Source organism: Collinsella ihumii (genome assembly GCF_030385545.1).
Taxonomy (GTDB): domain Bacteria; phylum Actinomycetota; class Coriobacteriia; order Coriobacteriales; family Coriobacteriaceae; genus Collinsella; species Collinsella ihumii.
Window position 1 is genome coordinate 1 of record NZ_JAUEIQ010000002.1, and the last position, 115,343, is coordinate 115,343.

Annotated in this window: 95 protein-coding genes, 3 tRNA genes, 1 other RNA gene, 1 pseudogene and 1 riboswitch (1 of these 101 running past the window's edge); of the genes and pseudogenes, 31 read left to right on the top strand and 69 right to left on the bottom strand. The window is 64.6% G+C overall.

Annotated elements, in window-relative coordinates:
• Positions 1-77 precede the first annotated feature (77 nt).
• Together QVN30_RS02225 and uriH are read right to left on the bottom strand one after the other, a co-directional pair.
• Positions 78-965: a ribokinase gene (locus tag QVN30_RS02225; RefSeq protein WP_289835264.1), complete on the bottom strand. Its 888-nt coding sequence runs from the start codon at positions 963-965 to the stop codon at positions 78-80.
• A gap of 9 nt (positions 966-974) precedes the next feature.
• On the bottom strand, positions 975-1,922 hold the full coding sequence (gene uriH / locus QVN30_RS02230; RefSeq protein ID WP_289835266.1) for a uridine-preferring nucleoside hydrolase UriH: 948 nt from the start codon (positions 1,920-1,922) through the stop codon (positions 975-977).
• A 262-nt stretch (positions 1,923-2,184) separates the two neighbouring features.
• Between uriH and QVN30_RS02235 the strand changes: the two genes are divergently transcribed.
• Entirely contained in the window at positions 2,185-6,609 is a 4,425-nt protein-coding gene (locus QVN30_RS02235) for an acyl-CoA dehydratase activase (RefSeq protein ID WP_289835267.1), read from the top strand.
• Between the two features lie 120 nt (positions 6,610-6,729).
• Here the strand turns inward: QVN30_RS02235 and QVN30_RS02240 are convergent, their stop codons facing one another.
• Together QVN30_RS02240 and QVN30_RS02245 are read right to left on the bottom strand one after the other, a co-directional pair.
• Complete coding sequence (locus tag QVN30_RS02240) at positions 6,730-7,233, bottom strand: DUF2798 domain-containing protein (protein ID WP_289835268.1); 504 nt, start codon at positions 7,231-7,233, stop codon at positions 6,730-6,732.
• A gap of 299 nt (positions 7,234-7,532) precedes the next feature.
• Positions 7,533-8,210: a TIGR00266 family protein gene (locus tag QVN30_RS02245; RefSeq protein ID WP_066829760.1), complete on the bottom strand. Its 678-nt coding sequence runs from the start codon at positions 8,208-8,210 to the stop codon at positions 7,533-7,535.
• 265 nt (positions 8,211-8,475) lie between these two features.
• Between QVN30_RS02245 and QVN30_RS02250 the strand changes: the two genes are divergently transcribed.
• Complete coding sequence (locus QVN30_RS02250; RefSeq protein ID WP_066829763.1) at positions 8,476-8,790, top strand: hypothetical protein; 315 nt, start codon at positions 8,476-8,478, stop codon at positions 8,788-8,790.
• A gap of 370 nt (positions 8,791-9,160) precedes the next feature.
• Here QVN30_RS02250 and QVN30_RS02255 read toward each other — a convergent pair whose 3' ends face one another.
• Positions 9,161-10,393, bottom strand: coding sequence for an MFS transporter (locus QVN30_RS02255; protein WP_289835269.1), 1,233 nt, complete (start codon positions 10,391-10,393; stop codon positions 9,161-9,163).
• A 367-nt stretch (positions 10,394-10,760) separates the two neighbouring features.
• Between QVN30_RS02255 and QVN30_RS02260 the strand changes: the two genes are divergently transcribed.
• On the top strand, positions 10,761-11,705 hold the full coding sequence (locus QVN30_RS02260) for a DMT family transporter (protein WP_289835270.1): 945 nt from the start codon (positions 10,761-10,763) through the stop codon (positions 11,703-11,705).
• A 149-nt stretch (positions 11,706-11,854) separates the two neighbouring features.
• On the opposite strand, the gene QVN30_RS02265 is transcribed toward QVN30_RS02260, so the two are convergent.
• The 4 genes from QVN30_RS02265 to QVN30_RS02280 form a co-directional block, all read right to left on the bottom strand.
• Entirely contained in the window at positions 11,855-13,222 is a 1,368-nt protein-coding gene (locus tag QVN30_RS02265; protein WP_289835272.1) for a citrate:proton symporter, read from the bottom strand.
• A gap of 206 nt (positions 13,223-13,428) precedes the next feature.
• Complete coding sequence (gene ttdB, locus QVN30_RS02270; RefSeq protein ID WP_066829842.1) at positions 13,429-14,049, bottom strand: L(+)-tartrate dehydratase subunit beta; 621 nt, start codon at positions 14,047-14,049, stop codon at positions 13,429-13,431.
• Positions 14,046-14,927: a L(+)-tartrate dehydratase subunit alpha gene (gene ttdA, locus QVN30_RS02275; protein ID WP_289835274.1), complete on the bottom strand. Its 882-nt coding sequence runs from the start codon at positions 14,925-14,927 to the stop codon at positions 14,046-14,048. The genes ttdB and ttdA overlap by 4 nt, the downstream gene beginning before the upstream one ends.
• Before the next feature lie 416 nt (positions 14,928-15,343).
• On the bottom strand, positions 15,344-16,420 hold the full coding sequence (locus QVN30_RS02280) for an AraC family transcriptional regulator (RefSeq protein ID WP_289835275.1): 1,077 nt from the start codon (positions 16,418-16,420) through the stop codon (positions 15,344-15,346).
• 279 nt (positions 16,421-16,699) lie between these two features.
• On the opposite strand from QVN30_RS02280, the gene QVN30_RS02285 reads away from it, so the two are divergent.
• On the top strand, positions 16,700-18,196 hold the full coding sequence (locus QVN30_RS02285; protein ID WP_289835277.1) for an S-layer homology domain-containing protein: 1,497 nt from the start codon (positions 16,700-16,702) through the stop codon (positions 18,194-18,196).
• Between the two features lie 449 nt (positions 18,197-18,645).
• On the opposite strand, the gene lysS is transcribed toward QVN30_RS02285, so the two are convergent.
• From lysS to QVN30_RS02340, 11 genes are all read right to left on the bottom strand, one after another.
• Positions 18,646-20,619 (bottom strand): lysine--tRNA ligase, encoded by a 1,974-nt coding sequence (lysS, locus tag QVN30_RS02290; protein ID WP_289835278.1) that lies wholly within the window; start codon positions 20,617-20,619, stop codon positions 18,646-18,648.
• A 163-nt stretch (positions 20,620-20,782) separates the two neighbouring features.
• A complete protein-coding gene (gene greA, locus QVN30_RS02295) occupies positions 20,783-21,256 on the bottom strand; it encodes a transcription elongation factor GreA (RefSeq protein WP_066829858.1) in 474 nt (157 codons plus the stop codon).
• 127 nt (positions 21,257-21,383) lie between these two features.
• Positions 21,384-21,644 carry a twin-arginine translocase TatA/TatE family subunit gene (gene tatA / locus QVN30_RS02300; RefSeq protein ID WP_066829860.1) on the bottom strand — a complete coding sequence of 87 codons (261 nt, stop codon included), beginning with the start codon at positions 21,642-21,644 and terminating at the stop codon, positions 21,384-21,386.
• Positions 21,645-21,905: 261 nt separating this feature from the next.
• Positions 21,906-21,982, bottom strand: a tRNA-Pro gene (locus QVN30_RS02305).
• 48 nt (positions 21,983-22,030) lie between these two features.
• Positions 22,031-22,927 carry a 4-(cytidine 5'-diphospho)-2-C-methyl-D-erythritol kinase gene (ispE, locus tag QVN30_RS02310; RefSeq protein ID WP_289835279.1) on the bottom strand — a complete coding sequence of 299 codons (897 nt, stop codon included), beginning with the start codon at positions 22,925-22,927 and terminating at the stop codon, positions 22,031-22,033.
• A gap of 3 nt (positions 22,928-22,930) precedes the next feature.
• The gene (locus tag QVN30_RS02315; RefSeq protein WP_066829863.1) at positions 22,931-23,227 is read right to left on the bottom strand and encodes a Veg family protein; all 297 of its coding nucleotides are present in this window, start codon (positions 23,225-23,227) and stop codon (positions 22,931-22,933) included.
• A gap of 219 nt (positions 23,228-23,446) precedes the next feature.
• Entirely contained in the window at positions 23,447-23,893 is a 447-nt protein-coding gene (dtd, locus tag QVN30_RS02320) for a D-aminoacyl-tRNA deacylase (protein WP_289835280.1), read from the bottom strand.
• Positions 23,890-24,534: an RdgB/HAM1 family non-canonical purine NTP pyrophosphatase gene (gene rdgB / locus QVN30_RS02325; RefSeq protein ID WP_204563757.1), complete on the bottom strand. Its 645-nt coding sequence runs from the start codon at positions 24,532-24,534 to the stop codon at positions 23,890-23,892. The genes dtd and rdgB overlap by 4 nt, the downstream gene beginning before the upstream one ends.
• 38 nt (positions 24,535-24,572) lie before the next feature.
• Positions 24,573-25,313 (bottom strand): ribonuclease PH, encoded by a 741-nt coding sequence (gene rph / locus QVN30_RS02330; RefSeq protein WP_204540732.1) that lies wholly within the window; start codon positions 25,311-25,313, stop codon positions 24,573-24,575.
• A 28-nt stretch (positions 25,314-25,341) separates the two neighbouring features.
• On the bottom strand, positions 25,342-26,226 hold the full coding sequence (gene murI, locus QVN30_RS02335; protein WP_066829875.1) for a glutamate racemase: 885 nt from the start codon (positions 26,224-26,226) through the stop codon (positions 25,342-25,344).
• Between the two features lie 14 nt (positions 26,227-26,240).
• Positions 26,241-27,146: an HAD hydrolase family protein gene (locus QVN30_RS02340; RefSeq protein WP_066829878.1), complete on the bottom strand. Its 906-nt coding sequence runs from the start codon at positions 27,144-27,146 to the stop codon at positions 26,241-26,243.
• A 625-nt stretch (positions 27,147-27,771) separates the two neighbouring features.
• Here QVN30_RS02340 and QVN30_RS02345 point away from each other — a divergent pair.
• A tRNA-Val gene (locus QVN30_RS02345) sits at positions 27,772-27,847 on the top strand.
• Between the two features lie 510 nt (positions 27,848-28,357).
• Here the strand turns inward: QVN30_RS02345 and QVN30_RS02350 are convergent.
• The 13 genes from QVN30_RS02350 to QVN30_RS02410 all read right to left on the bottom strand — a co-directional run bounded on the left by QVN30_RS02350 (position 28,358) and on the right by QVN30_RS02410 (position 42,515).
• A complete protein-coding gene (locus tag QVN30_RS02350; protein ID WP_289835281.1) occupies positions 28,358-29,656 on the bottom strand; it encodes an aminotransferase class III-fold pyridoxal phosphate-dependent enzyme in 1,299 nt (432 codons plus the stop codon).
• Positions 29,657-29,678: 22 nt separating this feature from the next.
• Entirely contained in the window at positions 29,679-30,635 is a 957-nt protein-coding gene (gene argB / locus QVN30_RS02355) for an acetylglutamate kinase (RefSeq protein WP_087202764.1), read from the bottom strand.
• A gap of 95 nt (positions 30,636-30,730) precedes the next feature.
• Positions 30,731-32,002 carry a bifunctional glutamate N-acetyltransferase/amino-acid acetyltransferase ArgJ gene (gene argJ, locus QVN30_RS02360; protein ID WP_204563750.1) on the bottom strand — a complete coding sequence of 424 codons (1,272 nt, stop codon included), beginning with the start codon at positions 32,000-32,002 and terminating at the stop codon, positions 30,731-30,733.
• Positions 32,003-32,103: 101 nt separating this feature from the next.
• Positions 32,104-33,174, bottom strand: coding sequence for an N-acetyl-gamma-glutamyl-phosphate reductase (gene argC, locus QVN30_RS02365; protein WP_204563748.1), 1,071 nt, complete (start codon positions 33,172-33,174; stop codon positions 32,104-32,106).
• Between the two features lie 573 nt (positions 33,175-33,747).
• On the bottom strand, positions 33,748-34,167 hold the full coding sequence (locus QVN30_RS02370) for a pyridoxamine 5'-phosphate oxidase family protein (protein ID WP_289835282.1): 420 nt from the start codon (positions 34,165-34,167) through the stop codon (positions 33,748-33,750).
• A 20-nt stretch (positions 34,168-34,187) separates the two neighbouring features.
• Positions 34,188-34,601 (bottom strand): pyridoxamine 5'-phosphate oxidase family protein, encoded by a 414-nt coding sequence (locus QVN30_RS02375; RefSeq protein ID WP_289835283.1) that lies wholly within the window; start codon positions 34,599-34,601, stop codon positions 34,188-34,190.
• 17 nt (positions 34,602-34,618) lie between these two features.
• The gene (locus QVN30_RS02380; RefSeq protein WP_204540711.1) at positions 34,619-35,422 is read right to left on the bottom strand and encodes an energy-coupling factor transporter transmembrane component T family protein; all 804 of its coding nucleotides are present in this window, start codon (positions 35,420-35,422) and stop codon (positions 34,619-34,621) included.
• Positions 35,419-37,233 (bottom strand): energy-coupling factor transporter ATPase, encoded by a 1,815-nt coding sequence (locus tag QVN30_RS02385; protein ID WP_289835284.1) that lies wholly within the window; start codon positions 37,231-37,233, stop codon positions 35,419-35,421. The genes QVN30_RS02380 and QVN30_RS02385 overlap by 4 nt, the downstream gene beginning before the upstream one ends.
• Positions 37,230-37,820 carry an ECF transporter S component gene (locus QVN30_RS02390; protein ID WP_289835285.1) on the bottom strand — a complete coding sequence of 197 codons (591 nt, stop codon included), beginning with the start codon at positions 37,818-37,820 and terminating at the stop codon, positions 37,230-37,232. Before QVN30_RS02390 ends, QVN30_RS02385 begins: the two co-directional genes overlap by 4 nt.
• A 6-nt stretch (positions 37,821-37,826) precedes the next feature.
• Positions 37,827-37,996: riboswitch (FMN riboswitch) on the bottom strand.
• Between the two features lie 129 nt (positions 37,997-38,125).
• Positions 38,126-38,296: a hypothetical protein gene (locus QVN30_RS02395; RefSeq protein ID WP_289835286.1), complete on the bottom strand. Its 171-nt coding sequence runs from the start codon at positions 38,294-38,296 to the stop codon at positions 38,126-38,128.
• A gap of 191 nt (positions 38,297-38,487) precedes the next feature.
• Complete coding sequence (locus QVN30_RS02400) at positions 38,488-39,930, bottom strand: PTS transporter subunit EIIC (RefSeq protein ID WP_289835287.1); 1,443 nt, start codon at positions 39,928-39,930, stop codon at positions 38,488-38,490.
• A 60-nt stretch (positions 39,931-39,990) separates the two neighbouring features.
• A complete protein-coding gene (locus QVN30_RS02405; protein ID WP_289835289.1) occupies positions 39,991-41,421 on the bottom strand; it encodes a 6-phospho-beta-glucosidase in 1,431 nt (476 codons plus the stop codon).
• A gap of 140 nt (positions 41,422-41,561) precedes the next feature.
• On the bottom strand, positions 41,562-42,515 hold the full coding sequence (locus tag QVN30_RS02410; RefSeq protein ID WP_289835291.1) for a DMT family transporter: 954 nt from the start codon (positions 42,513-42,515) through the stop codon (positions 41,562-41,564).
• Positions 42,516-42,876: 361 nt separating this feature from the next.
• Between QVN30_RS02410 and QVN30_RS02415 the strand changes: the two genes are divergently transcribed.
• A complete protein-coding gene (locus QVN30_RS02415; RefSeq protein ID WP_204570418.1) occupies positions 42,877-43,014 on the top strand; it encodes a hypothetical protein in 138 nt (45 codons plus the stop codon).
• 360 nt (positions 43,015-43,374) lie between these two features.
• Here QVN30_RS02415 and QVN30_RS02420 read toward each other — a convergent pair whose 3' ends face one another.
• Positions 43,375-44,589, bottom strand: coding sequence for an iron-containing alcohol dehydrogenase (locus QVN30_RS02420; RefSeq protein WP_289835294.1), 1,215 nt, complete (start codon positions 44,587-44,589; stop codon positions 43,375-43,377).
• 341 nt (positions 44,590-44,930) lie between these two features.
• Between QVN30_RS02420 and QVN30_RS02425 the strand changes: the two genes are divergently transcribed.
• The 5 genes from QVN30_RS02425 (at position 44,931) to QVN30_RS02445 (ending at position 49,334) form a co-directional block, all read left to right on the top strand.
• On the top strand, positions 44,931-45,347 hold the full coding sequence (locus tag QVN30_RS02425; RefSeq protein ID WP_289835296.1) for a NusG domain II-containing protein: 417 nt from the start codon (positions 44,931-44,933) through the stop codon (positions 45,345-45,347).
• A gap of 86 nt (positions 45,348-45,433) precedes the next feature.
• The gene (locus QVN30_RS02430) at positions 45,434-46,516 is read left to right on the top strand and encodes a hypothetical protein (protein ID WP_289835298.1); all 1,083 of its coding nucleotides are present in this window, start codon (positions 45,434-45,436) and stop codon (positions 46,514-46,516) included.
• Positions 46,516-47,541 (top strand): hypothetical protein, encoded by a 1,026-nt coding sequence (locus tag QVN30_RS02435; protein ID WP_289835300.1) that lies wholly within the window; start codon positions 46,516-46,518, stop codon positions 47,539-47,541. Before QVN30_RS02430 ends, QVN30_RS02435 begins: the two co-directional genes overlap by 1 nt.
• Positions 47,542-48,076: 535 nt before the next feature.
• Positions 48,077-48,553 (top strand): FKBP-type peptidyl-prolyl cis-trans isomerase, encoded by a 477-nt coding sequence (locus QVN30_RS02440; RefSeq protein ID WP_087201274.1) that lies wholly within the window; start codon positions 48,077-48,079, stop codon positions 48,551-48,553.
• Positions 48,546-49,334, top strand: coding sequence for a ferredoxin family protein (locus QVN30_RS02445; RefSeq protein WP_289835302.1), 789 nt, complete (start codon positions 48,546-48,548; stop codon positions 49,332-49,334). Before QVN30_RS02440 ends, QVN30_RS02445 begins: the two co-directional genes overlap by 8 nt.
• 157 nt (positions 49,335-49,491) lie before the next feature.
• On the opposite strand, the gene QVN30_RS02450 is transcribed toward QVN30_RS02445, so the two are convergent.
• On the bottom strand, positions 49,492-50,034 hold the full coding sequence (locus tag QVN30_RS02450) for a biotin transporter BioY (RefSeq protein WP_289835305.1): 543 nt from the start codon (positions 50,032-50,034) through the stop codon (positions 49,492-49,494).
• Between the two features lie 142 nt (positions 50,035-50,176).
• Here QVN30_RS02450 and QVN30_RS02455 point away from each other — a divergent pair.
• Positions 50,177-50,253, top strand: a tRNA-Glu gene (locus tag QVN30_RS02455).
• A gap of 270 nt (positions 50,254-50,523) precedes the next feature.
• Here QVN30_RS02455 and QVN30_RS02460 read toward each other — a convergent pair.
• Positions 50,524-51,222, bottom strand: a complete 699-nt coding sequence (locus tag QVN30_RS02460; RefSeq protein ID WP_289835307.1) for a TIGR00266 family protein — start codon at positions 51,220-51,222, stop codon at positions 50,524-50,526.
• Between the two features lie 387 nt (positions 51,223-51,609).
• On the bottom strand, positions 51,610-53,706 hold the full coding sequence (locus QVN30_RS02465) for a glutamine synthetase III family protein (RefSeq protein WP_204563687.1): 2,097 nt from the start codon (positions 53,704-53,706) through the stop codon (positions 51,610-51,612).
• A 408-nt stretch (positions 53,707-54,114) separates the two neighbouring features.
• On the opposite strand from QVN30_RS02465, the gene gltB reads away from it, so the two are divergent.
• The 7 genes from gltB (at position 54,115) to QVN30_RS02500 (ending at position 67,811) form a co-directional block, all read left to right on the top strand.
• Complete coding sequence (gene gltB / locus QVN30_RS02470) at positions 54,115-58,758, top strand: glutamate synthase large subunit (RefSeq protein WP_289835309.1); 4,644 nt, start codon at positions 54,115-54,117, stop codon at positions 58,756-58,758.
• Entirely contained in the window at positions 58,751-60,244 is a 1,494-nt protein-coding gene (locus tag QVN30_RS02475) for a glutamate synthase subunit beta (protein WP_289835311.1), read from the top strand. Before gltB ends, QVN30_RS02475 begins: the two co-directional genes overlap by 8 nt.
• Positions 60,245-60,776: 532 nt before the next feature.
• Positions 60,777-61,652, top strand: coding sequence for a methylenetetrahydrofolate reductase (locus QVN30_RS02480; protein WP_289835312.1), 876 nt, complete (start codon positions 60,777-60,779; stop codon positions 61,650-61,652).
• Positions 61,652-62,452, top strand: a complete 801-nt coding sequence (locus QVN30_RS02485) for a hypothetical protein (RefSeq protein WP_289835313.1) — start codon at positions 61,652-61,654, stop codon at positions 62,450-62,452. Before QVN30_RS02480 ends, QVN30_RS02485 begins: the two co-directional genes overlap by 1 nt.
• Positions 62,453-62,476: 24 nt before the next feature.
• On the top strand, positions 62,477-64,987 hold the full coding sequence (locus QVN30_RS02490) for a homocysteine S-methyltransferase family protein (RefSeq protein ID WP_289835315.1): 2,511 nt from the start codon (positions 62,477-62,479) through the stop codon (positions 64,985-64,987).
• A 285-nt stretch (positions 64,988-65,272) separates the two neighbouring features.
• Entirely contained in the window at positions 65,273-66,637 is a 1,365-nt protein-coding gene (locus tag QVN30_RS02495; protein ID WP_204539421.1) for a PFL family protein, read from the top strand.
• Between the two features lie 286 nt (positions 66,638-66,923).
• Positions 66,924-67,811 carry a class I SAM-dependent methyltransferase gene (locus QVN30_RS02500; protein ID WP_204563660.1) on the top strand — a complete coding sequence of 296 codons (888 nt, stop codon included), beginning with the start codon at positions 66,924-66,926 and terminating at the stop codon, positions 67,809-67,811.
• 57 nt (positions 67,812-67,868) lie between these two features.
• Here the strand turns inward: QVN30_RS02500 and QVN30_RS02505 are convergent, their stop codons facing one another.
• The gene (locus tag QVN30_RS02505; protein WP_289835318.1) at positions 67,869-68,573 is read right to left on the bottom strand and encodes a hypothetical protein; all 705 of its coding nucleotides are present in this window, start codon (positions 68,571-68,573) and stop codon (positions 67,869-67,871) included.
• A 275-nt stretch (positions 68,574-68,848) separates the two neighbouring features.
• Here QVN30_RS02505 and QVN30_RS02510 point away from each other — a divergent pair, with 275 nt between their 5' ends.
• Positions 68,849-69,148, top strand: a complete 300-nt coding sequence (locus QVN30_RS02510; RefSeq protein ID WP_066829950.1) for a YhbY family RNA-binding protein — start codon at positions 68,849-68,851, stop codon at positions 69,146-69,148.
• Positions 69,149-69,277: 129 nt separating this feature from the next.
• Here QVN30_RS02510 and QVN30_RS02515 read toward each other — a convergent pair whose 3' ends face one another.
• The 6 genes from QVN30_RS02515 to QVN30_RS02540 form a co-directional block, all read right to left on the bottom strand.
• Positions 69,278-72,289 carry an AfsR/SARP family transcriptional regulator gene (locus QVN30_RS02515; protein WP_289835320.1) on the bottom strand — a complete coding sequence of 1,004 codons (3,012 nt, stop codon included), beginning with the start codon at positions 72,287-72,289 and terminating at the stop codon, positions 69,278-69,280.
• A gap of 234 nt (positions 72,290-72,523) precedes the next feature.
• A complete protein-coding gene (nagB, locus tag QVN30_RS02520; RefSeq protein WP_066829960.1) occupies positions 72,524-73,264 on the bottom strand; it encodes a glucosamine-6-phosphate deaminase in 741 nt (246 codons plus the stop codon).
• A gap of 69 nt (positions 73,265-73,333) precedes the next feature.
• A complete protein-coding gene (locus QVN30_RS02525; RefSeq protein WP_066829963.1) occupies positions 73,334-73,831 on the bottom strand; it encodes a PTS sugar transporter subunit IIA in 498 nt (165 codons plus the stop codon).
• Between the two features lie 209 nt (positions 73,832-74,040).
• Positions 74,041-74,436 carry a 30S ribosomal protein S9 gene (gene rpsI / locus QVN30_RS02530; protein WP_066829966.1) on the bottom strand — a complete coding sequence of 132 codons (396 nt, stop codon included), beginning with the start codon at positions 74,434-74,436 and terminating at the stop codon, positions 74,041-74,043.
• A 2-nt stretch (positions 74,437-74,438) separates the two neighbouring features.
• Positions 74,439-74,882, bottom strand: coding sequence for a 50S ribosomal protein L13 (gene rplM, locus QVN30_RS02535; protein WP_066829974.1), 444 nt, complete (start codon positions 74,880-74,882; stop codon positions 74,439-74,441).
• 225 nt (positions 74,883-75,107) lie between these two features.
• Positions 75,108-75,977, bottom strand: coding sequence for a patatin-like phospholipase family protein (locus QVN30_RS02540; protein ID WP_289835322.1), 870 nt, complete (start codon positions 75,975-75,977; stop codon positions 75,108-75,110).
• A gap of 225 nt (positions 75,978-76,202) precedes the next feature.
• Between QVN30_RS02540 and ssrA the strand changes: the two genes are divergently transcribed.
• Positions 76,203-76,571, top strand: a transfer-messenger RNA (tmRNA) gene (ssrA, locus tag QVN30_RS02545).
• 459 nt (positions 76,572-77,030) lie between these two features.
• Positions 77,031-77,483, top strand: a complete 453-nt coding sequence (locus tag QVN30_RS02550; protein ID WP_066829980.1) for a hypothetical protein — start codon at positions 77,031-77,033, stop codon at positions 77,481-77,483.
• A gap of 434 nt (positions 77,484-77,917) precedes the next feature.
• On the opposite strand, the gene gatB is transcribed toward QVN30_RS02550, so the two are convergent.
• The 9 genes from gatB to QVN30_RS02595 all read right to left on the bottom strand — a co-directional run bounded on the left by gatB (position 77,918) and on the right by QVN30_RS02595 (position 88,515).
• Positions 77,918-79,606 (bottom strand): Asp-tRNA(Asn)/Glu-tRNA(Gln) amidotransferase subunit GatB, encoded by a 1,689-nt coding sequence (gatB, locus tag QVN30_RS02555; RefSeq protein ID WP_289835325.1) that lies wholly within the window; start codon positions 79,604-79,606, stop codon positions 77,918-77,920.
• On the bottom strand, positions 79,603-81,120 hold the full coding sequence (gene gatA / locus QVN30_RS02560; protein ID WP_289835327.1) for an Asp-tRNA(Asn)/Glu-tRNA(Gln) amidotransferase subunit GatA: 1,518 nt from the start codon (positions 81,118-81,120) through the stop codon (positions 79,603-79,605). The genes gatB and gatA overlap by 4 nt, the downstream gene beginning before the upstream one ends.
• Positions 81,120-81,431, bottom strand: a complete 312-nt coding sequence (gene gatC, locus QVN30_RS02565) for an Asp-tRNA(Asn)/Glu-tRNA(Gln) amidotransferase subunit GatC (RefSeq protein WP_066829986.1) — start codon at positions 81,429-81,431, stop codon at positions 81,120-81,122. The genes gatA and gatC overlap by 1 nt, the downstream gene beginning before the upstream one ends.
• Before the next feature lie 132 nt (positions 81,432-81,563).
• The gene (locus QVN30_RS02570) at positions 81,564-81,812 is read right to left on the bottom strand and encodes an HPr family phosphocarrier protein (RefSeq protein WP_087201300.1); all 249 of its coding nucleotides are present in this window, start codon (positions 81,810-81,812) and stop codon (positions 81,564-81,566) included.
• Positions 81,813-82,144: 332 nt separating this feature from the next.
• The gene (locus tag QVN30_RS02575; RefSeq protein ID WP_066829992.1) at positions 82,145-82,681 is read right to left on the bottom strand and encodes a PTS sugar transporter subunit IIA; all 537 of its coding nucleotides are present in this window, start codon (positions 82,679-82,681) and stop codon (positions 82,145-82,147) included.
• A gap of 70 nt (positions 82,682-82,751) precedes the next feature.
• A complete protein-coding gene (locus QVN30_RS02580) occupies positions 82,752-83,591 on the bottom strand; it encodes a Cof-type HAD-IIB family hydrolase (protein ID WP_289835329.1) in 840 nt (279 codons plus the stop codon).
• A gap of 96 nt (positions 83,592-83,687) precedes the next feature.
• Complete coding sequence (locus QVN30_RS02585; protein WP_289835331.1) at positions 83,688-85,139, bottom strand: glycoside hydrolase family 1 protein; 1,452 nt, start codon at positions 85,137-85,139, stop codon at positions 83,688-83,690.
• Positions 85,140-85,532: 393 nt separating this feature from the next.
• Positions 85,533-86,726 carry a PTS transporter subunit EIIC gene (locus QVN30_RS02590; protein WP_289835332.1) on the bottom strand — a complete coding sequence of 398 codons (1,194 nt, stop codon included), beginning with the start codon at positions 86,724-86,726 and terminating at the stop codon, positions 85,533-85,535.
• Between the two features lie 358 nt (positions 86,727-87,084).
• Complete coding sequence (locus tag QVN30_RS02595) at positions 87,085-88,515, bottom strand: 6-phospho-beta-glucosidase (RefSeq protein WP_204565343.1); 1,431 nt, start codon at positions 88,513-88,515, stop codon at positions 87,085-87,087.
• 214 nt (positions 88,516-88,729) lie between these two features.
• Between QVN30_RS02595 and QVN30_RS02600 the strand changes: the two genes are divergently transcribed.
• The gene (locus QVN30_RS02600) at positions 88,730-89,596 is read left to right on the top strand and encodes a MurR/RpiR family transcriptional regulator (protein WP_273355460.1); all 867 of its coding nucleotides are present in this window, start codon (positions 88,730-88,732) and stop codon (positions 89,594-89,596) included.
• A 40-nt stretch (positions 89,597-89,636) separates the two neighbouring features.
• Here the strand turns inward: QVN30_RS02600 and QVN30_RS02605 are convergent, their stop codons facing one another.
• Both QVN30_RS02605 and QVN30_RS02610 read right to left on the bottom strand, forming a co-directional pair.
• Positions 89,637-90,203 (bottom strand): histidine phosphatase family protein, encoded by a 567-nt coding sequence (locus QVN30_RS02605; protein WP_289835334.1) that lies wholly within the window; start codon positions 90,201-90,203, stop codon positions 89,637-89,639.
• A gap of 49 nt (positions 90,204-90,252) precedes the next feature.
• Positions 90,253-90,735 (bottom strand): S-ribosylhomocysteine lyase, encoded by a 483-nt coding sequence (locus tag QVN30_RS02610; RefSeq protein ID WP_204565342.1) that lies wholly within the window; start codon positions 90,733-90,735, stop codon positions 90,253-90,255.
• A 108-nt stretch (positions 90,736-90,843) separates the two neighbouring features.
• Between QVN30_RS02610 and QVN30_RS02615 the strand changes: the two genes are divergently transcribed.
• Both QVN30_RS02615 and moaC read left to right on the top strand, forming a co-directional pair.
• Entirely contained in the window at positions 90,844-91,920 is a 1,077-nt protein-coding gene (locus QVN30_RS02615; RefSeq protein ID WP_289835335.1) for a GTP 3',8-cyclase MoaA, read from the top strand.
• A 2-nt stretch (positions 91,921-91,922) separates the two neighbouring features.
• Complete coding sequence (moaC, locus tag QVN30_RS02620) at positions 91,923-93,302, top strand: cyclic pyranopterin monophosphate synthase MoaC (RefSeq protein WP_289835337.1); 1,380 nt, start codon at positions 91,923-91,925, stop codon at positions 93,300-93,302.
• A 114-nt stretch (positions 93,303-93,416) separates the two neighbouring features.
• Here moaC and pflA read toward each other — a convergent pair whose 3' ends face one another.
• From pflA to QVN30_RS02645, 4 genes and pseudogenes are all read right to left on the bottom strand, one after another.
• Positions 93,417-94,184 (bottom strand): pyruvate formate-lyase-activating protein, encoded by a 768-nt coding sequence (gene pflA, locus QVN30_RS02625; RefSeq protein ID WP_289821238.1) that lies wholly within the window; start codon positions 94,182-94,184, stop codon positions 93,417-93,419.
• 30 nt (positions 94,185-94,214) lie between these two features.
• Complete coding sequence (locus QVN30_RS02630; RefSeq protein WP_289835338.1) at positions 94,215-95,267, bottom strand: Gfo/Idh/MocA family oxidoreductase; 1,053 nt, start codon at positions 95,265-95,267, stop codon at positions 94,215-94,217.
• A 173-nt stretch (positions 95,268-95,440) separates the two neighbouring features.
• Positions 95,441-97,900, bottom strand: a pseudogene (grcA3, locus tag QVN30_RS02640) (autonomous glycyl radical cofactor GrcA3).
• Between the two features lie 475 nt (positions 97,901-98,375).
• Positions 98,376-98,759 (bottom strand): PTS-dependent dihydroxyacetone kinase phosphotransferase subunit DhaM, encoded by a 384-nt coding sequence (locus QVN30_RS02645; protein ID WP_079989059.1) that lies wholly within the window; start codon positions 98,757-98,759, stop codon positions 98,376-98,378.
• 274 nt (positions 98,760-99,033) lie between these two features.
• Between QVN30_RS02645 and QVN30_RS02650 the strand changes: the two genes are divergently transcribed.
• The 5 genes from QVN30_RS02650 to QVN30_RS02670 all read left to right on the top strand — a co-directional run bounded on the left by QVN30_RS02650 (position 99,034) and on the right by QVN30_RS02670 (position 103,956).
• Positions 99,034-100,053 carry an SPFH domain-containing protein gene (locus QVN30_RS02650; RefSeq protein ID WP_289835341.1) on the top strand — a complete coding sequence of 340 codons (1,020 nt, stop codon included), beginning with the start codon at positions 99,034-99,036 and terminating at the stop codon, positions 100,051-100,053.
• An 80-nt stretch (positions 100,054-100,133) separates the two neighbouring features.
• A complete protein-coding gene (locus QVN30_RS02655) occupies positions 100,134-100,307 on the top strand; it encodes a type II toxin-antitoxin system antitoxin (protein ID WP_087201326.1) in 174 nt (57 codons plus the stop codon).
• Between the two features lie 77 nt (positions 100,308-100,384).
• A complete protein-coding gene (locus tag QVN30_RS02660) occupies positions 100,385-101,143 on the top strand; it encodes an ABC transporter ATP-binding protein (RefSeq protein ID WP_289835342.1) in 759 nt (252 codons plus the stop codon).
• A gap of 5 nt (positions 101,144-101,148) precedes the next feature.
• Positions 101,149-102,798 carry a hypothetical protein gene (locus QVN30_RS02665; protein ID WP_289835344.1) on the top strand — a complete coding sequence of 550 codons (1,650 nt, stop codon included), beginning with the start codon at positions 101,149-101,151 and terminating at the stop codon, positions 102,796-102,798.
• A 999-nt stretch (positions 102,799-103,797) separates the two neighbouring features.
• A complete protein-coding gene (locus QVN30_RS02670) occupies positions 103,798-103,956 on the top strand; it encodes a hypothetical protein (RefSeq protein ID WP_154018717.1) in 159 nt (52 codons plus the stop codon).
• Positions 103,957-104,181: 225 nt separating this feature from the next.
• Here the strand turns inward: QVN30_RS02670 and QVN30_RS02675 are convergent, their stop codons facing one another.
• From QVN30_RS02675 to QVN30_RS02695, 5 genes are all read right to left on the bottom strand, one after another.
• Positions 104,182-104,568, bottom strand: coding sequence for a YxeA family protein (locus QVN30_RS02675; RefSeq protein ID WP_289835346.1), 387 nt, complete (start codon positions 104,566-104,568; stop codon positions 104,182-104,184).
• A 172-nt stretch (positions 104,569-104,740) separates the two neighbouring features.
• Positions 104,741-104,866: a hypothetical protein gene (locus tag QVN30_RS02680; RefSeq protein WP_289835347.1), complete on the bottom strand. Its 126-nt coding sequence runs from the start codon at positions 104,864-104,866 to the stop codon at positions 104,741-104,743.
• Between the two features lie 13 nt (positions 104,867-104,879).
• The gene (locus QVN30_RS02685; RefSeq protein WP_289835350.1) at positions 104,880-107,078 is read right to left on the bottom strand and encodes an FtsX-like permease family protein; all 2,199 of its coding nucleotides are present in this window, start codon (positions 107,076-107,078) and stop codon (positions 104,880-104,882) included.
• Positions 107,068-107,958 carry an ABC transporter ATP-binding protein gene (locus QVN30_RS02690; RefSeq protein ID WP_239456179.1) on the bottom strand — a complete coding sequence of 297 codons (891 nt, stop codon included), beginning with the start codon at positions 107,956-107,958 and terminating at the stop codon, positions 107,068-107,070. Before QVN30_RS02690 ends, QVN30_RS02685 begins: the two co-directional genes overlap by 11 nt.
• A 68-nt stretch (positions 107,959-108,026) precedes the next feature.
• Entirely contained in the window at positions 108,027-108,188 is a 162-nt protein-coding gene (locus tag QVN30_RS02695; RefSeq protein ID WP_154018718.1) for a hypothetical protein, read from the bottom strand.
• 360 nt (positions 108,189-108,548) lie between these two features.
• On the opposite strand from QVN30_RS02695, the gene vsr reads away from it, so the two are divergent.
• The gene (gene vsr / locus QVN30_RS02700) at positions 108,549-109,541 is read left to right on the top strand and encodes a DNA mismatch endonuclease Vsr (protein WP_289835353.1); all 993 of its coding nucleotides are present in this window, start codon (positions 108,549-108,551) and stop codon (positions 109,539-109,541) included.
• 751 nt (positions 109,542-110,292) lie between these two features.
• On the opposite strand, the gene htpG is transcribed toward vsr, so the two are convergent.
• The 5 genes from htpG to QVN30_RS02725 form a co-directional block, all read right to left on the bottom strand.
• Positions 110,293-112,326, bottom strand: a complete 2,034-nt coding sequence (gene htpG, locus QVN30_RS02705; RefSeq protein ID WP_289835354.1) for a molecular chaperone HtpG — start codon at positions 112,324-112,326, stop codon at positions 110,293-110,295.
• 175 nt (positions 112,327-112,501) lie between these two features.
• Complete coding sequence (locus tag QVN30_RS02710) at positions 112,502-113,152, bottom strand: CpsB/CapC family capsule biosynthesis tyrosine phosphatase (protein WP_289835356.1); 651 nt, start codon at positions 113,150-113,152, stop codon at positions 112,502-112,504.
• A gap of 17 nt (positions 113,153-113,169) precedes the next feature.
• Positions 113,170-113,973 carry a CpsD/CapB family tyrosine-protein kinase gene (locus QVN30_RS02715; protein ID WP_079989063.1) on the bottom strand — a complete coding sequence of 268 codons (804 nt, stop codon included), beginning with the start codon at positions 113,971-113,973 and terminating at the stop codon, positions 113,170-113,172.
• Position 113,974: 1 nt separating this feature from the next.
• Positions 113,975-114,637 (bottom strand): YveK family protein, encoded by a 663-nt coding sequence (locus QVN30_RS02720; RefSeq protein WP_066830063.1) that lies wholly within the window; start codon positions 114,635-114,637, stop codon positions 113,975-113,977.
• 215 nt (positions 114,638-114,852) lie between these two features.
• On the bottom strand, positions 114,853-115,343 hold the 3' end of the coding sequence (locus QVN30_RS02725) for a sensor histidine kinase (RefSeq protein WP_289835357.1). The gene runs 940 nt beyond the window's last position; the window shows 491 of its 1,431 coding nt (coding positions 941-1,431); its start codon lies beyond the right edge, outside the window; the stop codon is at positions 114,853-114,855.

Genomic DNA, 115,343 nt, shown 5'->3' on the forward strand with positions numbered 1-115,343 from the left:
CGACGACATAACGAAAGGGGCGATCGGTACCGGTCGCGTCGGCATGGGTTGAAACGAACCCGTCCCCAGCCAACCCGTTATGCGGGCGGGCGGGCGCCCAGATAGGTCGTGGCGAGAGCCGACGCCTCGGTTGCGCGGGATATGATCTGCTCCAGCGGAAGACCGGCGGCAAGGCCGGTGACCAGTGCGCCGATGTAGGTGTCTCCGGCACCCGTGGTGTCGACCACCTCGACCTTCGGCGGCACGGATCGAATCAGGCCGCCATCGCCGAGCACCAACGACCCCTTGGCGCCGAGCGTCAGCGCAACGGTGCGCACGCCCCACGCCCTCATGAGCTCCATCGCGTGAAGCGCGCTCTCGTCGTCCACGGGAGCCGTGCCCGTGATGACCTCGCACTCGGTCTCGTTCAGGCACGCGACGTCGACGTGCCGCCACACCTCGACGGGCAGCTCGCACGCCGGGGCCGGGTTGAACACCGTGCACATGCCGAGCCGATGGGCGCACACCAGGGCCGCCAGCGTGGCCGCCACGTCGCACTCCAGCTGGACGAGGAACACCGACCCCGCTCCGTCGCCGCCGACCAGGCCGTCGAGCGCCCGGGCGACCGCATCGGCATCGAGCAGGTGGTTTGCCCCCGGGTCGAGCACGATGCGGTTGTCGCCCTCGCAGCGCGTGATGACCGCCACGCCCGTGGTGGCCCCTTTCGCTTCGGTTACATGCGAGCACCCGACCCCGTCCGCCCGCAGGCCCTCGACGAGCCGCTCGCCGAACACGTCGGCGCCAACCGCCCCGATCATGTGTACCTCGGCGCCCATGCGCGCGGCGGCCGACGCCTGGTTGGCGCCCTTGCCGCCCGCGCCGATGAGGAAATCGCCGCCCGTGATGGTCTCGCCCGCCCGCGGCATCCGCTCGCATGCGATGCTGAGGTCCATGTTGAGGCTGCCGAACACGATGACTCGTCCCATGAGCTGCTCCTAACCGATTGCCTCGATGGCAGAGACGACCAGATTCCAAAACCGTTCGATGTCGAGCCGCAGACCGACCTGCGTATGGCACGCGCGCGCGTCGGGCTCGGGCCCGCGCAGATCCGCCACGGTCATGCCCGCCGTCACGATGCCGGCGAGCTCGATATCGACCGGGCAGCGCCGAACCTCCATGACGCCGGGGTCGATGACATAGGCCACAGCGCACGGATCGTGCACGGGAGGATCCGGAAAGGCCCTGTTGGCGCGGTATGCGCGTCGGAAGAAATCCATCATGCCGCACACATGGGACGCGATATCGCTGCCCAGCCCGGCGATGCGCCGCTGCACCTCCGGCGTGCACAGCGCCTGATGCGTCACGTCGAGACCGACCATGGTGAGCGGCCACGCCTCGTGGAACACGATATGCGCCGCCTCGGGATCGGTCGCGATGTTGAACTCGGCGACCGGCGAGGCGTTCCCCTCGTGAACGGCGCCTCCCATGAGCACGACCTCGCGCACCCGCTCGACGATGCGCGGCTCCATGCGCGCCGCGAGCGCGATGTTGGTGAGCGGGCCCAGGGCGACCAGCGTTACCGTGCCCGGCTCGCGCGCCATGACGGTCTCGATGATCCACACGACGGCATGGCCCTCGTCGAGCGGGCGCACCGGCTCGGGCAGGCGGACGCCGTCAAGGCCCGTCTCCCCGTGGACCTCCGCCGCGACGCGCAGCCGGCGCACCAGGGGACGGGCGCTTCCGGCGTGCACGCAGACATCCCGGGCATGGGCGGCCTCCAGCACCGCGCGCGCGTTGTGTGTCACCTTGGGCAGGCTCTGGTTGCCGCCCACGGTGGTCACGCCGAGCAGGTTGACACGCGAGTCGCCCACCGCGAGCAGGAGCGCCACCGCGTCGTCCTGGCCCGGGTCGCAGTCGATGATGATGTCCTTGGCACCGGCCATCGTATTCCCCTCTCAAAGACATATATAGAGTACTGGTACCCGAATCGCCGGGTCAGGCGCGGATGCATCTGCCGAACGCACCCGTCCCCGATGGCAGATGCCGGCCGCCCTCCGCTGGGCGCAAGACAGGCGTCCGACGGTTTCCCCACGAGATTGTACTGTACCTAAGTAGTTTTGCTGGACCCCCTTTCATTTCGAGCGCAATTGGGTAGCATTTTTCTGTCCCATCGATTCTCAACAGATTATTGAAGGTTTCGTCCGTATGCCCCAGTCCCCTATCTGCTCTTCTCACAAGAACGCCTGCGCGTCCGAGGCCCTACTGCTCGGCCTGGATATCGGATCGACCACGGTCAAAGCGGTCGTCGTCGATCCGACCACGCACGAAGTGCTCTACACGAGCTACGAGCGCCATCACGCCCATCAAGCCGCGTGCGCCGCATCTGCGTTGCGCGCGGTCGCACGCGAGATTCCGGGCAGGAGGTTTCTGCTGGCGGTCACGGGATCGGGCTCGGCCCCCATCGCCGAGGCGTGCGGCGCCCCCTTCGTCCAAGAGGTCGTCGCCGGCGCCAACGCCGTGCAGACCCTGTACCCGCAGGCGCGCACCGTCATCGAGCTCGGCGGCCAGGACGCCAAGATGATCTTCTTCAAGACCGACCCCTACCACGGCACGTCGCGCGTGGACGACATGCGCATGAACGGGACGTGCGCGGGCGGCACGGGCGCGTTCATCGATGAGATCGCCTCGGTGCTGGGCGTCGCCACCGAGCAGTTCGAGTCCCTCGCCTCCCGCGGCACCACGGTCTACGAGATCTCGGGCCGATGCGGCGTCTTCGCAAAGACCGACATCCAGCCGCTGCTCAACCAGGGCGTCGCCAAGGAGGACATCGCCCTGTCGACGTTCCACGCCCTGGTCAAGCAGACGGTCGGCGGACTCGCCCAGGGCCTGGATATCGATCCGCCCGTGGTGTTCCAGGGCGGCCCGCTCACGTTCAACCGCACCCTCGTGCGCGTGTTCGCCGAGCGCCTGGGGCTCGATCCCGACCAGGTCATCATCCCCGAGCATTCCGAGACGATCGTGGCGCGCGGCGCGGCGCTTTGGCTCGCGCGCAGCGGAAACGAGAAGGATGCGGGGCTGCCGCGCGATCTCAAGGAGGTCGCGGCCTCCCTTGACGGGATGGCCGAGCACCCCCTGCGCCACCATGCCGCGGTTCCGCCGTTCTTCTCATCCGACGAGGAGCGCCGTGCGTTCGAGGAGCGCTGCGCTCTCAAGCCCATCGAGCCGCCCCGACTCATCGGCGGCGACGTGCTGCCGGTCTATATGGGCATCGACGCCGGCAGCACGACCACCAAGCTCGTGCTGCTCGACGAATCCGGCACGCCCATCGACTCGTTCTACGCCTCGAACCAGGGAGAGCCCATCGATGTCGCCCGCGAGGCCATCAACGAGCTTCGCGATCGCTACGCCGAACGCGGCGTGACGCTCGAGGTGCGCGCGCTGGGCACCACCGGTTACGGCGAGCAGATGTTCGCGCGCGCATTCGGCGCGGACTACCACACCGTCGAGACGGTCGCGCACGCCCGCGCGGCCCTCGCCTACTGCCCCGACGCGACGTTCATCCTGGACATCGGCGGCCAGGACATGAAGGCGATGTGGGTCGACCGCGGCGTCATCACCGACGTCATCGTCAACGAGGCGTGCTCGTCGGGCTGCGGCTCGTTCCTCGAGAACTTCGCGCGCTCGCTCAAGATCCCGGTCAAGGACATCGCGTCGACGGCCTTCTCGTCCAGCAGTCCCGCGGCGCTCGGAAGCCGCTGCACGGTGTTCATGACGAGCAGCGTGATCTCCGAGCAGCGCGACGGCAAGACGCCCGCCGATATCATGGCCGGCCTGTGCCGCTCCATCATCGAGAACGTCTTCACCAAGGTCGTCCGCGTGCCGAACATGGATGCGCTGGGCGAGCACATCGTGGTTCAGGGCGGCACGTTCGCGAACGACGCCGTGCTGCGCGCTTTCGAGCAGTACGTCGGCCGCGAGGTCACGCGCAGCCCCTATCCCGGCCTGATGGGCGCGATCGGCGCCGCGCTGCTCGCCAAGGAGCAGCTCGAGGACGCCCGGGGCGATGCGGCCGAGGAGCCGGTCTCGTCCTTCATCGGGTTCGATGCCGTCCGCGACCTCACCTTCACGCGCGAGGGCAACGTGACCTGCCCGTTCTGCGGAAACCACTGCAACCGCACCATCATCAGCTTCTCGACGGGAGACCGCTACGTGACCGGAAACCGCTGCTCGCGCGGCGAGGTCATCGGCGACCCCCACGACCACGCCGTGCGCGAGCGCGCCAAGCAGGCCGCGGCGGCCATCTCGAACGTCCCCAACCTGTTCGAGGAACGCACGCGGCTGCTGTTCGCCAAGCGCGACCACAAGCAGATCCTTCCCGACAACGGCATCCGCATCGGCATCCCGCGCGTGCTCGCCATCTGGGATTCGGCGCCCTTCTGGACCGCGCTTCTCGAATCGCTCGGCTTCACCGTCGTGCTCTCCGCCATGAGCTCGCACAAGATGTACGAGCGCGGCCTTTCCGCCGTGAGCTCCGACACCATCTGCTTCCCGGCGAAGCTCGTGCACGGGCATATCCGCGACCTTGCGGACAAGCACGTCGACCGCATCTTCATGCCCATCATCACCACGGTGACGCCCGAGGGCACCGCCGAGACCGCCGAGTCCATGTGCGCGGTGGTCAAGGGCTACCCCATGGTCATCCGTTCCTCGGATAACCCCGCCAAGCGCTTCGACATCCCCTTCGACTCCCCGCTGTTCCACTGGTACACCGCCGAGGACCGCGAGCACCAGCTCGTGCAGTACCTCACCTCGACCTTCAATATCCCCGCCGAGGCGACGCACGAGGCCCTGGCGGAAGCCGACCGCGCGCAGGCGGCGTTCTCCGATGAGCTCGAGGCGCGCGGCGCGGAGGTGCTCGAGCAGGTTCAGGAGCGCGGCGGCACCTGCGTGGTCCTGGCGGCGCGCCCCTACCAAACCGACCCGCTGGTCAACCACAACCTGCCGGGCATGTTCATCGAGCAGGGCGTCCCCGTGCTCACCGCGGATTCCGTTCCCGGCATGCGCGAGGTCGACCTCACGCAAAGCCGTCTGGACATCGCCAACAACTACCATGCGCGCATCCTGTCGTGCGCGCTCATCGCCGCGCGCACCGACTGCCTCGAGTTCGCGCAGATCGCGAGCTTCGGCTGCGGCCATGACGCCTACCTGGCAGACGAGGCGGCGCGCCTCATGCACGAGGTCTCGGCCAAACGGCCCCTGCTGCTCAAAGTCGATGAGAGCGCGGCCGAGGGCGCCCTGCGCATCCGCGTCCGCTCCTTCCTGGAGACGACGCGTATCCGCCGCGCCCGCGGCGATGCCGATATGGATGAGGTGCGCGAGCTTCCCGATCCGTATCCTGTCAAGTTCACCCGCGAGGAGCGCGACACCTATACCGTGCTCGTGCCCAACACCTCGCATGCGTTCTCGCGCCTCATGGCCGCCGCATTCGCCAAGCAGGGCCTGAAGACGGCGTCGCTGGACCTCGGCCGCGAGAACGCCATCCGCCTGGGCAAGCGCTACGTGCACAACGACATCTGCTTCCCCGCGCAGATCGTGATCGGCGAGGTGCTCGACGCGCTCATGAGCGGGCGCTACGACCTGGACCATACCGCGGTCATGATGGCCAAGTACGTGGGCGACTGCCGCCTTACGCACTATTCGGCCCTGCTGCGCAAGGCGCTCGACGACGCCGGCTTCGCGCAGATCCCCATCGTCACCAACGATACCGCCGACGACCACAACCTGCACCCGGGCATCAAGATGAGCCCCGCCACTGCGCTTCGCATCGCGCACGGCCTGCCGATGATCGACGCGCTCGAAGAGCTGCTGCGCAAGATGCGCCCCTATGAGAAGGAGCCCGGCGCGTCCGATCGTGCCTTCGAGATCGCGCTCGACCACGTGATGGAGGGCATCAAACGGCGCGGCGTACGCGGAGGGCTCGCCGGCTTCCGTCGCGGCATCCAGGTGATGTCGGAGGTGGAGATCGACCGCTCCCACCCGCGTCCGACCGTGCTGATCGTCGGCGAATACCTGCTCAACTTCCATCCGGGCGCCAACCGCGACATCGAGCTGTACCTGGAGCGCAACGGCTTCGAGGTCATCGAGGCGCGCATGACCGATGTCATCCGCAAGACGTATTTCTACAAGCACGCTCAGGTGCGCGAATACGGCATCCACAAGCCGTTCGCGCAGAAGGCGGAATGGGCGCTGTCCGACGACGTGTTCGAGTTCGCCCAGAGCGCGGCCGACCGCATTGCCTGCAAGCACCCGCTCTACGAGCCGCCCGAGCGCATGCCGGAGCTGGTCCGCGCGAGCGACGACATCGTCCATCACACGTTCGACGCGGGCGAGGGCGTGCTCATCCCCGCGGAGATCCTGCACCATGCCGAGCGGGGATGCCGCGCGTTCATCATCCTGCAGCCGTTCGGGTGCCTGCCCAACCACATCGTGGGGCGCGGCATCGTCAAGAGCCTGAAGGAGCGTTATCCCGACGTCTCGATCCTGCCGCTCGACTACGATCCCGACACGAGCCAGGCGAACATCGAGAACCGCCTCCAGATGCTCATCATGGAGGCCCGCGCACAAGGGTAGCCCCGTCTGCCCCTTACGGCAAAAGCCCGCCCGCTCCTCCCTCGATGCCCCCGCGCTGTGCGCGACGGGGGTCTTGGACGAGAAGCGGGCGGGCGCCGCGTGAATCGATCGGCGTTTCCCTTAGGACACCTGAGGCTCCGCCAGCACTGTACCCTCGGGAAACGCGCAGCGAAACAGCCAGCGCGCGATGGGACCCGCAACAAGCAGGTTCCACGGCAGCGCGGCGATGAAGTTCCACGGGATGTTCGAGATCCATGCGGGCAGGATCATCGCGGGGTTGCCCACGTGGGAAAACGCCTCGAGGGCACCGTAGAGCGACATGAGCAGGACCATGGGAGCCACCATCATGCCGCTGATGGCCAGCGTGATCGCGCGAGGCGAGCTCACGCCCGGCGTCACCAGGAACCTGAAGGCGAACCACTTGGCAAAGCGGCTGGCGATGAGGACATCGAGCAGCATCGCGACCAGATACGCAAGCGGGAAGCCCAGCCAGGCGCTCGCCACCGTGCTGGGCCCAAAGTCCCAGCCGTGGACGCGGGCGACGTTGTAGACCGACATCCAGAGCACCATGCAGAAGCACATGATGATGGTGAAGATCAGGCTTTCTCGTTTGTTGGTTGGCATGTGTAGGCGTTTCCTTTCTCGACGGATATACCGCAGCTGACCGGCATGAAAAAAGCCGGCGTACCGATTCGCGCGGGCACGCCAGCTTTACGTATGTTCTATGGGGCAGCTGTGGTACCCACCCTACCAAGTTTTTACCGATCTCGTAAGTGTTTTGATTGTGCAAATTGGGGGACGTACCTTCGGCGTGCACTGTTGCGTGTGGGAAATATATCTTCTACATGTATTTCTACATGTAGAGAATACATCCCCCATGCGCAGAGTGCACGCTGAAGGTACATCCCCCAATTTGCATTGATCTAGCGCTTGTTGGCCTTTAGGCTCGGCAGGATCGCATCGACCAGGCTCGCCATGGGCATGGTCTGCAGCCACACGGTCCCCGGACCCGTAAGCACCGTGTTGAACACGCCCTCGCCTCCGAACACTAGATTCATTCCGCCCCTGACCGCCTGGATGTCGAGCGTCACGCCCGCCGTGAACCCCAGCACGTTGCCCGTGTTGACGACAAGCTGCTCGCCGGCAGCAAGCTCATAGCTCACAAGATCGCCGTCGACCTCGATGAACGCCGTGCCGCACCCCGATAGGCGCTGCATGATGAACCCCTCGCCGCCAAAGAAGCCTCCGCCGATGCGCTGGTTCACATGCATGGACAGCTCGACGCCCATCTCCGATGCGAGAAAGCCCATCTTCTGCACGATGAACTCGCGTCCGGGCGCGATGGCGATGGGGACGATGCGACCGGGAAAACTGGATCCAAAGGCCACCTTGCCCGGCCGTGTGGCGGTATACACGTTTTGGAAGATGCTCTCACCGGTCAGCACGCGCTCGAACACGCCGCCGATATCTCCGGTCTTGGTGGCCATATCGATCCACGAATCCATCCACACCATGGACCCGCGCTCCGTCTTCATCTGCTCTCCCGGCCCCAGATGGCACACGACCACCGGATATGCCTTGCTCACAATCTCGTACTGCATCGTCCACCTCCGCAATAACACTATGAACTGCTATTCAGTTCATATTTTGTTTTGCTAGTATAGACTATTAGTACACTATTTCATATTGTCATAGTTCTTCTTTTCGTTATTTATATATTCGTATCGCTCCAACGTTGCCTTTCGCACCGCCGAAGTTCGTTATGGACTTCCGATGTTCAATATGTGGTTGGGAGGGTACGCACGGCAGCTCAAACCCGATATAGTGGGCGTGCCAGCGCCCCTGTTGCCAACCGAAAGGAACATCATGGATATCAAGGCTATCGCCGATCAGGTTATGGGAGCTTTGGGCAACAGCCCCGAAGCCATCAAGGATTTCATCGCCGACCCTGCGGCGGCCATCGAGGGCATTACGGGCAACAAGCTCGAAGGCGCCGACCTCGCAGGCGTCGTCGACCAGATCAAGGAAACCGTCATGGGCGGGGACTTCCAGCTCCCCGAGGGACTCGATCTGGGCAATCTCGATCTGAGCGGCATCGCCGGCAATCTGGGCGGCATGCTCGAGAACTCCCCGCTGTCGGGAATCGCCGAGGGGCTGGGCAGCCTGTTCGGCAAGAAATAGTCTCGCTGAGAGTCGAAAAACCTACATGAGCGACGCCGGCCGCAGCTCCCCGCAGCGGGTGCCGCCCCGGCCGCGCCCCTCTCCGAGCGAAAGTGGCTAGAAATTTCTGTTTTGCTGTCAGCCGGGCGCGGCGGAGATGTCCGGAGGAGCCGTCTTGGCTGTATTGACCATTTGGAAGTCGGTTTCCGATCCACCAGACCCCCGAATCGGACGTTGCCGGGGAGAAATCGATGCCGGCGACGGGCTCCCGACCCCTCCATCCCGGCTCGGCGACAGCAAAACAGAAATTTCTAGCCACTTTCCCCACGGAGTGCGACATACGGGGCTCTCCGACGCAATTGAGAGGAGGGCGGTACCGCTGGTCGGCGCTTCAGGAGAGCACGCGCGAGCTCACCAAGCGCTGGGCGAGCAGGGCGAGGGCCGCGACACCCCACAGCACGGGATACCCGCCCGCTGCAAGCACCATGCTGCCGACCGCGGACCCGATGCCGCCTCCCACGAACACGCCGAATCCAATCAACCCCGTACACAACCCCGCTTGATCGGGGTCGGCGTCCATGGATAGGGTCACGAGCGTCGGCTGCACGAGGATGTAGCCCAGACCCAGGCAGCCGGCAGCACCCAGCGCCGGCACCCACGACGCCGTGACGGCGGATGCCGCAAGCAGCACGGCCGCCGCGATACCGGAGGCCTCCCCCACCGCAATCACACCCGGCAGCCCCTTGCGCGCACCCAGCGCACCCGAGCAGGAGCCTCCCACGAGGCAGAACACGCCGTACATCATCATGACCAGGCCGGATTGCGTGGAGGAAAGGCCGCACGCCTCGTTCAGAAACGTCCCCATCAGGCCGTACACGCCCAAAAACAGAACGCCCGTCGTGCAGGCGAGGAAAAAGACCGCGCAGTGCGGGCCGAAAAACAGGCGAAGCGCCGCCCGCATGAATCCGAGCACGGGGCGCTTTCGCACGCCCACATGAGCGGCGGTCTCGATGCCATCGCGATGACGCGGCGCAGGCTCGCGCAGCGTGAACAACAGCAGCCAGGCGAGGGCGGCGAGCAGGCCGAACGAGACGAACGCGGCGCGCCAGCCCACCGCATCCGTCAGGATGCCGCCGAGACCGGCAGACAGCCCCTGCCCGGTAAACGTGATCCCCATGAGGATGCTGACCGCCCCCGCACGGTTGCGCTGACCTACCACATCCCCCACGAACGCCTGAGACACCGATATGATGCCGGCAGCGAAACAGCCGGTCAGGATGCGCGCAAGCACCAGTGCCGGCAGACTCGGGACCGCCGCGCACAGCAGCGTCCCCACGCAAAGGCCGAGCACGATGATGCGCAGCAGCTTCAGGCGCCCCACGGTGTCGCCCAGCGCGCCGCAGACCGGCTGCAGGGCGCCGTAGGGAACAAGATACGCGGTCAGCACGACCGCAGCGGCGGCCGGCGCCACGGCGAGCGTCTGCGCGATCGCCGGGAGGGCAGGCGAGACGAACCAGTTATCCGCCGCCGACACGAGCCCGCAGAACCCGAGCGTGGCCACGATGCGCAGCTGCCGCGCGCTCAAACGACCCGAGCCGGACTCCCCGTCTTCCTGTTCCAGCATGCTTCCCTGTTCCATAACGCCAACCGCCCGCAACCTATAGCCTACAGAGATAAAGGGCCCTCGATGAGAGCACCGCCGACCGATCACCTTCACGCGCCGTGCCGCCGCGATGAGGCAGATGAGCACGAAGGCGGGGAAGGCGCAGTTGAGCTGCGCCGACGCAGCCTGAGCCCGCAGGCGTCCGGCACGGGGACGTCCGGCGCGGAATGAATTGGCCAGAGCTTCCCTCAGAATACTCCATTGTCCTTACGGTATAAATCATAGCCCGGTTATCGTCTGGTATGGTTTCGCAGTCGCGCCTGTCCGACGCGCCCGCATGCCGCGTGCTACCATGGGCACGTTTGACCGTACCGCGAGGAGATAGCCCATGAACGTGCAGAAACGCCCCCTTCTTACCCGCACCTGGTGCGTGTGCCTGCTTGCCATGGTCTGCTGCGCGCTGTGGGGCAGCGCCATCCCCTGCATAAAGATCGGCTGCCGGATGCTCGGCATCTCCTCGGCCGACGTGCCCTCCGAGCTCCTGTTCGCCGGGCTGCGCTTCGCTCTCGCCGGCGTCATCGCACTCACGGCGGCATCGATCGCCGAGCGCAGGCCCGTCCGCATCAAACGCAGCTCGCTCGGCATGGTCGTGCGCCTCTCCCTCGCGCAAACCATCGTCCAGTACGCGTTCTTCTATATCGGCGTCTCCCATGCGTCGGGCGTCAAGGGCACCATCGTCAACGCATCGAGCACCTTTCTCACCATCCTTGTGGCCACGCTCGTGTTCCGCCAGGAGCGCATGACGACCCGCAAGCTCGCAGGCTGCCTGATCGGGTTCGCCGGCGTCGTGCTCGTGAACCTCACCGGCGATCTCGGCGGCGCCATGACGCTCACGGGCGAGGGGTTCATCCTCGTCGCGTCGCTGTCCTATGCCGTGTCCTCCTCGCTTATCCGCATCTACTCGCAGCGCGAAAACCCCGTGGCGCTGTCCGGATACCAGTTCGTGCTCGGCGGCCTGGTTCTCGCCGGGGCGGGCGCGTGCATGGGCGGGCGCATCCCCCATATCGATCCGGCCGGCGTCGGCATGTTGATTTACCTGGCGTTCGTATCAGGAATCGCCTATTCGCTGTGGTCGGTCCTGCTCAAATACAACCCCACGTCGCGCGTCGCGATCTTTGGGTTCATGAACCCCATCTTCGGCGTCATCCTCTCAAGCATCCTGCTCGGCGAGGCGGGGACCCTGCCCTGGCAGCAGACCGCCGTCGCGCTCGTCCTCATCACGGCGGGCATCGTCATCGTGAACCGCGCCCCGCAGACGGAACGAGCGAAGTAGCGGTACCCGCCGTCAACGCAAGCAAGCGGGGTGCTTGCGCACCCCGCCACGGAAAAGGGAGAGCATTGTAAAGATACCCCGGGGGACCACCGGTCCATCGCTTTCGCGGCAGGCGCCCCACGGCGTCGAATGAAGCGGTCGGAGTTTCCCTAAAACGGCAGCGCACCGACGACGCCGTACACCACCAGGTACAAAACGAGCAGCGCGATGCCGTAGTACTTGCCGTACTCCTTCATGAAGTCCGTGAAGTTGAGCTTGCACTCGCCGCACAGCATGTACAGGGCGGGGATGACCGGGCTCACCAGGCGGAACGACTGACCGACCATGGAGGCGACCGCCGCCTGCGTGGCGCTGATGCCGAACTGCGCCATGACGTCTTTCATCACGCTCGCGATACCGAAGTAGAACGCATCTTGCGGCAGGAAGCACACGGCGGGCGTGGCGATGACCGCGTAGATGGGCGCCATATGGCTCGACAGCTGCGTCGGGATGATGCCGGCGATGAAGTTCGCCAGCGCCGTGGCCATGCCCGAACCCGTCAGCACGCCGGAGAACACGCCCGCGCCCAAGGTGATCACGGCCGTGGGCAGCACGTCGGCAGCTAGATCCTCCAGGCGCTGCGAGCTCTCCTCCACCTTGGGATAGTTCACCACCAGCGCGATGGCCGAAGCCAGCATGAAAATGATCGAGCCGTGGATCTCGCCCTGGATGAGCAGGACGACGGCGACAAGGGTCAGGACAAGGTTGAACGCGAACAGCTTGGGGCGCTTGAGCTCGACGTCCTTATCGCGCACGGCGGCGATCATCTGGTCGAGCTGCTCGGGCGACACGGCCTTGGCATCCTCAGCGGACCAGCCCAAGCGCTTGCGCTCCTTTTTACCGAGCAGGTACGTGATGGCGATCACGGCGACCTGCGCGGTCAGCAGGCTCGGCAGCAAGGTGGCGAACAGCTCGTTGACCTCGATGCCCTGCGCGGTCGCCGACGCGATGGTGGGACCGCCCCACGGGAGCTGGTTCCAGATGCCGATGGGCGCCACGATGACGATCGCCAGGTAGATGAGCTTCAGGCCCATCTGCCGGTACAGGTTGATGAACGCCGAGGTGCAGATGATGATCGTGGTTGTCGTATCGCCGTTAAACGATACGACCGAGGCGGCCATCACGGAGAACATGAGCACCTTCAGCGGATCGCCCTTGGCCATCTTGATGAAGAAGGCCGCGACGGGGTCGAACAGGCCGACGCCGAGCATGAGGTCAAAGTACAGGATCGAGAACAGGATGGTCAGACCGGGCGAAATGACGCCCATCGATGTGCTCTGGCCCTCGTAGTCGACCGTGTAGAAAATGCCATCTTTGATCCAGGAGAACAGGTCGGACATGGTGGCGCCGGTTGCGAACACGGCGATGACGCCAAACACGAGCGGCACCAGGGTGAGCGCGTTGAATACCGAGAGCTTCTTCATCGAAAGCAGGACGATGAAGCTCACGATCATGGCAAAAGCCAAAAAGGTCAGCAAGGGGTATACACCTCCTACGTCATGCACGTTATTTCGTTGTGGAAAGGAAAAGAGCGGGGCCGGCGATCGGTTCATTCGGCGCCCGGTGCCCCATCGCGGGGCGCATCCGGCGCGAGGGCGGCCGATCGGGGCACCCTTGAAAGCGTTGACGCGCAGCGGGGTTTCCGGAAGGGGCGCAAAGCCCCTTCCGCATCAAAAAGGAGAGACTACTTGATGAAGTGGACCTTGTCGTACAGGTCGGTGAGCACGGCCTCCTTGCGCTCGTTGTAGGTCACCTTGTTCTGCTCGAACAGGTTGTTGCCCTCGGCGTCGATGGAGACGATCAGGGGACCGAGCTCGTTCACGCGGCAGGTCCACAGGGTTTCGGGCATGCCGAGCTCACGCCAGTTGGCGTCCTCGATCTCCTCCACCTCGGTGGCGGCGAGCACCGCGCAGCCAGCAGGGAACACGCAGTGGATGGCGGGGCCGATCTTGCATCCCGCCTCGGTGTTGGGACCCATGCCGCCCTTGCCCACGATGACCTTGACGCCGGTCTGCTCGATGAACTCCTTCTCGAACTTCTCCATGCGCATGGAGGTGGTGGGGCCGAGCGAGATCATCTCATGGGTCTCGGTGCCGTCCTCGTTTTTCGTGCTGCGCACGATGGGGCCGGCGTGGAAGATGGCGCCTCCGTCAAGATCGATGGGAAGCTCGCGGCCGAGCTCGATCAGGCGACGGTGCGCAACGTCACGGCAGGTGGTGATGTGTCCGGTCAGATAGATGACGTCGCCGACGTGGATGTCTTTCAGATCCTCTGCGGAAATCGGCGTATGGAGTACCTTTTTCACAGCTCAACCCCCTTGTGCGTAAGCAATTCGTAGTTCAGGTCGGAATCGATCACGATGGTGCCGCGGCGATGCGACCAGCAGCCCACGTTGACCGCGCAGGACAGGACGGACGGATGGCGCGCGGAGTTCTCGATGTGGACGTCCATGACGGACTTCGTGCCGCCGAGACCCTGCGGGCCGAGGCCGATCTTGTCGATGCCCTCGACCAGCTCCTCCTCGAGCTGGGCCGCGAGCGCATTCTCGTTGCGGCTGCCCACCGGGCGCATGAGCGCGAGCTTGGACATGTAGGCCGCCGAGTCGATCGAGGTGCCGATGCCGATACCGACCATGAGCGGCGGGCAGGCGTTCAGGCCGTAGGAGGTCATGAGGTCGAGCACGAACTTCACGACCGCCTCGTATCCCTCACCGGGCATGAAGGTCTTGCCCGAGCCGGGCAGCGAGCAGCCGCCGCCGGCCATGTAGACGTGGATCTTGACCTTGTCGTCGCCCGGAACGATGTCCCAGTACAGCCACGGAGACTTGGTGCCGACGTTGGTGTAGGTGTTCTTCTCGTCGAACGTCTCGACGGTGTTGTGGCGCAGCGGCGCCTTTTTCGTCGCGCGGAAGACGGCCTCCTTGAGCACATCGGCGAGCTCGTCGATGTAGGGGAATTTGCTGCCCACGCTCACGAGCATCTGGATGAGGCCCGTGTCCTGGCACGACGGCCTGTTGAGCTCCCAGGCTTTCTCCTGATTCGCCGCCATGGTGTGATAGATCATCTGCGCCATGGGATTCGTTTCCGTCGCCGCCAGCTCCTTGAGCTTGGCCGTGACGTCGTCCGGCAGGCGCTTGCCCACCAGGCTCGTGAAGTCGGAGACGATGTTGGTCAACCGCTCCAAGTTCTCACTTCTCTCCACCTTGACTCAACCTCCCTTTATCTGTGCTGTTTCAGCAGGTCACCTGAGGTGTTTCCCGCCTCTCGACACCATGAAGGGTACGGTTTCGGCGCACGCGGCGCCTTCCGATTATCAAGGGTCGGCAGGCACGGACGAACAGACCGGGAGCACTGTTGCGGCGCATTCGGAGCCACGGGGAGCATAAAGTCGGCAGACCGTAGGGCTGCACCTCTTTACCTGCGCGTTCGCTGCGCACCCCTCGTTTTTTCCCATGGGATGCGCCGTGCAGGGACCTAAAGATTTCCCCTACGGCGATGTTTTAGAAATCGAAATCTGGCGCATTCCGATAGCACGCCGCGAACGGTTAATTGTGCCCGGTGAACGGCATGATCGTGGGAAAAGGCGGCGCGATTGCGGTTTTACGCCTCGGTCCCCATTCGAGCGAGTGCCTCGTCCAGAAGCGCGCGGGCTTCCCGAGCCGCCTGCGCCACCTCGTGCAGCGCGCGGATCTGATCCCGATCGGCACGGGGCGCGCTGTCGTACGCGTCTTGCCCTGCCCCCGCAGCCATGTAGTCCGCGAGCTTCGCGCCCACATACTCGTCGTCTGCCGATACGAATACCTGCTTGAACGCGGCATCGCCCGCGCGGTTATCATCAGATAGCAGCCCGCGGTACTCGGCGGGCGTCTTGCCGAACGTCTTGCGAAACGCCGCGTTGAACGACTTGAGGTCCGCAAAACCATGAGCCGCCGCGATATCGCTGATGCGGGCGTCACTTGCCGACAGCTCGGCCGTTGCCGCCGACAGACGCACGCGCAGCAGGTACTCCGAGAAATTGATCCCGAGCTTGCCCTTGAACAGCTGCGAAATGTAGCTCGTGTTGTATCCGGTCTTTGCGGCAAGATCCGCCAGCGTGATGCGCTCGCGGTAGTTGTCATCGATGTAGGCCACGAGCCTGCTCACCGCATCTTTGCCGCGCCGGTCGATGCGATAGGCGCGGCCCCGCTCGTCAGGCACCTGGTCGATGGGAACGACCGCCGACATCAGGCGGTAGAGCAACGCATCGTAGCGCAGCCGGCTCGCCGGCTCGCGCCGGACGTTCAGCACCATCATCTGGGCCAGACACTGGCGGATGACGGCGAAGCGCGCCTCGTTTCTCGTCGACTCGTCCGACACGAGCTCCAGGCGGATGAAGTCGTCCTCGCCGAAATAGCCCTTGAAGAACACGGGGTCGATATGGAGCACCATGGCGATATTGCCCCGCCCGAGCCCCAGCGTCGCATGCCCCTCGTTGGGATTGATGAGGACCATGTCGTCTTCTTTCAGGATATGGCGCGCGCCGCTGACGCACAGCTCCACGGATCCCTTGAGGACCACGAGCAGCTCGAAATCCGTATGCCAGTTGTAGTGGTACGACCCGATACAGTACACGTAGTGCTCAAGCTTGAGGTTGGCATGCGGGTTCTCGTACGTATAGCGCAGCTGGACGGATTCCATGGGCTCGCTCCCTTCCCTCGCGTGCCATGGTAGCAAGTCGATCGCCCGCCGCATGGAGCGTTGGAGCACCCGTGGCAAAACAGCTTCGCGATCGCCGCGTCGATGCTCCCTGGCAACCTGTCGCGCCACACCCCTACGCGCCACCGCCCTCCCTTCCGCTTCCGCCTAAAAATCGCCCTTTCGCCCATGTTGCGCAACAGCGCACCTGGTTTCGCGCGCATCATGAAATAACCCCCTTACGCTTCTCAGGGGGCATGGACAACAGGAAGGAGCATCCCCATGAAACGACCGCGCATCTTGGCGATCGCGCTTGCCGCCGTGCTGGCCCTCACGCCAGCTTTGGCGAGCGCTCAGCCGCAAAGCACCTCCATTGCCGAGCCGATCGTCCGCACCGCTGACGATCAGATAGCATCTAACATCGACCTGCAGGCAACCTACACCACGCTCAATATCCCCGGCACCGACCTCTACGACGAGGCGTTCGAGGTGCTGGACATCGTGAACCAGCATCGCACGGCAGAGGGACTCAGGCCGCTTACCATGGATGCCGAGCTGCTCGCGGTCGCCATGCAGCGCGCCGCCGAGACCGTCGTGTCCTACAGCCACACGCGTCCGAACGGCACGGTGTGCTTCACCGCCTCCAGCAAGATGTTCGGCGAGAACATCGCGACGGGCCAGTGGACCGCCGCTGAGGTCATGGACGACTGGATGCACTCTACGGGCCACCGCGAGAACATCATGAACTCGAGCTATGCGAGCATCGGCGTCGGTTGCTTCCAGGCTCAGGATGGCGCCTTGTACTGGGTCCAGTGCTTCAGCCCCAGCGCCGGCACCGCCGCCACCCAACCTGCCAACATCGATGTTGCGCACCCGGTCGAAGTGTACACGGGCCACATCAACCCTCAGATCGCCGTCGGTATCCCCGGTGTCGAGCAGACCGACGACACCGCGTTCATGCCGCGCGGTTCTCGCAATCCCATCATCCTGCAGGGCATCAACGCCGGTGAGCAGGGATGGAACACGAGCTACTTCATCAACGCCGACAGCTTTACGTGGACGTCATCCGACGAGAGCATCATGACGGTCGAACCTGACGGCACGCTCATTGCGCTTGCTCCGGGCGACGTCACCATCACCGGCGTCTCCGGTGGACTGCAGATCGACATCTTCCTGACCGTGACCGACGAGAGCCCCTTCTCCGATGTGGACGAGACGCAGTGGTATGCCGAAGCCGTCAACTTCGCCTCGAGCAACGGGCTCATTACCGGCTACAGCGGCTCCGACCGCTTCGGTATCGGCGACGATATGACACGTGCACAGCTCGTGACGGTGCTCTTCCGCATCGCCGAGCCCGACGGCGCCGATCCAAACGCCGTCAACACGACCGGCATGTCCGATGTCAAGAACGGCGAGTGGTACACCTCCGCCGCTAACTGGGCCGTCGAGAACGGCGTGGTCAACGGCTTTACCCAGGCAGACGGATCCGCGCTGTTCAAGCCCGACGACCCCATCACCCGCGAGCAGCTCGTGACCATCCTCGCCAACTTCACCCAAGCAGACACCGCCGCAGCCGATGACAGCGCCTTCAACGCGCTGCCCGACCATAGTGCCACAAGCAGCTGGGCCACCCCGGCGGTGACGTGGGCGGTCGATGAGGGCATCATCAACGGTAAGGACAACGGCGGCACGCGCGTGCTGGCCCCCGGTGACGTCGTGACCCGCGAGCAGGCCGCAGCCATCCTCATGAACTCCTACAACCTGGGTGTTTTGCCGTAAGGGAAACGCTTCTCGCATGTAACGCCGCGGGCTGCCCCGTTCTGAGGGACAGCCCGCATTTCTTATCTGCGGGGTAAGCCCCGCGGGAAGCCAGAGCGCACGTCCGCCATACCGCCCCTTCGCCTCCGCGCCGGCTCCAGAGGAGGCTGCGGCGAGCTTTTTTGCTGAAAAATCGACGTTGTAGACGCCTCGTTTCTCAACGCTCCGAAAACCGCACGTGCCGCAGCGTCGTTACCTGCGGAAACGTCGGCTCTGCAGGTGCCGTTTCGGGCAGGTTCGGATTTGAGCCGTCCACAACGTCGATTTTTCAGCAGTTTCCAGCTCGCGAGCCTCCACTGTCGCGCTCTCGCAGAGACCCCGGACGAAAGATAAGGCCCGGGGCCGCCTCGCTCTGCGAAACGGCCCCGGGCCTGCTTATGCAGCAATCAGATCGCTCGGCGCGCAGGTGCTTAGCACAGCTTGGCGCCTGCCGGTATGGCGTCATCGAGCATCAGCACGTTCAGGCGCTCCTCGTCGCCCTCCTTGTGCACGGCGCTGATAATCATGCCGCACGAATCGATACCCATCATCTTGCGCGGAGGCAGGTTGGTGATGGCAACCAGCGTGCGACCGACCAGGTCCTCCGGCTCGTAGAACGCGTGGATGCCCGAAAGGATCGTGCGGTCCGTGCCCGACCCGTCGTCAAGCGTGAACCGCAGAAGCTTCTTGCTCTTGGGCACCGCCTCGCAGGCCTTGACCTTCACGACGCGGAAATCGGACTTGCAGAACGTATCGAAATCGACCATGTCCTCGAACAGCGGCTCGATGGCGACCTTGCTGTAGTCGACGGTCGGCATCTTGTTCGGCGCGATGGACACGCCAGAGGCGGCCTGGGCAGCCTCCTCGTCCTCCTTGGCGCGAGCGGCTGCCGCGCCGTTTGCGCTACCGCGCTCGGGCTTCATGTGCGGGAACAGCAGCACGTCGCGGATGGATGCCTGGTTGGTGAGCAGCATGACAACGCGATCGATACCGATGCCGATGCCGCCCGCCGGGGGCATGCCGTACTCGAGGGCGCGCACATAGTCCTCGTCGTACTCCATGGCCTCCTCGTCGCCGGCGAACTTCTCCTCGACCTGCTTGCGGAAGCGCTCCGCCTGGTCGACAGGGTCGTTCAGCTCGGAGAACGCGTTGGCGTACTCGTGACCGGCGATGACGAGCTCGAAGCGGTGCGTGAGGCGTGGATCGTCCTCGTGGCGCTTGGCGAGCGGGCTGACCTCGACCGGGTAATCGCACACGAACGTGGGGTTCACGATGGAGGGCTCGCCCTTCTCGTCGTAGATCTCGGCGATGAGCTTGCCCGGGCCCCACGCGGAGTTGACCTCGATGCCGCACTCGGACGCCGCGGCGCGCAGCTCCTCGATCGGCGTGTCGAGGGTGAGCTCGCGGCCCATGACCTCGGAGACGATCTCGGTCATGGGGCGGCTCGGCCACGTGCCGGACAGGTCGATGGTCGTGCCCTGGTACTCGATCTGCTCGGACTCGTTCACGGCGGCGTTCGCGGCTTTGATAACGCCCTCGGCGAGCTCCTTCATGCCCTCGAGGTCGGAGTAGGCGCGATAGGCCTCCATGGTGGTGAACTCGGGGTTGTGCGTGAGGTCCATGCCCTCGTTGCGGAAGATGCGCCCGAGCTCGAAAACGCGCTCGTAGCCGCCCACGAGCAGGCGCTTGAGATGCAGCTCGGTGGCGATGCGCAGGTAGTTCTCCTGGTTCAGCGCGTTGAAGTGCGTGATGAACGGCTTGGCCGTCGCGCCGCCCTGGATGGTCTGGAGGATGGGGGTCTCGACCTCCATGTAGCCGTTGTCCTCCATGTAGCGGCGGAAGGCCGACACGATGCGCGAGCGCTTGGCGAAAGTCTCGCGGACGTCGGCGTTCACGATGAGGTCGACGTAGCGCTGGCGATAGCGCGTCTCCTTGTCGGACAGGCCATGGAACTTCTCGGGCAGCGGGCGGACAGCCTTGGACAGCAGCGCGAGCTTGCGCGGAGCCACGGAGAGCTGGCCGCGCTTGGTGCGGACCACGACGCCCTCGGCGCCCACGATGTCGCCCAAGTCGAGCTCGCCGAGCAGCTCCCAGGCGTCTTCAGGCATGTCGTTGATGCGGCAGAACAGCTGCATGTCGCCGGTGGGGTCACGCAGCACGATGAACATGATCTTGCCCTGGCCGCGCTTGGCGACCACGCGGCCGCCGATCTTCACGACATCGGCGGTATCCTCGCCGTCGGCCAGATCGGCGTAGTTCTTCTCGATGTCAGCCACGTAATCGGTGACATCCGAGTGCTCGGGATACGGGTTCTTGCCGGCAGTGTACAGCGCCGCGCGATCGGCCAGACGGCGCGCACGCTCGTCGTTGAGCGTGGAAGCCGCATCAACCTGGGTTTGGTCCATGGTGTCTCCTCTTATATAACGTGAAACGCTCCCTGAGGCGCACGGTCCCAGGGAGCGAGCAGGCAGGTGCGCGCGGGTCCGCGTGAGCCCAAAGAACGCTGCTCAATCCATCTCGCGCACCCGGCGCGTAGGCCCGAGCGCGAAAGCAATTGATCAGTGATTCCTAGCGCGTGATGTTCGTGATGGTGTAGATGCGGGTCTTACCGGAAGGAAGGACGACCTCCACCGTCTCGCCGGCGCCGTGGCCGATGATGGCGCGGCCGACGGGGCTCTCGTTGGAGATCTTGTGCTCCAGGGAGTTGGTCTCGGTCGTACCCACGAGCGTGACGTCGGTGGCGACGCCGTCGCCGTCGACCAGCGAGACGGTGCAGCCGATGGAGACGATCAGGTTGTGATCGCCGTCGGCGACGTCGCGCGCGTTGGCGAGGATGGCCTGGATCTCGGCGATGCGGGCCGCGTTTTTGGCCTGCTCCTCCTTGGCGGCATCGTACTCGGCATTCTCGGAAAGGTCACCGAACGCGCGGGCTTCCTTGATGTGCTCGATGATCTCCTTGTTCTTCTCGCCCTCGCGCCACTCAAGCTCCTCGATGAGCTTCTGGCGGCCATCGGCTGTCAGTACGATCTCGCTTGCATCCATGCGCACAAACTCCTCGTCTATGTCTGCTCGGCAGCACCGGTGCTGCCGATATCCTCACATAACATGGAAATGACCGGCATGCCCTGGGGCAGCCGGCCATCGCTCACCCCGATTGTCAGGGTTTGAGCTAGTCCTCCTCGATGGGGCTTTCATCCTTCTTGGCCTTAGCCTCCTTGGCCTCGGCAAGCTTGGCCTCGAGCTCGCGGATCTCCTTGTCCTCCTCGCTCTCGGGCTCCTCCTCGGTGGCCTCATCCTCGGTGGACATACCCTCGCGGATGTTCTTCACCGTCTTGCCCAGGGAGGCGCCGAGCTTCGGAAGATTCTTGGGGCCGAAGATCAACAGGGCAACGATCAGAATGACAACCCACTCAAAACCCTTAGGGAACATACTTTTCCTTCCACGGTACTCAGGTACAGTCGAGATGGAAGCCGCATCTCGCAAGACAAGGCGTTTCCAGCTCGAAAGAGTATACCGCGCCTATGTGGCGCAAACAACACCGCCATATTTTACACGCGAGCGCGAAACACGTCTGACAAGGATATGACATGCCCTTATCGCGCAACTGAGAAACCGCGCGCAGGCGGCCACGGGCCTCTCCCATCGACAAAAAAGACCGGAGCGATCTCTCGCCCCGGTCCTCACATGCAATGGTCGGGTTGACTGGATTTGAACCAGCGACCCCCGCGTCCCGAACGCGGTGCTCTACCAAACTGAGCCACAACCCGAAAGCTCGATTATCCTACCACACTCCGAAAACGAATGCTAGGGAAAATCTACCCGACAACGATATTTGGCCCCGACTTCTCCATTTTTGCCGCCTGGGCCCACCATCCGTGCTCATTGAGCGCGGAAAGCGCGATGGCCTCGGCCGCCATCTGGGTATCGCACACCGCGAACACCGAGGCGCCGGAACCCGAGACCTCGACCGCGCGCACGCCGGGCTGCTCGCGCATCCACGCCACGATGGTTCCGATCTCGGGCATGAGGGCGCACGCCGCCGACGCGAGGTTGTTGCCGATATGCGCGAAGATCGACGCCTCATCGTGCTCGCGCATGGCCGCGAGCATCGGGTCGAGTTCGGGCAGATCCTGGGGGTCCGCATCGAAATGCGCGTAGGCCTCCCCCGTCGACACGCCGCCGTCGAGCGGCTTGACCAGCGCTACGGGCGTGCCGGTCAGCGGCCGGAAGACCTCGCGCATGACATCGCCCGCCCCGGTGAAGTACGCCGGCGGCCCATAGAGGAAAAACGGCACGTCGGCGCCGATGGAGCGGGCGACGCGGTCGATCCGCTCGTCAGCCGGGTCGATCTTCCACAGATGGCAGATCCCCTTGATGGTCGCAGCCGCGTCGGTGGACGGGCCGCCCAGCCCGCTTTTGATCGGGATGTGCTTGTCGATGAGGATCGTGAAGCGCGGCTCGCGGCCGAACGCCTCCCCCATCGCGACGGCGGCCCTATAGGCCGTGTTCTCCTCCATAGGAAAGCCCGCTTCGGGGACCGTGCGGACCATGAGCTCGTCTGCCGGCGCGATCGCCAGCGTGTCGGCCAGATCGATCGCGGTCATCACCGTGTCCACGCGATGGTAGCCGCGCTCGTCCTTGTGCGGATGGACGCCCAGATACAGGTTGATCTTGGCGGGCGCCGTCACCATGATGAAGGAGGGGGCGTCCATGGTCTAATGCTCCTCGAGCTGATTTCCCAGCGGCGTGAACAGGTGCTCGCTCGTCTCGGGGTCGAACAGCTCGACGGTTCCCGTCAACACGTCGACGTACTGGTAGGACTGACGAGACTTGCGGCCGCGGCGCTCATCGACCTCGACGATAAAGACGGAAGGGTGCACCGTCTTGATGGTGCCCATGCGCTCGACGACGCGGGTGCGGCCCATGTTGGCCTTGACCTTCACGCGCTGGCCGATCATCTGGGTCAACTTCTCATGGATGTCATCGACGTGATTGACTTCCAGCTCTTCCATAACGCCTCCTACAGAGACAAAAGGCGGGCGCGATGCCTACGCACAGAATTGTCCCAAGATATCAAACAAACGGACAGAGTATAGCAAGCCCGCATCAACATTGCACGTCAGCGCGGCAGATATGGAGGGTTTGACAAATAAGCGACAAATGGGGCGCGGCGCGTCCGGACGGGGCCATTACCCCTCCCGAACGCGCCGCGCCCCCAATAAAGCACCGCGCTACAGATCGTCGGTATCGAGCAGGATGGTGAAAGGACCGTCGTTGACGAGCTCGACCTGCATCATCGCGGCAAACGTGCCCGTCGCCACATGCCCGACATCGGCGCGGACCAGCTCGACGAAGTACTCGTAGAGCTCGCGCGCCAGCTGTGGCGCCGCCGCATCCGTGAACGATGGGCGACGGCCGCGGCGGCAGTTGGCGTACAGCGTGAACTGCGAGACGACGAGTACCTCTCCGTCCACGTCGGCAAGCGAGAGGTTGGTCTTGCCGTCGGCGTCCTCGTTGATGCGCAGGCCGCGCAGCTTGCCCCACAGCTTGTCCGCCTCGGCGCGCGTGTCGGACGCGCCCACGCCGAGCAGGATGAGGTATCCGCGCCCGATTGACGCGGTGCGCTCGCCCTCGATGGTCACGCTCGCGCGCATCACCCGCTGGACGACCGCCCTCATTCGTCCTCGCCGGAGATCTTGGCGGACAGGGCCTCGAGCGCATGGAACCGGTGGCTGATGGCGTTCTTCTCGGCCGGCGTGAGCTCGGCCATCGTCTTGCCCGGCGTGTCGTCCGGCAAAAACAGCGGGTCGTACCCGAAGCCGTTCGTGCCGCGACCCTCGCGACCCACGACACCCTCGCAGGTCCCCTCGCCGTAGGTGACCAGGCCGTCCGTATCGATCAGGGCGACGACGCTCACGAAGCGCGCCGTGCGCTCGCCGTCAGCGACGTCGGCCAGGTTCTCGAGCAGCTTCGCGTTGTTTGCCGCGTCGTCGCCGTGCACGCCCGCGTAGCGCGCCGAGTACACGCCCGGCTCGCCGTCCAGCGCGTCGACCACGAGGCCCGAATCGTCCGCAATGGCGGGAAAGCCGGTCTGCTCCACCGCCGCCTCCGCCTTGATGAGGGCGTTCTCCAAAAACGTCGTGCCGGTCTCCTCCGGATCATCGAACTCGCCCAGCTGGCCGAGCGCCACGAAGCGCACGTCGGGCAGCACGCGGGACAGGATGTCCTCGATCTCGGTCAGCTTGTGCATGTTGCCGGTCGCCACCACGATGGTGCGCGCCGGATCCAGTTCATCTATGTCGATCTTCTCGAGCGCCATGTTGCTGTCATCCTCCTCGGTATGCCGTGAGCGAACCGTTAATCCTCGTCGCGAAACGCGGTGACCCGGTTCTGCAGGTCGACCAGCTGCTTGATGCCGGCCTCGCCCAGATCGAGCAGGCGGCCCAGTCGCGCCCGGTCGAACGGCGTCTGCTCGCCCGTCCCCTGGATCTCGACGATCTCGCCGGTGTCGGTCGCCACGAGGTTCATGTCCACCTCGGCGTGCGAATCCTCGATGTAGTTGAGGTCGAGCAGCTCGGCCCCGTCGACCACGCCCATGGACACGGCGGCCACCTGGCCGGTGAGCGGCAGGCGCGAGATCTTGCCCGCCTCGACCCATGCCATGAGGGCGTCGTGCAGCGCGACCCAGGCGCCGGTGACGCTCGCCGTACGCGTGCCGCCGTCGGCCTGGAGAACGTCGCAGTCCACGGTCACGGTGTACTCACCGAGCGCGCGCAGGTTCGTGACCGTGCGCAGACTGCGGCCGATCAGGCGCTCGATCTCCATGGAGCGGCCCTTGCGGTTGGCGCGCTCGCGCGGGCTGCGGCGACCGGTGGCCGCGGGCAGCATGGCGTACTCGGCCGTCACCCAGCCCTGTCGGCTCGCACGGCGCCATGCAGGCAGCCCCTCCTCGATGGTGGCGGCGCACAGCACGCGCGTGTCGCCGAACTCCACCAGGCACGACCCCTGCGCATGCTTCATGACCTCGCGCGTCAGCTTGACCGGACGCAGCTTATCCGCAGCGCGCCCATCGACGCGGTTGATCTCCATGTGGTCCATATTTCTCGCACTCCTCACTATCTTGCTGTTAGTAGCGGTCGAGCTCATCCAGGCTGATGTGCTCGATGCTCTTGAGCGGCTGGCCGAAGATGAAGCTGCCCGCCGCCGCGAACTCGGCGATGTTGTCCGACGTGGTCGCGAAGCGGTGCTCGGGCACCACGTCGTCTTCCGCCAGCTGCTCGCGACGGACCAGGATATCGGTCAGCTCGCGCGTGGTCTCCTCGGCCGACGACACCACGCGGACGCCTTCGCCCAGCGCATGGCGAATCGGGTTCACGAGCAGCGGGAAATGCGTGCAGCCCAACACGACCGTGTCGATGCCGATGCCCGGCTCCAAGATGGGGCCGAGCGTGCGCGCGACCTCCTCGCGGTTCTCCGGCGTGTCGAACACGTCGCCGTCTTGCAGCCAGCGCTCCTGCAGGTGCGCGCCGGTCGCCAGCTCGTTCTCGACGATCTCGACGAAGCTCGGCGCGGGGCACCCGTACACGGACACGCCGGCATCCAGGTCGCGGATGGCGCGCGTGTAGGCGCCCGTGCGCACCGTGAGCGGCGTCGCCAGCACGCCAACCTTGCGCGTCCGCGTGCTGTTGATCGCCGCGCGGGCGCCCGGGGCGATCACGCCGATGACCGGCACCGGGAGCATCTGCTGCGCGATCTTGAGACCGGCAGCTGTGGCGGTGTTGCACGCGATAATCATGATCTTGATGTCGTGGGCTGCAAGCCAGCGACCGGCCTGCAGCACGAATGAGCGCACCTCGCTCTCCGAGCGCACGCCATAGGGGCAGCGCTTGGTGTCGCCCACATAGTAGATGGACTCGTGCGGCAGCGAGGTCGCGATCGAGCGCGCCACCGTCAGGCCGCCGATACCGGAATCGAAAACGCCGATAGGCCTGTTGTCTCCTTGAGCCGCCATCTGAGCATCCCCTCCTATGCGAGCGCCGCGAGCAGGCAGCGCATACTCTGGACCCAGCCGTCGACGATGCGGCCGCGCGTCACGAACGCGTTGTCGTGCGTCGCCAGGAACTCTTCGGCCGTCGGGTTCTTGAGGCCGTTCTCGACGAGAAAGAACGTATCGCAGTAGTCTGCCATGAGGAAGTCCGAGGTCGCGTCGCCGATAGCCATGGTCTCGGACAGATCGATGCCGCGCAGCTCGCAGAAGCGCTCGATGCCGCGGCCCTTGTTCAAGCCCTGCGGCATAAGGTTGAACGCGCGGCCCTTCACGCCCTCGGGAAGCTTGAGCGTGGTGGGCGCGGAAATGTAGTTGAGGTAGCCGTTGTCGCCCCAGTCGAGCTCTGCGCCCGAGCGGCGAATGATGTCGCGGGCGTCCTCGTCGGGAATCTCGCCGCGCATGCCCACCGTCACCTCGCGGTGCTTGTAGCCGGTCGACATGTCGTTGTGGTATTCCAGCAGGCCTGGCCAGCGGTTCTGGAACTCGTCGAGAATGCCCGTCGCCTCGATGCACTCATGCGGCGAGTAGCCCCAGATAGGATTGAAGGGCATGTCGGCGGTGAAATACTCCCAGCGGTTATCGCTGCGGTCGAGCATGAGCAGGCCGCCCATCTCGCCGATGTAGGAGTTCAGACCGAGCAGACGCGTGTCCTCGTGCAGCATGGAACGATTGCGGCCCGAGCACGGGATGACCTCGATACCGGCGCGTTTGAGCTCCAGCAACGTGGCGACGAAGTCGATGCACGGGTTCCCCTCGGCATCTGCCAGCGCGCAGGAACCGGGCGCGAGCATGGTGCCGTCAAGGTCAGTGAACACGTAGCGCACGCGCGACAGGCGCTCTTTGAGCTCGCCGGTGGGGATATCGGGCAGCACGGTATGGGGCATGGGGCCTCCTCGCAGACGCGGATTCGTCGCGCTCCATTGTAGCCCGACGATCCCGACGAAGTGGGGACGTCGACATTTCGCGCATATCCCTAAGGAGACGTTGATCGGTTGCGTTCGTGGCGGTCGGTTCCATGGCGGGCGCGCGTATCCGCCCGCGTGCGAAACCGCACCTTGATAAAAGGTTTTATCAAGGTGCGTGAGAGACCCGTTTTGAATTTGGTATCAACTCTTGGACAATAAAGACGGCTTGGGGCCGAATCGGAGGCCCCTCCCGGGGCCTCCGGGATCAACCGGACGGAGAAACCGCAGGTCACAGGCTTGTCAGATATGGCCGTTTTCCTTGCATACTTCCCGATTTGATACCAAATTCGTTTTCAGTGTATATTGACACCCTCTTTCCTGGGGTTTTGCGGTACGGCTTCCCCACCGTAAGCATACGGGGCCCCGGAATCCACTCGTCGCACGGTGGGGGCGCACGAAAGGCGCCCCCGCGTCTTGCGAGAGGCGCCGATGACACAAAACGGGCAGTTTGGCACGCTAAAAGGGGTCAATAGAAGCTCTTAGCGTGCCAAACTGCCCGTTTTGTGTCATCGGCCCCATCCCTTTGCGCTATACTTACCCCCACGGGCGATTGGCGCAACGGTTAGCGCAGGTGCTTTACACGCACAAGGCTGGGGGTTCGAATCCCTCATCGCCCACCACTTGGTTGTTACGGTCCCAGCAAAGGGACCGTTTCTTTATCGGGCCCCTTACAGAGGGATTCGAACCCGAAGGGCCTCATGGTGAGCAAAGCGCGTAAGCGTCTTTGCCACCATGAGTCGCAAGGCGGGCGCACGCCCGCCGCAGCGGGAGGTCGCTCGCGGAGCGAGCGACCGACATCCCTCATCGCCCACCACTTGGTTGTTACGGTCCCAGCGATGGGACCGTTTCTTTTCTGAGCTCCTTTCAGGGGGATTCGAACCCCGTTGGGGGCGCGGAGCTGAGGAAACGCGCTGCGCATTTGCCGGCGAAGCGCGGCCGACATCCACAAGACGTCGACCGCGAGCGCTTCCGCCGTGCCCGAGCACGCCCAGTGGATCCGCGACCTGAGTGCACGGCTCGCAGCAGGGTCCGGGACGGGTATTTTGGGGCTGAGTCGTTATTACCCAAGGCAGTGCGCTGTGCCGCCTTGGGTAATAACGACCCCAAAAAGCCAGTTCCAAATGTACGCGCTACGCCAGCACCTTCGTCAAGCCCTCCACCAGGGCATCGGCTTCCGCCTCGCCGCAGATAAGCGGCGGCAGGAAGCGCAGCGTGTGGGCTCCGGTCGCGTTGATCACGAAGCCGGCGTCGAGCATCTTGGCCACGACGTCGTGGGCATCGCCCACCGCCTCGTCCAGGTCGCAGCCGATCATCAGGCCGCTGCCGCGCACCTCAACCACATGCGGCACGCCTGCGAGCTTCTCGCGCAGATAGCCGCCCACCTGCTCGGCATGCTCGTCGTACCTGCCGCGCGTGAGCTCGCACAGCACGGCGCACGCCGCGACCGCGGCCAGGCAGCTACCGCCGAAGGTCGTGCCGTGGTCGCCCGGGCGAAACACGTCCGCGATCTCCTTCTTGGCCACGCAGGCTCCCGCGGGCACGCCGCCCGCGATGCCCTTGGCCAAGCTCATGATATCCGGCTCGACCCCGTAGGTCTGGAACGCAAAGGGCTTGCCCGAACGGAAGATGCCCGTCTGCACCTCATCGGCGATGAGCACGCCGCCCACACCGTGCACGAGCTCGGCCGCGGCCTCCATGAACTCCTGCGTGAGCGGATGCACGCCGGACTCGCCCTGGATGGGCTCGAGCAGGATCGCGCAGATCTCGCTGCCGTAGCGCTCGAAGATCCCGCGGAGCTCGTCCACGTCATTCGGCGTGCAGGCGACAAATCCGCCGGGCAGCGGTTTGAAGCTGTCCTGCAGGCGATCCTGCATGGTTGCGGCGATGGTCTCGAGCGTGCGCCCGTGGAAGCTGCCGCGCAGCGCCACGATGGTGTTGCCGCCGTTGCCGGCGCGCTTGGCGTACAGGCGCGCAAGCTTCATCGAGCCCTCGTTGGCCTCGGCGCCGGAATTGGCGAAAAACGTCTCCCAGACCTGCTCACCCTCTGCAGGAGCCGCAGCGGCCAGCAACGCATCGGCATCGCCCGCAACGGCAGCGTCCGCCACGGCAGCGTCCGCCACGGCACGGGCGCCGTCCATATCGCCGTTCGCAAGCTTGGACAAAAGCGCCGCAACCTCGCCGCGGTGCTCGATATAGAAATAATTGGACACGTGCAGCAGCTGCTCCGCCTGCGCGCGCAGCGCATCCGTGAGCACGGGATGGGCGTGGCCCAGGCAGCACACGCCGATGCCCGCCAGAAAGTCCAGGTACTCGCGGCCGGCGTCGTCGACCAGCGTCATACCGTGGCCCGATACGAAATCGACCTCCGAGCGGCCGAACGTATGCATCACGAACGAAGACTCAAGCGCCTTCTGCGTAGAAAGAGACATGGTGGTTACCCCTCACGTTTCCCTAGATGTTTTCGGACAGCCGCGCGGCGAACTGCGTCAACGGATGCGGATGCGTGTCCTGCTCATAGGCGGCGTGCGTCGAATGGATGACGGTTCCGACACCGGCGTCGGTCAGCAGCTCGAGCAGCAGCGAATGCGGCGTCGTGCCGTTGATGATGTGCGAGCGGAAGACGCCCGCCTTGAGCGCATGGATGCAGCTCTCGAGCTTGGGGATCATGCCCTTGTCGACCTCGCCGCGCGCGAGCATCTGCTCGGTCTCCTCGAGCGTCAGGTTGGAGATGAGCGAGTCCTTGTCCGAGAAATCCTCGTACAGGCCGTCGACGTCGGTCAGGAAGATCACCTTGTGCGCATGGACCGCCGCGGCGATGTGACCGGCCGCGACGTCGGCGTTGATGTTGAAGAACCCGCCGTCCTCGCCCTGGGCGACCGTGGCCACCACGGGGATGTACTCGTTGTCCATGATGCTTTCGAGGTAGTCGGCGTTGACGCGAACGATCTTGCCCACACGGCCGAGCTCGGGGTCGAGCTCGCGGGCGACGATGGTCCCGGCGTCCGCGCCCGATACGCCCACGGCAAGGTTGCCGTGCACGTTGATGGCCGCCACGAGCTCCTGGTTGACCTTGCCGCCCAGCACCTCGCGCACGATCTCCATCGTGGCGTCATCGGTCACACGCTGGCCGTGCTTGAACTCGACGGGGATATCGTAGTGCGACAGCGCCTCGTTGATGTCCTTGCCGCCGCCGTGGACGATCACCGGCTTCATACCGATGATCTTGAGCAGCACGATGTCGCTCATGACGTCGGCGCGCAGCTCGGAATCGACCATGGCCGCGCCGCCGTACTTGATGACGACGGTCTTACCGGTCAGGTTCTTGATCCACGGAAGCGCCTCGAACAGAAGCTGGGCGGTTTCCTCGTCGGAACGGGATGCGGAACGTGAATCGCGTGCGTACTTCATGTGCGGTCTCTTTCAATAGATGGCCGCCCGCATGACGGGCGGACGGCCGGCCCCGATGCGGGGCCATGGATGGTTCGGCGAGGGCCGAGTACAGCCTATGTGCGGTAGTCGCCGTTGATGGTGATGTACTCGTGGGTCAAGTCGCACGTCCAGACCGTCGCCGTGCCCTCTCCGGCGCCGAGGTCTGCCGAGATCACGATCTCGGGTGCCTCGAATCGTCGCAGGGCCTCTTCCTCGTCGAACGGCACCGTCAGTCCCTCGCGGCACACCGGCAGGCCCATGATGTCGATGGAAGTGCGGGTCTGGTCGAACGCCACGCCGCACTTGCCGAGCGCCGCGGCGATGCGGCCCCAGTTGCAGTCGCGGCCCGCGATGGCGGTCTTCACGAGCGGCGAATTCGCCACCGCGCGGGCGGCGGTGTCCGCATCCTCGTTAGTTGCCGCGCCGGTCACGTTGACGGTCACCAGGCGCGTGGCGCCCTCGCCGTCCGCCGCGATGGCGCGCGCCAGGCTCTCGCACACGACGTGCACGGCGTAGACGAGCTCCTCATAGGCCTCGGTGCCCTCGCGGATGGGCTGCTCGTCGCTCGCCGCGGCGCCCGAGGCGAGCATGATGCAGGTGTCGTTGGTCGACGTGTCGGAGTCGACGGTCACCTTGTTGAAGGTCTGCTTGACGCACGACGTCAGGATCGTGTGCAGCGTCTGCGGCTCCACCGGCGCATCGGTGGTGATGCAGGCGATCATGGTCGCCATGTTCGGCATGATCATGCCGGACCCCTTGACGCAGCCGCCCACCGTGAACGTGCAGTCGACGTACTCGAGCACGCCGCTCTCGTAGGTCACCGCGAGCTCTTTGGGATGTGTGTCGGTGGTCATGATGGCGCGCGCCATGTCGGCTCCGCCGGCCACGGAGAGCTGGTCGTATGCCGCGGGGATGCCCGTCTCGAACGGCGCGATGTCGAGCTGCTGGCCGATGACGCCCGTCGAGGCGACGAGCACCTGGTCAGAGGTGCACCCGACCACCTGCGACACGATGTCGCAGGTCTCGCGCGCTACGGCGAGACCGGGTTCGCCGGTCGCCGCGTTGGCGTTGCCGGAGTTGATCGCCACGGCCTGCACGCGGCCAAAGCCCTTATCGGGACCGCCCAGATGCTCGCGGCTGACGGTCACCGGCGCCGCGCAGAACCGGTTCGTGGTGAACACGCCCGCAGCGCTTGCCGGCTTGTCGGCCACGATGAGAGCAAAGTCGGCACGCTCCGGGTTCTTGCGGAACCCCGCGTGGATGCCCGCGGCCTTGAAGCCCCGAGCGCTCGTCACGCCTCCCCCGGGGATAGCGCGCAGTCGTGTGTCAAAGGCATCGACATTCATGAAGACAGTTCTCCTCGTCCGTCCTGATACTGGCATCAGTGTAGCGCAGCGCCCTGCGACGCCGCGACCGAATCGACGATCGCGGCGGATGGCCCGCTCGACTACACCGGCAGGGCGCACAGAGGCAGACCGCAGGTCTCGTCCAGGCCGAGCACGATGTTGGCGCACTGGATTGCCTGGCCGGCAGCGCCCTTGCACAGGTTGTCGATAGCCGAGGTGATCACGAGCATGCGGGCGCGGCCGTTCACCGCAAGACCGATCTGGCAGGCGTTGGATCCCGCGACGGAGCTCGTCTTGGGGAACTGGCCCGCGTCGAGCACGCGCACGAACGGGCTGCCCTCGTAGAAGGCGCGATAGCGCGCGACGGCGTCCTCGGTGGTGAGCGTGTCGGCGACCTCGGGAGCAAGCGGGATGTTCACCGTGGACAGCAGCCCGCGCTTGAGCGGGGCGAGATGCGGCGTGAACACCACGCGGTCTTCAAGGCCGAGGATCTGCTCGATCTCGGGCGTGTGGCGATGCTTGCACACGCCGTAGGCCTCGACGTTCTCGTCGGCGCTGCAGTAGTGCGTGCGCGCGTTGGCGGACTTGCCCGCACCGGTCACGCCCGAGATGGCGTCGACGACGACCGAGGAGCCCTCCGCCATCCATCCGGCCTGGATTGCCGGATACGCGCCGAGCGACGTCGCCGTGGGGTAGCAGCCCGCGCAGGCCACGAGCACCGCTTCGCCCGCGGCACGGCTCGCAGCGGCCCGCGCAAGGTCGGCCGCGAACAGCTCGGGCAGGCCGAACGCGCGCGTCTTCAGCAGCTCGGGCGAGGTGTGCTGCGTGTTGTACCACGCCTCGTAGACCGCAGGGTCGGACAGGCGGAAGTCAGCGGAGAGGTCGAACACGCTCACGCCGGCCTTGAGCAGACCGGGCGCCGCGGCGAGGGCGGCTGTGTGCGGAACGGCCAGGAAGACCGCGTCGCACGCCGTGAGCAACGGGTTGTCATGCGTCGTGAACTCCAGGTCGCTCACGCCGGCGAACGCAGGATACACGTCGGCGAGCTTCTGGCCGGCGTCGGCGTTGGACGTGATAGCGACGAGCTTGAACTGCGGATGCCCCAGCAGCAGGCGGACAAGCTCGATTCCCGCATATCCCGCTGCTCCCACGACTCCAACCCGATAGGCCATACGACGTCATCTCCCAAATGTATATTCTTGGTCTGAAAATGCATATATCCGCATCTTCAATCCCTATTCATTGAGCAAGTTGAGACAATAGCACTCTGATTATGAGAAGGGCGGCAGTTTTTCACAGGATACATTCTCGCAACACAGCATGGTGCTTTTAGGGACAGGTGATTTTTGTTCATGCCGGCGCCGTCGCGCCGGCATGAACAAAAATCACCTGTCCCTAAAAGCACCATCTATGGGTTGGAACGAACCCGTCCCCCCATGACCTGCCAGAGAGGCCGCACTCCGTGGGGAAAGTGGCTAGAAATTTCTGTTTTGCTGTAGCCAAGCCAGGATGGAGGGTTCGGAAGCCCGCCGCCGGCACCGGTTTCTCCCCGGAAGCGCCCGATCTGCGCATTTTGAGGTCCAGAAACCGGCTTCGCAGCCGGTCAATGCAGCCAAAACGGCTCATCTGGACATCTCTGCCGCACCCGGCTTACAGCAAAACAGAAATTTCTAGCCACTTTCGCCGGAAGAGGGTGCGGCCGGGGAGGCGCAGGGCGCTCCTGATCGGAATTGGTCAGCGTTTTCCTAGAAAGAGATGCGGCGCTCGCTGCCGTCGATGTCGCAGAAGCGCGCGATGCCGTCCGAAACGCTGAAGAACGCGAGCCTGCCGTCATGCGCGGAATCATGCGCCTCGCCGATGCCGACCATGTGCGCAAAGCCCGCCTGGCGCACCTCCTCACTCACCTGGGCGTCGTCCGCGAGGTTCGCCTTGCCCGACACCACGATCCAATATGCACCGGGCTTCCATCCGGAAAGCTCGAACTTGGGATGCGCGGACAGCTCGCGCCATACGTCCTTGTCGCGCGACGTGACGAACCACAGCTTGCCCGCGTCCGCGCATGCAAACGAAAACGGGCGCACGCGCGGCTGCTCGGCATCGTGCTCGTCGATAGTCGCCAAGAACCACGCGGGGATCCCCGTCAGATAGCCAACGATCTCGTCCATGGTAGACCTCCTGCACTTCCCTATAGCTCGAGCGGCTTCCACTCGTCATGGTTGCAGATCCACGCCTGCGGATCCTCCACGCTGAAAAACACGAGCTTCGGGTCGTCCGGACCGTCATAGTGCTCGCCGAGGCCCTCGAGATGCCTCCAGCCCGCATCGCGTACGTCCGCTGCCGCCCGGTCTTCCAGCCCGGCGCGCCCGCGGAGGATGAGCCAGCCGTGACCCGGCCACCACGCCGTCGCCTCGAAGCGCTGGTTCTGCAGCAGCTCCTCCCACACGTCCTTGGTCGTCGCGGTGCAGAACCAGAGCTTTCCGTCCTGAATCGCCGCGAACGAGAACGGGCGCACATGCGGCTGATCGTCCACGCTGGTCGCCAGGTACCACGCGGGAATGGACGTCAGGTACTGGAGCGCCGTATGCAATCCGTCAGACATATTCGATCACACCTTTCCTATCCTGCAATAACGCCGATCGCAACCACGCAGGCGCCCAGGGCCGCCAATATCGCCGCGGCGACGCCGTCGCACGCCCGATACCGCAGCGGATGCAGGCGCGTGCGCCCGGCCTCGCCGTGATAGCAGCGCGCCTCCATGGCGGCCGACAGCGTCTCGGCATGCCTGAAGATGCTCGCGAACAGCGGGATCGATATGCTCGAGAGCATGCGGACACTGCCGAGCGGACCGGCCGTCACGTGCGCGCCGCGGCTGATCTGGGCACGATAGGTGCACATGAGCTCCGTGGCGAACTGGGGCATGAAGCGCAGCGCGATGCCGAGCATCATGCCGAGCTCATGCGCCGGCAGGCCGATGCGCGCGAACGGGGCGAGCAGGCGCTCGACGGCGCAGGTGAGGTCGAGCGTCATCGTCGTCATGGTCACCAGGCTCATGCCGCACATCATGAGCAGCATGCGCGCCGCCGTGAACGCGCACGAGCGCAGGCTCCCCTCGCTGATCTGGAACGGGCCCAGCGCGGCCAGGACGCGACCGCTGTGATTGGTGAGGAGGTTGAGCGCGGCGACCACCAAGACGATGGCGAGCAAGGGTGCCAGTGAGCGCAGGGCGCGGCCGGCGGGAATGCGCGCCGCGCCGTAGAGCGCCGCGATGAACACCGCGATGGCCCCGAGCGCGACGAAACTGCGCGCAAGCAGGGCGATCAGCAGAAACACGATGCCGCCGAGCAGTTTGGTGCGCGGGTCGAGACGATGCAGCGCGCTGTCGCCCGGATAGTAGCTGCCGAAGGAGAAGACCTCGTTCATCGAGCCGCCCCCTTGATGAGCAGCGCGATGTCGTCGGCCAATCCGTCGACGTCGTAGAGCCGGCTGGTCGTGAGCGGCACGCCGCGGGCGGCCAGCGCGCATGCCATGCGCTGGGCCGCGGGCACGCCGAGTCCGACCCCGCGTAACCTGTCCGCCTGCGTGAACACGTCGCGCGGGGTGCCGGACATGAAGACCGAGCCCTCGTTCAGCACGACGACCCTATCGCAGTACGCCGCGAGGTCGTCCATGCTGTGCGACGACATGACCACCGTGAGCCCCTGCTCATGAAGCCCGGCTATGAGCTGCAAGAACTCGTGGCGAGCCGCTGGGTCGAGACCGGCCGCCGGCTCATCGAGAACCAGCACCTCGGGCTCCATCGCAAGAACGCCGGCGAACGCGCAGCGCCGCTGCTGGCCGCCAGACAGCTCGAAGGGGCTTTTGCCGGCCAGCTCGTCGAACGACAGGCCGACCTGCTCAAGCGAGCGGCGCACCCGCACATCGACCTCATCGGCGGAAAACCCGAGGTTGCGCGGACCGAACGCCACGTCATCGTAGACCGTCGTCGCGAACAGCTGGTGCTCGGGATATTGGAACACGAGCCCGACCTTCGTCTTGATGCGCGCCGATGCGCGCCTGTCGGCAAGATTCTCGCCGTAGGCGACGACGCGCCCCATCGTCGGGTGCACCAGGCCGTTCATGTGCTGGATGAGCGTCGACTTGCCCGAGCCCGTGTGCCCGGCAAGCCCGACGAACTCGCCGCGCCGAATCGTCACGTCGACGTTGTGGAGCGCCCAGACCGCGTCGGGGTCGTTGCCCCAGACGGCCTGCTTCTTCGCGCGCGGGCGGCGGCGCTTGGCCGCGCGCTCGCGCACGCTCGCCTCGTAGCTGTAGCTCACGTGCTCAAAGGAAAGACACGCCTCGGCCCGGTCTTGCGAGACGGCGTCCGCATCCGAGGCGGAAGCCGCATCCGAGGCATCGCCGGGCCCGCAGGACACGCCGTCCAGCATGCCGGCGATCTCGGCGATCATGGTCCCCTCGTCCACGTGAGGCGTGACGTCCACGCCCCGGCTGCGCAGCGCCAGCCCCAGCCGGCACGACGGCGGCACCTCGAGGTCGAGCCGTTCGAGCACTTCGGCGCGCGCCAGGACATCGGCCGGAGCGCCCTCGAGCGCGATGCGTCCCCGATCGAGCACGATCACGCGGTCGGACAGCGCCGCCTCCTCCATAAAGTGCGTGACCATGACGATCGTCATGCCCTGCGCGTGCAGCTCGCGGCATACGCGCATGAGCCCCGCGCGACCGCGCGGATCGAGCATCGCCGACGCCTCGTCAAGCACGAGCACCTTCGGATGCATGGCGAGCACGCCCGCGATCGCCACGCGCTGCTTCTGGCCGCCCGACAGCGCGTGCGTCTCATGCCGCTCGAAGCTCATGAGGCCCACTTCGCGCAGGGCGTCACGCACGCGCTCGGATATCTGGGCGGGCTCGATGCCGAGGTTCTCCGGCCCGAACGCCACGTCGTCTTCCACCAGCGTGGCGACCAGCTGATCATCGGGATTCTGGAACACGAGGCCCACAGCCGAACGGATGTCGTATACGTACTCGGGATCCGCCGTGTCGAGCCCCATCACCGTCACGCGCCCCTCGTCGGGGACGAGCAGCGCGTTCAGGTGCTTGGCGAGCGTCGACTTGCCCGAGCCGTTGCCGCCCAGAATGCAGACGAACTCGCCGTCTTCGATGGAAAGCGACACGCCGTCGAGCGCGCGCGTCCGTCCGTCATAGGAGTAGCAGACGTTGTCGCAGCAGATCATGCGCGCCCCTTGACCTGGTCCTTCTTGGGCGTGATGAGATTCGAGACCGCCTTGTAGACCGCAAGGGTGAGCACCGAGTTCAACAGCGTCTTGATGAGGTTGAACGGAATGACCGCCGGGACGAGCAGCGGCATGATCACGTCGGCGGAACCGTACCAGAACCACACGCCGATGGTGAGATTCGACACCACCGAACCTGCCGTTGCCAAAACAACACCGAGCACCAGCCCGATGACGGCCCCGGCGAACGTATGGTTCTTGCGGTAGACGAGCGCCGCCGGCAAGATGAACAGCACCGTGGCGACGACGTTCATGAGCGCGCCGACCCAATCGCCGGTCATGAGCGCGTGGATGACGATGGCGACGAGCCCCACCGCGACGCCCGACCCCGGCCCGTAGGCGAAGCCGGAGACCATGGCGGGCACCAGCGACGGATCGTACGTCAAAAACGGCGCCACCGGAATGATGGGGATCTGCACGAACATGAAGAGCGCGCTGACGGCGCACATGAGCGCCATGGTCACGAGCTGCTTCGTGCTCCACCGATTCGTGTTCTGTACATGGATGTGCGTAGACTGTTCAGTCACAAGAATCACCTGCCTCTTCCATCCGGCCTTTAACCGTTGGCACCGGGCTCTCACCGGTTCGGCCTGCAGGCGACCCAACGCCTCGCAGGTTCGCGGGCTCATCGGATCCACGCGGTCCTCATGCCGCGCGCCGATATACCGCCAGTGGGGAATTCCACCCCGCCCTGAAACAGCAGCTCCATCGTAGCACGTCGCGCATGTTAGAGCCGGTTGATTTGGGTCAGGCGCACATCGACACAAAAGCCCCCGACAAGGGCGCTGCCTTGCCGGGGGGGTGGTGGGACGAGATCTCTCGGTCAGATGGATTAGAAGTCGACGTCCTGATCGTTGTAGACGCACTCGAGCAGCTTCTCCATCTCCTCCTGGGTCGGCTGGCGGGTGCTTGATGCCCTTCTCGTAGTCGGTGATGACGGAGAACCGGTGACCTCGGTCGCGGTGCCGGAGGTGGAGATAATGGCGGGTAGGCGCGTCTCCATGTGGGAAGACCCACCTTCGACACCTCCACATAAACGCAACTCAAACGGAACAGAAGGTTCTTGAAGTCGAAAAAGCCGAGCGGCGCCCCTCCTCCCCTGCTCGAAAGGGCACCGCTCGGTATGGGAAGACGCACTTGGCAGAAGCGGCCTATCGCGCGTCGGACCCCCACACTCGATTGGACGAAACTGCCTTACTTTTCCTCGGGCTTGTACGTGACGAATTCGACGACGAAGGCCAGCACGGCCGCCACGAGCGAGGCGATAATCGCACAGAGCATCATCGAGATGCCGTATCCACCGGGCGTCTCGTCGATGAAGTTCAACCAGTTGAAGACGCCCAGACCGCCCGAGATGAACATGAGCGCGCCGGTAGCGCCCACGATGGCACCGCCTACCGCTGAGCTCAGGCATGCCACCACGAGCGCCCGCTTGTTGGGCAGCGCCACACCGTAGATCGCCGGCTCCGTCACGCCAAAGAAGAAGGCCGACACCATGGCGGGCAGGGCAATGCCGCGGAACTTCTCATCCCTATTCTTGAGATACATCGCAAAAACCACTGCACCAAGAGCAAAACCATGAGCGATGGTGGCCGCCAGCACGTAGTCGTGCCCGATGGTGTTGAGGTTCATGATGGAGATCGGGATGAGACTCCAGTGGAAACCGAAGATGACAAGGCACATCCACAGGCCGCCCACCAGCGCGCTACCGAACACGGAGCCGACAATCGGCAACTCGAAGATGAAGGAGAACGCTGTGCTCAGCAGATTGGTGATAAGCGTTGCCACAGGACCGATGACGAGATAACCGAGCACGATTGCCAGCGTCATGGTGCAAAGCGGCACGAGGAACATCTTGATTGCTGCGGACATCCAGCTCTTGAGCCAACGCTCGACCAGAGAGCCGAACCATACCATGAGCAGCACCGGGATGACCGAACTCGCATAGCCCGAGGCCGGCATGATGATGGGGATGCCGAGCGCCGTGGCATACCACGAAAACGTGCCGGCGACGCCCAGATCGATGCTTCCGAGGACCTCGCCCGAGGTCAGCGCCACCATGGTGGGGTACAGCAACGCCACGCCGATGGCGACGCCGGTGAACTCATTCATGCGGAACTTGCGCGCCGCGCTGTAGGCGAGTGCCACGGGCAGGAAGTAGAAAAAGCCGTCCGCCACCGTGTACAGAAGGGTGTAGAGGCCGTCGTTTGCAAACTCGGGGATGAAGAAGGTGATAAGCGCGAGCAGGCCCTTCATGATGCCCGCAGCTGCAAGCGGCCCCAAGATCGGCTGGAAGATGCCGGAGATGAGGTCGATGATCACCGATGCCGCCGTCTTTTTCTCGCCCGGCTGACCCTCGTCGGTCTCGACGGCACCGCCGTCGGCAAGACCGCTCGCCTCGAGCACCGCGGCGTGGACGTCCTCCACGATGTTGCCCACGACCACCTGGTACTGACCGTTTGCCTGAATCACCTGGATGACACTCGGGAGCGCCTCGATGGCATCCTTGTTGGCCTTACTCTCGTCTTTCAGCTTGAAGCGCACGCGCGTGATGCAGTGCGCCACGCTCGTGATGTTTTCGCGACCGCCGACGTTGTCGACTATGGCGCGCGCCAGATCGTCGTACTTACCCGCCATGGTTCCTCCTCAAGGAATCGATGTTGCGGGCCGCAGGATATCTGCGGCCCGCATGAACCCCTAGCCCAAATCCTTGCCATTGGTTGCGATGACCTGCTTGTACCAGCTAAAACTCTTCTTCTTGCTGCGCGCGAGGGTGCCGCTGCCCTGGTTGTCGCGGTCGACGTAGATAAATCCGTAGCGCTTCTCCATCTCGCCCGAGCCCGCGCTCACCAGATCGATCGGGCCCCATGTGGTGTAGCCGAGCATCTCGACGCCGTCCTCCTCGATGGCGTCGCGCATAGCCTCGATGTGCTCGCGCAGGTACTCGATGCGATAGTCGTCGTCGATGGAGCCGTCCGGCTTCACCTCGTCGTAGGCGCCCAGGCCGTTTTCCACCACGAACAGCGGCTTTTGGTAGCGGTCCCACAAATCGTTGATGGTGATGCGGAAGCCCAGGGGGTCGATGATCCAGCCCCAGTCGCTCGTGCGGACGAACGGGTTCTCCACGCCCGCAAAGGCGTTGCCCTCCGCCACGCCGCCGGCGATAGAAGGGTCGCCCGCAATGCAGCGCGACGAGTAATAGGAAAACGAGATGAAGTCGACGGTGTTTTCCGCCAGGATCTTCTCGTCCTCGTCCGTCATTCCGACGTCGATGCCCTCGTGCTCGAGGAACTTGGCCGCGTAGCCCGGGTAGTACCCGCGGCTCTGAACATCGACAAAGAAATAGTTCTCTTGATTTTTGAGCTGGGCGGCACGCACGTCCTCAGGCCTGCAGGAGTAGGGATAGTAGCTACCCGCGGCGAGCATGCAGCCCACCTTGTTTTCCGGGTCGATCTCGTGCGCGATCTTCACCGCCCACGCACTTGCCACAAGCTCGTTGTGCGCAGCGCGATACTCCGCCGCAAGCGGATTCTCGCCCGGCTCGAGCACGATACCCGCACCCATAAACGGACGATGCAAGATCATGTTCATCTCGTTGAACGTGATCCACCAACGCACCAAGCCCTTGTAGCGGGTGAAGAGCACGCGCACGAGCTTCTTGTAGAAGTCGATCAGCTTGCGGTTGCGCCAAGCGCCGTACTCCTTCACGAGATGGATGGGACAATCGAAATGCGTGATGGTAACGAGCGGCTCGATCCCGTGTGCGCGGCAACAGCGAAACACATCCTCATAGAAAGCGAGACCCTCCTCATTGGGCGTCTCCTCATCGCCGTGCGGGAAGATGCGGGTCCACGCGATCGAGAGGCGGAAGACCTTGAAGCCCATCTCGGCGAACAGCTCGATATCCTCGCGATAATGATGGTAGAAATCGATGCCCGTCTGAGCCGGATAGTAGTACCCGGGCTCAAAATCGAGCATGCGGCGCAAACCGCGACTCACATCGTTTCGCTCTGAACCGTGAGGGATGACGTCGACGTTGGCAAGCCCGCGCCCGCCTTCGTCATACGCCCCCTCGCACTGGTTCGCAGCAGTGGCGCCTCCCCACAGGAAGCCTTCGGGAAACGGCATGGTTCCTCCTATCTATCGGTCGCACGCCCTCGTTGCGGGCGCACGCTGCCTTCATACGTAAACGAAGCAATCTCGAAGGCGCCCGCACAACAGCACACCAGGGCCGCCTCTCGCCTATCTGACCGAATATGCGACGTCCGCTACTGTTCGACCGCGACCATACGGCCCTGGAGCAAGCCGGGCACCTGCGCCAGGCACACGCCGAACAGGATGACCGCCACGCCCAGCCACTCGATGACGCCCAAGGGCTCGCCGAGCACGATCATGGCGATCAGAAGGCCCGCCGGAAGCTCGGCGGCCGCCATGACGGTGGAGAGGCCCGCGGGCAGATAAGGCGTCCCCAGGCCGAAGAGCAACACCGGGCAGAGCAGGCCGAAAAAGCCAGCAATCACCGCAAAGGGCAGGATGCCTTGGGCGAGCACGCCGGAGATGATGTAGTCGGGGCAAACGGTAAGCGGCATCGCGATCGAGCCGGCACAGACGATCATGCCGCGCTGTTCGTTGGAGCACTCGACCTTCACGCGGCCGGACAGCGTGACGAACAGCGAGCAGCTCACCGCGGCGCCGAGCGCACAGAGCAGCGCGATCGGGTCATAGCCCGCAAGGCCGGTCTTGTAGACGCCGCTCGCGAACACCGTCCCGCACAAGATGACCAGAGCGGAAACAACTTCTAGGGCTTTGGGCGCACGGCGCGTCATGATGGTCTGCCAGATGAGGCCCATCCAGGTGAACTGGAACAGCAAGGTAAGGGCAACTGGCGCGGGCAGCACACTCATGGCGTAGCAGTACAAAATGGAGGTAAGACAGGTAAGCGCGCCGAGTCCCATCAGCTTCAGCCCCCGCTTGATGCCGATGCGCTCCCACTGGCCACCGCGCGCGCAATGGATTCCAAACGCGAGGGCAAAAAAGAGGCAGCCGAACCACGCCTGGCTTGCGACGACCTGGCTCGAGGTGAATCCGGACGCATAGGCGAGCTTGTAGGTGGTGGCCATTGCTCCGTAGCACGCGCCGCCGGCAAACACCTGTAGCGCCGCTGCAAGCTGCCGATGGCTCCCCTTCGCCTGCACGCCCTGTTTGCACGCTATCTGTTCCATAACGCTCCCCTTTCTGCCCATCATCCGATGGGGCCGATTCCCGCTGACATCCAAGAGATCGGTCGGAAGCGCATGCCGGCGTGTTGCCACGACATGAAAAAGCCACGCAACCGATTCCCTCGGTTGCGTGGCAAAAAGGTGACAAGTTCGCCCAGAAAAGTCCACGCGATTTTAGACTAGTGAAGTCTAGCAGGCAGCCCGGCGATGCGTCAATAACAATTGTTCGGCTTTCTCCGCAGTTGGCCTGATGCCCTGCTTGCGAACATCCAGACAGAGCGGTTTCCCAGCGGTATCGAGATCGCCCCGCTTGGCGGCATGCACTGGAAGACCGCACGGAAGCGCCCGCGAACTGGAGGCTCGCATGGACGAGCCGCTTTCCAACCTAGACGCCCTCAATCGAGAAGCCCCGCGCATCGGCATCAACCTTCAGGCGCTCATCAAGGCATGGCTGCAGGAACGTTTAGACGGGGAAGCGTCCAAACGAGTTGTTTGCATGTGACACAATCCCTCACATGAGATACAGGGGGCCGCTTCGAACGCGTTCGGATTGACCCCTTTCTATCCGCCAGTCGAGAAATCAGATTAACTGAAGTTAAAGAAGCCAACGGAAGTCAAAGGAATCAACGAGTCTAGATATACCACCGTTTAATCAACCGGAAAGGACATCAATGACGAGGCGCCGCGGGAAGCGGTTGACATCATCGAAGGCTTCCTGTCCACGCTGCGGCTCGTGAGATTCCGTGCACGGGGCGCAACGGGGACGAGCAATACCCTCTGAACCAAAAACGGACGCAAGAAGGCCCCCGGGGACGTCCCCCGAGGGCCTTCCGTCAAGAAGCTAATCGCCCGGATGAGCTGATTAGAAGTCGACGTCCTGATCGTTGTAGACGCACTCGAGCAGCTTCTCCATCTCCTCCTGGGACGGCTGGCGCGGGTTGGAGCCGGTGCAGGCGTCGAGGATGGCGTTAGCGGCAACGTCGGACTTCTTGGCCTCGAACTCGGCGTAGTCGATGATGGACTCCTCGGCCTTCACGCCGCCCTTGCCGTAGTTCTTGATGCCCTGCGGGATGTCCAGCTTGTCGTTGAGGTCGCGGATGCACTGGACCAGAGAGGCGACGAGCTCGTCCTCGGTCTCGCCGGCGAGGTGCAGGATCTCCTTGGCGATGTAGGCATAGCGGCTCTTGGCGCGGGCGTCCTTGGCGTTGAACTGGATGACCTTGCCGAGGTACATGGCGTTGGCGCAACCGTGGATGATGTGGTCGCCGGTGAAGGCGGCACCGGTCTTGTGGGCCATGGAGTGCACGATGCCGAGTAGGCCGGAGGAGAAGGCGATGCCGGCGATGCACTGAGCCTCGTGCATGTGCTGACGGGCCTCATGGTCGCCCTGGTAGGACCTGGGCAGCCACTCGACGATCTCGCGGATGGCGTGCAGCGCGTTGGCGTCGGTGAACATGGAGCTGGCGGTGGAGACGTAGGCCTCGATGGCGTGGGTCAGGGCGTCCATACCGGTGTGAGCGCACAGCTTCTGCGGCATGGTGTAGGTGAGCTCGGGGTCGACGATGGCGACGTCAGGGGTGATGTTGAAGTCGGCCAGCGGGTACTTGATGCCCTTCTCGTAGTCCGTGATGACGGAGAACGCGGTGACCTCGGTAGCGGTGCCGGAAGTGGAAGCGATGGCGCAGAACTTAGCCTTGGTGCGGAGCTCGGGGAAGCTGAACGGAACGATGGCCTCCTCGAAGGTCTCGTTCGGATACTCGTAGAACAGCCACATGGCCTTGGCAGCGTCGATGGGCGAGCCGCCGCCGATGCCGATGATCCAGTCAGGCTGGAACTTCTCCATGGCCTCAGCGCCGCGCTTGACGGTCTCGACGGAAGGATCGGACTCGACGCCCTCGAAGATCTCAACCTCGAAGCCGGCCTCCTTGAGGTCCGCCTCGACGTCCTGCAGGAAGCCGCCGCGACGCATGGAGCCGCCGCCGGTGACGATCATAGCACGGGAGCCCTTGAGGTTCTTCACCTCATGACGAGCGCCCTCGCCGTAATACAGGTCGCGAGGATTGGTAAAACGTCCCATTCTTTGCCTCCAAATCAGCAAGCCCTGCCGGCTTGCACATCTGACGGGGACCCAATGTCCCCGTAAGGACCATGTAGGCGCGGTCGGATCGGCCGCTTCGGACCCGTGAGCCCGAAGTAATTGTAACGCTTTGGAAACAAAGCGGATATAGCCATTTTGTCCATTCTTGCAGCGCGGCTTTATCCATCCCGCGGCCTTGTCGAGGGACGGATGGACCCGCATGCTGGCGCTTCTTCGCAGTAGGACGACAAGGGCGCGACGCCCCGCCAGCCCGCGCGCCAGCTGCCCTCGCCTCCGTGCTACCATGGATGCTTCCTTTTGACCGCCATGCAAGGAGCCCCGTGTCAGACATCCGCCCCACAGAGCGCCGCCGGCGCGCCGACCTCGTTCTCATCGGCGCGGTGCTCGCCGTGGCGCTCGGATGGTTCGCCTGCTCCCGCCTCGTCGCGGGCCCCGCGGACACGGCCGTCGTCGTCTGCCAGTCGCAAGACGGCTTCTACCGCGCCGACCCCCTGGACTCCGATGTCTCCTACACCGTGACCACGCCGGGGACCGGCAGCGGCGCGGATGCGGACGAGGGGGCGAACACGGTGCGCATCGCCGGCGGATGCGTCGGCGTGACATACGCGAACTGCAGCAACCAGGTCTGCGCGGACCACGACCCCATTGACGAGGTGGGGGAACAGATCGTATGCCTGCCGCACGGCGTGGTCGTCGAGATCGTCGAACGCGAGCAGGACGCGACGCGCCTCGCATAACCTGCATGCTCCCTCCATAGACGCAAGCAGTGCGCTCGCGGTACACTGACGTATTACGACATGCACCGCAAATGAGAGGAGGCGCCGTGGCGTTCGACCCCATTCAAGAAGACTGCCTGCGCCTCATCCTGGAGGCCATGCGCCGCGAGCGGGTCTACCCGCTCAACGACAACATCTTCATCGAGCGCGGGATGGAGCAGTTCCGGGAGGACCCGTCAAAACTCATCGCCTGCGACCGCGACCGGTCGTTCCACCTGATGGCGAAGGCGACCGAGATCCTCGACTACCACATCCCCTTCCTCACCGACGAGGCGGAGATCAACCGCCAGGAGCAGCGCGCGGAGCATTACCTGCACGAGGCCATCGAGCTCGACGCGAGCAACTGGGACGCCAAGCGCATGCTTGCCGCCCTCGACGCCGCGTCCAACGACGAATACGTGAGCTACCTGCTCGACAACCGCTCGGCGGTCGAGCGCGACCTGGAGAGCACGGTCGACGAGGCGCGTGACGTGTACGCGCGCGAATATGCGAGCGACCTCGCACGCCGCCCGCTCGAGCGCTGGCTTGCCGCGCTCGCCTCGCGCGCCGTGATCTCGGGACAGTACCGGCTGGCGCTGAGCGTCGCCGAGCAGAGCCTGACGTTTGCGCCGACCGACCCGGCGAGCATCCGCCACACCGGCATGCTCGCCATGGCAAAGCTCGAGGCGAACCATCAGGACATCAAGTCCTACCGCGCACGGCACGCTATCGCCTACGGCATCGTGGGCCCGCTGCGCCGTCGCCATCACGCGGCCGAGAAGTCGCTCGACGCGTGGACGCTCCTTGCCGAGCTGAGCGCCGCGTACCGCTCGTTCGACTACACCTCGGCCGACCGCTATCTGCATCAGCTGATGCGCACGTACCCGGACGCCGCCGAGCCGCTCTACTACCAGGCGGAGTTCCCCGACGGCATCTTCTCGCGCGTCAACGTGGTGCCGGGCAGCCAAGACGAGCTCATCCTCGCCATCAGCGAGGCGACGCCGCTGCTGCAGGAAGGCATCGGCACGCCCGACAACGCCTGCTTCGCCTCGTGGGTCGCCAACCACGAGATGGTGCGGCGCGCCCTAGCGGACAGGACCTCTTCGGCGGCGGGACAGCCGGGACGCACCGGATCGGGAGGCGACAACTGATGGAACCGCGCGAGTACATCCCCGTTTTCCTGGAGCACAAGTACCTCAAGACCCATGACGGGCTCACGCCCGCGGCCCTCGAGCTCGTCCACGAGGAGATCGCGCGCAACCCCGCCCAGTTCGCAGCCGACGACCATGCTCGGGCGCTGGTATCCTACGCGCGCACCCATGAGCACCTGATGCGCGAGCTCGACCGCATGGAGGACCTTCCCGACGATGATTTCGACCGCCAGCGCGAGCGCCTGTTCAACGAGACGCGCCAAGCGATGCACGAGATCGCGCGGACCGACCAGCTGTGCGTGGACGCCCAGCTGGTCGACATCCTGCTTGCCGACGTCCCCATCGACTCCTGCCTGAACGATTTGATGAAGCTCGAAGACGCCGTCCGCACCCACCTGTGCAACGTGCCGGGGTTCGATCTGGAAGCCGAGCACTACTGGCGTGAGAGCGAACTGGACGGCATGGATGCCGCCGAGCGCACGCGCATCGATCCGATCATGATCGGCTGGCTGCACACGCTCGAGGCGATCGCGCAGCTCAGCTTGGCGAGCGCGCGCTACCGCGCCGCCGCCGACTACGCGCGGCGCGTCATGCGCTCGCAAGGCTACGACAACCGCGCGGTCGGCACGGTCCTGCTCGCGCTCGCGCGCCTTGAGGACGAGGAGCATTTCTTCGAGCTCTCCCACGAGGCGGGTCCCGAGCACGCCATCGAGGACTCGCCGTGGTACCTGCTGGGCCGAACGCTGCTGTTCTACAAGCTCGGACGGCGCAAGAACGCGCGCCGCGCGCTGCGCGACTTCGCGACGCGTTGCGAAGGCGGTGCGTTTTTCCTGCTCAATCCCACGTACCTCACGCCCTATCTGCCCGTGCGGCCCGCGCCGCGCGACCCGTGGGACCTCTCGCACCAGGCCGTATGGGAGGCCGACGGCATCATCGTGGACACGCCCGACTTCGTGACCTGGGCGGCTTCGGTCGACGGCATCGAAGAGGCTTCGGAGCAGTTCGCCCAGCGCTACGGGTTCTAGGGAAGCGCCGATCGGGTCTCCCCCCTCCTCTGGAAAAGGAGAGACGGGAGGGCCGATGGCACAGAGCGTGCCAAACGGTCCGCTTTGTGTCATCGGCTTCGCTCGTCCTTCTCGAGAAGCACGACAGCGCGCTCGCGCGCGGGTGCCGCCGCGTGCAGAAGTGAATGGCCAGAGGCTTTTGCGCCCACGAGACTCCATGAAAAACAGTGAATACGAGTTTGTCATTGTTTTTGAGTGACATTTCTTCACAGGCGCCGCACCCCTCAGCATTTGCCCAGTTGAATCCTGCGGAAATGCTAGAGGCTATGCGGTTACTGGGCAAAGCTGCCTCAAAAACAGTGACAAACTCGGCCTCGCCCAAATCGCGAGCTTGCCAGTTGCGCTAACTTCCGCATTATTTTGCATATTCATGGTAGGAATATGCAATCTTCTGCATGTATCCACATCTGAGCAAAAATACCCCATCCCAAAAAGTGCCACCGCACGTGATAGAGTTGGTATGTTTGCACATCCACACCGAGTCAAGGCGGTATCTGTGGCCGATTATTCGCTCAAGCACGTGGTGACCGTTCACTATACAGGCAGCTTCGATGACGGCGAGGTGTTCGACACCACGCGCGGGCGCACGCCGCTCACCTATGTCGAGGGCAACCACGAGGTCGTCCCCGGGTTTGAGGCCGCGGTGCTCTCCATGCAGCCGGGCCAGACCAAAAAGGTTCATCTCGAGCCCAAAGACGCCTACGGCGAGCGCAGCGCCGCCCTCGTGTACTACATGCCGACCATCCAAATCCCCAATTACGAGGACCTGGTGCCCGGCGAGATGATCTACCTCATGAACTCCGACGGCTACCAGCAGCTCGCGCGCGTCGTGAAGGTTGAAGACGACGGAGACACCGTGTTCGATTTCAACCATCCCATGGCAGGCTGCGCGCTCAACTTCGAGCTCGAGCTGCTCAGCCGCGAGCCGTACCTTCCCGATACGGAAAAGAAGGAGGATCGCGCCGATGCGTAATCCCCAACAAGGCGTCCTGTGCGCAGGATGCCCCCACCGCGCGGCCTATGTGGCCATCAAGGAGGCCACGCGTCGCATCCGCGGCCGTGTGATCTGCGGAAACATCGGATGCGCGGCCGTGGGGCACGTGCACCCCGCCGCCGCGACCTGCCCGGGCGGCATGGAGAAGCTCCTCCCCCGCTATATCCAGGACGTGCCCTCGGGCGCACCTGAGGAGCCGGCGGCGCCCCTGTGCGTGCACATCGTGCTCGACACGGATTTTGCTGCCGACGATGCCGCAGCAAACCTTACCGGCCTTGCCGGGGAAGGCACGTCGACCATCCTCGCTGTCATGGCGTCGAGCTGGGACCATCTCGAGCGCGCGGCCATCGAGAGGCTGGGCGCCAAGACGCTCGAGGTCGGTGCGGAAGATGCGGCGGTCCTCGATCCGTTCGACATCGAGCGCACGGTCGAGGTGCTGCGCGAACAGGCCGCAACACCCGGCGTCCATGCCGCGATCTTCGCCTCCCCCTGCGCGCAGCTGCAGCGCCCGGCCGCCCTCGAGCCCGTCGAAGTCGACCGCTACATGTGCGTCGGCTGCCATCGCTGCTTCCAGATTACCGCGTGCCCCGCGCTCGCGTTCAAGCCCCCCGCGTATGAGGTCGATGCGGACGCATGCGCCGGCTGCGACCTGTGTTGCGGCTTCTGCCCCAACCAGGTGATCTACACGCCGCGCGCTCGCCTGTCTATCGAGGAGCGCGCCGCCGCGCGCTATGAAGCCGCGCGCCAGGCGAGAGACTGATCTGCCCCTGCAGCATCAAGGGCGCGCCCGAAGGACGCCGGCAGCAGAAGGGCGATGACCGCAGGCATCCTTCCTGCAACCGCATCCGCAAAACGAAAAAGCGCGGCGAGCAGAGTGCCCGCCGCGCTTTTGCGACCGATTGGCGGAAGACCCGCCGCTATGCATGCGAGCGGATGACGCCCAGAGCCCTAGCGACCGTGCGTCCGATGCTCGTACCGACCGCCAGTTTCATGAGGTCGAACACCACGAACGGCAGAACCGCCGCGACAAGCGCGGGCACGAGCCCCATGGACCCGACGATCATGAGCTGAGCGGTGCCGCAGGCATACGAGATGAGCAGCATCACGATATCGGCGATGACGACCTGAGCGAACTGGGGAACGCGATCGGGAAGCACGGATTTGACCGAGGTGCCCGCAATGGTTCCGATCAGAAAGCCCCACAGGAATCCGCCCGTCATGCCGGCGATCTGCCCGATGCCGCTCCCGAAACCGGAGAAGACGGGCAGGCCGACCGCACCGAGAAGCAGGTACACCGCAACCGCTGCACAGGCCCCCTTGCGATCCAGGATGGCCGGAAGCATGGCCAGGGCCATCGTCTGCAACGTGAACGGAACCGGACCGAAGCTCACCGTAATCCACGCAGACACCGAAAGCAGCGCGACCGCAACGCCGACGCGCGCAATCTGACGAGCATCCATATGAACTCTCCTATCGAAAACAAGCTGTTCAACACTGCCAGTATACCGGGGCCGACGCGCGGAAGCGGCGCATTCGTGTGTTCGCCGTGTTCTATCCCCCGCTATGCTCAACAGCTCTATTTCTGCTATACTTCTTTCCGCTGTCCCCATCGTCTAGCGGCCTAGGACGTCGCCCTTTCAAGGCGAAGATCACGGGTTCGAATCCCGTTGGGGGCACCATTGACGAATGAAGCCCGGTCTTCGTCTCGGAAGCCGGGCTTTTTGCTGCCCCGGCGCCGGGATTCGAACCCGCTGGGGTCGCGAGGCTGCGGAAACGCGCGAGCGTTTCCCAGCGAGCGTGCGAGGGGCCCGCAGGGCCCCGAAGCCGCGGACGCCGCAGGCGACCGCGAATCCCGTTGGGGGCACCATTGACGAATGAAGCCCGGTCTCCGTCTCGGAAGCCGGGCTTTTTGCCGCCTCGGGCCCCCGTTCCAAAAGTGCCAGGTGCGCCTAGTTGGAAGGCGAGGGCAGGTAGGGATGCAGCGCCTGCGCCAGGTTTCCCAGGTTGCGCGTCTGGATGTAGACGCGGCCGGAGCCCGTGAAGGTGTTGACCAGGCCCTCGCCCGTCGTGAAGCCGAACATGCCGCTCGCGACCTCGATGCGGTAGTCGAGACCGGCGTCCCATGCCACCACGTGCTCGTTGTCCACGGTCAGCGGCGTGCCGGGCACCACGTCAAGCGCGAGGATGTCGCCGAACGCGGAGACCAGCACGGAGCCGGAGCCGCTCATCTCCATGACGAACAGGCCGCCCGTGTTACCGAAAAACGCCTTCGAGATGCCCTGGTTCACCATGGTGCTCTCGACGCTGTTGTCGCACGCAAGAAACGCTCCGGTGTTCAGGCAGTACTGGCGGTCGGCATCGACGACCAGCTCGACGATCTTTCCCGGAATGGGCGGAGCAATCGCGATCTCGCCCTTGTCACCCGTGCCGGTGGCGGTGGTGATGAACATCGATTCGCCGCTCGTGATGCTGCGCCCGATCGCGCCCAAAACCCCGCCGAGCCCTTTCTTCTTCGAATTGAGCCCGCCGCTGATCTCAACGTCGCGCGAGTAGACCATGCTGCCCGACTCCATCTTGACCGACCCCCCGTATCCGAGCGCGATACGGGCGATAGGGCAATCGGAGTCACCGGATAATACGAACCTCATAGGAGCCTCCCTCGCTCTCCCGGCGCATGCATCAGCGCACGCACCGCACCCCCCCCAGTATAGCGGCGCACCCCAGCGCACACGGCCGCGCCGCGCATGCCATCCGGCGCAAAACGAACGTCAACCGCGCGCTCCGTTCATGAAGACCTCTGGTAGACCATCGTGGATACGGCGGGATGTCGGAGGTCTTCGTCTTGGAATCATTCGGCATCGCGATAGGGCCCTCTCAGCACGCCGTATCTACGGTGGTCCAGCAGAGATTCATGAAAAAGCGCCGCCCTAAACGCAGCGATCCTGCGCAAACGTGAAAACCCTCCCCGGTAATTCATGAATTACCGGGGAGGGTTTCGCAGCGCGGTTTACGCCAACTCGGCTACAGTCGACAGCCTACACGTAGAACAGGATCTCGTCGTAGGTCGGAACGGGCCAGTAGTCGGCGGCCACGATCTCCTCCATGGCGTCGACGGCGGCGCGCAGGCGGTTCATGGCGGGAATGACCTCGTGCGCGTAGCAGTTGGCCTGCTCCTGCGCGTCGACGAGCCCCTCGGCCTTCTGGTGCAGCGCGTCGAGCGCCTTGATGGACTCGTTGATCTCGGTGATGCCGGCGCACAGCTTGTTGAGCGTGTTCTGCTCACAGGTCATCGCCGCCTCCGCGCCGGCGGAACGGATGATCTCGAGACCCTTGGCGACCTTGGTCGCGTAGGCGGAGATGGCGGGACGGTAGGTGCGGCGTGCCTCGCGGATCATCGTCGTGGCCTCGATGTTCATGAGCTTGTTGTACTTCTCGACCTTGACCTCGTAGCGGCTGAAGGCCTCCGTCTCGGACAGCACGCCCATGCCGACCCACAGCGCGAGATTCTTCTCGGACACCATCATCGGCAGCGCGTCGGCCGTGGTGCGCAGGTTGGCCAGACCGCGGCGCTCCGCCTCCTTCTGCCACTCGTCGGAGTAGCCGTCGCCGGAGAACAGGATGCGTCGGTGCTCGTTGAGCGTCTTCTTGCAGTACTCGAGCGCGGCGGCGGCGAACTCGTCCTCAGGCGTGCCCTCGAGCGCGTCGGCGAACTCCTTCAACGACTCGGCGACCGCGGTGTCGAGCACCAGGTTGGCGTCGCTCGGATTGGCCTCGGAGCCGACCGCGCGGAACTCGAACTTGTTGCCCGTGAAGGCGAACGGCGAGGTGCGGTTGCGGTCGGTGTTGTCCTGCTCGAGGTTGGGCAGCACGTCGGCGCCCAGGTCGAGCACGCCGTGCGTGGCGTGGACGGACGCCTTGCCGTCCATGATCTTCTGGACGACCTCGGTGAGCTGGTCGCCCAAGAAGATGGACACGATCGCCGGAGGCGCCTCGTTGGCGCCCAGACGGTGGTCGTTGCCGCAGCTCGCCACGGACATGCGCAGCAGGTCCTGATACTTGTCGACCGCCTCGATCACCGCGGTGAGGAAGACCACGAACTGCAGGTTCTCGAGCGGGGTGTCACCGGGATCCATGAGGTTCTCGTCCTCGGTACCGATGGACCAGTTGTTGTGCTTGCCCGAGCCGTTGATGCCCTCGAACGGCTTCTCGTGCAGAAGGCAGGTGAGGTCGAAGCTCGACGCCACGAGCTTCATCTTCTCCATGACGAGCATGTTGTTGTCGATGCCCTCGTTGAGCTCGGTGTACACGGGCGCGAGCTCGTGCTGGCAGGGAGCGACCTCGTTGTGCTTGGTCTTGGCGGGAATGCCGAGCGCCCACAGCTCGTCGTCGAGCGCCTTCATGTACTTGGACACGCTCGGGCGGATGGCGCCGAAGTAGTGTTCCTCGAGCTCCTGGCCCTTGCAGGGCGGGGCGCCGAAGAGGGTGCGGCCGCAGATGACCAGGTCGCGGCGCCTGCGGTAGGCGTCCTTCTTGATCAGGAAGTACTCCTGCTCAAGGCCGACGTTGGGCACGACGTGCTTGGGGTGCTTGCCGAACAGCGCGAGCACGCGCTTGGCCTGCGTGTCGAGCACCTTCATGGAGCGCAGAAGCGGGGTCTTCTTGTCGAGGGCCTCGCCGTTGTAACCGCAAAACGCCGTGGGGATGCACAGCACCTCGTCCTTGATGAACGCGGGGCTCGTGGGGTCCCACGCGGTGTAGCCGCGGGCCTCGAAGGTGGCACGCAGGCCGCCGTTGGGGAAACTCGAGGCGTCGGGCTCACCCTGGATAAGGTTCTTGCCGGTGAACTTGGTGATGGCGGTGCCGTCGTGGTTGGGTTCGAGGAAGCTGTCGTGCTTCTCGGACGTGATTCCCGAAAGAGGTTGGAACCAATGCGCGAAATGGGTGGCGCCGTTCTCGATCGCCCACTCCTTCATGGCGTGCGCGACGGCGTTGGCCACGTCAAGGTCGAGCGGCGCGCCCTGATCCATCGTGGCGGCAAGGCGTTTGTAGATGTCCTTCGGCAGACGCTTGCGCATCACGTCCTCCGAAAAGACCATGGTACCGAATCGACTGGTAAGCTCGGTATCGGCCATAGGGGCTCCCTTCGTATGACGCCGGGTTCGTGCTACCGGCGTTTTGTCCCAACGAACGAATTGTAGATTACAGGCAGCGGATTTCGAGGCAATTTCATACGGGTTGCCGCATTGATACAGTCCTATGACCGTTTGAAGACGGCCGCGCGGGCCGAAACGCGACGCCCCCGACGCCGGACGATTCGCTCTCTGTGCGTCGTTTTCCCAGCTCATATGGTGTGTAGAAAGAAAACGTCGGCGTGAGCCGCGCGATACGACCCCATTTTGTAGCCAAATCGAAACCGCACGGAAACCTCCGGGAAAACCGGCTGCAACCGCACCCGCCTACCATAAATCGCCGCACCCGCGCCGCGCACGCGCGCCCGGTGTGCAATCGCCCCCTGTCTTGGACATCGCATGGGAGGATATATGAACCATCAGACCCTCTACCGGCCGCAGTTCGAGCACGACGCCTGCGGCATCGGCGCGCTCGCGGCCATCGACGGCACGAGAAGCCACCAGATACTCGACGACGCGCTCTCGGTGCTCGTCAACCTCGAGCACCGAGGCGGCACGGGCCTCGAGCGCAACACGGGAGACGGAGCGGGCATCCTGTTCCAGATCCCCCACCGATTCTTCCGCAAGGAGGCCCAGCGCTGCGGCCAGCTGCTGCCCGCCGAGGGCGACTACGGCGTGGCCATGCTCTTCCTGCCGCAGGACGATCATGGCGTGAGGGCGGCCGAGCGGGCCTTCGAGGAGGGCTGCGCGCAGGAGGGGATCCCCGTGCTGTTCTGGCGCGACGTGCCGGTCGACGCGCACGACCTGGGCGAGACGGCGCGTGCGTGCATGCCCACCATCAAGCAGGCGTTCCTCGGCCGTCCCGACGACGTCGAGCGCGGCGACGCGTTCGAGCGCCGCCTGTACGTGTGCCGCCGCGTGATCGAGAAGCGCGCCGACGCCGAGCACGCGCTCGAGGGCAAGATCTTCTATATCTGCTCCATGAGCGCACGCACCATCGTGTACAAGGGCATGCTCGTGGCCACGCAGATGCGCCGCTTCTTCACCGACCTGAACGACGCCGCCGTGAAGACCTCCGTGGCGCTCGTCCACTCGCGCTACTCCACCAACACCACGCCCAGCTGGGAGCGCGCGCACCCCAACCGCCTCATCATCCATAACGGCGAGATCAACACCCTGAAAGGCAACGTCAACTGGATCCGCGCGCGCGAACCGAACCTGTACTCCCCCATCTTCCAAGACGAGCTCGAGCGCGTGCTGCCCATCATCAACCGCGAGGGCTCCGATTCCGCCATCCTGGACAACGTCCTCGAGTTTTTGGTGATGAACGGCCGACCGCTCACGCGCGCCGTCTCGCTGCTCATGCCCGAGCCATGGGACCGCAACGACGAGCTCTCGCCGGCGCGTCGCGCCTACGACGCCTACCAGTCGATGCTCATGGAGCCCTGGGACGGCCCGGCGGCCATCGCATTCACCGACGGGCGCACGCTGGGCGCCGCGCTCGACCGCAACGGCCTGCGCCCCGCGCGCTACATCGTCACGCGCGACGACAGGTTCCTGCTGTGCTCCGAGGTCGGCGCGCTCGAGATCGATCCCGCCAACGTGCTCACGAGCGGATGCTTGGGCCCGGGCGAGATGCTCGAGGTCGACCTCGAGCGGGGGCGCATCCGCTACAACGACGAGATCCGCAACGGATACGCCAAGCTCAAGCCCTTCTCGGACTGGATCTCGGACGAGACGCTCTCGCTTGGCGACCTCGACATCCGCGACGCCCGCGGCGCGGCGGGAGCCGACATCGACGCGGCGGGAAGCGACCTCGTGCCCCGCGCCGAGGACGCCGCGCGCTACGGCCACCACTGGGACGACATCAACGAGGTGCTGCGCCCCATGGCATCCACCGGCTCCACCCCGCTCGCATCGATGGGCATCGACGCGCCGCTCGCCTGCCTCTCGCTCAAGACGCGATCGTTTTTCGATTACTTCTTCCAGCTGTTCGCGCAGGTCACGAACCCTCCCATCGACGCGCTGCGCGAGCGTCTCGTGACCTCGACCGTGCTGTATCTGGGCAATCACGGCAACCTGCTCGAGGACTGCCGCGCCTCCTGCCGCCTCATCCGGCTCGACGCGCCCCTGCTCACGCGCGAGGGGTTCCGCCGCATCTGCGACGTCGACCGCGCCGGCTTCGAGGCGCGCACGTTCGTCGCCAAGTACCGGCGCGACGACGCGCCCGGCGCGCTCGAGCGCACCCTGGAGAGCCTGAGCGCGAGCGTGATCGACGCGGTGCGCGGAGGCGTGAACATCGTCGTCCTGTCCGACCGCACCGAGCGCGACGAGGTGCCCGTCCCGTCGCTCCTCGCGGTGGGCGCCGTGCACAACGCCCTCATGCGCGCCGGCCTGCGCACGTTCGCCGACATCGTCGTCGAATGCGGCGACGCGCTGTCCGCGCACGACTTCTCGGCGCTCATCTCCTATTCGGCCAGCGGCATCTACCCCTACATGGCGCACGGCCTCGTGGCCCGCATGGCGCAGGAGGGCGACCTTGCGGCAGCGGACGGGCATGCGCTCGACGCGGACGAGGCGATCGCCAACTACAACCGCGCCGCCGTCGCGGGCATCGTGTCCATCATGTCCAAGATGGGCATCTCAACGGTGCAAAGCTACCATTCCGCGCAGATCTTCGAGGCCGTCGGCCTGGACGAGGGCCTGGTGGAGCGCTATTTCGCCGGCACCGTCTCGCGCGTCGGCGGCCTGGGTATCCGCGATGTCGAGCGCGAGCTCGATGAGCGCTTCGACGCCGCGCGCGCCCTGCGCACCTCGCCGGCGCCCGGCGCGCTGCCGAGCCTCGGCCTCACCATGTGGCGCCCGGTCGGCGGCGAGGACCACCTCATCGACCCCGATACCATCTACCTGCTGCAGCAGGCCGTGCGCTCGGATTCCTACGACACGTTTCTCGCCTACAGCGAGCACCTCAGGCGTCCAGGGCGCGCGGTACGTCTGCGCGACCTCATGGACTTCGACTTCTCCGCACGCACGCCGGTGCCCCTCGACGAGGTGGAGGACGCGCGCAGCATCGTCACGCGCTTCAACACCGGCGCCATGAGCTACGGGTCCATCAGCCAGGAGGCGCACGAGTGCATGGCCATCGCCATGAACCGGCTGCACGGCCGCTCGAACTCCGGCGAGGGCGGAGAGGATCCGCGGCGCGAGGACCTGCTCCCGAACGGCGACTCGGCCTGCTCCGCCATCAAGCAGGTGGCAAGCGGCCGGTTCGGCGTGACGAGCCGCTACCTCTCCTCGGCGCGCGAGCTGCAGATCAAGATGGCCCAGGGCGCCAAGCCCGGCGAGGGCGGACACCTGCCGGGCAAAAAGGTGTACCCCTGGATCGCGCGGGTGCGCCAGTCCACCCCGGGCATCGGGCTCATCTCGCCCCCGCCGCATCATGACATCTACTCCATCGAGGACCTCGCCGAGCTCATCTTCGACCTCAAGTGCGCAAACCCCGATGCCCGCGTGAGCGTCAAGCTCGTCTCCGAGGCGGGCGTGGGCACCATCGCCACCGGCGTCGCCAAGGGCGCCGCCGACAAGATCCTCATCTCCGGGCACAACGGCGGCTCGGGCGCCGCCCCGCGCGATTCCATCTGGCATGCGGGCCTGCCGCTCGAGCTGGGACTCGCCGAGACGCAGCAGACGCTCGTGCGCAACGGCCTGCGCTCCCGCGTGGTGCTCGAGGCGGACGGCAAGCTCATGGACGGCACCGACGTGGCGGTCGCCTGCCTTCTGGGCGCCGAGGAGTTCGGCTTCGCGACCATGCCGCTGATCGCCATGGGCTGCCTCATGCAGCGCGACTGCCACCAGGACACCTGCCCGGCGGGCATCGCCACGCAGAACTGCCGCCTGCGCCACCGCTTCGCCGGAAAGCCCGAGCACGTGGAGAGCTTCATGCTGTTCGTGGCCGAGCAGCTGCGCGAGGTCATGGCGCGCCTGGGCTTCCGCACCGTCGATGAGATGGTGGGCCACCCCGAGTGCCTGCGCCAGGTCGCGGCCCCGGGCAACTGGAAAAGCGAGCTGGTCGATCTGTCCTGCGTGCTCGCGCCCGCCGTCTGCGAGTTCGGCTCGACGATCCCGGGTGCGGACGGGGTGCACTTCATGCCCTCGATGGCCGCCGACGTGCAGCTCGAGCGCACGCTCGACGCCACGCTGTTCGTCCCCTACACCGCCGGCGCGCGCCGCCATCTGCGCCCCTTGCGCTTCCATGCCGACATCGCCAACGTCAACCGGTGCGTGGGCACCATGCTCGGGCACGCCGTCACCGCCGCCCATCCCGACGGACTCCCCGACGGGCTCATCACCATCGACTGCACGGGTTCCGCGGGCCAGAGCTTCGCGGCGTTCCTCCCGAAGGGCGTCGAGCTCAACGTCGAGGGCGACGCGAACGACTACTTCGGCAAGGGGCTCTCGGGAGGCACCGTGTCGGTCCGCCCGGCCGAGACGGCGAGCTACAAGTTCGACGAGAACATCATCGTGGGAAACGTTGCCTTCATGGGGGCGACCGGCGGGCGCGGCTTTGTGAACGGACGCGCTGGCCAGCGCTTCTGCGTGCGCAACTCCGGCGCGACCGTGGTGGTCGAGGGCGTAGGCGCCCACGGCTGCGAGTACATGACGGGCGGCACCGTGCTCATCCTGGGCGAGGTGGGGGCGAACTTCGCCGCCGGCATGACGGGCGGCGTGGCCTTCGTCTACGACGAGTACCGCACGCTCGCTTCCCACTGCAACCAGGACACGGTGGCGCTGCGCACGCCGAGCGAGCAGGAGCTCGCCGCCATCCGCGAGCTGATCGTGGCCCACGTGCGCGCCACGCAAAGCCCGCTGGGCATCAAGATGCTCTACCGCTTCGACGCGATCGCGGCGCACTTCGTGAAGGTGGTGCCCGTGGAGTACGAGCGCGTGATGGAGATCGTGAAAGACGCGGAGCGCGACGGCGCGACGCATGAGGAGGCGCTCGAGACGGCCTTCGAGGTCGTGACGGGGGCCAAGGAGGTGAAGCGCCATGGGTAAGCCGGGAGCGTTTCTCGCACACGGACGCAAGGTGCACGAGCTGCGCCCGGCCGCAGAGCGCGTGCACGACTACGACGAGCTCTACCGGGAGCTCGACTGCGGCGAGCGCCGCGTGCAGGCAAGCCGCTGCATGATGTGCGGCGTCGCCTTCTGCCAGGCGGGCCATCCCTTTGGACGGGCGCGCTCGAGCGGCTGCCCGCTGCACAACCTCATCCCCGAGTGGAACGACCTCGTGTGGCGCGGGCGCTGGCGCGAGGCGGCCGAGCGCCTGGCGCTCACGAGCCCGCTGCCCGAGTTCACGAGCCGGGTCTGCCCAGCCCCCTGCGAGGCGGCCTGCAACCTGGGATCTGTCGAGGGCGAACCCACGGCGATCCACGACACCGAGCGCGCCATCTCCGATTGGGAGTGGGAGCACGGCGGGCCCGCCGCCTTTGACGCGGCGGGCCCGGACGCGCCGTACGTCGCCGTCGTGGGATCTGGCCCTGCAGGTCTCGCCTGCGCCTGGGAGCTCGCGCGCCTCGGCGTCCGCGCGACGGTCGTCGAGCGCTCCGACCGTCCGGGCGGCCTGCTCATGTACGGCATCCCCAACATGAAGCTCCCGAAGGACATCGTGGAGCGCCGATGCGCGCTCATGGAGGAGCGCGGCATCTCCTTCATGCTGAACACCGACGCGGCGGATCCCGCCGTCGCCGCCGAGCTCGCCTCCGCGTTCGACGCCGTCGTCATCGCCTGCGGCGCGGGCGCCGCGCGCACGCTCGACGTCCCCGGCATCGACGCGGCGGGCGTGACGATGGCCGTCGACTACCTCACCTCCTCCACCCGCGCCGTCCTCGACAAGGCCGCGCCCGCCATCGACGCCCGCGGCCTCGACGTCGTGGTCATCGGAGGCGGCGACACGGGCAACGACTGCGTGGGCACCGCCGTCCGCCAGGGCGCGCGCAGCGTCCGTCAGCTCGAGGTCATGCCCGAGCCGCCCGAGCAGCGCGACCCGGGCAACCCCTGGCCCGAATGGCCCAACGTCAAGAAGACCGACTACGGCCAACAGGAGGCGATCGAGCTCATGGGCGGCGAGATGCGCTCATGGTCCGTGGACACGCGCGCCGTGCTCGCCGACGACGACGGGCGGGTCCGCGCGCTTAGGATCGTCGATGTCGACTGGTCGGAAGGCTCGCCGGCGCCCGTCGCGGCGACCGAGCGCGAGCTGCCCGCTCAGCTCGTCCTCATCGCCTGCGGGTTCACCGGCCCCCAGCGCAGCGTGGTGGAGGCGCTGGGCGCGACCGTGCCCGAACCCGGCGCCGGCAGGCAGCTGCCCGTCATGGCCGAGGCCGGAAGCCATCGCTGCGTGTGCGCGGCGGGGACCGTCGAGCCCGCGCACGGCGTATGGGCCTGCGGCGATGCCCGGTCCGGCGCATCGCTCGTGGTCAACGCCATCGCCGACGGCGTCGCCTGCGCCCGCGAGGTCACCGACGCCCTGGGCGCCCGCTAGCGCCATGTGAACGCACCCCCAAGCCCGCGTCCGCGGCCCGGCTTGGGGGTGCAAATCGGGGGACGTACCTGTTGCGTGCACTCATGCATGTCGGGGACGTACCTGTTACGTGCATTTTTGCAAATCGGGGACGTACCTTGGGGGTGCATTTTCGAATCCGCAGGTACGTCTCATATGCTTTTCTGCATACAGCATGCAAATCGAAGGAAGTATCTGCCGCGTGCGCTCGTGCAAATCGGGGGACGTACCTTCTTCATGCATTTCTGTACCCCCCCAACAGGTACGTCCCATATGCATTTCTGCACCCACAGGTACGTCCTATATACACTAATAAATACAACAGATACATCCTTGATATGCGCTAGTGCACGCAACAGGTACGTCCCCGATTTGCAAAAATGCACGCGGCAGGTACGTCCCCCGATTTGCACCACCGTGAACAACGCGTTTCGGCGCGAACGGTGCTGCCGCAACACGTGCGCGCGGTGTATGATGCCTCTTCAATGCATCAAGCTGCACAAGGGGGAGCACCATGAAAATCGACCAGATATTCGCCGATGCGCGCACGGCCGGCGCCCAGCCCGTCTCGTTCGAGATGTTTCCCCCCAAAGGCGAGCTCACGCTCGAGCGCGCCCGCGAGGTCGCCGCGCAGTTCGCCACGGATGAACCCGATTTCATCAGCGTGACCTACTCCGCCGGCGGCTCGGGCAACTCCGCCGCCACCGCGCGCATCGCCTCGATGATCTCCACGGAGTTCGGCATCCCGACCGTCGCGCACCTCACCTGCATCTCGCTCACGCACGACACGCTCGCCGAAAAGATCTCCGAGTTCCGCGCCGCGGGCGTGGAGAACGTGCTGGCGCTGCGCGGCGACCTGCCGGCGGGGATGTCCGAGGCGGAGGCGGGCGACATCGCCTTCCCCTACGCGAAGGACCTCATCCCGGCGCTGGTGGACGCCGGCTTCTGCGTGGGCGGAGCAGCCTATCCCGAAGGGCATCTGACCTGCGACGACCTGCCGACTTCGGTCAAGCACCTCAAGCAGAAGCAGGATGCGGGCGCGGGCTTTTTCGTCACGCAGCTGTTTTTCGACAACGACTACTTCTACCGCTTCCTCGAACTCGCCGACGCGGCGGGCATCACCGTCCCCATCACGGCGGGCATCATGCCGTTCATGAGCAAGCAACAGATCACCCGCATGGTCTTCACCTGCGCCGCCTCGCTGCCCTCCCCCGTCATCAAGATCCTCGCGCGCTACGAGGACGACCCCGAGAGCCTGCGCCAGGCGGGCATCGAATACGCATGCCGCCAGCTGGAGGACCTGAAGGCGCACGGCGCCGAGGGCCTGCACGTCTACACGATGAACCGACCCGACGTCGCCCGCGCGTGCATGAGCGCGCTGCGCATCTGATGGCGGGCACGGACCGCACGGACGCCGCGAGCGCCCAGAAGGCAGCCGGCCTCTCCCTGCTGGCGGGTCCCGTCCTGTACCGACCGGATGCCGCAGGGGAGCTTCGCATCGACCGCGCCGAGATGCTGCGGTACCTGGGCCATGCGGGGCAAAAGGTCGATGGCGAGCTCTCGGAGCGCATCGAGGGCATCGCGCGCGAGGTCGAGCAGACGGTCGACCCCCATGGCGTCATCCAGGCGTTTCCCGTCGATGCGACCGGCGTCGACGAGGCGGGGATGCCGTGCATCCGCCTGACGGGAACCACGATCGAGCTGCGCGGCCGAGATATCTTCCGGCACCTGAAAGACGCATCCGCCTGCGCGGTGGTCGCATGCACGCTCGGCATGGGCACCGAGCGGCGTCTGCGCCTGCTGAGCGGCCAGCGCCCGCTCGATGCCGCCCTCTACGATGCCGCCGCCTCAGCATACGTGGAGTCGGCCGTCGACGCCATGGAGCATATCGTGCGCCGCGAGGCCGCAGCAGCGGGACGCGCCTGCACCTGGCGCTTCTCGTGCGGCTACGGCGACTGCCCGCTCGCCGCCCAAGACGCCATCGTGGCCAGCCTCAACGCCGGCCGCCTGATCGGCCTCACGACCACGCCGACCCACCTGCTGCTCCCCTCGAAGAGCGTGACGGCGCTCATCGGCATCATCGACGGGAAGGACGCGGCCGAACGAAGCGGCGAGCGCCCCTCGTGCGCCATCTGCCGCCTGCGCGGCAACTGCGCGTTTCGCGCCCACGGAACAACCTGCTACGCATGACACACACCCGACCCGGAGTCCCACATGAACTATTCGCTCGACACCACCGCACCCGTCACCGCAGCGCTTCAGGCAGGCCAGGCCTTTAGACCGCATGCCGCAGCCTACGCAGACGATGCGCTCGCCCGCGTGCTCGCGGGATCGAGGCACCTGCTGTTCGACGGCGGCATGGGCACCATGCTGCAGGCGGCGGGCCTTGCGGCCGGGGAGCTGCCCGAGCTGCTGAACCTTTCGGACCCTGACGCCATCACGGCAATCCACGCGGCCTACGTCGCCGCCGGCAGCGAGGTCGTGACCACCAACACGTTCGGCGCCAACGCCCTCAAGCTCAAGGATGCCGCGAGCGTTGAGGAGATCTTCTCGGCGGGCGTCCGCTGCGCCCGCGCATCCGGCGCGCGCTACGTTGCGGCCGATATCGGACCACTCGGCACGCTCATGCGCCCCATGGGCACGCTCTCGTTCGACGAGGCGTACCGCCTGTTCACCCAGCAGGTGCGCGCCGCCGTGGATGCGGGCGCCGACCTGTTCATCATCGAGACGATGACCGATCTCGCCGAGATCCGAGCCGCTGTGCTCGCCGCGCGCGAGAACTCCGAGCTCCCCATCTTCGCCACCATGACCTTCGAGGAGGATGGGCGCACCTTCCTGGGCACCTCCCCCGAGGCGGCCGCCATCACGCTCGACGCCCTGGGCGCCGACGTCGTCGGCATCAACTGCTCGCTCGGCCCCGCCGAGCTGCGCCCGCTCGCGCGCCGCATGCTCGCCGTCACGGAGAAGCCCGTCATGGTGCAGGCCAACGCGGGCCTTCCGCGCACGGAGGGCGGCAGGACCGTCTACGACATCGATCCTGAGGCCTACGCCGCCGCGGTGGCGGACATGGTGGACGACGGCGTCGCCGTCATCGGCGGCTGCTGCGGCACCACCCCCGACTACATCGGGCTGCTCGCCGACCTGATCGCGGACCGCGTGCCCGCGCCGCGCGCCGTCGAGCGCGCCCTCACGGTCACCAGCGCGCAGTCCGTCGTGACCCTGCCGCGCAGCAGCCGGCGCATCGCGGTCATCGGCGAGCGCATCAACCCCACGGGCAAAAAGCGCCTCCAGCAGGCGCTGCGCGACGGCAACGTGGACTATGTCGTGGGACAGGGCATCAGCCAGCAGGAGCAGGGCGCCGACATCCTCGACGTCAACGTCGGCCTGCCCGACATCGACGAGGTCGAGACGCTCCCCCGCATCTGCGAGCAGCTCTCCGCGTCGACGCTCCTACCGCTGCAGATCGACTCGACCGACCCGCGCGCCATCGAGGCCGCCGTGCGCCGCTATGCCGGCAAGCCGATCATCAACTCGGTGAACGGCACGCGCGAAAGCCTCGACGCCGTGCTGCCCATCGCCGCCCACTACGGCGCGAACATCATCGGCCTCACCCTCGACGAGGCGGGGATCCCCGCCACCGCCGAGCAGCGCGCGGCCATCGCCGAGCGCATCGTCGACGAGGCGGCGCGCTACGGCATCGGACGCGAGCGCATCCTCATCGACTGCCTGGTGATGACCGCCTCGACCAACCAGGCGCAGGCGCTCGAGATCCTGCGTGCCGTCACGCTCGTCCGCGAGCGCTTGGGCGTCGCGTGCACGCTCGGCGTCTCGAACATCAGCTTCGGGCTGCCCGCCCGCGAGGTGCTGAACGCGACGTTTCTGTCCGCCGCGTTCGGCGCGGGCCTGGACGCCCCCATCATGAATCCGGGATCCGAGCGTTACATGGACGCCGTCCGCGCGTTCCGCGTGCTGAACGCCGAAGACGAGGGCTCGACGGCATATATCGACCACTTCGCAGGATGGACCGACCCCTACAAGGCGGGCGCATCCCCTGTCGGCGGCGCCGCGGCGCCAAGGCCCACCGTCGACACCGAGAGCGGCGACGCCATCCGCAGGCTCATCCTCACCGGCCGCAAAGGCGAAATGGCGGCGGCAACCGAGAAGCTCCTGGAGACCACCGACGCGCTCGAGCTGATCAACCGGCGCTTCATCCCCGCCCTCGACGAGGTGGGCGTCCTGTTCGAGCAGGGCACCTACTTCCTGCCGCAGCTCATGGCATCCGCCGAGGCCGCGCGCGTGGGCTTCGACACCATCCGCGCGCACATGGGCTCCGGCACGATCGCCGACAAGGGCGCCATCTGCCTCGCGACCGTCAAGGGCGACATCCACGACATCGGCAAGAACATCGTCAAGATGCTGCTCGACAACTACGGCTTCACCGTGTTCGACCTGGGGCGCGACGTCGACCCGAACGAGATCGTCAAGACCGTGAAGGAGCGACGCATCCGCCTGGTGGGCCTGTCGGCGCTCATGACCACCACGGTCAAGAACATGGAGGAGACCATCAGGCTGCTGCGCGCCGAGGTACCCGACATCAAGGTGCTCGTGGGCGGCGCGGTCCTCACGCCCGAATACGCCGCGCGCATCGGGGCCGACTACTACGCCAAAGACGCCGCCGAGACCGCCCGCATCGCCGAGGAGGTCCTTGGCGGCAGGCGCTCGTGAAACGCCGATCGAAGCCTTCCGCACCTGTCGACACGGTATAGAGCGGAAGGCTCGAGCGACCCCGCCCGAATCGCCTCCCCGTGAAACGCGCCGAATGCCGCTTTTTTATGCAGTTTCTGGATGGGAATATACATTCTGCACCTGAAGGACTCGCCTATCGGGTTTTCCCCGCTGAAACCGACGGCCGTCCACCCGCGAAAACGCGTCCCGAAAGTGCGCACAGCGCGCAGGGACGCTCCACGCTAGAATAGAGAGCACGAACCACCGACCGGACAAGGAGCGCCCATGGCCATCACGCCTGCAGAAATCGCCGAAACACACGGCATGGTCTCCGAACAGCATCTTGATATCCGCACCATCACCATGGGCATCTCGCTCATGGGGTGCGCCGACGAGAGCCTCGACCGCATGTGCACCAAGGTCTACGACCGCATCACGCGCACGGCGGAGCACCTCGTCCCCACCGCCGAGACACTTGAGCGCGAGTACGGCATCCCCATCGTCAACAAGCGCGTTTCCGTGACGCCGGTGGCTCAGATCGCCGCCGCCTGCCCCGACAAGGACCTCATCCCGCTCGCCCACGCGCTCGACCGCGCCGCCGAGACGCTCGGCATCGACTACCTCGGCGGATACTCCGCGCTGGTGCAGAAGGGCATCGGCGACGCCGACCGCCGTCTGATCGAGTGCATCCCCGAGGCGCTTGCCCAGACGAGCCGCGTGTGCTCCAGCGTCAACGTCGCGAGCTTGCGCGCCGGCATCAACATGGACGCCGTGCTCATGGTGGCCCAGACCGTGCTCGATTCCGCGCGCCTCACCGCGGACCGCGACTCCGTGGGCGCATCCAAGTTCGTCGTGTTCGCCAACATGGTCGAGGACTCCCCGTTCATGGCGGGCGCCACACATGGATCGGGCGAGGCCGACGCCGTCATCAACGTGGGCGTCTCCGGCCCCGGCGTCATGGCGGCCGCCCTCGAGGAGCTGCCCGAGAGCGCTTCCATGATGGACGTCGCCGAGAAGATCAAGCAGACCGCGTTCAAGATCACGCGCGCCGGCGAGCTCATGAGCCGAGAGGCGGCGCGTCGTCTGGGCGTGGAGAAGGGCATCGTCGACCTGTCGCTCGCCCCGACGCCCGCCATCGGCGACTCCGTGGCGCGCATCCTGGAGATCATTGGCGTGGGCACCTGCGGCGGCCCCGGCACCACCGCGGCGCTCGCCCTGCTCAACGACTGCGTCAAGAAGGGCGGCGTCATGGCGAGCTCCAGCGTGGGCGGCCTGTCCGGCGCGTTCATCCCCGTGTCCGAGGACGCCGGCATGATCGCCGCCGTCGAGGCGGGCGCGCTGTCGCTCGAGAAGCTCGAGGCCATGACCTGCGTGTGCTCCGTGGGCCTCGACATGATCGCTATCCCCGGCGACACGAACGTTGAGACCATCGCGGGCATCATCGCCGACGAGATGGCCATCGGCGTCATCAACAACAAGACGACGGCGGTGCGCATCATCCCCGCCATCGGCAAGGGCGTGGGCGACGCCGTGGAGTACGGCGGCCTGTTCGGGCGCGCCCCCATTATGCCGGTGAACGCACACGCCGGCACCGTGTTCGCCCATCGCGGCGGCCGCTTCCCCGCGCCGCTCAACTCGCTGAAGAACTAAGGCTCCCGATGCTGTCCGCGGCGGATGCAGGCCATAAGGCCCGGCGCTTCGGGCAGTCCTGCGCAAGACGGAGAGCCCACTGGGCTCTCCTTTGCGTGCGGAACTCGCGGCGGGCCTTATGGCCTGCATCCGCCGCTACCGAGTGGAAAACCATGCAGCCACGTGCGGCGCGGGGAAGCGGTCGCCGCGCTGTGCGCGATGGCGGCGTGTGCCAAGGTTCTTGAGCTTGGGTGAATATGGTGCGCGGCGCTTGGGCACCGCGCGTTTTTTGTAAAGGGGGCGGGAAATGCGGAGCTTGTTGCTGGAGACGGATTGGAACGAGGAGTGGATGAGGCGGCAGGAGCTGCGTCGGACTCCCGACGACCCGGCGCAATGGGATGCCCGCGCCCGGCACTTCCGTCCTCGGGAGACGCATCCGTATGCCCAAGATTTCCTCGCGCTCGCAGACATCCGCCCGCAGGAGTCCGTGCTCGACATGGGGTGCGGCGCCGGATCGCTCGCCATCCCGCTAGCGCAGGCGGGGCACAACGTCGTTGCCGCCGATTTCTCCTCACGGATGCTCGAGACGCTGCAGGAGGGCATCCGCTACTACGGGGGCCTGGACGGTCGCATCGATACGCTGCAGCTTGCCTGGGATGACGATTGGCAGGCCGCGGGGATCGCTCCCCAATCCGTCGACGTCGCCATCGCCAGCCGCTCCATCGCGACCCGTGACCTCAAGGCCGCGCTCACCAAGCTCACCGTCGCGGCGCGTCGGCGCTGCTGCATCACGTTGATCGCAGGCGCCAGCCCGCATCTCGACGAGCACATCATGCGCGCCATCGGCGCATCGGTCACCCGGGGCACCGACTACATCTACGCCTTCAATATCCTCGTCGGCATGGGGCTCAGGCCCGAAGTGAGCTACATCGACTCACCTCGGCGCGACACGTTCGATTCGCTCGAGGACGGTGTCGCCGACTTCGCGCGCATGCTTGAAGACGGCAACGAGCATCGTGTCGACGAGCTCCGCTCCTATCTCGCCCAGCACATGGTCGACAACCCCCATGCCGGGGAACCGGGCGCAAAGGGCAGGCCTCAGGGCCGCTACATGCTCGATCACGAGCGCATCACGCGGTGGGCTTTCATTGCCTGGAGCACCGGCGAACCGGAGCCTCCCGAGCTGCACCCATGAGGGTATCACCCGGCCGGAATGCTCGGAATCGGTCCGCAAACATGCGGCTTGAATCGATCAGCGGTTTTCCAGATCGAGCTCGAACGCCTTGCCGTCCGTGCAGGTGATTTTGAGCTGAGAGCCGTCGAGCGCCACATCCGACGCGGTGCCCGACTCCTCGGCGATCTGCACGGGCACCGAGCCGTCGGCATCGACATAGGCGCAAACCGTATAGGAGCCATCCAGGTTGGCCACAGCGTAGATCGTTCCGTTGTACACGGCCAGGCCAACAGGGGTGCCCGAGGTATCGAACAGCGAAACGAACGCGTCGGGGGCATCGGTCGAGCTGCGCACCACGCGCATGACGCCGTCGTCAAACGAGCGCACCGCATACACCGTGCGGCCGTATGCGACCGAAGCCGAGCCCAGGTCGTCCGCATCGATCGTAACCGCCTGATTCTCAGACGCAGGCTGCGTCGACTCCACGGCATCGCGTGCGTCGGGTGCGAGCAGCGCGCCCATGATGGCCCGTATGAGCACGAATGCGAGGACAAGGGCCAGCGCCGCACCGATGCCGACGGCGGCGAAGGTGAGCGCACGAGGGCTGCGGCCCTGCGCACGCGCGCCCGCGGCACGAGGTCGCCGCGTCCCGGCAGCGGCGGCCCGCAGCGCGTCCTCCTCGCCCGGCCTGACGTGCGCCGCACGCTTGGCCGCCTCGGCGGCGTTGATCGGCGCATGGACACCGGTCGGACGGCGGCGGGCAGGGCGCGGAGAATCAGCCATGATATGCTCCTCGATCGTTGGGTCCGCGCCTCGACAGTACGGCGCTCGGACAATTCGGTACAGTATACCGACAACGCGCCGGTCCTTCCCCTATCGGGCTGCAACGGCGCGCCACTCAGGCGCATTCCCCGTGAAAACGCGACAAAAATGGGCTGAGAGCTGGCATTTGTCGCAGGAGTGCTATATCGTGTACCAGCGCGCATCGGCGCATGATATCCGCGTGGTGCCCCTCACCACGTTCATTCGATAGGTTCTGTAGAAAGAGAGCACCGCTCATGGCACTTACCGGCAAGCAGGTCCGCCAGCTCCGCAGCCTGGCCCACCACCTCAATCCCGAGATCTACATCGGTCGCGGCGACATCAACGAAGGCCTCATCGAGCAGACCGAGGAGAGCCTCGAGGCGCACGAGCTCATCAAGTGCGCCGTCCAGGACGGCTCCGGCCTCACGGCACGCGAGGCTGCCTCCATCCTCGCCGGGGAAACGGGCTCCGACGTGGTCCAGATCATCGGACACCGCTTCTCGCTGTATCGCGCAAGCTCCCGCAAGGACATCGACAAGATCGAGCTCGCATAACACCTTCCGCCAGGATGGGTCATAGGGGGACGGGTTCATTGCAACCCATGGCGGCGCGCCGCCATGGGTTGCAATGAACCCGTCCCCCTATGACTCGTTTCCCCAGGGAAGCACTGATTAAGTGCCTTCCTAAATCATCGCGACGCGCTGCTGGCGATTGATAATGCGCTCGTACATCTCGCGCGTCTCCTCCTCAGGGAAATCCTGCAGCTCATGTTGCAGGAAGTGCAGATGCCCGTTGTAGAGCTCCACGATTTCGCGCCGCCGCCCGCACCGATCGTACACGGTCATGGCGCGGCGGATCACATCCTCGCGCGTCGGGGCCTGCTTGAGCGCAGCCTCGACCAGCCAGGAGGCGCACGAGTTGTTCTCGATCTGCAGCGCCTTGTCGATGCCGGCCACCATGCAATCGATGAACTTCGTGAGGAACACGCGGCGCATCTCGACGAAATACGTGGGATCGCCGCAGTCGGGCACATAGAGCGGACCTCGGTAGAGTTGCTCGATCTTCAGGCACGTCTCGATCACCTGCTGCGCAGAAGAGGCCTCGCTGCCGACGAGCACCGCGCGGGCCAGCGCATCAAACTGCCGCACATCGGAGTAGACGAACTCCGCGTTGAACGCCACGCCATCGCCTTGGGTGAGCACGTACTGAGGGCCGCCCGCCTGCTGCTTCACGGCCGCCCGCAGCGAGGACAGCGTCACATAGAGGCTCTCCCGGCCGTGCGAGTAGTCCGCGTCCGGCCACAGCTCGTCGATAATCGTGCGGCGGCTGACGAACGACCCCATCGCAAGCACCAGATGCGCGGCGAGAGCACCGGATTTCTTGCGGCGCCAGAGCACGTCGGTGAGCGTATGGCCGTTGCGCTCCGCATGGAATCCCCCGAACAGGTTGATGACGACCTCACCGGTCTCGGGAATCCGCCCGCCATCGATCACTTCGAACGCCGCCTCGCTCGGCACGCTGCGCGCCGTCGCGGACCGCGCGGATTGGGAGACCTCCCGCGGAAGCAGATGGCGCAGCGACTCGGCACGGCTCCCCATCAGCGCCATCGCATGACGGGCCGTGGGCCAGAAGCGCTCGTGGCGCATCTCGTCCTTGTGGCGGGAATACCACGCCGAAAGCTCCGAATCGAACTGGGCAGCCGACAGGTGCAGCGCCACGGCCCACGCCTCGGTGGTGTCGCACTCGTCTTGAGACAGATCGATGACCTCGGCCTCCTCGCGAATCTTGATGCGCGACGTGTGGCGCAAATACGACGTGCGCTCCAGCATCGTGCCCCAGGAGCGCAAGAACACTTGGCCCGCGTCGGCGAGCTTCAGCACCTGCTGTCCACGGAAATGCGCGTTGATCGCCTGACCGACCGCCAACGACTGCCATCCCTCGGCAGCAAGGCAGAACAGCTGCGTCATCAGATCGGATTCGCGCACCGCCATCGTCCCCGCCTCCGCGAAGCAGCGCTCGTCGACCAGCGGCTCGCCATCGTAGAGGCGCGCGATGTTGGCGGCCAGCCGGATGCGCACGGCGACGGGAACGAGGTGCCGAGCCGTCAGGACCTTGATGCCCTGCTCCAGGCGCTCGAGCTCATGCGGCTCGACGCCCCGACCGTGCAGGGCGGCATCCATGCAACGGTCCGCCTGCAGGAAGAGCAGCGGGATGTTGACCTCGTTGTCGCATTTCGCTGCGCGCATCAGGCGCTCCGCGCGATCCCATGCAGGCGCCCCGGCGCCTCCGATCAATTCACGGTAGATCTCCGCATGCTCCTTCAGCAGCAATGCGTCCCCTGTAGGCTCGTGCGTATCCGCCCCGCCCAGATCCGGCAATGCGGTCCCGCTCACGCTCCCCCAGGCATCCGCCAGCATGACGGCGCTCCCCCATGTCTGCGCGTCCACATCCTGCACGATGCGCTCCGGACGTTTGCGCAGCTCGGCCGCCGCATTGCGCGCCATGCGGTAGTCGCCGAGCGTCAACGCCGACGCATAGGCGCCGAGCAGCGCCCCCGTCGTCATGTCGCGCCCGATCAGACGCTCCGGCGTCGACAGTACGCGCTGCACGAACTGCGCGTGCCCCGCCAGGGCGAACTGGACGGGAAACTGCCCGACGAGCGACAGCGTGCCCTTCTCGTCAAGCACGAGCTCCGCCAGCGCCACGGCCGCATCGACCCTGCCCGTCTTCATGAGCATCCGGGCGGCACGCGAGGCGAAGGTCGGACGCCGCTCGGCGATCTCGCGCCGCAGGTCATCGTACTCGGAGGTTCCCTTCCCCAGGCACGAGAACGTGCGCCGCGAGCCGTCCAGGCCGAACATCGGGTAGTCGCGCGCCAGGCGCTCCATGGTCTCGCGATGGATCTTCACCCCGCACCGCTCGAAGTCCCCCACCGTGCCGCCGCCGAGCAGCAGCATCATGCAGGCGGGGCGGTATAGCGCGTCGCGCTCGCGACGCAGCTCCTTCAGGACCTTACGGTACAGCGCACAGATCGCCTGCTCGAGCAGCGCGCCGCCGTAGGAGCGATCCGTTGAGAACTGCAGCATCGTGACGAGAGACGGGATGCCCCCGGTCAGCTCGTAGACGTCGAGCGACCGCGAAATCGAATAGAGCCGAGCCCACTCGGAGTATTCGCGCGGCTGCACCGTAAGGTCCCGAGAGGAGATGAGGCATGCACCAGGGAGCGCCTCAGGCAAGCCGCGGTTTCCAGGTGTGCACACCAGCAGCAGCTCGTATCCCTGACGCATCAGCTCATTGAGGCGGTCGATGACGGCGTCCTCACCGTGCCGATCGACTTTGGGCATGTCGTCGATGGCGACAAGGGGCCTGAGCGTCGACGGGGTGCGCAAGGCGAGCTCGCCCAGGCGCTCCACAAGGCGCTCGGTATCAAGGCGCCCCGCATCGATTAGATGCGTCTCCCGCCGTACCGCATCGTTTTGCGCATGGGAGACGCACTGCAGCAGAACCGCGGTCCTGCCGAATCCCGGCGGCGCGCACAGGATCGCCGCCCCCGACTCCCCCAGCTTCATCATGATCTGATCGACCAGACGCCGCCGCTTGATGATGAGCCCCGAGCAGGCGGCATGCGCCTCGCGCTCGCATGTGCCGTCGTCGATTACCTGCTCGTTGATCCGCTCTTCCTGTTCGTGTGCCATGGTATCCTCCCTACATGATTCAAATGACGATGTGCTTATCTTCTTTTGCTCATCTTCATTCATATCTTGTTTTGTTGTAGATATACCATAGCACTCTGTTCCCATAGTGCAATATATTTTATTGATTTCTTTCGGATAGATTTCAGAATTCCGAAAGATGTGGTGCCGGTAACAAAAAGCGCCCCGAACCGCTGTGGTTCGGGGCGCTGTGCAATCGCTGGGCGAAACGCTGCGTTAGGCGAGCTCACCGCACTTGGAGAGGGCCTCCTCGTCGGCAACGAGGACCGTGTTGGTGTGAAGCTGCAGGATGGATGCCGGGCAGCTCGGGGTGATCGGGCCGAAGCACATATCGTGCACGGCCTGGGCCTTCTTCTCGCCATTGGCGGCAACGAGGATCATCTTGGCGTTCATGATGGTCTGCACGCCCATGGAGAACGCCTGGCGCGGAACCTCGTCGATGCTGTCGAACAGACGGCTGTTCGCCTCGATGGTCGACTCGGTCAGGTCGACCAGATGCGTGCCCCTGGAGAAGTGGTCGTCGGGCTCGTTGAAGCCGATGTGGCCGTTGTTGCCGATGCCGAGCAGCTGGAGATCGGGATACCCGGCAGCAGCCACGGCCGCGTCGTACGCAGCGCAGGCGGCCTCGTAGTCCTCGGCCATGCCATCGGGCACGAAGGTCTTCGACTTATCGATGTTCACGTGATCGAACAGGTTGGTGTCCATGAAGTAGCGGTAGCTCTGCGGATGGTCTCCGGCGAGGCCGCGATACTCGTCCAGGTTGTAGGAGGACACCTGGGAGAAGTCGAGATCGCCCTTCTTGTACCACTCGACCAGCTGCTGGTAGGCGCCGATCGGGGTGGAGCCGGTCGCAAGGCCCAGCACGCAATTCGGCTTGAGGATGATCTGCGCAGAGATGATATTCGCCACTTTGCGGCTCATATCGTTATAGTCGTGCGCGCGTACGATGGTAATCATGCAGGGCCCTTTCTCTCGATCCCCTATTGCTCGATCCCCCGCCATCCGGAAGACCGACTGAACACAACCCTACCGCTCCCGTGCGGTGATCAACGTGTCGAGCTCCTTGACGGTATCACCCACGTTGCCCCGGATGCTCGAGAATTCGACGGAGTTGCAGATCAAGATGGGAGCGGTCACGTCGTACCCCTCGCGCTCGATCGCCTCGCGGTCGAACTCGATCAGGACGTCGCCCTTCCTGACGGACTGCCCCACCTGAGCCTTGACGTTGAAGTACTTTCCATCGAGTTTGACGGTGTCCAACCCAACATGGATCAGCACGTCGAGCCCCTCATCGGTGTGCAGGGCGAGCGCATGACCCGTGGGGAAAATGGCTTCGATTTTTGAATCGGACGGAGCGACGACCTTGTTTCCGGTCGGCTCGATAGCAACGCCTTGGCCCAAAAGGCCAGCTGCAAACGTTTGATCATTAACCTCGGATAATGGGATTACCTTACCCGCTAGAGGCGAAAGGAGCACATTATTCCGCTTTCGCAAGCCAAATGACTTGAGAAACTCGCTGAACATGATCCCCCTGTTCAACACAATCCAGAGAGCTACTGAGTTATTAACATAATCCTACCGCAAAGGGCAATCCCCGCACAGAGCATTTTGTCCATTTCGGAATCGCATGAAGGCATACGGCGCCCCGTACCTGCACTGCGCTGACGGCGGACATAAAAACAGGGCTCGCCGAAAACGGCAAGCCCTGTCCTGTGGATGCAAATCCAAAAAGCTTAGCGCTTGGAGAACTGCGGAGCGCGACGGGCCTTCTTGAGACCGTACTTCTTGCGCTCGACGACGCGCGCATCGCGGGTAAGGAAACCGGCGCGCTTGAGGTCGGCACGATAGTCGCCAGCCTTCAGCAGAGCGCGGGCGATGCCCAGGCGCAGAGCACCGGACTGACCGGTGATGCCGCCGCCGTCGCACAGGGCGATGACGTCGAAGCTACCGGCGGTGTCGGTGACCTTGAAGGGAGCGAGAGCGTTCTCGACCAGCTGCTTGCGGCCGAAATACTCAGCAGCGTCACGCTTGTTGATGGTCACCTTGCCGGTGCCAGGAACGATGCGGACGCGGGCAACGGCGTTCTTGCGACGGCCGGTGCCGTAGTAAACAACGGTGTTCTCAGCCATCTTTAGCCCTCCAGCTCAATCTTCGTGGGGTTCTGTGCAGCATGCGGATGCTCGGGGCCGGCGTAGACCTTGAGCTTCTTCAGCTGCTCACGGCCGAGAGTGGTCTTGGGCAGCATGCCGCGGACGGCGCGCTCGATGACCTGCTCGGGGTGCTTCTCCATAGCCTGGCGGAAGCTCTCAGCCTTGAGGCCGCCATTGTAGCCGCTGTGACGGTAGTAGACCTTCTGGTTGGCCTTGTTGCCGGTAAGCTGGACCTTATCGGCGTTGATGACAACCACGAAGTCACCGCAGTCAGAGTTCGGGGTGAACTGAGGCTTGTTCTTGCCGCGCAGGATCATGGCGATCTGAGTGGCAAGACGGCCCAGGACAGCACCCTCGGCATCGACGAGGACCCAGTTGCGAGCAACCTCGCCCTGCTTGAAGTAGTGAGTCGACTTCTGAATCACTTGACTCCTCCATGTACAGTACGTGTCTTAACAGAGATTCACGGGGCTCTGCAAATGACTGAAGAATTATAGCGCGCCCGGATGCGGGGTCAATGCGCGTTTTGCCGTCGCGCAGAGTTTCTGCACATGTTCATCGCATGGTTCGATCAGGTTCGGCAGAGCCATGTGGCGCCCAAGCCGCTCCCCCGGGCGTTCGCGAGCGGTCCAGCTTGCGAGCGCGCCGGTTCACTTGAGGAACGACACGATCTCGTCAAGGCGGCGCGCCGCCTCCTGTCTGCCCTGGATATACAGGTCGAGCAGCTTGGCGGTGTCGTGCTCGATGTGCCCCACCTCGACCGGACGGGGCGGGGTGAGGACGAGCGCGCGCCCTTCCTTCTCGTAGGCCCAGATATGCTCGCGCTGCTCGTTATAGCGCTCGTGTCTGCTCTCGATGGCGTCGAGCAGATACGGATACTCCCCATAGCGCGCACGGGCGGCCGCCATCATCTCATACGGCCCCTTTTTGTATGCGCGATGCTGCGTGAGCACAACCACCGCGCGATCGTAGCCCGCGTCCTCGAGAACGTGCTCGATGGGCACCGAATCGGCCACACCGCCGTCGAGATACAGATGGCCGTCGATCTCGACCGGCTGCGTCATAAGCGGAAGCGACGTGGTGGCGCGCACGACGTCGATGTCGAGCACGGCGTTTTTGACCTCCAGGTACGCCGCCGTCCCGAAGACGATGTCGGTCACGACCGCCACCAGCGGCATCGGGTTCTTCAGGTAGGCCTCGTTGTCGAACGGATCGAGACGGTCCTGCACGTCGTTCAGCATGAAGTCGTAGCCGATGAAGCTGCCGCTGCGTGCGAAGGACTTGGCACCCATGTAGCGTTCGTCATTGCAGAATGCCAGGTTGACGCGGTTGGGACGACCGATCTGGCGGGATTTGTAGCTCAATCCGTTCAGGACGCCCGCGCTCACGCCATAGCAGGCATCGGGCTGGACGTTGTGCTCCATCAGCACGTCGAGGACGCCCGCCGTGAACTGCCCGCGAAAGCTACCGCCTTCGAGGATGATCGCCGTCTTGCCCGCGTTTGCCGCCCGCTGATCCATTCCGCGCGCCCCTTTTCCATATATATCGCCGTTCGTTTCCCCTCTTCTACCCACAAACCGGGTGCCCAACGCGTATCCGACGAACCCGCCCGCGCATCCGCCCCGCACGCGTGCTCCATGCATAAGAATCCCGATGCGTGGTAGAATACGTAGTCCACGAGCTTGTGCGGCCGTGCGTTATTTGAAAAGGTCGAGCGGCTCTTGCCGCCCACGACCTCCCGTTGAGGGGGCGACTGGTTTCGACACGATAGCTCTGAGAGAGGAAGCAGGCCGTGGTCTCCTCGCCACGTTAAACAGGGGTACCGTCAAAATGAATTGACAAGAATTCTTCTTACGAGCCCCAGCTGGCTCTTGCTGCTTAATTAATTAGCGGCACGTCGCGCTCGGGAGGTTCCCCGGCCCGGGCCCGATGTCATTTGAGGGGAACGCTCCCGCGCACGTAATCGGTATGGCGCGGGCTAAGATCGAACCGGTTAGGACGCCGCGAGCGTGTCGCTGCGCGCAACGCGTCCGAATCTAAACCAGCGACTGAGCCTGGAGATGCCGATCAGGGGGCTTTCGTGGACCGGAGTTCGATTCTCCGCGCCTCCACCACGCATTCTGCGCCCTGTGCCCGCTGTGGGCACAGGGCGCTTTTCTTTCTTCGCGCCAACCTCTGCCAGACCGCCGTGGCTGCGGTGGCCCCTGCGGCCCCGGCGAACCGGGCCAGGGAGGCGGGGCAGTTCAGACGAACCCGTCCCCGAACAACCCGCGCCTTCGAGCACCGCATCGGCGGCACAAGGCAGCTAAAGATGCATATTTGCCGCCTGAACACTGAACAATTTCGGTCAACGAACATGTTTATTCGGCGAACGGTCACTGTGGGAATACTGTTCGCGGCAGCCCAAACACCATCGATTACCTGCGCTTTTCATTGCAGACGGCAATTCTTGGGGCACTTAACCGCTTCTTCACACACGTGAAGAATGGCTCACAAATCTTGAAACACGCTTGCCGCACACGCTATCGTCCCACTCGCATCTTGTCTAACCCTCACCTAGGAGGTTTACACGCATGAACGCACAGAACGCACAGCTCGCCGGTGCCCTGGTCGGCCTCGGCGCTACCATTACCCAGGCCATGGACGAAATCGAGGACTTCGTCCCCTGCGGCCACCCCGCCACCGTCGTCATCGACGGGCTTTCCTCCCTGAACGACCGCCTGACCGATGACCAGCGCAACGACCAGGTGACCACCGTGACCGGCCTCATCGACCACGTGAGCGAGAAGCGCGGCGTGCCTGCCCACCCCGTGATCGACGTGACGGAGCTCGGCAGCATCAAGACCCAGCTTCTGGGCGAGCTGCACGACATCGCCTGCACCGTCAAGCCCAAGACCAACACGCACCAGGGCGTCAACGCCTGGATCTACCGCTCTCTTGCCGCCATCGAGAGCACCGGCAACCTCGAGGCCGCCGCGCGCATGGCCGAGGTCCGCTCCATCAAGGCCGCCGTCGAGACGCTCTAGGGCGGTTCCCTACCTCCACGGCACAAAGGCAGCTTGCGTCAGAAGCGGCAGCGTCACCCCGACGCTGCCGCTTCTTGCTATGGCACCTTGTAGTGCATATCGGGGACGTACCTGTTGCGTGCATGCATGCACGCAACAGGTACGTCCCCGATATGCACGCGCGCATGTTTACCCATGCCGCCCACGCGGCATGCGAGCACCCTTCCCCGCTCCGCTCAGCACGCGGCTCGCCCCGATCAGGCTGTTCCTATACAGGGGAAGCAGCGCCTCGCGCAGCCATGCGCGCTCGCGGACAGGTCCCAGCCTCCTCGGACAGGGTCCCGGACGGCATCTCCTGGCCCGGGCCGGTTGAACGCAAAAGGCGGCACCGGAAAATCCCGGAGCCGCCCTATCAGCGGTGAGAACCCGGCGAGAGCGCCGAACCGCGAGACCCTTTAGGAAAGGCTCTTGCGCAGCAACTCGTTGAACAGCTTGGGGTTGCCCTGGCCGCGGCTCGCCTTCATGCACTGGCCCACCAAGAAGCCGAGCACCTTCTGGTTGCCGTCGCGGTACTGCTGGGCCTGGTCGGCGCAGCGCTCGAGCACCTCGTCGACGATCGGTTGCAGCGCGCCGGCGTCACTCACCTGGCGCATACCGCGCTCGTCCACGATCTTCTCGGGGTCCTCGCCGGACTCGGCCATAAGCCCGAAGACCTCGTGCGCCTGGTTGGAGCTGATGGCGTCCTCCGCGAGCAGCTTGGCGAGCGAGGCGATCTGCGCCGGCGCGATGCCGCTCTCGGCCAGGGCGGCGCCCGTGCCCTTGAGGTAGGCCGCGAGCTCGTTCACGATCAGGTTCGCCACGGCCTGCGCCGGCTTGCCCGACAGGCCCGCAGCCGCCGCCTCGAAGAAGGCTGCCGTCTCGGGGTCGCCGGCGATCTGCTCGGCGTCGGCGCGCTTGATGCCGAAATCGGCCTCATAGCGGTCGCGCTTGGCATCGGGGAGCTCGGGGATCTCGGCGCGGCAGTGCTCGATAAACTCGTCGGACAGGTCGAACGGCGCCAGGTCGGGGTCGGGGAACAGGCGGTAGTCGTCGGCGGTCTCCTTGACGCGCATCACCACCGTGCGCTTGCGGCCCGGCTCCCAATGGCGCGTCTCCTGGTAGATGATACCGCCCTCCTCGAGCACCTCGGCCTGGCGGCAGATCTCGTAGGCGAGGCCGTCGTGCAGGGCCTTGAAGGAGTTCAGGTTCTTGAGCTCCGTCTTGGTCCCGAGCTTGGTCTCGCCGCGGCGACGCAGCGAAACGTTACCGTCGCAGCGCATGGAGCCGTGCTCCATGGAGCAGTCGGAGATGCCGAGCGTGAGGAAGATGCGGCGGAGCTTCTCCATGAACAGGCGCGCCTCCTCGGGCGTGCGCAGGTCGGGCTCGGTCACCAGCTCGATCAGCGGCGTGCCGCAGCGGTTGTAGTCGATCAGCGACTCGCTTGCCGCGGCGATGCGGCCCTCCTCGCCGCCCACGTGCACCATCTTCGCCGCGTCCTCTTCCATATGAATGCGCAGGATGCGGATGGGCACGGTGTAGGAGCCGTCCTCATGGCGCTCGGGCAGCGCGAGGTTGGCGGTGTCGTAGCCGCTCATGGCGGACAGCGCGCCGCCGGACGACTCGCCGCCCTCGCGCATCTGGGCCGCCATGGCGGTCGAGAGGCCCTCGGCGTTCGCGCTCGCGCTCGCGAGGCTCAAGCCCTCCGCCTCGCCGAACGCGCACGCGGGGCGCTCGGCGGCGCCGCGGCCGGACACCTCGAGATCGAGGCGCCCGTGCATGGCGAAGGCGACCGGACCCTGCGTGGTCTGGAAGTTCTTAGCCATGTCGGGATAGAAGTAGTGCTTGCGATAGAACATCGAGCGCTTCTGAATCTGGCAGTTGGTGGCAAGCCCCGCCTTCACGATGCTCTCGATGGCCTTCTTGTTCGGCACGGGCAGGGCACCCGGCAGGCCCAGGCACACCGGGCACACGTTGGCGTTCGGCTCGTCATCATGGGAGAGCTTGCAGTTGCAGAACATCTTGGTATCGAGCGTCGTGAGCTCGGTGTGGATCTCCAGGCCGATGACGGCCTCCCAATCCTTGAGGACCTCGGAGAGTTCCCTCATGCCAGCTCACCCCCCTTCCCGGCGAAATCGGGCGCAACGGAGAGCGCCGGCCCGCCCGTCTGACCATCGGCAAAGCCGCGCTCGAGCGCCGCGGCGAACGTGAGCAGGGTGCGGTCCTTGAACGCCGGGCCCACGAGCTGCGCCGCGACCGGCAGCTTCGAGGTCGCCCCCAGCCCCAAGGGCACGGACACGCCGCCGTTGCCGGCGATGTTGATGGATATGGTGTACAGGTCCGACAGATACATCTGCGTGGGATCGGAGATCTCGCCGTGCTTCCACGCGGTGCGCGGGGAGGACGGCATGAGGATGACGTCGCACGCCTCGTAGGCGGCGGCATAGTCGGCCGTGATGAGCGTGCGGGCCTTCTGGGCCGCGTAGTAGTACTTGTCGTACACGCCGCTCGACAGCAGGTAGGCACCCAGCAGCTGGCGGCGCTTGGCCTCTGCGCCAAAGCCGTGGGCACGCGAGCGCGAGCTCTGCGTATCGAGGTTGGGGCAGGCGGGCTCCTGGTAGCCGTAGCGGATGCCGTCGAAGCGCGCGAGGTTGGAGAACGCCTCAGCAGGGCCGATGACGTAGTAGGCGGCGATGGCGGCATCGAGATGCGGCAGGTCGACCTCGACCAGCTTGGCCCCTTGCGCCTCGAGGGCACGCGCAGCCCCCTCGACGGCGCTGCGGACCTCGTCGGTCAGGCCCTCGGCCTCCATGAACGCGGGGATGATGCCCACGCGACGGCCCTCGACCCCGTCGTGCAGATGCTCGCAGAAGTCGACCGCGCAGTCCTGGCTCGTCCCGTCGTACGGGTCGCGGCCCGCGCCCACCAGCGCATTCATGGCGAGCGCCACGTCCTCGACCGTGCGGCCGAACGGACCGACCTGGTCGAGCGAGCTTCCGAAGGCGACCACGCCGTAGCGCGAGACGGCGCCGTAGGTCGGCTTCATGCCCACCACGCCGCACAGCGCCGCGGGCTGGCGAATGGAGCCGCCCGTATCGGAGCCGAGCGCGAGCGGGACCTCGCCCGCCGCGACCGAGGCGGCCGAGCCGCCCGACGAGCCGCCCGGGATGCGCTCGACATCCCAGGGGTTGTTCGTGGGGTGAAACGCCGAGCTCTCCGTCGAGGAGCCGAACGCGAACTCGTCCATGTTGGCCTTGCCCACCGGCACGCACCCGGCATCGAGCATGCGCTGCACGCACGTTGCCGTGTACACGCTCTCGTACCCCTCCAGCATGTGCGAGGCGCAGGTGGTGCGCGTGCCGACCAGGTTCATATTGTCCTTGATGGCGAACGGCACGCCCGCGAGCGGCGGCAGGGCGTCGCCTGCGGCGCGCGCCGCGTCGATACGGTCGGCGGCGGCAAGCGCAAGCTCGGGTGTCACCTGCAAAAACGCCTGCACCGCCCCGTCACGAGCCTGAATGGCATCGAGCGAGGCCTCGGCCACCTCGCGCGCGGAGAACTCGCCCGCGGCGATGCCCGCGGCGATGCGCGCGGCAGACAGGGTATCGAAACTCGTCGGCATCAGCGCTCACCCCCCTCTCCCAGAATCGAAGGCACGCGGAAGAAACGGTCATGCGTGCTCGCCGCGTTCTCGAGCGCCACATCGAGCGGCAGATCGCGCTGCCCCAGCTCCGCGTCCTCGCGCATGACGTTGGCGAGGTCGCCGATGGGATGGAACGTGGGCTCGATATCCGGCAGATCGTACTCGAGCACCGGTGCGAGCATGTCCACCGCGTCGTTGAGGTACGCGGTCATCTGCTCGAGTTCATCGCCCTCGAGGGCGATGCGCGCGTACTCGGCGATACCGCGCACGTCGTCTTTGCTGAGCGCCATGGGCACTCCTATCTTCGTAGCTGTAGTCGAACGTCCACCATTATACGCAAGCAGGGCGCTCCACCGTGATGGAGCGCCCTGTGTAACACGATTGTTCGGCACCGATGACCGACAAGTCCTGCCGCAAACAGCCTACGGGAGCACCTTCAGAAGGGCCTCCTTGGTCTCCTCCTCGTTGCCGCCCACGATCAGGACATCGATGAGGTCGCCCTTGTTGGCGTTCAGCCCGAGCATCTCCATCAGGTCGCGACCGGAGGCCGTCTTGCCGTTGAAGGTGATCTGGACGTCGCTCGAGCACTTGTTCAGCGTGTACGCGACATCGGCGACCGGACGAGCGTGCAGACCCTCTTCTGCCTCGATAAGATGCTGGAACTTGATCATGGCGATACCTCCTGCTTCAAAAAGCTCAATACGGGCATGCAGCCCTTCGTCCACTATACGCCAACTGTCAGCAGCTCGGCGTAGCAATTGGAGACGGGGTCGTTTTGACCAACTGAACGGCTCCGCCGCGCAGCTCCGCAACACGACTCGAATCGACAGTACGGATAGGTAACACCACCCTGTCGAGAGTACGCTATGGCAACGTTTTTCGCTCGAAAACGTTCCTATAGCGTACCGTGAACGGGGCGGTGTTCCCATAGCGTACCGTCGATCGCCCGTCCACGGCATCCCGCGACGCCGCGCCCGGCCAGAAGCCCGTGATCGGCGTCTTTCTAACGAACAACCTTCACGACGGCGGCGCCGGCGGAAACGGTCGACTCGGGCTCGGCGGTAAGCTGGACGTCGGCGAACTCCGCGGTGTTGGACACGGCGAGCACGACGCAATCCGGATGCCCCGCCTCGGCGATGTCGGCCTTCGTCATCTTGATGACGGGCTGCCCGGCCTTGACGGTGTCGCCCTGCTTGACATAGCCGGTGAAGCCCTTGCCGTTCATGTCGACGGTATCGACGCCGATGTGGACGAGCGCCTCGATGCCGTCGGCACCCGTGATGCCGATAGCATGGCCCATGGTGACGGTCACCGTGCCGGAGATGGGCGCGTAGACGATCTCCTCATCGGGCCAGATGGCGCAGCCCTTGCCCACGACCTCGCCCGCGAACACGGGATCGGGCACATCGGTCATCTTGATGACGCGACCGACGACCGGCGCGCACAGCACGTCGGCCGCCTCCTCGGCGGAGACGGCGGCAGGCGCCGCAGGGGCCGCCGGGGCCTCAGGCTTCTTCTTGAACATGTCGAACAGACCCATATGGATCCCTCCTTTTCCTCACAAGATGCGTGGTCTCACGCGACGTTCCACATTGCCATACTTTACACAACTAAATTAGATGCAGATGCGAAAAAGCGTTCCAAAGGCCGTCATCATCCACCCGAGTGGTCACGAAGTCGGCCGCGGCGCGGGCCTCCTCGCCGCCGCTGCCCATGCACACGCTCGTGGCACATGCCTCGAACATGGGGATGTCGACCTTCGCGTCCCCCATGGCGACGGTATCGGCCATGTCGGCACCCAGGGCCTCGACGGCCACGCGAACGGCGCGCGCCTTGTCGATATCCTTCACGCCCATGTCGCCGAACAGGGCGGTCTCTCCGGCCCCTCCCCAGGTACCCACCTTCATATCGGGAAAATCGCGCACCGCGTCGAGGTAGTCCTGATAGCTGGAGAGGATGAAGCTCACCTTGTTCACGTCGTCGCGATAGAGCTCGCCGCCGTAGATCACACCGTGCATGACGTCGTCGGTCTCGAGGGCCTCGGCGTTCCCCACGCCCTTGCGGCCCGCGTACAGGCGCAGCATGGGGCGGGCCGCCTCGCGGAAGTTCTCGCTTGCGAACAGCCCGTTGTTGGACTCAAGGTAGAACTCAAGCCCGCGCGCGTGGCACCAGTCGACGATGCGCCGGCACTGCTCGGCAGTCACGTGCGCGTGCATGACCACCCGGTCGCTCACCTCGACATAGGCGCCGTTGCCGCCGATCATGCCGTCGAATCCGATCTCGACGAGCTCGGGCGGGTTCTCGGCCTTGCTGCGCCCCGTGCACATGAGCACCTTATGGCCGTTTTCGCGGGCAGCCTGGATGGCCCGCTTCGCAGAGTCGGGGATCATGTTCTCATACGTGGTGATCGTGCCGTCGACATCGAGGAAGACGACCTTGCTGTCGGACATGAGCGTCCTTTCTCATCCGTTCGTTTTTTGGCTCCTTGGGCGGTAGGGCCGCAGACGACGGCCCCGCTCGCATGCACCTTGACGCTAAAGAGCGGGCTACTCGAGCCCCTCGGCGCCGTTGGACTTCATGATCTTCTGATATGCGAAGAAGCTGTCCTTGCGGATGCGCTCGTAGGTGCCCGTGCCGTCGTCGTGCTTGTCCACGTAGATGAACCCGTAGCGCTTGCGCATCTCGCCGGTGCCGGCCGACACCAGATCGATGGGGCCCCACCAGGTGTAGCCGATGAGGTCGACGCCGTCATCGACGGCCTCCCCCATGGCGCGCACGTGCTTCTTCAGGTACTCGATGCGGTAGTCGTCGTGGACGCGCTTCTCACCGTCCTCGACCACGGCCTCGTCGCGCGCGCCCATGCCGTTCTCCACCACCATCAGCGGAATCTGATAGCGATCGTAGATCTCGTTCAGCGCGTAGCGCAGGCCGTCCGGATCGATCTGCCAGCCCCATTCGGTGGACTCGAGGTAGGGGTTCACGCCGCCGAAGGTCATGTTGCCCGAAGTCTGCTCGACATCATGGGTACCCACGATGTTGGACATGTAGTAGCTGAAGGTGTAGAAGTCCACCTTGCCCGCCGCGATGTCGTCCAGGTCGCCGTCGGCGATGGCGAGCTCAACGCCGTGCTCGCGCCAGTAGCGGCGCGCGTAGCTCGGGTAGGAGCCGCGCACCTGGACATCGGAGCAGTACCAGTTCATCTCGCGCATGTTGGCCTGGTTCAGCAGGATGTCCTTGGGGTCGCAGGTCGCCGGGTAAGACAGGATGAAGCAGTCCATGTTGCCCATCTTGAACTGCGGATACTTCTCGTGCGCCAGGCGCACCACGCGACCGCTCGCCACGAACTGATGGTGCAGGGCCTGGAAGCGCTGCTGAGCGGTGGTCTTTGCCTCGGACGCCGGCCCCTCGAACCCGCGGATCATGCTCGTCTCGAACAGGTTGCCCATGTCCGTCGCGCCGCAGTTGATCTCGTTGAAGGTGAGCCAGTAGGTAACCTTGTCCTTATAGCGCTCGAAGACGGTGGCGCAGTACTTCACGAACAGGTCGATGAGCTCGCGGCCTTCCCAGCCGTTGTACTTCTCCACCAGCGCATAGGGCATCTCGTAGTGCGAAAGCGTCACGAGCGGCTCGATACCGTGCTTTTTGCACTCGTCGAAGACCCGGTCGTAGAAGGCAAGGCCCGCCTCGTTGGGTTCGTCCTCCATGCCGGTCGGGAAGATGCGACTCCAGGAGATGGACATGCGGAACATGGTGAAGCCCATCTCGGCGAACAGGGCGATGTCCTCGGCATAGCGATGGTAGAAGTCGATGCCGTCATGGTTGGGATACAGCAGGTCGGGCTTGATGTCGATCGTGATCTCGCGCGGGCGCTCGTAGCTGCCGCCCGTGAAGTGATCGTCTACCGAGGGTCCGCGCCCGTCGACATCCCAGGCGCCCTCGAACTGGTTGGCGGCGGTGGCTCCGCCCCAGAAGAAACCCTCAGGGAATGTTACCGCCATTCTTCCTATCTCCCTTCATCAGGATATGTACGAAGATGAACGACGCCGGGTCAAAGCATCGAAGGCGCAAAGCGCCCGAGCATGCGCGTCAAGAGGCGACGCGGCCGGGGAAGCACCGATTACTTGCTTTCGCGCCGGGCGTGCCCGCAGGCGCCCGCCACGAGGGCACCCGGCGCGGAACGAATTGGTCGGTGTTTCCCTAGACGAACCCGTGCATCTGGTTCCAACTATGCCAGACCGCGGGCGCGCGCAGGCGCGGCGACGCGCGGTTGGGCACTTCTTTTCAATCGTCCGAACGGCTGATTGAAACATCTTGATACCAATCGGCCACAGGATCTCGGAATGCGGCCGCCACCCTCGAAGACGGATGACGGCCGCATGCATCAAAAAGCGCTATGCCTGCTCAGGCTTATAGGTCGCAAACTCGATGGCGAACGCCACGACCGCAGAGGCGAGCGAGGCCACGATCGCCCAGATCATGTAGGTCGCACCGATCGTGGAGCTGGGGCCGGTAGGCAGGTAGGAAAGCCAGTTGAAGACACCCAGGCCGCCGGACATGAACAGCACGGCACCGGACAGGCCGATGATAAGGCCGCCCACGGCGGAGCCGATGCACGCCACGACGAAGGGCTTCTTCTGGGGCAGGGCGATGCCGTAGATGGCGGGCTCGGTAACACCGAAGAAGAACGCGGAGATCATCGCGGGCAGCGCGAGCTCGCGGAAGTTCTCGTCCTTGTTCTTGAGATACATGGCGAACAGGACCGCGCCCAGCGCGAAGGAGTGACCGATCATGCAGGCGAGAATGTAGTCGTGACCGAGGGTGGTGAGGTTCACGATGCCCAGCGGCACGAGCGACCAGTGGAAGCCGAAGATGACGAGCACCTGCCAGGTGAGGCCCACGATGGCGCCGGCGACAAGCGGGCTGAAGTCGCGCACGGCGATGACCGCCTCGGCGATGAGCTTGGAGGCGAAGGTGGCCACGGGGCCGATGAGCAAAAGGCCCACGGGGATGCACGCAAGCAGCGTCAGGCACGGCACGAAGAAAAACTTCACCAGGTCGGGCACGGTGCGGCTGAACAGCTTCTCGCACTTGCTCGCGAAATAGGTCACGAAGATGACCGGGATCACCGTGGCGGTGTAGTCCATCGACACGAAGGGGATCCCGAAGAAGTCGACATACACCGGAGAGGCGAACATCGTCCCCTCGAACAGCGTGTACAGCGGCTCTCCCGCAGCCTCCAACGTGGAATTCTGGATGCCCGGATAGCACATGATGGCACCGATCACGAGGCCGAGCATCGGCTTCATGCCGAACTTCTTGGCCGCCGTGTACCCCAAGAACATGGGCAGGAAGTTGAACAGGCCGTCGCCGATGGCGTTCAACAGCAAATAGCCGCCGCAGGTGTCCGGATAGACCCCCAGAGCCACGAACAGCGTGTTGAATCCCTTGATCATGCCGCAGGCGGCCATGATGCCCAAGATGGGCTGGAAGATACCCGAGATGACGTCGATGAAGCGGTCGAGCGGCTTTTGCGGCGCGGCGGGCGCATCGTCTGCGGGCGCTGCGTCGGCCGAGAGCTCCGCCAACGGCGCATTCTGCCGGACAAACGGCCTTGGCGGCTTCTCGTGCGCGCTCCACGACAACCCCCGAATCGAGAGTACGCTATAGGCACGCCACCTCATCCACGGTACGCCATAGGCACGTTTTTCGCCCAAAAGTGTGCCTATACCGCACTGTCAACAGGGCGGTGTGCCTATAGCGTACTCTCGATTCGGGGCGGCGTGCCGCGGGCTCTGCAAATCGGGGACGTACCTGTTGCGTGCATGTATGCACGCAACAGGTACGTCCCCGATTTGCACGGGCTCCCCCTCGGCAAAAAGGCGCGTGCGCAGCTGCGCACGCGCCCCGATCCGTAACGCCCGGCCGCGCTGTGGAGCGGACCGGTTACGCCAGATCCTCACCGTTGGTGGCGATGACCTTCTTGTACCAGCCGAAGCTCTTCTTCCTGCGGCGCTCAAGCGTGCCGTTGCCCGCATCGTCGCGGTCCACGTAGATGAAGCCGTAGCGCTTGGACATCTCGCCGGTCGACGCGGAGACCAAATCGATCGGGCCCCACGTGGTGTAGCCCAGCATCTCAACGCCGTCCTCGGTGATGGCGTCGCGCATGGCCTCGATGTGGCGACGCAGGAAGTCGATACGGTAGTCGTCGTCGATCGAGCCGTCGGCGTTCGGCTCGTCCTTGGCGCCCAGGCCGTTTTCCACCACGAACAGCGGCTTCTGGTACCGGTCGTACAGGTCGTTGATGGTGATGCGGAAGCCCAGCGGGTCGATGCCCCAGCCCCACTCGCTCTTCTCGATATAGGGGTTCACCACGCCCTCGAACGCGTTGCCCGCGCCCGTCTCGGCACCCTCCTGCGGCTCGGCGGCAGCGCAGCGGGTGTTGTAGTAGCTGAACGAGATGAAGTCCACGGTGTTCTCGGCCAGAATCTTCTCGTCTTCGGCGGTCATGCCCACATCGATGCCGCGGCGCTCCAGGAACTTCTTGGCGTAGGCCGGGTAGTACCCACGGCTCTGCACGTCCACGAAGAAGTAGTTCTGCTGGTTGCTCTCCTGCGCACGGCGCACGTCGGCGGGCTTGCAGCTGTAGGGGTAGCAGGTGCCGGCGGCGAGCATGCAGCCGACCATCATGTCGGGATCGATCTCGTGCGCGATCTTGGTCGCCCAGGCGCTTGCCACGAGCTCGTTGTGGGCAGCCAGGTACTCGACGGCCTCGCGGTCCTCGCCCTCCTCGAACACCAGGCCCGCGCCCATGAACGGCAGATGGAGGATCATGTTGATCTCGTTGAAGGTGAGCCAGTACCTCACCAGCCCCTTGTAGCGCGTGAAGAGCACCGTCACGAGGTTCTTATAGAAGTCGATGAGCCTGCGGTTGCGCCAGCCGCCGTACTCCTTGATGAGGTGGATGGGGCAGTCGAAATGCGTGATGGTCACAAGCGGCTCGATACCGTGCTTTTTGCACTCGCGGAACAGGTCCTCGTAAAACGCCAGGCCCTCCTCGTTGGGCTCGGCATCGTCGCCGTTCGGGAAGATGCGGCTCCAGCCGATGGACAAACGATAGGTCTTGAAGCCCATCTCGGCGAACAGCGCGATGTCCTCCTTGTAGTGGTGGTACATGTCGATGGCCTGCTGCGCCGGGTAATAATAGCCGTCCTCGAAGTCGAGCATCTTGCGCTCGCCGACCATGACCGCCCAGCGTGCCTCACCGTGTGGGATCACGTCGACGTTGGCCAGGCCGCGACCGCCCTCGTTGTACGCGCCCTCGCACTGGTTGGCAGCGGTCGCGCCGCCCCACAGAAATCCGTTCGGAAAACCCATATACGCCTCCTATCGTTACGTCGTTGGATCTAGTATGCCCCCACAGCCGCCCAACGAGGTGCCGCACACGCCGATGCGATACTTCTTTTCAGTGGATAGGTAAAGGCTATAGGCGCGTATGATACATTTTGATACATGACGCACCGAGGCAGGCACGTATGGGATGGGTTGAAACGAACCCGTCCCCAAACAACCCATTACAGGAAGGATGACCATGGATCTGCAGCGACGCGTGCGCGACGCGCGCGACCTCACCCCCGTCGACCAGCAGATCGCCCGCACCGCACTGGCCATGGGCGACCGCCTACGCGAGGCCTCCATCAAAGAGTTCGCACGGGCCGCCAGCGTGTCCATCGCGAGCGTGCACCGCTTCTGCAAAAAGGTCGGGTTGGAGGGCTTCAAGGACCTCAAAGTCGAGCTCGTCCGCGCCCAGATCGCCCGCGATCACGACGGTGCCGACGTAGACTTCAACTTCCCCTTCGGCCCAGGTGAGCAGGCGGCGTGCATCGTGCCCCACATGCGCTCCTTGTACGGGGCGACCCTGCGCGACACCTGCGATGTGCTCGACACGAGCGAGCTGGAGCGAGCAGCCGAGGTACTGGGCCGGGCGCAGCGCGTCGGCATCTACACGCAATCGCACAACCTCTATCCGGCGCGCATGTTTCGCGACCGCCTGCTGTCCATCGGGCGCGACGCGTTTTGCGATGAAAGCTTTGAGCAGCAGTTCCGCCGGGCACTCGCCGCCAATGAGCACGATGCCGCTGTGGTCATCTCTTACTCCGGGCTCTCGCCGGACCTGGGGAAACGCCTGGGCATCTTGGCCGAGCGGCAGGTACCCGTTGTGTTCATCGGCACCCCGGCGGCAAAGCTGAGCCATCCCGGACTCGCCGCGTATCTGCTGGTGAGCGATCGCGAGCACTTGCAGGACCGCATCACGCAGTTCGCAAGCCATATTTCGGTACAGTTCGTGCTCGACGCCTTGTTCAGCTGCGTGTTTGCTGCCCACTACGAAACGAGCGAGGTCTTCCTCAGAGGCTCGCTTCCCTACACGCGTCTCAACCCCACGCCCGCGATGCGCTAGCCTGCAAGAAAGGATGCATCCCCAAGTCTCAGCCAGCTGGCTAGTCGTTTGGATTCACGAGGTCGCGCACGCTGAACGATCCGTCACGGTAATCGAGCACGGCGATACAGCAGTTGCCCAGGCGGCGGCCGTCCGCATGCCAGTCAAATCCCAACTCACGCAGGACGCCCACCGTCGCCGCACCGTGACTGACGGCCAAGACCGACTCATGCTGCGGGCGCTCCATGATAGAGCCGATCGTTTCCATAAGGCGGTCGCGCATCTCCTGCTCGCCCTCACCGCCGAACGGCACGTAGAAGTCGCCGTAGGGCAACGGCGGATTGGTGTCCTCGGTAAGCCCCTCGAACGTCCCGAAGTTCCACTCCTTCAGGCCTTTCAGGCGGGCATACGGCATGCCAGGCACCACGAGCTCGAGCGTGTCGCAGGCGCGCTCCGACGTGCTGGAATACGCATGATCAAACGAGATGCCCCGCTCCACGAACCACGCACCGGCGCGTTTTGCCTGCTCGACGCCTGCCTCGGTGAGCGGGGAGTCGCACCATCCCTGCTTGCGCTTGAGCACGTTGAACAGCGTCTGGCCGTGACGCATAAGATACAGTGTCGCCATCGACAACTCCCTTCGGCATCGCGACAATTCCTCTGCCCTGCTGTCGCGTCTACTGATAATGCAGCCGCGTCTCGTCTGCATTCGCGAGGTCGCGTGCCAGGTAGCGCTCGGCGAGCCAGCGCGCCATGGGCAGATTCTGGTCCAGGTAGTTGCCGCACTCCTCGGGGCGGGCACCGGGGATCTCGCCCGTAAAGTCGCGAACGAACGCAAACAGCTCGCGCACGAGCGGCAGAATCTCCTCGGAGCTCACCTCGCCGAACACCACGAGGTAAAAGCCCGTTCGGCACCCCATGGGACCGAAGTACACCACGCGCGGCGCCCATTCCGGATGGTTGCGCAGAAACGTGGCGCCGAGGTGCTCGATCGTATGGCATTCCGCGGTGTTCATGACCGGTTCGCGGTTGGGCTCGGTCAGGCGCAGGTCGAACGTGGTCACCGCGCCTCCCGTCTGCGGGTCCCGGTCGACGCGCGACACGTACACACCCGGCTTCAGCACCAGATGGTTGACGGTGAAGCTGGCAATCTTGTCCATGGATCCTCCCAATCGACGGCGCGATTCTCATGCAGCTCAGCTTACCACGGCCGCCGCCGGCGGTGTTATCCTCTTGCATGAACCATCGTCCGCCCGAAAGGTGAACCCGTGACGACCCACGATCTTCACGATAGCTTTGGCCGCAGCATCAGCTACCTGCGCATTTCCGTCACGGACAAGTGCAATTACCGCTGCGTGTACTGCATGCCGGAAAACGGCGTTCCCGCCCGCGACCACGCCGAGCTGCTCACGGCGGAAGAGATCGCCCGCTTCGTGGAGCTCGTGGCCGGCGAGGGCATCCGGCGCATCCGTCTGACCGGCGGCGAGCCGCTCGTGTCCCACCGCATCGTGCCGCTCATCCGGTCCATACGCGCCATCCCGACCATCGAGGACATCTCGCTGACGACCAACGGCGCGCTGCTGCCCCGCATGGCGTCCGACCTGCGCGCGGCCGGTCTCGACCGCGTCAACATCTCGCTCGACACGCTCGATGCCGACCAGTTCGCGCGCATCACGCGCCTGGGTCGTCTCGAACAGGCCTTGGCGGGCATCGACGCCGCCCTCGCGCACGGGTTCGACCCCGTCAAGGTGAACACCGTCGTGGTGCGCCGCCTTGAGCAGGATGTCTTCGGCCTTGCCCGCCTTTCCGTCGAACGCCCCGTGCACGTGCGGTTTATCGAGTACATGCCCATCGGCAACGAGGAGACGATTGGCGCCTGCAAAAACGAGCCGCATTGCCCTCCGGGCGTATCCGGCACGGCACCCGAGCTCCATCCCGAGGCGTGGGACGAAAGCGACATCGTGCCCTCCGACGAGCTGCGCGCGCAGATCTCCGGTGCCGGCGAGCGCACCGGGCTGGGCCCGCTTACGCCTGCGGACCAAAACGGCCCGTCGGGCGCAGGCCCCGCGCAATACTGGCGCTTTGCGGGTGCCCGGGGCACCGTGGGCTTCATCTCGGCCATGTCCAACCATTTCTGCTCGCGCTGCAACCGCCTGCGCCTCACCGCCGACGGCAAGCTGCGCCCCTGCCTGTTTTCGGATGACGAGTACCCGGTTCGCGACGCGCTGCGCGCCGGCGATGACGAGCAGGTCCTGACAATCTATCGCGACGCCATCGCGCACAAGCCGCAGGAACACAAGACGACAGACGGCACGGCACGCTTCATGTCGCAGATCGGAGGCTGACCATGACCAAAAGATCGACGAAAAAGCCCATGATCAAGCGGGCGACCGGCGAGAAATACCCCACTGCCGTCGTGGAGACAGACGGACCCGGCCAGCAAGGCGCTCCCGACGCCCCGACGACAGACGGGCACCAGGATGCCGGCAGCACCGACGCCGCAGCCTCCCCGGCGCGCGACGCGTATCGCGATATGCTCACCCATGTTGACGAAAAGGGCGACGTGCGCATGGTCGACGTGTCCGACAAGGCGGTCACGCAGCGCCTCGCCGTCGCCGAGGGATCCATCCTCATGCACCCGGAGACGCAGGCCATGGTCCTCGAGGACCGTGCGAAGAAGGGCGACGTGCTCGCCTGCGCGCGCGTGGCCGGCATCATGGCCTCCAAGCGCACGAGCGACCTCATCCCCATGTGCCATCCGCTCATGATCACCAAAAGCAAGGTGGATATCGAGCCCATTCCCGCTCAGGGCGACGGCGCGCGAGCCGACGGACGCGTCGGCTTCCGCGTGACCTCCACGCTGGGCGTCACCGGTGTCACGGGCATCGAGATGGAGGCGCTGACCGCGACCTCGGTCGCCTGCCTGACGATCTACGACATGTGCAAGGCGGTCGACCGCGGCATGGAGATCGTCGACGTGCGCCTGCTGCATAAGGAAGGCGGCAGATCGGGCGTCTGGGAGCGCGCCGAGCAGGCCGACGCGCCTGCCGTGGCACCCGCGACGGATACGGCACCCGCGACGGACGCGGCGCCCTACAGCGCCGAGACGGCCGATCCCGTGGAGCCGGAACCCGCCTCTCCCCTGCCGGGCGGCCCCGGCGCAAAAGCCGCGGCTCCTGCCATCGCGTTCATCGGATACCAGAATTCCGGCAAGACCACGCTGGTGGAAAAGATCATCAAGCGGCTCACGCAGCGCGGGCTGCGCGTCGGCTCCATCAAGCACCACGGGCACAAGGGGTTCGATATCGACCAGCCGGGAAAGGACTCCTGGCGCCACGCGCAGGCGGGCAGCCGCCATGTGGGCCTGGTCGCGCCCGGCCAATACGCCGAATACGCCTACACCGAGAACGAGGTGCCGGTGGGCGACCTGCTCACCCACTATACCGACGTGGACATCGTGATCGTCGAGGGATACAAGACGGCCGGCCTCCCCAATATCGTGGTGACGCGCTCGGGCGTCGACCGGCTGCGGGGCGACACGTCCTATGACCTCATCGACGAGAACACGCTGGCCATCGCCTGCAACGATGTCGTGGAGCGCAACTTCCGCGCACGGGCGGCGCGCGAGGCGGAGCAGGCCGATGCTGTTCGCGAGCTGCCGCCGTTCATCAGCATCAACGATGCAGCCGCGCTGGTGAACTTCATCCTCAGGTGGCTCGGCAGGTAGCTTCTTGGCAGGATGGGTTGATTGGGGACGGGTTCGTTCCAACCCATTGACGGCGCGCTGCACCGCCCATGGGTTGGAACGAACCCGTCCCCAATCAACCCATCCAAAGCGCCGTTATCGGCGGCGCGCTTCGCGCATGCCGCGCAGTACCGCTTCGCGCAGCTCGGGCACGCGCGCCTTGTCCATGGGCTCCACGCCGGCGAGCGGGTAGGCGATACCCAGCTGCTCGTACTTGGCCACGCCCATGGTGTGATAGGGCAGCATCTCGAGCCCGACGACGTTGCGCCACGGGGCAATCAGGCGTCCGAGCGCCTCGCATTCCTCGACCGTGTCGGTATATCCGGGCACCACGACATGGCGGATGACGGTCTTGATACCTCGACGCGCCAGCTCGTCGCCGAACGCCAGGATGCGGCCGGGATCCCGCCCGGTGAGGGCACGGTGGCCGGCAGGGTCGGCATGCTTGATGTCGAGCAGCACCAGGTCGGTCTCATCGAGCACGCGGGCCGTGAGCTCGGGGCGGTCGGGATCGAATGCATAGCCGCAGGTATCGAGACAGGTGTGCACGCGTCCGGCGGGACGGGCGTGCATGGCGCCGAACAGGTCGGCCAAAAACTCGGGCTGCAGCAGCGGCTCGCCGCCCGAGACGGTGATGCCGCCGTTGCGGTAGAACGCGCGGTTGCTCTCGAACTCGTCGACGATCTGCTCGACCGACATGAGCGTCCCGGCACCGGCACCCGTCTTCCACGTATCCGGGTTGTGGCAGAACAGGCAGCGCATGGGGCACCCCTGCGTGAACACCACGAAGCGGATCCCCGGGCCGTCGACAGTCCCCATAGTCTCAATCGAATGAATGCGTCCTAAGGTATAGCTTGATTCCATAATCCACCTACCAATGAGATGGGCCCGCCGTCATCGATCAGCGGGGAACACGATACCCGCTTGGCGGCGCGCCTCATCCATGATGGCCAGCGAGGCGAGCGTGATGTCGCGATACCGCGCGGCATCCATCTCCCCTGCCACGCAGGCGCAGAAGTTGTCGAGCTCATAGCACATGTTGTTGTCGCACGCGGCAAGAGCGAGGTCTTCGGTCTCGTCGCCCGTGCTTTGGGCCTCGGCCGTCCAGGCGCCCCGCACGGCTTGACCGCGCAGGCGCACCGATGCGCGAGAGGGCACCGAGACGCCGCCGTAGGTGACGGTTCCCAGCTCGCCTTCGATCTGGCACGGCAGCAGGTCCTGGGAGATCTTGGAGTACGACAGCTCCACGACCTTGTCGGGATAGCGCGCGAGGATGGTTCCCGCACCATCGATGACCCCTCCGGTCGCCTCGTTCTCCGCATCGGCGATGAGCACCGGCGTGCAGCTGATGTCCTCCGGCGCGCCGAACAGGTGCACCATGGCGGCAACGCAGTACACGCCGATGTCCATCAGCGATCCGCTCGCCATGCGCGCGTCGAAGATGTTCGTCTGCCTGCCGGCGAGAACCTCATCGTAGCGGGAGGAGTATTTGCCAAAGCGCAGGCTGGCGCGGCGAACCCGGCCGATACGCTCCACGGCGGCGCGCAGCGTCTCGTAGGCGGGGTCGTGCACCGAGCGCATCGCCTCCAACGCGACCACGCCGTGCGCCGCGGCCTCGTCGAACACGAGGCACGCCAGGCGCTCGTTCGGCGCCAAGGGCTTCTCCACCAGCACGTGCTTACCGGCACGAATGCACGCGAGCGCCTGGTCGACATGAAGGGCGTTCGGGCTTGCGATGTACACCGCGTCGACCGCGGCGTCGCGGCACACCTCTTCGATCGAGGTGTACGGGGTCGTGCCACCCAGGCGCTCGGTGGTGGAGGCGGCACGAGCGGCGTCGCGCGACATGCTGCCACGGTACCGGGCGCAGGAGCATTGATGGATCATGTCCACCATGCTGTCGGCAATCGTACTGGTCCCCACAACCGCAAACGCGAGCTCGTTCATGGCGCTTCCTTTCTGCCAAGCCTCAACGCACCGTATCTATCATACCGAGCATACAGCCGATATCGCGCACGTCGAGTCGCAGATCCCGCATATCGAAGCCCGCTGCCGCACGGCTCAAAAGCCGAGCCGGGGGCACCGCCTGGCACGGTGCCCCCGACATGGCGGACGGCGCGCTACATGCTCTCGTGGAACGTGCGCGCGATGACCTCATCCTGCTGCTCGCGCGTCAGGTTGTGGAAGTTCACCGCATAGCCCGACACGCGCACGGTGAGCTGCGGATACTTCTCGGGATGAGCCTGCGCGTCGAGCAGGGTGTCACGATTGAACACGTTGACGTTCAGATGGTGGCCGCCCTTCTCGGCATACGCGTCGATCATGTTCACCAGATTGTCGGCCTGAGCCTGAGCCACATCGGAAACCTTCATGTGAAATACCTCCTAATAATGATCAGGGTTTCCCTAATTGCACGCGTCGCAGGACGCAACGGGGTTCTCGAACTCGATCTCCCCCAGGTCGATGTCGCCGAAGAACACCTGGTCCTCCTTGCCGAGCGCGCCGGGGATGATGGAAAACGTGTTGGAGATGCCGTCCTGCGCGTCGCGGAACGGCAGCTTCGCCACGCTCGCCAAGCTGGCGATGGCGCCGTGGCTGTCGCGACGGTGCATGGGGTTCGCGCCCGGCGCGAACGGCACGCCCGCCTTGCGGCCGTCGGGCGTCGCGCCGGTCTTCTTGCCATAGACCACGTTCGACGTGATGGTGAGCACCGACGTGGTCGGCACGGAGTTGCGATACGTCTCGTTGCGGCGCACGAACTCCATGAACTCGTGCACGACGTCGTGCGCGATCCGGTCCACGCGGTCGTCATCGTTGCCGTACTTGGGGAAGTCGCCCTCGATCTCAAAGTCGACGATGACGCCGTCCTCGTCGCGCACCGGATGGACCTTAGCGTACTTGATGGCGGACAGCGAATCGGCCACGACCGAAAGGCCCGCGATGCCCGTGGCGAACCACCGATGCACATGGTGATCGTGCAGCGCCATCTGGATCGCCTCGTAGCAGTACTTGTCGTGCATGTAGTGGATGATGTTCAGCGTGTTCACGTACACGCCGGCGAGCCAGCGCATCATGTCCTTGTACTTGGCGATCACGTCGTCGTAGTCGAGCGTGTCGCCCTCGACGGGGCGGTACTTGGGGCCGACCTGCTTTTTGGACACCTCGTCGATGCCGCCGTTCAGCGCGTAGAGCAGGCACTTCGCCAGATTCGCTCGCGCACCGAAGAACTGCATCTCCTTGCCCACGCGCATGGAGCTCACGCAGCAGGCGATGGCGTAGTCGTCGCCGTGGTAGACGCGCATCACGTCATCGTTCTCGTACTGGATCGACGAGCTCGCGATCGAGGTCTTGGCGCAGAACTCCTTGAACTTCTGGGGCAGGCGTGTGGACCACAGCACCGTCAGGTTGGGTTCGGGGCTCGTGCCCATGTTCTCCAGCGTATGCAGGTAGCGGAAGCTCATCTTGGTGACGAGCGTGCGCCCGTCCACGCCCATGCCGCCGATGGACTCGGTCACCCACTGCGGATCGCCCGAGAACAGGTTCTGGTACTCCGGCGTGCGCGCGAACTTGACCATGCGCAGCTTCATAATGAAGTGGTCGACGAACTCCTGGATCTGCTCCTCGGTGAAGGTGCCGCGGCGCAGGTCGCGCTCGGCGTAGATATCGATGAACGTCGAGGTGCGGCCGATGGACATGGCGGCACCGTTTTGGTCCTTGACCGCGGCGAGGTACGCCAAATACATCCACTGGATGGCCTCTTGCGTGTTTCGGGCCGGACGCGAGATGTCGAAGCCGTAGATCTCGCCGAGCTTTTTGAGCTGGTGCAGGGCGCGAATCTGCTCGGCAAGCTCCTCGCGGTCGCGAATCACGGCCTCGGTCATGGTGTGGGGCGTCGCAGCCTTCTGGGCCTCCTTGTCGCGAATGAGGAAATCAAGACCGTAGAGCGCCACACGGCGATAGTCGCCGATGATACGGCCGCGACCGTATCCATCGGGCAGGCCGGTGATGATGTGCGCGGAACGGCAAGCCCGCATCTCGGGCTTGTAGACGTCGAAAACGCCCTGGTTGTGCGTCTTGCGCTTGTTCGTGTAGATGTCGACGATCTCCGGATCAATCTCGTAGCCGTGCTGCTCGGCCGCCTGGCAGGCGATACGAATGCCGCCGTTGACGTGCAGCGCGCGCTTGAGCGGGCGGTCGGTCTGCAGGCCCACGATGGTCTCGAGCTCGGGGTGCTCGGCGTCGATGTAGCCGGCAGGATATGCCGTGATGCCCGTCACGACCTTGGTCTCGATATCGAGCGCGCCTCCTTTTGCGCGCTCTTCCTCGAGCAGGCCGAGCACCGTGCCCCACAGCGTCTTCGTACGTTCGGTCGGTCCGGCCAGGAAGGAGTCGTCTCCCTCATAGGGCGTGTAGTTCCGCTGGATGAAGTCGCGGACATCCACCTCGCTCTGCCAGATACCTCCTGCAAAATCTTCCCATGCTTCCATTGGTTCAACCACGCTCCTCGCGGTCGTGCGCGCGATTGCGCGCGCATATGAATGTAACGCCAGTGAGCAGCCAAAATGTCTGTTCGGGCGCATCTCATTGCAAGCTTGTACCCCCTGGCGAATATGTTATTCACCTAGTGCCATTTTTTCACTCACCGGATGTTAGACGAAGATAACATATGCCGGTCAAGATAGATATGTTAGAAAGTGTTTACTTTCTGCTCACACAAGAAACACGCGGAGAGGGCGTGCGCGGCGCCGCTGCGGGGGGATGCTCCCGCCCACCAAAACGGAAAAGGGACTTTTGGGTACAAATTCTTCGACTCGCTGAGTAGCACCCAGAATACAGCATATAATCGTTATAAGACTTCATATCTTATATGTTTATTACAGAGGGATACTCGAAGGGCTGCGATGTATGTACCCATAAGTCTCTTTTTCAGAATAGCAATATATTCTATGCTGTGTATACGCTGCCTAATATTAATATCGGGGTGAAATGTCGGGATTTCCGACATTTCACCCCGCAGAAGCCCCAGCATCCATGCGCACGCCAGGCGCACCGCACTCAGAACTTGCGCAGATTGGAGAGGGACTTCAGCGACTCGACGATCACGTCGCGCTCGATGCCGGACTGTGCCTGAACGGTCGCCTCGACGGCCCCCTCCACAAACGGGCAGTCGACCATGCGGACACCCTCGTCGTTCATATCGGCCAGGACCATCTTGACCACCATGGCGGCAGCGCCCATATCGACGAGCACGATCGCCCCATCCGGCCCGTTCACCTCGTCGATCGCCTGAAACACCGACACGTAGCTCGTGCCGAACGAACCGTCGGACATGCCCCCCGCCACCGCAACGGCAGCTTGGGGTGCGATCATCTTGGTATAGTCCCGCAGAGCCTCGACCAGCGCTCTTGAGTGCGAGACCAGCACAACTCCTACCATCATTCCCCCTGCTGATTCAATCTTATGTAGCCATAGTACCCAAATTATTCCCCCAAACGTATCAAGGGCAGGAGGAACGGTCCGTTTTGTCGGGCCAGCCCGCACCGGCCGTTCGCCGAATCGGCAGACGGTACTTGACTGGATACCAATGTGATATCACAATGCAATCAACGAGACCGATCGAGGCGCTCGTCGGGGTCTGCCCTTCCCCGAGGCAATCCAGGGCAGCATCCGGGCTGTCACGCAAACGCGGATGCACGGTTCGAAAGGAACTACCATGAGCGTGGAAAAGCAGATGCAGGCCAAGTCCGGCTGGAGCATGCTTGTCATCACCGTCGTCTTGTTCGCTCTGATCGTCGCGCTGTACGTCTTGTCGATCAGCGATATGGCCGCCTGCGACAGCGCAGGGGTGCCGGTGTCGCCCCTCTCCATCGCAGGACTCGTTCTCGCCATCGTGCTTTCCGTGGTGATCTGGATCTTCCCCGTCGCGGGCTTCTTCACCCTGCAGCCCGGGCAGGCGCGCGTCTGCATCCTGTTCGGCGACTACAAGGGCACCGTGCGCAGCGAGGGCTTCCATTGGGCGAACCCCTTCTACAGCCGCTCCATGGGAGGATCCGATAGCGGCTTCCGTGTCGAGCTCGACGCCGAGGGCGGTCTGAAAAACGCCAAGGCGAACGTGGGCGCAAAGGCGATCTCGACCAAGGTGAGCGTGCGCGCACGCACCTTGAACGGCGAGATCTTGAAGGTCAACGACAAGATGGGCAACCCCATCGAGATCGCCAACGTCGTGGTGTGGCACGTCGAAGACACCGCCAAAGCCCTGTTCGATGTTGACAACTACGAGCAGTTCGTGGCCACGCAGGCCGAGACCGCGCTGCGCCACGTGGCGAGCGTGTACGCCTACGACCATTTGGAGGACAACTCCGATGACACGAACGCCATCACGCTGCGCAGCAATATCGAAGAGGTCTCGGAGGCGCTCAAGCGCGAGCTCACGCAGCGGCTCTCCCCTGCCGGCGTGACCGTGGACGACGCGCGCCTGACGCACCTCGCCTACGCACCCGAGATCGCCCAGGCGATGCTGCGCCGCCAGCAGGCCGAAGCCGTCATCGCCGCCCGCAAGAAGATTGTCGAGGGCGCGGTGTCCATGGTCGACATGGCCGTAAAGGAGCTCGCCGACGGCGGCACCATCGAGCTCGATGAGGAGCGCAAGGCCCAGATGGCCTCGAACCTCATGGTCGTGCTCTGCGGCGAGTCCGAAGCGCACCCGGTTCTCAACACGAGCTCGATCTACTAATCCAGTTTGACACGCGTCGGGACGGGACCGAATCAATCGGCCCCGTCCCGCAACCACCCACCACCGAGCAGGTGACCACCATGGCACGCAAGCAATACCCGCTCCGCATCGATCCCGCGATCTGGGAGGCAGTCCAGCGCTGGGCCGACGACGAGATGCGCAGCGCCAACAGCCAGGTGGAATGGATCCTGCGCGATGCGCTCAAGCGCTACGGCCGCCTCCCCAAACCCAAGGACCGCGACCGCACCGAGTGATTATTTAGGGACTGTCCCTAAATAATCACGTACCCCATCTCTCACCGACAACCTCATCGAACCTTTTGGAGGCAGACATGAACGACTCTGCTCTGACCACGCCTACCCCTAGTTCGCTTCCCGTCCTCAGCGTGGAGCATTTCCAAAAGCGCTACGGGGACACCGTCGCGGTCCGCGACCTCTCGCTCAGCGTCGAAGCGGGCGATATCTACGGCTTTATCGGCCACAACGGCGCGGGCAAGACCACCCTCATCCGCTCCATCGTGGGCGCGCAGGCCATCGACGGCGGCCGCATCCGCATCTGCGGGCACGACGTGGCCCGCAAGCCCCTGCAGGCAAAGAGCGCGCTGGCCTACGTGCCCGACAACCCCGACGTCTACGAGTTCATGACCGGCATGCAGTACCTGACCTTCATGGCCGACATCTTCCGCGTCCCCGACGACGAGCGCACCCGTCGCATCGGCGAGCTTGCCGAGCGCCTCGAGCTCACCGACGCGCTCGGCGACACGGTGGGCACCTACTCGCACGGCATGCGTCAGAAGCTCGTGCTCATCGGCGCGCTCATCCACGAACCCCGCCTGCTCGTGCTCGACGAGCCCTTCGTGGGCCTCGATCCCGTGGCCTCCCACGAGCTCAAGGCGATCCTGCACGAGCTCGCTGCACGCGGCGGCGCGGTGTTCTTCTCGTCGCACGTGCTCGAGGTGGTCGAGAAGCTCTGCAACAAGGTCGCCATCATCCGCGGCGGAGAGCTGCTGACAAGCGGCACCACCGAACAGGTGCGCGGCGACTCCTCGCTCGAAGACGTCTTCCTCGAGCTCGTCGAGAAGGAGGCGTGATCGTCATGCGCGATATGCTTACCCTGATGCATGTGCAGGTCCTCGGCCTGTTGAACTCGTTCGCCCCGAATGCCCAGGGCATGCCCCGCGCCGCCCGTGCTCGCAGGCTCGTGTTCGTCGCGCTGCTCGCCCTGCTGCTCGTGGCCGTATTCGCCGGCTACACGGCGCTCATGGCCATCGGTCTCGCCGTTTCGGGGATGGCGAACGTCATCCCGCCCTTCGCCGTGGCCGCGGGATCGCTCGCGGGCGTGTTCTTCACCTTCATGAAGGCGCGCGGCACGCTGTTCGGCACGCGCGATTACGACCTCATCATGTCGCTTCCCGTCCCACGGCGCACCGTCGTGATCGCCCGCATGGCGACGCTGTTCGGCAGCGCCATCGCCGTGGCGGCCATCTTCATGGTTCCCATGTACGCGGTCTACCTCGTCATGACGGGGGCGAGCCCCGTCTCCATCGTCCTGGCTGCGCTCAGCGTCGTCCTTGCCCCGCTGGCGCCCACGGCGCTCGCCACGTTCGCCGCCTTCGCCGTCACCGCGCTTGCAGCGCGCTTCCGTCATGCCGGCATCGTCTACATCGTGCTCGCCCTTCTGGCCATGCTCGCGTTCGTGATGGGCGCCTACGGCTTCTCGTTTACCGCCGGCGTCGACCACGAGGCGACTGTCGCAGCCACGCTGCAGGTCGCCACTGTGCTGGAATCGGCCATCACGAGCGCCTACCCTCCCGCCGCCTGGGCAGCCGCCGGCATCGCAAGCCACGACGCGCTCTCCTTTGCCCTGTTCGCTGCGGCGTCGATCGGCGTCACCGCAGCGTGCGTCGAGGTCATGCAGCGCTTCTATCTGCGCATCAACGGCATGCTGGCCGGCAGAAGGCGCCGGGCACGCGGGCGCGCGGCCGTCGGGGCACGCCGTACCCCGTTCACGGCGATCGTCGTCAAGGAGTTCCGCACACTGCTCGGCATTCCCTCCTATGCGTTCAACTGTCTGTTCGGCTACCTGCTCATGGTCGCCATCGCGATCGCCCTGTCGGTCATGGGCCTGCGCGGCATCCTGATGTCCGGCGCCATCGACGGAATAGACCAAGACGCGCTCGCCCACATGGGAGACCGCATCTACCTCGTGATTCCGTGGGTCTTCGCCTTCTGCGCCTCCACGGGTGCCAGCTCCACCATCTCCGTCTCGCTCGAGGGGCGCTGCGCATGGATCATGGCGAGCGCGCCGCTTTCGGTGCGCACGATTCTTTGGTCCAAGCTCGCCTCCAACCTCATTCCGGTGGGGTGCTCGCTGGTGCTGAGCACGGTCATCCTGCTTGTCTCCGGGCAGATCGAGCCCCTTATCGCAATCGAGCTGCTCATCGTGAGCCTGGGTTTGTTCCACCTGTGGGCCAACGTGGGTATCGCCATCGACGCCGCCCGCCCCAACTTCTCATGGACCTCGGCCAACGAGATCGTGAAGCGTAGCATGCCCATCACGGTGAGCGTGATCGGGGGCATGGTCTGCGAATTCGGGTTCGGAGCGCTCTGCGTGGCGCTGATTCCCGACATGGCCTCGATTGCGGCGGCGCACGCGACGGCGATCGGCGTCGGCGTCGTGGCCGCGATTCTGGGACAGCTGCTCTTCATGCGCACGGCCCGTACCGCCAGGCTCTATATCGTGTAGAATCCCCGGCACCCGGGCGCAGGACCTGCCATCAGGGCGGGCTCGGCGCCCGGCCGCCTCAAAACGGACACATCCCGCCAAGGCGCCCACGCCGGGAAAAGAGCCCTCCGAACACCCCTGTCTACCTGCGGGAATGTATGAGTTTCCGCAGGTAGACACTGTATCCTCGAATCATCCACAACCTTGACCGCCCCCACCCGAAAAGGGACCGTTCGCGGCACGAAATCAACCTTAATCGGTTCTTCAGATTATTGTCCTCACCCTGAGGTACATTTCTATTGGCGCACGTAACCGACCGTCGGATTGCTTAAGGATTTAAGCGCCGGCAACGCTGAACAGGAGATGATCGCATGCGCGCCGCACCCGAGAGAAAAGAGGACCCTCACCTCGTGAAGACCGTGGAAACCACCGCTCAGAGCAAGGCAGCGACCGCGCGCCCCAAGCGCTCTAAGGACCAGCGACTCAACCTTAAGCGTTCATACGAGGCGTTTCTGGAAGCAGCGAAGAAGGCGGGAAGCTCCGCCAAGAGCGTGCGTACCCCTTCCGAGACGTGGCCTATGCGTCCATACGCAGCATCCATCTAGGCCCTCTTCAATCTATCTGCTCGCTGATAGCACGACTCGGTCTACCAACGGGCACAGCGCCCCGCGCGATTGCTCGCGCGGGGCGCTGTTATGTGTGGGGCGTCTGCCACGTTTCGCAGTAGCACACATGTGTGAAGAAATTGTGATCATAGGCGGCAAAACTGCCCCGCTGGCGCGCCCAGAAAGCAAAACGACGCACTCCATCGCTATCCCGCACTGGAGCGAATGCAGGCAAAAAACGCCTCTGACCTGCGGTTTGTGTACGAATCTTGAATCATTTCAGAATCGTTTCCAAACACCCTTGAAAGGCAAAAATCGACCGACTACACTTGCCATCGGCAAATCGGCGAGCGCGCTGAATCCCACTGTAAACGGCGCGCACGCAACCATAACACGCGATATGAAAGGAAGAACTATGGCCGCCATCAATCTGCTCCAGTCCACCGCCAAGGCTATCGTCAACCTCTTCTCCAACGAGATCAACGTCCCCGGCGTCTCCAACACCCCCTACCTCGGCCGCACCGCTCACGTCTCCCCCAAGGTCTCCTCTGAGTTCGGTCGTCTGGCCTGCTAAAGAGCTTTCAACCCAGGTACCGAAAACGCCCGTCGGCATGAGCGCCGGCGGGCGTTTTTTCTAGCTCGTTGTGATTGCAGGCTCTTCCTGCTATTTGCGGGTTGCGCAACCCGGGGCCATCTGGGCCGAAAAGCCCAAGCCCCTTGCGCGAGTGCAAATGTGGGGACGTACCTTCCGCGTGCAAAAATGCACGCGGAAGGTACGTCCCCACATTTGCACTCGCATCTACTGCAGTTGGGTGCGCACGGTGTCGGGAAGGTCGTCGGCCTGCACCTCTTCCCAGGAGATCATGCCGCGCAGAAATGCCGCGTCGAAGCGCAGGTACGCGCCGTCACGCAGCTCTCGGCTCGTATGAAACACCGTGGTTGTCTGCGACCCGTCCTCTGCATACGCTGTAAGCTCGTAGCGGTACGGCATGTCGGAATCGGCATCGTCGCGCGTCACGCAGTCGTTGTCGATCTGCGTGTAGTACACACCGCCCGTAAGCGGTGCCGACAGCGCGACATCGCCGAACTGATCCTCAAACTGCTCGCCCAGCTTCGATACGGCAAACCCCGCGCCGCCAATCAGCAGGCAGATGGCCACAGCCACAACCGCAATCACGCGTTTCATCGATATCCTCTCACATATCTTCCGACGCCCTGAATGCCCCTGGCAGGCCACCGTGGATACGGAGACCTGCCAGGGGCTCATGCAAGAGCTCGTGCCGAAGGGGTGTCCCCAGCGTGCAAAAGTGCACGCGGAAGGTACGTCCCCACATTTGCACTTGCAGGGAGGGGCGGGGCTACGGGCGGCGCCACAGGCGGACGATGAGCCAGATGACGGCGCCGGCGGCGGCCCAGCCCATGAGCGGTAGCCATGTGTCGGTGATGCTCCGGATGACTGCCGCCCATGTGACTTGGTCGAACATACGCTTAAGCCCCCTATTGCGCGTGGCGCGTGCGAATCGCGTCGCGCACGATGCCCTTGCTCATGAGGTAGGTCACGCAGAAGTAGCCGCCATAGGCGATCAGGAAGATCAGCGTGGTGAAGCCGACGGTGCCTCCAATCGTCAGGCCGCCGAACACCTCGACCAGATCGATGATGATCGACAGCGCCACGATCGAGTGGGCGACGCCCACCACCACGGGGAACACGAAGAAGATCGTCTGCTGCACCAGCACCGAATGCGAGATCTCGCGGTCCGAGGTGCCGAGCTCCGCCAGGATCCGGTAGTTCTTGCTGGCGTCCGACACGCCCGAGAGCTGCTGGATGGTGAGAATCGCCGCGCACGCCACCACCAGTACGAAGCCGATGTAGATCGCCAAATACGAGATCAGGCCGTTCATGGAGTCCACGCTCTCGTAGGTCGAGGTGCGCGTCGCCTCGACGCCCCACGCGCCGACGAGGTTGCCCGCGGTATCGGTGATGTCGCCGTACTCACGGTACTCGCCGATGTAGGCGTCGGCGTCGTCGGGGTTCACCCCGTCGGCGTAGTTGAGCATGAGATAGCTCTGGTACGGCGGCAGGTCCAGCTGATCCACCAGGCTGTCGGGCAGCACGATCGTGCCGGAGTTCATGCCGAACATCGCGTTGACGAACGTGCTCGCGTCCTCGTTCACGCGGTCCTGCACCGGGTACAGCACGCGCCCGCCGATGGTCAGCTCAACGCCTTCGCCCAGCACCTTGTCGTAGATACGGTTCACGCTCTCGCCCATATCGGACAGGATCGTATAGCCGTCCTCGCCCAAGACGATGGGGTCCATCCCGCGGAACCTCAGGTATTCGTTATAGTTGCTCTCACGCATCACCGTCAGGCCGAGTCCGGACACCCCGGTCTCGTCGATGCCCTGGGGAAGCTCCTCGTCCACCTCCTCGCAGAGGTCCAACAGGTTCACGACGGGCATGTCGGCGCCGCGCGGTGTGGATTCGTAGAGGTCCACCTGGATGGCGCCGCCGGCGATCGAGGCCAAATCGAAGGGCTGCGCATCGTCTGTCCCCGCGTTGACGGTCTGCCGGCGGCTCATCTCCATGACGTCCACGGGCTCTTCGGCCTCGGCGAACACCACGCCGCCCTCGCCGCCCGTCACCGTGGGATCGGCGTTCAGCTCGTCCACGGTAGAGCCGCTGTAGTAGACGACTACCGTCGTGTAGTCGACCGGCGTGCCCCGCTCCACCGAGGTGTTCATCACGTCGGCGAGCGACATGCCCGCGGTCACCGAGGTGATGGCCAAGAACAGCAGCATCGCGATTATGGCCATCGAGAAGCTCACCGTGTTCACCTTGGCGGCGAGCTGGCGCATGGTCACCATGTTCAGGCCGCGCCAGTACAGGCCGCGCGCCGCCTGCAGCGCCTTGAGCAAAAAGCCCGAGAGCCCAAAGAAGAACAGGATGGTGCCGATCACGACGGTCACGGTGGTGATCAGGAACTTCTGCATCCCCTCGGGCGATCCGTCGTAGGGCAGGCCATCGTTCAGTAGGCGCACGTAGGCCACCACGATCGCCGCCAGACCGACGAGGAAGACCGCCGCGGCAACCCAGGGGTTGCGCGTCCGGATCGCCTCGTTCTGCCGCCCGGCGCTCATCAGGTCGATGACGCGGGCGCGCGCCACCACGCGCAGGTTGAACACGAGCGTGACCGCAAAAATCGCCAGCAGGCAGACCACCGTGATGAACAGGGCGCTGATCGAGAAGAAGAAATGGAAGTCGGCGATCTGGGTTTTGAAGAGCGAGGCCGTGAAGAAGGTCATGAGCCATGAGAGCGCGAGTCCCAGCACGATGCCGAGCACAAGGGCCGCCGCCGAAACGATGAAGGTCTCCAGCGCCATCACGCGCGCCACCTGGCCGCGGCTCATGCCCAAAACCTGATAGAGGCCGAACTCCTTCTTGCGTCGCTTCATGATGAAGTTGTTGGCGTAGACCATGAGGAAGCCCATGACCAAGGCCAAAAACACCGTCAGGCCGCTGATGATGCCGCCGAGCGAGGTCGCCAGGCCGTCGTTGGCGATATCGACTAGGTCGACCTGGATGGAAATGGTGTTGAACGCGTAGAACACCGTGACGGCAAGCGTGAGCGTCAGCAGGTAGACCAGGTAGTCTCTTCCCGCCCGGCGCACGTTGCCCAGCGCGAGCTTACAAAGCATCGGAACCCTCACCGCCCATCATGGCAACGACCTCCATGATCCGCTCGAAGAACTCCTGGCGCTTCGACGAGCCGCGGCGCAGCTCGGTAAAGATACGGCCGTCGCGGATGAACAGCACGCGATGCGTGTAGCTCGCCGCGAAGCTGTCGTGTGTGACCATGAGCACCGTCGCCTGGTAGTCGTGATTCATGGTCTCGAAGCACTCGAGCAGCAGGCGCGCGTTCTTGGAATCGAGCGCGCCGGTGGGCTCGTCCGCCATGATGATGGCCGGATCGGTCACGAGCGCGCGAGCGGCGGCGACGCGCTGCTGCTGGCCGCCCGACATCTGGTAGGGATACTTGTCGAGCACCTCGGCGATGGAGAGGCGCTGCGCGGTGGCCTCCACGCGGCGAAGCACCTCGGCGGCCGGCACGCGGCTGATGGTAAGCGGCAGCGCGATGTTCTCGCGCGCGGTCAGCGTGTCGAGCAGGTTGGAATCCTGGAAGATGAAGCCGAGCTGCTCGCGACGGAATTTCGTCAGCTTGGACGACTTCATGCCCGTAACGTCCACGCCGCCGACCAGCACGTTGCCGCTGGTCACGGCATCGATGGTGGAGATGCAGTTGAGCAGCGTCGACTTTCCCGATCCCGACGCGCCCATAATGCCGACGAACTCGCCGCGCGCGACGGTAAACGAGACGTCCGCGAGCGCACGCGTCACGTTGTTGCGCGCGCCGTAGACCTTCTCGACGTGACGTACGTCGAGCACCGGCTGCGCCGTCGCGGCCGGTGCGGCGTGGCGGGGCGCCTCGGCACCCCCGCGCGGCGTGGTGGGCAGGGTCATGTGGACGCGCGGCGCGGTCGCATCGATGTGATCGGCCTGCACGGTCTGCTTTCTCATGGCAAACGTTCCTTTCACTCATTACGGGTGAGCCGGCCACAAACCGGCTCGCCCGAGAAGACGCACGGCTACCTGGAATTGGTCCAGAGCAGCCAGATCATGACGATCGAGAGCGCTGCCATAACCAGCAGCCACAAGACCATCTCGAGCGCACTCATCCCAACACCCTGCTTTTTCTGCTTCACATCATACGGGTTGCGCTGATACGGGTTCATGTTCGTTGCCTCCATGACAACCACCTCCTGACCCTATAGTCGCAGCACGGCCGAACGGGAGCCATCGATTTGGCTTACACCTTGATTGCGGTTTTGTAAGGTTGGTTAAGGGAGGCTTAAGGAGGCAGCGGGATCGGCATTTCCAGGGAAACGCTGGTCAATTGCTTTCGCGGCGGTCGGTTCCGTGGCGAGGCGGATGCGCGCGAAGGCAAGGAAGGCGCAGTGGTGCTGCGCCGACGCAGCCTGAGCCCGCAGGCGCCCGGCACGGGGCCGACCGGTGCGGAATGGATTGATCAGCGTTTCCCTCAGGCAGATGCGAGATGCCGCGTCGTGTACAATGGCCTTCGATCGATTGTTCGGATAGGATCGCATACGGTGAAAACAGTTCATGTAGCAGCAGGAATCATTCGGCGCGACAACGGCGACGAGGTACTCGCCGTTCAGCGGGGATACGGTTCCATGCAGGGCCTCTGGGAGTTCCCGGGCGGCAAAGTCGAACGCGGCGAGACACCCGAGCAGGCATGCGTGCGCGAGCTGGCCGAAGAGCTGCAGGTGCGCATCGTCAGCCTGCGCAACTTCTATACCGTCGAGTACGATTACGACGACTTCCACCTGTCGATGGAGTGCTTCTTCTGCCGTATCGACGAGACGGGCGACGATACCGAACCGCAGCGCAACGACCGCCAGATGGACCTTCGCTGGGTAAGCCGGCGCTCGCTCGCAACGCTCGAATGGATGCCCGCCGACCAAGGGCTGGTACAGGCCCTGGTCGAGCTGGACGATGCCGCCGAGGTGCCTCAGCAGCGCTCGGCGCAAGAGGCCACAGCTGTGGGGCGCACGCCGCGGCGCGCCTCCGGTCGCAAGCCGGGCAAGAAGCGCAAGAAAGACCTGCTTGACGGCATCGACACCTCGGATCTGAGCGCTGCGGAGACCGAGTTGGTCCGCAGGCGCGCCGCCATCAAGAAATCGATGAAGGGCAACAAGCGGGCCGACACCAAACCCGAGATGCTCGTTCGCCAGCGCCTGCGCGCCGCCGGCCTCACCGGGTACCGCCTGCAGTGGAAGAAGGCGCCCGGCCGTCCCGACATCGCCTTCCCCGGCAGGAAGATCGCCATCTTCGTCAACGGCTGCTTCTGGCACCGGTGCCCGCACTGCCATCCCAGCACGCCGAAGCGAAACACGGAGTTCTGGGAGGCCAAGTTTCGCCGCAACGTCGAGCGCGACGCACGGGCCGTCGCCGAACTCGAGCAGATGGGGTGGCTCGCCATCACCATTTGGGAGTGCGAGCTCAAGCGCGACCGCATCGATGAGACGATGGCGCGCGTTATCGATCAGATCAACTCCGCAAGCCGAGGAAACGCCGATTGATCGCCTGTGCACGCAGGCGGCTCCGCACGAAGCGCCCGCACCCACAGGGCGTACACATTTTCTTGAGGTTCACTGAGGCAAGCGGCGATGATTCCGCCCGTTTTCGCAGGTCAGATACCTTGTCACAGAACGGACAAACAGTCGTAAGGACCTCTTAAGCCATGGTGTCGAGGCCAGCTGGTCATAATGAGGACAACACATCCGAACCAGCAGCAACACCGGATGTGCCATTTGGTGGATGAGCGAGGAGGCCGAGCATGCATCCTTCCCAAAGAGCAGCAAAAGCATGGTTACCATTGCAACCATCCCAACATGCAGACGGTTTCTCCTTCCCCCCGACACAGAGAACAGGCCTCCTCGGCTCCACCGTTTCTGATCAGAAGCATCATCGCTCTCAGGATCAAGGCGTCAACCTGCAGGATTCCTTCCATCGCCTCTTGGACGCCCTGGACGAGACGAACCTGCAGCAGTGCATCGTGGCGTAAAGCCTAAACCGTGCCCCTACATGAAAAGGACCCCGAAGGGTTTCACACCCTTCGGGGTCCTTATTGTATGAACCTCTGTTAAGCCACCGTGGATACGGAGAGCTCGTGCTGGCGTGCGCCGAAGGGGTGTCCCCGGCGTGCAAAAGTGCATGCGGAAGGTACGTCCCCGATTTGCACGGGCGCCCGGCCGCCGCGGCGCCAAGCATGGGCTGGAACGAACCTGTCCCCGACCAACCCGCGAGCGCGATCGATCCGTGAGCCTCCGACTACATCAGCTCACAGACGCTCGCGGCAAACGCCACGGGATCCTCGGGCAGGATGCCTTCGACCAGCAGGGCCTGGTCGTACAGCAGGCCGGCGTACAGCTTGACCTTCTCGGCGTCGCCATCCTTCTGGGCGGCGACGAGCTTGGCGAACACCGGATGCTTGGCGTTCAGCTCGAGCACGCGCTGCGTCTTGGGCAGACCGTCGAGGTCGCCCTCCGGACCGCGCTGGAGCACCTTCTCCATCTCGAGCGACAGCGGGCCTTCCGTGGTGATGCACGCCGGAGACTCGCTCTCGCCCACCAAGCGCGCGGACACCGCAACCTTCTCGACCTTGTCGCCCAAGGCGTCCTTCATGGCCTCGAACAGGTCGCCGTTCTCCTTGGTTGCCTCCTCGGCATCCTTCTTCTCGTCCTCCGTCGCCAGGTCGAGGTCGCCCGTCGCGACATTCTTGAGCTCCAGATGACGATCCTCGAGCTCAGGCTCGGCACCGTCGGCCACAGCCTTGGCGGCAGCCTCCTTGGCGGCGTCGTCCTCGTAGACCTTCGGCATGTCCTTCGCCACGTACTCGCGCATGGCCTGGAAGGTGAACTCGTCCACATCCTGCGTAAGCAGCAAGACGTCGTAGCCGCGCGCCAGCACACCGGTCACGACCGGCATCTTCTCCAGACGCTCGCGCGAATCGCCGGCAGCGTAGTAGATGGCCTTCTGTCCCTCGGGCATGGCGTGCGCGTACTCGGACAGCGTCACCATCTTCTTCTCGCGCGCGCTGTAGAACAGCAGCAGGTCGGCAAGCTCGTCGGCCTTCATGCCGTAGCTCGAATAGATGCCGTACTTGAGGCCGCGGCCGAAGTTCTCGAAGAACGTCTCGTAGGCGTCGCGGTCGTCATCGCGCATGCTCTCGAGCTCGCTCGTGATCTTCTTCTCGACACGGCGGGCGATGGCGCGCAGCTGGCGATCGTGCTGGAGCGTCTCGCGCGAGATGTTGAGCGACACATCGGCCGAATCAATCACGCCGCGGACGAAGTTGTAGTAATCCGGCAGCAGGTCGGCGCACTTCTCCATGATGAGGACGTTGGAGCTGTACAGCGCCAGGCCCTTTTCGTAATCCCTGCTGTACAGGTCGAACGGCGCGCGGCCGGGGATGAACAGAAGCGCGTCGTACTCGAGCGTGCCCTCGGCATGGAAGCTGACAGTGCGCGCCGGATCCTCAAAGTCGTGGAACGTGGACTTGTAGAACTCGTTGTAGTCGGACTGCTCGACATCGGAGGAATGCTTCCTCCAGATCGGCGTCATGGAATTGATGGTCTCGAGCTCCTGGTAGTCCTCGTACTCCGGCTTGTAATCGTCGCCCGCGTCCTCAGGCTTGGGCTTCTGACGGCTCTTGGTGACCATCATCTGAATGGGGTAGCGAACGTAGTTGCTGTAGCGCTTGATCAGATCCTTCAGCCCCCACTCGGACAGGTAGCGATCGTAGTCCTCGCCCGGCTCGCCGTTGGCGCCCTGCTCGTTGTCGCGCAGCGTCAGGATGATGTCGGTGCCGTGGCCGTCGCGCTCGCCCGGCTCGATGGTATAGCCCTCGAGACCGTCGCTCTCCCAGACGTTAGCCTCGTTGGAACCGAATGCGCGGCTCACGACGCGCACGTGCTTGGCGACCATGAACGCCGAGTAGAAGCCCACGCCGAACTGGCCGATGATATCCACCGCGTCGCCCTGGCTCTCGGCGTTCTCCGCCTTGAACTCCTGGCTTCCGGAGTGTGCGATGGTGCCGAGGTTCTTCTCAAGCTCCTCGCCCGTCATACCGATACCGTTATCCGAGATGGTGAGCGTGCGCGCATCCTTGTCAAACGACACGCGGATTGCCAAGTCCTCGTCATCCAGCTTGACGCTTTCGTCGGAGAGGCTCTTGAAATTCAGCTTGTCGACAGCGTCCGATGCGTTGGAGATGAGCTCGCGCAGGAAGATCTCCTTGTTGGTGTAGATGGAGTTGATCATAAGGTCGAGCAGCTTTTTGCTCTCTGTCTTGAACTCGCGCATATGCATCCTTTCCGGTTCCCAAACCTGATGTATTCAGACTTAGATTTTATAACCATAGGGCGCGCAAGTATTCAGATCGAGCAGAAAAGGCGCAATTGAGCGCAACAGGACGCAACAATCCAACTGATTTCAGGTATTTTTCTATGCCAGAATAGCAACCGGACAAACCGGCCAATTAGCGCATATGGCGGCCGCGGATGGGGAACTTGGCACGCGCTTCGGCGAGATAGCGGTAATGCTCGGGGATATGGGCATCGCTCGCGATGTAAGAGTACATGAACTCGTCGAACATGAGCTTGGCGGGGCGCTTCTCGCGACCCAGGCGACCGCCTGCGATAAAGTCCGCGGACGCCTGCAGCTTGCACCCCATGCGCATCAGGCGGACGGCGACGTTGAGGTCGTCCTGGATGGCCCGATACCGCTCGGGATGTGCGATGATGACCTCGTAGCCTCGACCCTGAAGCTCGTAGATCGTGCGCTCGTACTCCCGGAACTCGAGCTTGCCCGCATGCGTCGACAGCTCGAGCAGGAACTCGTTCGTTCCATCGAAGTGCAGATAGTCGACCCAATCCATGCCAAGGTCCATGAGCTTGGCATGGTTGACCTCGAACCCCATCTGCAAGGGGAATCCGTCCGCATGCGCGACGAGCAGCTCATAGGCATCCCACATGGCGTCGTAGTCGAAGTAGGGGTCGCGGCAGTGCGGCGTGCACACGATGCTGGTCACGCCCGCGGCCTTCGCGGCCTCGAGCATGGCAAGGCTCTCGTCGAGGTCCGCGGCCCCGTCATCAACTCCCGGAAGGATATGGCTGTGGATATCGCGCATGGTCGGGACAGGCTCGCTTACGAACGGCGAGATGTGCGGCTCTTAGAGGTAAGCCCGGTCGACGGAACGACGCCCTGGGCGGCACCGCGCGTGTCGGCGGCAGCCCGCGCCGGAGCGGCCGCAGGAGCATCGGAGGTGTCGGAGGTGCGAACCTTCTTGCCGTCCTTGGTGTAATACGAGTAGTAGTAGTCGCTGACCTCGGTCTCGCAGTAATTCATGACCGTGCCGATGATGTTGACCTCGGCCTTCTTGAGCTGGTCGACGGCCGCCACGATCTCAGCGCGCTTGGTGAAGTTCTCGCGGATGACGAACAGGAGGCCGTCGGACAGATGACCCACCTCGGCGGCGTCGATGAACGTGCCCACGGGAGGCGTATCGAAGATCACGTACTGGAACGTGGACTTCAGCGCCTTCACCAGGTTCGCGAAGCGACGGGAGGCAATGATATCGGCGGGATTGGGGATATGCGGCTCGGAGTCCAGGAAGAACAGGTTCTTCTGGCTGGTCTCGACGACGGCATCCTCAAGACGCATCTGCTCGGAGAGCACGGCGTACAGACCGCCGCGCGAATGGACGCCGATCATGTCGGCCATGCTGCGGCGGCGCATGTCGCACTCGACCAGCACGACGCGCTTGCCGCTCGTCGCGATGGCCTGCGCCAGGTTGAGCGCAACCGTCGACTTGCCCTCGTTGGGCGCCGTCGAGGTGACCGTGATGACGCGAATCGGGTCGTCAAGGCTTGCGAAGCGGATATTGGCAAGAAGGGTCTTCGCCGCGTTCTGAACAACGAGGCGATCGGCAGTGGCTTTACTCCTAGGCATGTTACTTACCACCCTTCATAGCAGGGATGCGACCGACCACGGGGATACCGAGCAGCTCCTCGGCGTCCTCGGCGCTGCGGACGCGCGTGTTGAGCATATCCATGAGGACGACGATGGCGACAGCCAAAAACAGGCCGGCCATGAAGGCGACGGCGATGTAGAGCAGGCGGTTGGGGCCGCTCGGCGCATCGGGGGCAACGGCCTCGTCGATCACGTTGATGCTGTCGGCGACCTGGACGTCCTGGGCGACGACGGAAACCTGCTGGGCCATCTCGTTGGCGACGCTGGCAGCGCTCTCGGCATCCGGACCGTCAACCGACAGGGTGATGACGCGGGTCGTCGTCTCGCTCGCGACGCTGATGTCGAAGTCATCGAGATCCTCGAGGCCGAGCGCCTCGGCGGCATCCTGCCTGACTCGATCGCTCTCGAGCAGCGCGGCGACGTCGTTGGCCAGAAGCTGGCTCGCCGTAAGCTCGTTGTAGTTGGTCGTCTGCCCCTGGGCCGCGCTCGAGCTCGCCAAGATGTACATGCTCGTCTGGGCCGTGTAGGTGTTGCGCATGACCGCGAAGCTGGCAACGGCCATGACCAATGCACAGGCAACTGGAAGCACAATCACCAGCTGCATATGCTTCTTGAGCAGCTGGAACAGTTCGAGCAGTGTCATCGAACGAACCTTTCACTATTCCCTTGCTCGCCGGGAGTCCTCGGCGCACACGACAGCTCGCCCGCGCAGACCGAGCGGCCCGCGAGAACAGCTGCCATCTTGTAAACCTTCAACATGGTATCGTAAACGACCGCATAAACGATGGGTTTATACATTACGGACGACGTTCTCGTTAAAAATGCAGAGATTATCAAATGCAACGTGCGGAGCGGACGCTACATCAGGTCCTCGATCTGCATGGCCTCCTTGGGAAAGCGCACCGTGATGGTCGTCCCCTCCCCCAGCGTGCTGTCGACCGAGATCGTTGCATCGTGGAACATGGCGGCATGCTTGACGATGGCGAGTCCCAGCCCGGTGCCGCCGCGCGCCTTGGAGCGGCTCTTGTCCACCCGGTAGAAGCGCTCGAAGATCTTGTCCTGCTCCTCCGGGGCGATACCGATGCCGGTGTCCTCCACGCTGACATAAGGGGCGCCGTCCTCCATGCCGCAGCGCAGCGTGACCGAGCCGTGGGGTTTGTTATAGCGAATGGCGTTGCTCGCCAGGTTGTACACCAGCTCGTCGAGCAGACGCGGCACGCCGAACACGATGGCCGGCTCGACGCGCAGCTGCAGCGTTATGCCGTTGACATCCGCGACGGTATCGAGACGGTGGTACACCGTGTCGATCGTGCGCGGCAGGTCGACCGGCTCGCGCGAACCCAGCACGC

What these genes read in the sequence shown, in the direction of transcription:
- QVN30_RS02225 (WP_289835264.1), bottom strand. Translation starts at nt 965, where the DNA reads ATGGGACGAGTCATCGTGTTCGGCAGCCTCAACATGGACCTCAGCATC.
- uriH (WP_289835266.1), bottom strand. Translation starts at nt 1,922, where the DNA reads ATGGCCGGTGCCAAGGACATCATCATCGACTGCGACCCGGGCCAGGAC.
- QVN30_RS02235 (WP_289835267.1), top strand. Translation starts at nt 2,185, where the DNA reads ATGCCCCAGTCCCCTATCTGCTCTTCTCACAAGAACGCCTGCGCGTCC.
- QVN30_RS02240 (WP_289835268.1), bottom strand. Translation starts at nt 7,233, where the DNA reads ATGCCAACCAACAAACGAGAAAGCCTGATCTTCACCATCATCATGTGC.
- QVN30_RS02245 (WP_066829760.1), bottom strand. Translation starts at nt 8,210, where the DNA reads ATGCAGTACGAGATTGTGAGCAAGGCATATCCGGTGGTCGTGTGCCAT.
- QVN30_RS02250 (WP_066829763.1), top strand. Translation starts at nt 8,476, where the DNA reads ATGGATATCAAGGCTATCGCCGATCAGGTTATGGGAGCTTTGGGCAAC.
- QVN30_RS02255 (WP_289835269.1), bottom strand. Translation starts at nt 10,393, where the DNA reads ATGCTGGAACAGGAAGACGGGGAGTCCGGCTCGGGTCGTTTGAGCGCG.
- QVN30_RS02260 (WP_289835270.1), top strand. Translation starts at nt 10,761, where the DNA reads ATGAACGTGCAGAAACGCCCCCTTCTTACCCGCACCTGGTGCGTGTGC.
- QVN30_RS02280 (WP_289835275.1), bottom strand. Translation starts at nt 16,420, where the DNA reads ATGGAATCCGTCCAGCTGCGCTATACGTACGAGAACCCGCATGCCAAC.
- QVN30_RS02285 (WP_289835277.1), top strand. Translation starts at nt 16,700, where the DNA reads ATGAAACGACCGCGCATCTTGGCGATCGCGCTTGCCGCCGTGCTGGCC.
- lysS (WP_289835278.1), bottom strand. Translation starts at nt 20,619, where the DNA reads ATGGACCAAACCCAGGTTGATGCGGCTTCCACGCTCAACGACGAGCGT.
- greA (WP_066829858.1), bottom strand. Translation starts at nt 21,256, where the DNA reads ATGGATGCAAGCGAGATCGTACTGACAGCCGATGGCCGCCAGAAGCTC.
- tatA (WP_066829860.1), bottom strand. Translation starts at nt 21,644, where the DNA reads ATGTTCCCTAAGGGTTTTGAGTGGGTTGTCATTCTGATCGTTGCCCTG.
- ispE (WP_289835279.1), bottom strand. Translation starts at nt 22,927, where the DNA reads ATGGACGCCCCCTCCTTCATCATGGTGACGGCGCCCGCCAAGATCAAC.
- QVN30_RS02315 (WP_066829863.1), bottom strand. Translation starts at nt 23,227, where the DNA reads ATGGAAGAGCTGGAAGTCAATCACGTCGATGACATCCATGAGAAGTTG.
- dtd (WP_289835280.1), bottom strand. Translation starts at nt 23,893, where the DNA reads ATGAGGGCGGTCGTCCAGCGGGTGATGCGCGCGAGCGTGACCATCGAG.
- rdgB (WP_204563757.1), bottom strand. Translation starts at nt 24,534, where the DNA reads ATGGCGCTCGAGAAGATCGACATAGATGAACTGGATCCGGCGCGCACC.
- rph (WP_204540732.1), bottom strand. Translation starts at nt 25,313, where the DNA reads ATGGACCACATGGAGATCAACCGCGTCGATGGGCGCGCTGCGGATAAG.
- murI (WP_066829875.1), bottom strand. Translation starts at nt 26,226, where the DNA reads ATGGCGGCTCAAGGAGACAACAGGCCTATCGGCGTTTTCGATTCCGGT.
- QVN30_RS02340 (WP_066829878.1), bottom strand. Translation starts at nt 27,146, where the DNA reads ATGCCCCATACCGTGCTGCCCGATATCCCCACCGGCGAGCTCAAAGAG.
- QVN30_RS02350 (WP_289835281.1), bottom strand. Translation starts at nt 29,656, where the DNA reads ATGTCTCTTTCTACGCAGAAGGCGCTTGAGTCTTCGTTCGTGATGCAT.
- argB (WP_087202764.1), bottom strand. Translation starts at nt 30,635, where the DNA reads ATGAAGTACGCACGCGATTCACGTTCCGCATCCCGTTCCGACGAGGAA.
- argJ (WP_204563750.1), bottom strand. Translation starts at nt 32,002, where the DNA reads ATGAATGTCGATGCCTTTGACACACGACTGCGCGCTATCCCCGGGGGA.
- argC (WP_204563748.1), bottom strand. Translation starts at nt 33,174, where the DNA reads ATGGCCTATCGGGTTGGAGTCGTGGGAGCAGCGGGATATGCGGGAATC.
- QVN30_RS02370 (WP_289835282.1), bottom strand. Translation starts at nt 34,167, where the DNA reads ATGGACGAGATCGTTGGCTATCTGACGGGGATCCCCGCGTGGTTCTTG.
- QVN30_RS02375 (WP_289835283.1), bottom strand. Translation starts at nt 34,601, where the DNA reads ATGTCTGACGGATTGCATACGGCGCTCCAGTACCTGACGTCCATTCCC.
- QVN30_RS02380 (WP_204540711.1), bottom strand. Translation starts at nt 35,422, where the DNA reads ATGAACGAGGTCTTCTCCTTCGGCAGCTACTATCCGGGCGACAGCGCG.
- QVN30_RS02385 (WP_289835284.1), bottom strand. Translation starts at nt 37,233, where the DNA reads ATGATCTGCTGCGACAACGTCTGCTACTCCTATGACGGACGGACGCGC.
- QVN30_RS02395 (WP_289835286.1), bottom strand. Translation starts at nt 38,296, where the DNA reads ATGGAGACGCGCCTACCCGCCATTATCTCCACCTCCGGCACCGCGACC.
- QVN30_RS02400 (WP_289835287.1), bottom strand. Translation starts at nt 39,930, where the DNA reads ATGGCGGGTAAGTACGACGATCTGGCGCGCGCCATAGTCGACAACGTC.
- QVN30_RS02405 (WP_289835289.1), bottom strand. Translation starts at nt 41,421, where the DNA reads ATGCCGTTTCCCGAAGGCTTCCTGTGGGGAGGCGCCACTGCTGCGAAC.
- QVN30_RS02410 (WP_289835291.1), bottom strand. Translation starts at nt 42,515, where the DNA reads ATGGAACAGATAGCGTGCAAACAGGGCGTGCAGGCGAAGGGGAGCCAT.
- QVN30_RS02415 (WP_204570418.1), top strand. Translation starts at nt 42,877, where the DNA reads ATGGACGAGCCGCTTTCCAACCTAGACGCCCTCAATCGAGAAGCCCCG.
- QVN30_RS02420 (WP_289835294.1), bottom strand. Translation starts at nt 44,589, where the DNA reads ATGGGACGTTTTACCAATCCTCGCGACCTGTATTACGGCGAGGGCGCT.
- QVN30_RS02435 (WP_289835300.1), top strand. Translation starts at nt 46,516, where the DNA reads ATGGAACCGCGCGAGTACATCCCCGTTTTCCTGGAGCACAAGTACCTC.
- QVN30_RS02445 (WP_289835302.1), top strand. Translation starts at nt 48,546, where the DNA reads ATGCGTAATCCCCAACAAGGCGTCCTGTGCGCAGGATGCCCCCACCGC.
- QVN30_RS02450 (WP_289835305.1), bottom strand. Translation starts at nt 50,034, where the DNA reads ATGGATGCTCGTCAGATTGCGCGCGTCGGCGTTGCGGTCGCGCTGCTT.
- QVN30_RS02460 (WP_289835307.1), bottom strand. Translation starts at nt 51,222, where the DNA reads ATGAGGTTCGTATTATCCGGTGACTCCGATTGCCCTATCGCCCGTATC.
- QVN30_RS02465 (WP_204563687.1), bottom strand. Translation starts at nt 53,706, where the DNA reads ATGGCCGATACCGAGCTTACCAGTCGATTCGGTACCATGGTCTTTTCG.
- gltB (WP_289835309.1), top strand. Translation starts at nt 54,115, where the DNA reads ATGAACCATCAGACCCTCTACCGGCCGCAGTTCGAGCACGACGCCTGC.
- QVN30_RS02475 (WP_289835311.1), top strand. Translation starts at nt 58,751, where the DNA reads ATGGGTAAGCCGGGAGCGTTTCTCGCACACGGACGCAAGGTGCACGAG.
- QVN30_RS02480 (WP_289835312.1), top strand. Translation starts at nt 60,777, where the DNA reads ATGAAAATCGACCAGATATTCGCCGATGCGCGCACGGCCGGCGCCCAG.
- QVN30_RS02485 (WP_289835313.1), top strand. Translation starts at nt 61,652, where the DNA reads ATGGCGGGCACGGACCGCACGGACGCCGCGAGCGCCCAGAAGGCAGCC.
- QVN30_RS02490 (WP_289835315.1), top strand. Translation starts at nt 62,477, where the DNA reads ATGAACTATTCGCTCGACACCACCGCACCCGTCACCGCAGCGCTTCAG.
- QVN30_RS02495 (WP_204539421.1), top strand. Translation starts at nt 65,273, where the DNA reads ATGGCCATCACGCCTGCAGAAATCGCCGAAACACACGGCATGGTCTCC.
- QVN30_RS02500 (WP_204563660.1), top strand. Translation starts at nt 66,924, where the DNA reads ATGCGGAGCTTGTTGCTGGAGACGGATTGGAACGAGGAGTGGATGAGG.
- QVN30_RS02505 (WP_289835318.1), bottom strand. Translation starts at nt 68,573, where the DNA reads ATGGCTGATTCTCCGCGCCCTGCCCGCCGCCGTCCGACCGGTGTCCAT.
- QVN30_RS02510 (WP_066829950.1), top strand. Translation starts at nt 68,849, where the DNA reads ATGGCACTTACCGGCAAGCAGGTCCGCCAGCTCCGCAGCCTGGCCCAC.
- QVN30_RS02515 (WP_289835320.1), bottom strand. Translation starts at nt 72,289, where the DNA reads ATGGCACACGAACAGGAAGAGCGGATCAACGAGCAGGTAATCGACGAC.
- nagB (WP_066829960.1), bottom strand. Translation starts at nt 73,264, where the DNA reads ATGATTACCATCGTACGCGCGCACGACTATAACGATATGAGCCGCAAA.
- QVN30_RS02525 (WP_066829963.1), bottom strand. Translation starts at nt 73,831, where the DNA reads ATGTTCAGCGAGTTTCTCAAGTCATTTGGCTTGCGAAAGCGGAATAAT.
- rpsI (WP_066829966.1), bottom strand. Translation starts at nt 74,436, where the DNA reads ATGGCTGAGAACACCGTTGTTTACTACGGCACCGGCCGTCGCAAGAAC.
- QVN30_RS02540 (WP_289835322.1), bottom strand. Translation starts at nt 75,977, where the DNA reads ATGGATCAGCGGGCGGCAAACGCGGGCAAGACGGCGATCATCCTCGAA.
- QVN30_RS02550 (WP_066829980.1), top strand. Translation starts at nt 77,031, where the DNA reads ATGAACGCACAGAACGCACAGCTCGCCGGTGCCCTGGTCGGCCTCGGC.
- gatB (WP_289835325.1), bottom strand. Translation starts at nt 79,606, where the DNA reads ATGAGGGAACTCTCCGAGGTCCTCAAGGATTGGGAGGCCGTCATCGGC.
- gatA (WP_289835327.1), bottom strand. Translation starts at nt 81,120, where the DNA reads ATGCCGACGAGTTTCGATACCCTGTCTGCCGCGCGCATCGCCGCGGGC.
- gatC (WP_066829986.1), bottom strand. Translation starts at nt 81,431, where the DNA reads ATGGCGCTCAGCAAAGACGACGTGCGCGGTATCGCCGAGTACGCGCGC.
- QVN30_RS02570 (WP_087201300.1), bottom strand. Translation starts at nt 81,812, where the DNA reads ATGATCAAGTTCCAGCATCTTATCGAGGCAGAAGAGGGTCTGCACGCT.
- QVN30_RS02575 (WP_066829992.1), bottom strand. Translation starts at nt 82,681, where the DNA reads ATGGGTCTGTTCGACATGTTCAAGAAGAAGCCTGAGGCCCCGGCGGCC.
- QVN30_RS02580 (WP_289835329.1), bottom strand. Translation starts at nt 83,591, where the DNA reads ATGTCCGACAGCAAGGTCGTCTTCCTCGATGTCGACGGCACGATCACC.
- QVN30_RS02585 (WP_289835331.1), bottom strand. Translation starts at nt 85,139, where the DNA reads ATGGCGGTAACATTCCCTGAGGGTTTCTTCTGGGGCGGAGCCACCGCC.
- QVN30_RS02595 (WP_204565343.1), bottom strand. Translation starts at nt 88,515, where the DNA reads ATGGGTTTTCCGAACGGATTTCTGTGGGGCGGCGCGACCGCTGCCAAC.
- QVN30_RS02600 (WP_273355460.1), top strand. Translation starts at nt 88,730, where the DNA reads ATGGATCTGCAGCGACGCGTGCGCGACGCGCGCGACCTCACCCCCGTC.
- QVN30_RS02605 (WP_289835334.1), bottom strand. Translation starts at nt 90,203, where the DNA reads ATGGCGACACTGTATCTTATGCGTCACGGCCAGACGCTGTTCAACGTG.
- QVN30_RS02610 (WP_204565342.1), bottom strand. Translation starts at nt 90,735, where the DNA reads ATGGACAAGATTGCCAGCTTCACCGTCAACCATCTGGTGCTGAAGCCG.
- moaC (WP_289835337.1), top strand. Translation starts at nt 91,923, where the DNA reads ATGACCAAAAGATCGACGAAAAAGCCCATGATCAAGCGGGCGACCGGC.
- pflA (WP_289821238.1), bottom strand. Translation starts at nt 94,184, where the DNA reads ATGGAATCAAGCTATACCTTAGGACGCATTCATTCGATTGAGACTATG.
- QVN30_RS02630 (WP_289835338.1), bottom strand. Translation starts at nt 95,267, where the DNA reads ATGAACGAGCTCGCGTTTGCGGTTGTGGGGACCAGTACGATTGCCGAC.
- QVN30_RS02645 (WP_079989059.1), bottom strand. Translation starts at nt 98,759, where the DNA reads ATGATGGTAGGAGTTGTGCTGGTCTCGCACTCAAGAGCGCTGGTCGAG.
- QVN30_RS02650 (WP_289835341.1), top strand. Translation starts at nt 99,034, where the DNA reads ATGAGCGTGGAAAAGCAGATGCAGGCCAAGTCCGGCTGGAGCATGCTT.
- QVN30_RS02655 (WP_087201326.1), top strand. Translation starts at nt 100,134, where the DNA reads ATGGCACGCAAGCAATACCCGCTCCGCATCGATCCCGCGATCTGGGAG.
- QVN30_RS02660 (WP_289835342.1), top strand. Translation starts at nt 100,385, where the DNA reads ATGAACGACTCTGCTCTGACCACGCCTACCCCTAGTTCGCTTCCCGTC.
- QVN30_RS02665 (WP_289835344.1), top strand. Translation starts at nt 101,149, where the DNA reads ATGCGCGATATGCTTACCCTGATGCATGTGCAGGTCCTCGGCCTGTTG.
- QVN30_RS02670 (WP_154018717.1), top strand. Translation starts at nt 103,798, where the DNA reads ATGGCCGCCATCAATCTGCTCCAGTCCACCGCCAAGGCTATCGTCAAC.
- QVN30_RS02675 (WP_289835346.1), bottom strand. Translation starts at nt 104,568, where the DNA reads ATGAAACGCGTGATTGCGGTTGTGGCTGTGGCCATCTGCCTGCTGATT.
- QVN30_RS02680 (WP_289835347.1), bottom strand. Translation starts at nt 104,866, where the DNA reads ATGTTCGACCAAGTCACATGGGCGGCAGTCATCCGGAGCATCACCGAC.
- QVN30_RS02685 (WP_289835350.1), bottom strand. Translation starts at nt 107,078, where the DNA reads ATGCTTTGTAAGCTCGCGCTGGGCAACGTGCGCCGGGCGGGAAGAGAC.
- QVN30_RS02690 (WP_239456179.1), bottom strand. Translation starts at nt 107,958, where the DNA reads ATGAGAAAGCAGACCGTGCAGGCCGATCACATCGATGCGACCGCGCCG.
- QVN30_RS02695 (WP_154018718.1), bottom strand. Translation starts at nt 108,188, where the DNA reads ATGGAGGCAACGAACATGAACCCGTATCAGCGCAACCCGTATGATGTG.
- htpG (WP_289835354.1), bottom strand. Translation starts at nt 112,326, where the DNA reads ATGCGCGAGTTCAAGACAGAGAGCAAAAAGCTGCTCGACCTTATGATC.
- QVN30_RS02710 (WP_289835356.1), bottom strand. Translation starts at nt 113,152, where the DNA reads ATGCGCGATATCCACAGCCATATCCTTCCGGGAGTTGATGACGGGGCC.
- QVN30_RS02715 (WP_079989063.1), bottom strand. Translation starts at nt 113,973, where the DNA reads ATGCCTAGGAGTAAAGCCACTGCCGATCGCCTCGTTGTTCAGAACGCG.
- QVN30_RS02720 (WP_066830063.1), bottom strand. Translation starts at nt 114,637, where the DNA reads ATGACACTGCTCGAACTGTTCCAGCTGCTCAAGAAGCATATGCAGCTG.